The organism is Sphingobacterium lactis, from assembly GCF_011046555.1.
In the GTDB taxonomy this organism is placed as follows: Bacteria; Bacteroidota; Bacteroidia; order Sphingobacteriales; family Sphingobacteriaceae; genus Sphingobacterium; species Sphingobacterium lactis.
The window spans coordinates 2,535,680-2,651,022 of the sequence record NZ_CP049246.1; the positions used below are offsets into that span (position 1 = coordinate 2,535,680).

A 115,343-nucleotide genomic window follows, 5' to 3' on the forward strand; every position below is an offset into this window, starting at 1 on the left:
TGTGTAAGCCGATAATAATTCGTGGGTAAATGCTTTGTATTTATCGGTTATTCCGTATCCCAGTTCATTATTTAGGCTCTCGCGTATCACTTCCAAGTTCCTGTTCTCACAAAAGACAGTTGGAATAAATAACCAATAATTTGCTGTCCCTACCTGTCCATCCGATCGCACATATCCATTAAATGTTCGCCCGGCAAACTTTTGAATATCAGGTGATTCCCATTCGTAATTAAAGGGTTTAAAGGTGTATGGATCAACTGCATGTTTGGTGTTGTCCACATTCATGATAGCTCCTTGAGGAATGGAAAACTGAGCTTTCCCAACCAAAACACCATACATGAAAATCTCATCACCAAATTCCATAGCATGTGTGAAAAATTTATGCTTGGCAGGAATATCCTCGTGCAGATAAATGGTCTCGCCGTCCAATATAATACTTTGACCTTTTTTTAGATCCTGAAGGGCGACGATGACATTATCCTTCGGATGAATTTTTAATACGTTTCTTCCCATGATGCATTTAGTTTTTCGATGGTATGTAAGACACCATTAGCGTTTATCTCCTGGATAAAATTTTGTACAGCTTCAGCAAAACCCTTGTATTGGGTCAAATTCTTACCCCAAAGGTTATCATCGCTGAGTACATTTTTAACTACATTTTCTTCCTGAATCCAATAATCGTGAAGTAATGGTGCAAATTCGTCCTGCAGTGTAATGGTTTTGCCATTTATGGATTGTACAAAACCCTGTTCTTGTTGTTGGCTGTTCATAAACTTTAGATAAGCAGCAAAACCCAAGGCAATATGTTGGGGTAGAACATGATTTTTAGCATACCAATTATGGATCAGGTCAATGACACGCATGCTCATTTTTGATGTATAATTGAGTGCAATACTTTCCCATCGATGCTGTAGAAATGGATTGCTGAACCGGTCGATCACTCGTCTAGAAAATTGAGCAGTATCGTCTTTTTCGATATGCTGATTCACAATTGCCGGCCCAATTTCCAACCGCATTAAATTATCGACGAATTGATGGAAATGTTTGTTGTTCATTGCTTCCGTAACGGTTTCAAATCCACTCCATAAAGCGATTGCAGTGCTGAGTGTATGCGTTCCATTTAGTAAGCGCAACTTAATCTCTTTGAACTTATTAATTGAAGGGACCAGCTTGATGTTCTCATCTGCTTTGGCAAAGCTAAGTTTCTGCTTTACCCTTTCAGAATCCGTCTCGATTGCCCAAAGGCTAAATGGCTCTGCCATTATCATTAAATCATCTTGATATCCCAAAAGATTTTCTACCTCCATTTTATCTTGAGTGGTTAATTTGCCAGGCACAATTCGATCAACTAAAGTATTACAGAAATCATTGGCAGATGTTAACCAAGCTATGAATGCTGCAGATAATTGATTCTGTGTTGCAAGGGTTATTATGATTTTTTTCAGCTTTGTCGCGTTGTCAGAAATTAATTCTGTAGGGAGGATTACAAGTCCTTTTTGTTCATCCCCGTCAAAATGGTGGAACCTGTGATATAGAAAACTCAATAGTTTTCCTGGGAATGAACTAGGAGGGTTTTCCTCTATGCTATCATTACTTAGTGTTATGCCAACTTCCGTTGTGTTGGAAAAAACTATATCAAGGTCTGGATTTTCAGCAGCCTTCAGAATTTCTTGCCAATCCTTTGATGCAGATAATACGTTGGATATTGCATTAATTAAAGTGTATTTCACGACCTGTTCGCCATCTTCAATACCCTTTATACATAAAGTGTAAATATTATCTTGTTCTTTAAATTCATCGGTCCCGTTAGATGATGTCGATTTTACAACCAAAATACGACCATTAAATATTCCTTGTTTATTGGCCTTATCTACATAATAATCAGGTAAACCCCGGAGTAGCACACCAGTACCGAATTGAAGGATACGAACTGGAAGATCAAAGGTAGATGGGGCAGGAAGCTCCACAGCTTTGGATTTAATATTTTTTAAATTTTCTCTTGAAACCAACATGGTGTCCTTATTTTATTGTGCTTATTTTCTGTTTGTTTTTTGTCTTTCCATTTCTGAGGCTGCCATAAGAAAAGCCCCAACACCTTTCGGGTCGTTCGCTTTTACTGGCTCACTAATGTAATATTCGAAACTTCCATCACGATACTTTTTACCTCCTAATCCAGATACTGTAACCACCTTATTTAAATTGATGTGATCCTTCCCCGCTGGTTCCACAAATTCTTTGAGAAGACCTTTATATCCTAGGTCAACATTCTTCTGGAAGGTTTGATCGATATAGCCTAAGCGGATGGATTTGGCCATGGCATAGATAAACATGCTTGAAGCCGATGCCTCAACATAATTGCCTTTTCGATCCCCCTGATCAATTACATCAAACCAAACGTGTGTTTTTGGATCTTGTACCCTTGCAACAGCAGTAAGCGTTCTATTTAACATGGCTATAAGATCTTTTCGCTTAGGGTGATCGGCGGGGAAATGGTCCAAGACATCTACCAGCGCCATGGAAAACCAGCCAATACCGCGTGCCCAAAAATTTCTGGACAAACCAGTATTCGGATCTGACCAACGTTCCTTTCTGGATTCATCCCAACCATGATATAACAATCCTGTTTTGGCATCGCGAGCATGATTTTCCATATATTGGAATTGCTTGGCAACATCCTCATAAATGTGCGGGATATTATGTATTGAAGCATATTCGGTATAAAATGGCTGTGCCATATATAATCCATCGAGCCACATTTGATAAGGGTATATTTTCTTGTGCCAGAAACCACCTTCTTTTGTTCTTGGGTGTGTTTGAATCTGCGCATAAAGCTTATCTGCAGCTTTTAGATATTTCTTGTCTTGAGTCGCTTTATATAGAAATAAAAGCGATTTCCCGTTCTTTAGATGGTCAATGTTATATTCTGTTGCATGATAATTCCGTATTGTGCCATCTTCGGATACAAATTGATCCATCCAATTTTTGATGTAGTTAAAGTCTGTACTGTCTCCGGTGTTTTCGAATACTAAAGCCATTCCATCCAGTACTACCCCCATATCATAAGTCCATTGTGGTCCTTTCTCCTGATTTGTGAATCGAGCATCCTTGAATAATGCAGCGATGGCAGTATTCGCCATTTGTTCTGACAAAGGTTTCTGTGCGAAACCTTCTAGTTGTACAGAGACAAAGTAGACCAAAATAATAGCTTTAAGGAACAAACTTTTCATATTATTGGATAGTTAAGGCGCTTTCACTCGCGTTGTTTATAAATTCTTTCTGTTTATTGAGCTGTTTAATCTCATTTCCTTGAATCTTGATGTTAACACTTTCTTCACCGGATACTTGGATCAATTTTTCAACCGGATTCACGGAACTTAAGCCATTAATGTGAATATCCTTGCCATTATGTACATACAGTAAAGGATTGCTCTCTTCCGTTTTCAGGCGTATTTTGTTAAGGGTGATGCCAGAAGATTCAATAATATCTATTCCTTTTTTAGCTTGAATGTTAACATTCGTGATTGAAATATTCTGAATGTTCATCTCAGGCAAACCACGCAGGAATATTCCTTTATCTGCCCCATGAACATGAACATTTTCAATAGTGAAATTTTTAAAGCTTGGTGTCTCTTCAGTGACTGGAAGTTTGACCACTTTTACCGTTTCTTTTTTCTCCCCTGCTAATGGTACAGGATCTACGGCCATGTAATACATGTCAAATAATATAGCTTCACCTGGAATATCGAACATATTGATGTTTTTAATGAAAATGTTTTCCACTACACCACCGCGCCCTCGCGTTGTTTTGAATCGTAGACCTATATCAGTACCAATAAAAGAGCAATCTTCCACCCAGATGTTACGAGCCCCACCACTCATTTCACTACCGATTACAAAACCACCATGTGCATGGTACACGATATTATTGCGAATGATCACATTCTCCGTAGGCATTCCTCGATCACGCCCAGCTTTATCTCGACCAGATTTAATGCAGATACCATCATCTCCAACATCGAACGTACAATCTTCAATGAGGACATTTCTACATGATTCCACATCTACACCATCTCCATTTTGGGCATACCATGGATTCAAAACAAGAAGATCGCGCAGGGTGAGGTCTTCACACATCAAAGGGTGAAGATTCCAAGCAGGTGAATTTTGAATCGTTACACCTTCTAGTAATATTTTTTTACAGTTTGTCAATTGCAAAAGGTTAGGGCGTAGGAAGTCTTTAACCTCTTGAAAGTCACTGGCCTGTGTCCCGGGCTTCATTAATCCTGGTTTTTTCTGCTTCGATCCTTTCAGCGAACCGATCGAAGGATACCAGATTTCTTGTTTTTCGTCTAAAACGCCTCCCGATTCAATTAATTTTTTCCATTGTGATTCAGTTAGTTTGCTTTTCTTTACCATACGCCATGCAGCGCCATTTCCATCGATGATACCTTTTCCTGTAATCCCAATATTTTCTAAGTTCCTTCCGGATATAGGGCTTTGATTCCTCCATGATGGTTCACCCTCCCAATTTGATTCAACGAGTTTGTATTCGTTAAAATCAGAAGTAAAGAGCAGCACGGCATCTCTTCCCACATGTAAATTGACATTGCTTTTTAATTCTATTGGACCGGTAAGCCATAGACCCGCAGGAATGTGAACTACTCCACCACCTTTTTTGTTGCATTCAGCGATTGCAGAATTTATTGCTTCAGTATTTAAGAATTGGCCATCTCCCTTTGCTCCAAAAGATGCAATGTGCGTCGTATCCTTTGGAAAGCTTACCTGTTGGATAGTGGGTCTAACAGGTTCTTGTCCCAATGTTTTGGAATTTCCCAATACACAGAGAAGTGATATCCCTAAAAATGAAAGTAAATCCTTTTTAATCATGATGCTTTGCTTCAATAATCGTTTATAATCGGTAGTTATATAAACAAGTCTACAAGGAATCAATTTGAAAAGCACGGAAAATTTATGCAAACGATGCCGGAGCTTTTCAAAGGCCCCTCGTTTATACTTATGCAAAATTAAAATCGCAGCACAATAGAATATTGGCTGCGATTTTTTATTAAAAAAATTGTGGGTTGATATTTTTAATTGAACTCGATGATCGTCTTTATTCCTTTTAACAATGGTCGATCTGGATCGGTAAATAAACTTGCCGCGTCCGCAAAATTTACTCTTCGCGTAATGAAATAGCCCGATTGTAGTGATTTTTCTTCAAATCGATCCATGACATATTCGAAATCCTTGGCCAAAGCATTCCTGCTGCTCATTAATGTCCCCTCACGTTTATGGAATTCAGGATGGCTAAAATGGATTTCATCCTTTTGCAACCCAACCAATATATAACGTGCCCCATGAGCCATATATTGAAAAGCACTATTTATAGCTGTTGTGTTTCCTGTAGCATCAAATAGTAGAGTCGGCATATCACCATTCGTAATTTCTGATAATGTCGTTGTTACATCTTTCTCTTTAGGATTTATGGTATGGGAGGCACCGAGTTTGCGTGCCTGTGCTAATCTCGAATCGTCCATATCCATCGCGATGACCTTTGCCCCGGCAATATGGGCTAGGCTAATGATACCAAGCCCAATTGGGCCTGCGCCAATGACCAACGTATATTCGGAGGGTATTAAACCTGCCCGTTGAATCGCATGTGCTCCGATGGCAATAGGTTCAACCAAAACCAATTCATCATAACTTAAGCCTTTCGACGTGCAGACTGCATGCGAGGGGACTACAATATATTCAGCCATTGCACCATCGATATGAACACCTAAAACTTGCATGTCCGTAGCACAATTAGGGCGCCCAAGTCTAGAGGCAATGTCCAAGCCTTTTGTAAGGTAGGGTATAACTGTGACTTTGTCGCCAACCTGAATACCTTCAGCATCACCAGCAATATAATCTGCCGCTATTTCATGTCCCAATATCCTGGGATATGCGAAGAAAGGTTGATTTCCTGAAAAAGCATGTATATCCGTTCCACAGATGCCGACCTTGCGGATCTTCAATAATGATTCTCCCTTACCAGGTTTTGGAATTTCGGCTTCCCCGTAAACCATTTCTCCCGGGTTTTCACATCGTAACGTTTTCATTCTTTATCAATTTTTAAAAGATGAATTTCTACATTATTTCAATATTGCGGAAATTTTCCTACGCAATCGTTGCCGGAAACGATTGCGGGTATCGCCCTTGTGTAAATAGAGAGGAAATGTTAAACTTGAAATAAATGTAAGGTGAACAAATGTATAATTTAAAAGGATTCGTCGTAATATTGCTGATTTTCTCTTCGATTGCAGTGGTTGGACAAACTATTGACAATAAAGACCAGCTTACAGTTGCACAAGATGGGAGTGGTGATTTCTCTAGTATTCAAAAAGCGATAAACCATGTCCGTGACCACGCAGAAAGAAGGGTTACTATAGTTATTAAACCTGGAACTTACACGGAAAAAATCGTAATACCCGCTTACAAAAGAAATATCAGTTTGATAGGATTGGATGCGGAACGTACGATTATTCAATTCCAAGATTTCTCAGGTAAAGATCTTACCAATCCAGATCCTACGGGATTGTCCAAAATGAACACGTATAATTCTTATACAATATTGGTGTCAGCAAATGACTGCAAGTTGGAAAATTTGACTATCGTCAATTCGGCGGGTCGAGTTGGACAAGCCGTAGCATTACATATTGATGGAGATAGAATAGTTGTTCGGAATTGTAAATTGATCGGCAATCAGGACACCTTATACTTAGGGAGATCGGGAACACGATCTTATTTTGAAAATTGTACAATTACCGGTACAACAGATTTTATATTTGGCGCAGCAACAGCTTTTTTCGAAAAATGCACCATTATAAGTCTATCTAACTCCTACATAACTGCCGCAGCTACAGTTCAAGAAGAAAAATATGGGTTTGTATTTTCGAACTGTCGTTTACTTGCTGAAGCGGGTGTGCATAAAGTTTTCTTAGGAAGACCGTGGCGGCCCTATGCCAAGGTCGTTTTTCTAAATAGCTACTTCGATCAACATATCGTAGCGCAAGGGTGGGATCCCTGGGATGGTGACAAGAATTTTCCAGAAAAATATTTGACGGTTACCTTTGTGGAGTACAATACCGCCGGTCCGGGAAATCAATCTGCTCATAGAGTGGATTGGGCAAAAGAGTTAACGGCAAAGCAGGCAAAACACTATGCGAAAGAAAAAGTATTGAGGAGCTGGAAGCCAGAAAGTTAATCAAAATTAGTCCATATTCCAACTTGGAAGATATTGTAAGAAGGTCATAATTTTTTCTTTATAAACCTCTGTATTTAAGGTGTAATAAAAAGCGCCTTTTTTGGAGCCGGATTTATCCTTTTCCGAAGTTTTGTTCAATAAGCCAGAGGTCGATAATTTGCGGATAAAATTTCGCTTATCTAGTGCTGTGTCGTATACGCCTTCATACAGTGCAATAATCTGGGGGATAGTGAATTTTTCAGGCAAAAGTTCAAACAGAATAGGGTAGAGGGCAGCCTTCATGCGCAAGCTCCGCCTCGCTTTTGAGACCATTTTATTATGGTCAAAAATCAATTCCGGAAACTCGCTAATCGGAAACCATTGCGCCTCATATTTTTCTGATACTATTTCCTGCGTCTTTTTTGAGTCTATTAATGCAAAATAACAGATACTAACCACCCGCCCTGCATAATCTCTATTAGGCTCGCCAAAAGCACCGCATAGTTCCATATACACATCATTCAATCCCGTCAATTGTTGTAAAACGCGGTCTGCCGCTTGCTCCGGACGTTCGTTTTCTCGAACAAAACCACCCATCAAACTCCATTTGTTGATTTCAGGTTCAAAACCCCGTTTTACTAGTAGTACTTCCAGATGTTCACCGTTAAAACCAAAAATGATACAATCTACTGCTAATAAAAACTTGGGATAATCCTGATAGAGCGTCATGAGTAAATAAAATTAGATAATAAACGATTTTGAAATGCCAAGTGGAAAGATACAATTTATGTTCTTTCCCTGCGTACTCGATGCACGAATATACAATAAATGTAGAAATTACATTTATTATTTTTATTATTGAAAAATTAAATGTTAATTTGACATTAATAAATGCAGAGATTTACTTTAAATGGTATTCAACGCATTTATAGCACATTATAAACCAACTTTCAAAATTTTATTCATGGACAGATCTTTTGTAATAGGGATTGATTATGGGACGGATTCTGTACGTTCGGTCCTCGTTGATGTTTCCTCCGGAGTGGAGGTTTCATCCTCGGTTTTTTATTATCCGCGATGGAAGGCTGGGAAGTATTGCCAAGCGGTCAATAGTCAATACCGGCAACACCCTTTGGATTACCTGGAGGGTCTGGAATCTACGATAAAAGACTGTCTTGAAAAATCTTCCATTGCCGATATCGGTAATATGGTGACTGCCATTTCCGTGGATACAACAGGATCGACTCCGATTGCTGTAAATCAGGATGGTGTCCCACTAGCGATGCTAGATGAGTTCAAGGACAACCCGAATGCCATGTTTATTTTATGGAAAGATCATATGGCCATAAAAGAAGCAAATGAATTGAATGAACATGCCGAGAAATACCCTATTAACTACCTTAAATACGTAGGCGGTGTCTATTCTTCCGAGTGGTATTGGGCGAAACTCCTGCACATCCTGAGGAAGGATGAGGCCGTTCGGCAAGCCACTTTCTCATGGGTGGAGCATTGTGATTACATACCCTTCGTCTTAACAGGTGGTTCAGATGCAACGCAATTGAAACGCGGAGTATGCTCTGCAGGGCATAAAGCTTTATTTGCTAGTGAATTTGGCGGTGTTCCGCCAAAAGATTTTTTTACCGATTGGGACCCTTTATTAGCCCCTATTTTAGATCATATTTTTACGGAGACATATACAGCTGCGGAATCAGCTGGAACAATATCCCCAGAATGGGCCGATCGATTAGGGCTTAATGAGCAGGTGAAAATTGGTATTGGCGCATTTGATTGCCATATGGGAGCAGTAGGAGGACAGATTGAACCCTATCACCTCAGTAAGGTGATGGGAACATCAACTTGTGATATCGTTGTTGTGCCGAAGGATGAAGTTGGGGATACGTTGGTCCGGGGTATCTGTGGCCAAGTGGATGGTTCGGTCATTCCTGGCATGTTGGGCATGGAAGCTGGTCAATCTGCTTTTGGAGATGCTTATGCCTGGTTCAAGAAATTGCTTATGTGGCCTCTGGATTTTATGGTGTCCAAATCCGATTTATTATCCACTGAAACTATAGAAAGCCTAAAAGAAGAATATGAATCCAATTTGTTGATCCAGTTAAGTGCTAAGGCGGAAGAATTGGAGATCAATTTAGATAGTGAATTTGCTATTGATTGGTTTAACGGCCGCCGTACACCGGATGCAAATCAGGAATTGAAAGGTGCAATTGGAGGGTTAGGTTTAGGATCTGATGCGCCTCGGATTTTTAGATCTATTGTTGAGGCGACCTGTTTTGGCGCAAAGAGTATTGTCGATCGTTTTGAATCCGAAGGGATTCCAATCAAAGGTCTAATTGCTTTGGGCGGAGTAGCAAAAAAATCACCTTTTATTATGCAAATGATGGCTGATGTGATGAATGCTCCAATTAAGGTCCACAAAAGTGAACAAACTTGTGCCCTTGGGGCAGCTATGTTCGCGGCAACTGTTGCCGGTCATTACGCTTCGGTTGAAGATGCAATGCATGCAATGGGGCAGGGCTTTGAAAAAACCTATCAACCAAATCCGCAAAAAGTTTCCATTTATGCCAAAAGGTATAATAGGTACAAGGAATTAGGTGGGTTTTTAGAATCATTTACTAGTAAAAATTAAAAATATGTATAGCGCTATTAAAGAAGAGGCATATGCGTGCAATATGTTATTGCCAAAATTAAATCTCGTCCTGTTTACATTTGGGAATGTAAGTGTTGCTGACCGGGAAAAGGGTGTATTTGCGATCAAGCCTAGTGGTGTCCCGTATGAAGAATTAAAGGTGGATCAGATTGTTATTGTGGACTTCGATGGTAATATTGTCGAAGGCAAATTTAGGCCATCGTCAGATACAAAGACCCACGCTGTCCTGTACAAACATTGGGATATCGGGGGGATCACACATACCCATTCTTCCTATGGAACAGCCTGGGCGCAGAGTTTACGCGATATTCCAATCTTCGGAACAACTCATGCGGATCATCTCACCAAAGATATTCCCTGTGCTGCACCAATGAAGGATGATCGTATCATCGGAAATTATGAATACGAAACGGGATTTCAGATCATGGATCACTTCCAGGAAAATAATCTGGATTATAAAGAGGTAGAAATGGTCCTTGTTGGAAGCCATGCACCGTTTGCTTGGGGTAAAGATGGCCACAAGTCAGTATATAATGCCGCCGTATTGGAGGAAGTGGCAAAGATGGCGCTATTGACAGAACAGATTAATCCCCAAGCTCAGCGAATGAAAGAATCCTTAATCAATAAACATTGGGATAGAAAACACGGAGCCGAAGCTTATTATGGCCAACAATAATCAACATTAAACCTACATTTACATGAATATTACCTACAAAAACCTGGAAATTTGGTTCTTGACTGGAAGTCAGGATTTATACGGAGAAGAAACATTAAAACAAGTTGCACAAAACGCAAATGCAATTGTAGAGCATTTCAATACAGAAACAACTATCCCTGTAAAGGTCGTCTATAAACCAATTGTTAAGAATAGTGATGAGATCTATCAGACGATCGTTGAAGCTAACAGCACAGCTAATTGTATAGGTATCATTACTTGGATGCATACATTCTCTCCGGCTAAAATGTGGATTCGTGGACTGAAGGCTTTACAGCGTCCATTATTGCACCTACATACCCAATTTAATCGTGATATTCCATGGGAGGCCATTGATATGGATTTTATGAATTTGAATCAAAGTGCGCATGGAGATCGTGAGTTCGGACATATCGTAAGCCGTTTACAGATTGCAAGGAAAGTAGTTACTGGACATTGGAAGGATGAGGAAACGATCGCGCGAATAGCCGTTTGGTCACGGGCGGCAGCAGCATGGAAGGATTGGCAGGGAGCTAAATTTGTCCGCTTTGGCGATAATATGCGCAATGTAGCAGTTACAGACGGCGATAAAGTTGCTGCAGAAACCCAATTCGGTTTTTCTGTAAATACTTACCCGATTGGTGATTTAGTAGCCGTGATAAACCAAGTAACAGATGAGCAGATCCAAAATTTACTCGATGATTATGCCAATAATTATGAGTTGGCGGATGATGTCAATAAAAATGGGGCTGCTAGAAACAGCCTAATTGAAGCAGCTAAAATTGAAGTGGGTTTGCGTAGATTTTTGGAGGAAGGAAATTATAAAGGATTTACGGATACTTTTGAAGATTTGCATGGTATGGTCCAACTCCCTGGCCTGCCTGTTCAGCGGTTGATGGCTGAAGGATATGGTTTTGCAGGTGAAGGCGACTGGAAAACCCCAGCTCTAGTTCGTGCATGTAAAGTCATGGGAGAAGGGCTTCCGGGTGCCTCTGCATTCATGGAAGATTACACCTACCATTTTGACCCTGAGAATCCAATGGTATTGGGCTCTCATATGTTGGAGGTAGATCCCAGTTTGGCAGAAGGAAAGGTCCGGATTGAAGTCCATCCGCTCGGAATCGGAGGTAAAGCTGACCCAGCACGTTTGGTGTTCAATGGCATGAGCGGCGATGGCCTCAACGCTTCTTTAGTGGATATGGGAAACAGATTTCGTTTAATCGTAAATAAGGTTATAGGTGTTCCCGTAAAAGCAGAATTGCCAAAACTTCCTGTTGCACGGGTGCTATGGAAGCCACTCCCTGATATGAAAACTGGTTGCTCTGCATGGATTTATGCAGGTGGTGCACACCATACGGCCTACAGTTTAAGCTTGACACCGGAATACTTAGAGGATTTTGCACGAATTGCAGGATTGGAATATATCGCTATTGATGAACAGACAACCATCCCTCAACTTGAAAGTCAGTTGCGATGGAATGAATTGTACTATACGTTAAAAAGAGACTAAACCGATTATAGAAAACCATATAAACTAAAAAAATGGAAAAGTTCTCAACCATAGATTATGTTATTTTTTTCGTATATTTTATTGTCGTTGCTGGCTATGGCCTTTGGATCTACCGCAGGAAAAAAAGTGCAGAAGAAAGCAGTAATGACTACTTTTTAGCGGAAGGTTCACTGACGTGGTGGGCAATCGGCGCTTCATTGATTGCATCCAATATATCCGCTGAACAATTCATCGGCATGAGCGGTAACGGATTTGAGGTTGGTATAGCAGTTGCCGCCTATGAATGGATAGCAGCTATAGCATTAATTATTGTCGCCGTTTGGTTTATTCCAGTTTATCTGAAGAATAAAATATTTACGATGCCCCAATTCCTTAATCGGAGGTACAATGAAACAACCAGTTTAATTATGGCGGTTTTTTGGCTGTTTTTATATGTGTTTGTTAACCTGACGTCTATTCTTTACCTCGGGGCCTTGGCAATCAATAATCTAATGGGTGGGGAATATTTCCATATCATTATGTTGGTTTTGGCGGTTTTTGCAATCATTATCACGTTGGGCGGAATGCGCGTGATCGGATTCACGGATGTTATCCAGGTTGTTGTGCTCATCGTAGGTGGTATTGCGACAACCTACGTCGCATTGACACTGGTCAGCGAACACTTTGGACTAGGCAAAGATGTCCTCGCTGGCTTTAACAAACTTCTAGAAGATTCACCACAACATTTTCACCTGATTGTCGATAAACCGACAGCAGAATCTTCCCAAGCGGATATTAATAAATATTTAATGTTACCTGGAATCGGTATGTATTTAGCAGGTATCTGGATTGTAAATCTGAACTATTGGGGATGTAACCAATACATCACACAGCGCGCGCTGGGTGCTGATCTCAAAACGGCCAGAACAGGGCTTTTATTTGCTGGATTCTTGAAATTGTTGATGCCAGTAATCGTGATGTTGCCAGGTATTGCCGCCTATGTATTGTACAAGAATGGGGCGTTGCAAAATGAAATGGCACCAAATGGGAATTTCCAAGCTGATAATGCCTATTCAGCAATACTTGGTTTTTTGCCTGATGGTGTTAAAGGTATGGCCCTTGCCGCACTTACTGCAGCAATTGTAGCTTCTTTAGCCGGAAAAGCAAACAGTATTGCGACAATCTACACCTTGGATATTTATAAAAAATACATCAATAAAGGCGCGCAAGATAAAAAATTGGTCGGCATTGGGAAATTAACCATTATCGTATCTATTGTAATCGCTGTGCTATTTACATGGAATGATACCCTGGGAATTGGTGGTGCAGGAGGATTTACTTTTATCCAGAAATATACCGGGTTCATCAGTCCGGGGGTTTTCGCCATGTTCCTGTTAGGAATGTTCTGGAAGCGAACCACGGGGACTGCCGCAATTGTTGGACTCATCGCTGGGTTTGTACTATCGGTATTTTTCAATGAATTTGCTCCAACACTATTAGGAAATGAAACTTGGATATACACAGCCTATCCTAATGGTAAAGGGGGATATGAAATTCCATTCCAGATCTGTATGGGATTGGCATTTGCTTTCACCATGCTGCTCATGGTTGTGGTTAGTCTTGCTGGACCACAAATTAATCCTAAAGCGTTTGAATTAGATAAAAAGATGTTCCGGGTGGAGCCATCTGTAATGATATTAATTGTTGTTACTGTTCTTTTGGTTAGTGCACTGTATGTTCGATTCTGGTAATAAAAAAAAGGATGAAAAAGATATTTATAGCGGTATTATCACTCGTATTTGTTTCTTGTCAGAATCGTCAGGAAAAAAATGTAGCAAAGGATCAAATATCCATTGATTCCCTTGGAGAAACTGGATTTAATCTGGAAATTGATGCTAAAGCTGTCAAACTCGTGAAAATAGAAAATGGGAAGCTTTCTGCAACGATTACAAATTACGGGGCAAGATTGGTAACGTTGTTTGTTCCTGATGCGCAGGGTATAGCAAAGGACATTATTCTAGGCTATGATTCAATAAAAGAATTCAAATCCAATAGTGCCAATTTCTATGGTGCCATCGTGGGGCGATACGGGAACCGAATAGGAAGTGCGCGGTTCAATTTAGGCGACGAGACCTATGAATTGGAAAAGAATGACGGTGAAAATTCCTTACATGGTGGTCAAAATGGTTTTTATAATAAGATGTGGGACATCAAAAATCAAACCGATACCTCTGTAACCCTAACGTATACTTCCGCTGACTTGGAAGCTGGATATCCTGGCAATTTGGACGTAGAAGTAACCTACACCTTAACATCAACAAATGGCTTGGAAATTAAGTATAGCGGTCAAACTGATAAAGAAACAGTAGTAAATCTGACGAATCATGCCTACTTCAATTTAAATGGAGCAGGTGATTCAACGATATTGGATCATGAATTGCAGATTGCAGCCAATCAATTCACAGAAGTAAATTCTAATTTGATACCTACGGGAAATCAGATCGATGTAGCCGGAACAGCTTTTGATTTTCGGGATTTCAAGCCCATAGGCTTGGATATTGCACGTGACGAAGAACAATTGGAAATTGGAAAAGGATATGACCACAATTTTGTATTGGATAAGGAAACCGAATTTGCAAAAATCGCGAAGCTTTATGCACCAAAAACGGGAATTATTATGGAGGTATGGACTACTGAGCCAGGTCTGCAGTTTTATAGTGGGAATTTCATGAGTGATCAAGATGCTGCAGGCAAAGGTGGTAATCGATATGGTTACAGGTCTGCATTATGTTTAGAAACGCAACATTTTCCGGATTCCCCAAACCAACCAAATTTTCCTTCGACTGTTCTGAAGCCTGGTGATACCTATAACTCGAAGACAACCTATTATTTTAGTACAAAAAAATAAACGATTTTAATCTTGCTAGATTGATCAATGCCCCTGACCAAAATGCATCTGGAAAGCAGTTTGGAAAGGGGCTTTTTTTGATACGTTCAGTTTCTGAATTGACTATGCTTAATGATAAATTAAGTAATGGAGCAATTTTGGGAAGGCAGTATGGAAGGATATTTAGAAAAGCGATAATCAAGCTTTGTGTAAAATGATTGATATATTGTTATGAATTTTCATGTTTTGGATGTTTAAGTGCTAATATCGTACAGAAACAAGCTAATTAACACCACTGTAACCTAAGCTATTTTTTGTTTATTTGAATTACCAGTTATAAGCGAATTTCAATTAATTATTTCGTTTAGGATCTGTTTACGCACTTGCTGAATCGATCGTCAGGTATAAAATAACACAAAACCTTAAATACCTTATGAGGCATTTATTACTGATTTTGATGAGTACAGTCATGCTCTTTAATCCTGCTTTTGGAGAAGAGTGGCAACTTTTTTATTCCAAAGATGGCGTAGTAAATGACGCACGTTATTCGTATGCATTAGAAAAATTGAAAGCCGTAATCGGATTAACCAATAGCTCCGAATATACCAATGGAACCAAATTAGATGGATCCGCTATTTATTTTGGATTGGCAGCTAATCCAACTTCCAAATCGCTTGATGTTTCCTCTCTAGATTTAAATAAACTTAACAAACCAGAGTCATTTGCTATTTATAGAAAAGCTGCAGGAGGACCTTTATTTGTTTTGGCAAAAGATGAATCAGGGTTGCTTTATGCGGTGAATCAAATACGCCAAGGAAATTTATTGGATAAGAAAGGCGCTATTCTAATACAGGATGGCCCAGAGATGGTGTTGCGAGGTACGAGCATAGGGCTACAGAAGACTGAATATCTTCCCGGAAGGGATGTCTATGAATATCCATATACAGAGGAATCCTTCCCATGGTTCTATGATAAAGATCATTGGGTGGACTACTTGGATATGATGGAGGAAAATAGGTACAATACGTTATACCTTTGGAATGGCCATCCCTTTTCTTCGTTGGTTAAACTGGCAGACTATCCAGAGGCATTAGAAGTAGATGAGGCAACTTTTGCCAAGAACGAAAAAGTTTACCGATTCTTAACTGAAGAAGCAAATAAACGTGGTATTTGGGTCATCCAAATGTTTTATAATATTATCCTTCCGAAACCCTTTGCCGAAAAGCATGGACTGAAAACCCAAGAAAGGAACCGCGTCATTACGCCTTTAATTGAAGATTATACCCGAAAATCTATTGCCGCCTTTGTTGAAAAATATCCCAATGTTGGATTACTGATTACGCTAGGGGAAGCGATGGAAGGTGTTGGTGAGGATGATATCAATTGGTTTACCAATACCATAATTCCCGGTGTGAAGGACGGCCTAAGAGCGAATAACAGTCCCTATGAACCGCCAATTATCTTGCGGGCACATGATACTGATGCTCCAAAAGTGATGAAAGCCGCATTGCCTAATTACAAGAATCTTTATACCATGGCTAAATATAATGGTGAAGCATTGACAACTTATACACCACGTGGTAAATGGGCGGAACTTCACCGTAGCTTAAGTAATATCGGTACTGTCCATGTCCAGAATGTACATATTCTCGCCAACTTGGAACCGTTCCGATATGGATCACCCGATTTCATACAGAAATCAGTTAAAGCAATGCACGAAGTATATCTTTCTAATGGTTTACATATTTATCCACAGGCATCTTATTGGGATTGGCCGTATACGGCGGACAAAACTTCCAAAAGAATGCTGCAAGTAGATAGAGATTGGATGTGGTACAAAGCCTGGTCGAGATACAGCTGGAAAGTTGGTTATTCAAAGGCTGAGGAAGAGCAATTCTGGGCAAAATGTTTAGCAGAGCATTATGGAATTTCTCTAGAAAATGGCCAGGCTTTACTTTATGCCATAGAGGAAATAGGGGAGATTTCCCCAAAGATATTACGTCGATTTGGCATTACTGACGGGAACAGGCAGACCTCCTCCTTGGGCATGCTGATGACCCAACTAATCAATCCATACCGATATGGCCTTTTTACGTTACTATATGAATCGGAAGCACCAGAAGGTGAAATGATCATTGATTATGCGGAAAAGGAGCACAAAGGCGAAAGTCATGTCGGTGAAACGCCTTTGCAGGTTGCCAACGAAATAGTCGTGCATGCAAACAAAGCAATCCAAGCTATTGAAGATTTAGGGAAACCAACCAAAAATATTGAAGATTTCGAACGTTTGATTAATGATGTCTATATTCATCACGCTCTGGCCGAACATTACAGCTATAAAGTAAAAGCAGCAATTACTGTTTTGGGGTATAAGTATACCAAAAATCAAGCGGTATTAGCCAAGGCCTTGCCAGATTTTGAAGCGAGTGTGGAAGCATATAAAAAATTGACCGCGCTTACAAAAGACACCTACTTGTATGCCAATAGCATGCAGACGAAACAACGAAAAATCCCAATGCGTGGTGTAGATGGAACGTTTAAACACTGGGACGAAATGTTGCCAGTTTACGAACAGGAACTTGCTAATTTTAAACACAGTCTAGATTCACTACGTAAAAGTTCGGGAAAGATTGAAGTACCCCTTAAATCTTTTGAATCGGTACCAGTTAAATTTTCCCAAAAGGTTGAACTTGCAGAATTGAAGAAAGGAGCACAGTTGTATTCCGATCAGGAGCTGGTCATTACTCACCTTCCAAAGGAATTGGAAGGTCTACAGGCCATCCGTACGAATGCTGAGCAGCAGAAGGTAGCCGGTACTGTGCTGGTTTTTGAGAACAGTAAACCCGTTAAGTTTTTGGTGGGCTATTACAATAATGAAGATAAAGTGTTTGCGCCTAAGCCCGTTTTGGAGATCGATGCTTCAGCAAATAACTATGGACAAGCGGAAGCCAAAATTCGCAATGCGGTTCGCGTGCAATATATGCCCATGGTAGATATTCATACCTATAGTTTTCCTGCGGGTAAACATGAATTAAAGGTTCCAAAAGGCGAAGCCCTCCTTTTGGGAATAATTAGTGACGAAGAATTAGGCACTCCCTATAATGCAGATATCGATAATCAAGGTGATGATCTCGATGATCTGTTTGGTTTCTATAAGGGTACAAAATTGTGATTATGTTTAGGAAAGTATTTTTTATGTCCTCTTGTTTAATCCTACCATTGATCGGTTTGGGACAAGTGGATTTGCGTGAGAAATTGGATACTTATGTGCAGGAGTTCAACCAACAGGACAATGAGGCTGTTGTACATATGGTTAATAATGCACGTTCGGCTGAATGGATGAAATCCAATATTCCATTATTGGATGTACCCGATTCTGCCATTGAAAAGGTGTATTATTTTCGTTGGTGGTCCTACAGAAAGCACATCAAGCACACCCCAGAAGGGATCATTGTAACAGAGTTTATTGAACCGGTAAAACATGCTGCACGATACAATGCAATCAGTTGTGCCCTGGGGCATCATTTGTATGAAGGACGATGGTTAAGAAACAGTAACTTTTTAAAGGAATACGTGGACTTCTGGATGTACCATGCTGATAAAGGTGAGAACAGACCTCGATTCCATCAATTCAGCTCTTGGTTGCCAGACGCTTTGTTGGCATATTATAAAGTCGAAAATGACAAGAATTACCTATTGAACCGCATTGATGATCTCGATAAGGATCTTGACCAATGGGAAAAGGAACGTCAATTGAATAATGGTTTGTTCTGGCAACATGATGTCAAAGATGGTATGGAAGAATCTGTATCGGGCGGTAGAAGGGTTAATAATATGCGCCCTACCATCAACAGTTATATGTACGGAAATGCCGCTGCAATGATAGAGTTGGCGAAAATGGCAGGACGTGAGGATCTTGAGAAAAAGTACAGCCTAAAAGCTGAAACGTTCAAAAAACAGGTGGTGGATTCTTTATGGGATAAGAATGAACATTTCTTCAAAACAAAATTAGAGGATGGAAAATTGCACGATGCTCGGGAAGCAATTGGATTTATCCCATGGTATTTTCAAATTCCGCCAGATAATAATCATTTTGCTGAAGCTTGGAAACAGGTGTCAGATACCGCTGGTTTTAATGCACCATGGGGGGTAACAACAGCAGAACGTCGCGAGCCTACTTTCAGAACGCGAGGAACTGGGCACAGCTGTGAGTGGGACGGTGCTATTTGGCCTTTTGCTACTTCACAGACCCTACGGGGGATGGCCAATTTCTTAGCAAATTATAAGAACCATGCAGGGGTTGATCATGATGAATTTTATAGGGAAGTCGCAAAGTATGCAAAGTCGCATATTTTTGATGGAAAAGCCTACATCGGTGAATATCAAGATGAAAAATCGGGGTATTGGCTAAAAGGGGATGATCCACGAAGTAAATTCTATAACCATTCGACCTACGCGGATGTTATTATTCAGGATCTTATTGGATTTAAACCAGCCTTGGAAAATGAATTTGAATTGAAGCCCTTAATTCCTGAGGGGAAGTGGGATTATTTTGCTTTGCAGGATTTGCGCTATAAAGGACATGATGTTAGCATTTATTGGGATAAAATGGGAAACCGATATCAACGGGGTAGAGGATTAATGGTTTATGTGGATGGGAAATTGGTATCAAAGAGCAATAAATTAGAAAACCTTAAGATTAAACTTAAATAATATGAAAATGCATTGTATAAAGCTTTTTGTGGCCGCTCTGCTTTGTTATGGATCCTCCGCCTATGCGCAGCAATTTATAAATGTAATGGATCTGGGAGCCAAGAATGATAGTACCGGGATAAATACGGAAGTCATTCGTCAAGCCATCGATAAGGCGGCCGCAAAAGGAGGTGGTACCGTATATTTTCCTGCAGGAAAATACATCACCGGACCTATTCATATGAAAAGTAATATTACCATTCATATAGATGCTGGTGCAGAATTACATTTCAGCGATAATTTCGATCATTATTTACCCATGGTGGAGTCTCGTTGGGAGGGCACCGAGGTAACGAATTTTTCTCCTTTAATATATGGGAAAGACCTGAAAAATATTGCCATTGTAGGCAGGGGCCTTATCGACGGGCACGGCAAAAATTGGTGGCGGTACTCCGAAGTAGAGGTAAAGAAACTTACAGAGGATAGTAAATGGCAAAAAGAATTTAAGCGCTTGAATAAAGATGTTTTAGCACCAGACTTACCGGGGTGGGTTGAACGAGGGTTTTTACGCCCACCGTTCATCCAATTCCTTCGTAGCAGCAATATTCAAATTAAGGATATTACCATTCAAAACTCTCCGTTTTGGACGGTGAATCCCCAATATTGTGACAATGTAACAATCGATGGGGTGACAATTACGAATCCGCCATCGCCAAATACGGATGGCATAAATCCAGAATCCTGTCGTAACGTTCATATTGCCAACTCGCACATCTCTGTAGGGGACGATTGTATCACGATAAAATCAGGGAAAGATCGTTCAGGAAGAAAAATCAATATTCCTGCCGAAAACTATACGATTACCAACTGTACCATGTTGAGTGGGCATGGAGGTGTAGTTATTGGAAGTGAAATGTCTGGGGGAGTGAAAAATATAGTAATCTCAAATTGTATTTTCGATGGTACCGATCGTGGTATTCGTCTGAAAACGACACGTGGGCGTGGAGGAGTCGTGGAGAATGTTCGTGTTAGCAATATTGTCATGCGGAATATTCGTGATCAGGCAATTGTTCTGGATATGCGGTATGCAAAGTCTGAATTGGAGCCTGTGTCAGAACGAACACCACAATTCAAGAATATTTTTATCAGCGATATGGCAGGAACAACCAACCGTGTAGCACGAATTGCCGGACTGGAAGAAATGCCAATTGAAAATATCAGTTTTGCCAATATCAATATGGAAGCAAATTCAGGGATTCTAATAGAATATGCCAAAAAGGTAAGTCTCTCAAATATTCAAATTGACGTAAAAAATACAGCTACTGTTGAAGCGAGGAATGCTACCAACTTGGATATCCAAAAGATTCAAAACTTTGTGCAAAACCCTGATAAAGCCGTGATCCTGTTGGAAAACACGAGTCAAGTGAATATTCAGAATAACTTCCCAGCATTAGCGGAAAATTACCTCGAATTGGTAGGAAATGCCAACAAAGAAGTTGCCCTACATTCCAATAATTTCAGTAATGTAAAGACTTTAGTAAAAGGGAACAGTAATTCCCTTAAAATACAGTTCAATATTCAAGAATAAGGTTTATGTTTTTTAAAATTCTTTTTGGGTGCCTACTTTCAAATCTCTATTTGCTTGCTTTGCAGGCTCAAGAATTGCAATTACGGTATACAGAACCAGCCGAGAAATGGGAGGAAGCACTTCCCATTGGTAATGGACGTTTGGGCGCCATGATTTATGGAGGCATCCAGGAAGATGAAATCCAGTTCAATGAGGAAACTTTATGGACTGGCGAACCGAGAAACTATAATAAAGCGGATGCCCACTTGTTTTTGGACAGCATTCGAAACCTCTTACATGCTGGAGAACAGGGAAAAGCAGAAGCCTTGGCAATGCGTGAGTTCATGGGGGTAAAGAGTGAAGAAGACGATGCTACAACGTGGTTAAATTACTTGGCAGCAGGTAGGAAGGAAAAAATAAATCCTTCTAATTTTTCTTTCAATGACACGGATTGGAAGGAAATTTCTGTGCCCAGTTATGAAGGATGGGAACATATTGGTTTAGAGGGAGTCGACGGAGCGGTTTGGTTCAGATATGAATTCCAGCTATCCGAAGAGGATATTAAAAAGGAAACGTGGTCACTGGATCTCAATAAGGTTAGGGAAATGGATTTTACCTACATCAATGGGGTCTTTTTGGGCAGTAACTCAACATTTGATGACCGAAGGATTTATACTATTCCTGCAGGAACGCTAAAGAAAGGTAAAAATGTTCTGGCCGTTCAAGTCATAAATTTAAATGGTAAGGGCGGGATTGCCGGATATAAAGATACCTCACAGCACATTGGTCTGGTAAGTAAGGGTAAGAAAATATCGCTCAATGGCAAATGGAAATATGCAATCTTAGATGCTAATACACCACGTGTAGGAAAATATCAAGCTGCCTATCAGCCTTTTGGAACCGTACAGGTGTCCTTCCCACATGATAGGGTACAAAATTATCAAAGAATTCTCGATCTGAAAAATGCAGAGGTCTATATTTCCTATACACATCAAGGAACTCAATTTGAAAGGACGTACTTAGCAAGTCATCCAGATCAGGTGTTGGCAATGCACTATGGCGCAAGTCGACCTGGCCAAGTTTCATTTGAGGTGGAATTGGCAAGCAAACATGCTAAGCAAACTATCGAAACCTTGAATGAACAAACGCTTCATTTACAGGTGGATGTAAAGGATGGTGCTTTGCATGGTGATGCATTGTTGACCGTGAACTTGGATGCTGGACATGCATCTATTAAAAATGGTCGATTGATTATCCGAAATGCGAACGCTGCAACTTTATACCTAACAGCAGCTACCAATTTCGTGAATTATAGCAATGTTACTGGGAATTCTTTTGAGTTGGCAAAAGTTAGGTTAAAGAATGTAGATACTAAAAACTTCCAAGCTGTACAGCAGGATCATCAGAATGATTATGGCCGATTGTTTAATTCGTTCTCCATTGATTTAGGGGCGCAGGATTCTTCTGCTACCAATGTCAGATTGGAGAATTTCTCCAAAAATGTCGATCCTGCGTTTGCCGCACTTTATGTGCAGTATGGACGATACCTCTTAATATCAAGTTCACGCGAAAATACACAGCCTGCAAATCTGCAGGGCATCTGGAATCATTTATTGGAACCATCCTGGGATAGTAAGTACACGACTAACATCAACCTTGAAATGAATTATTGGCCAACCGATGTTCTAAATTTATCTTCATTACATCAGCCTTTATTTCAATTGATTAGGGATGTGAGTGAAAAAGGTCAGGAAACAGCAAGATCCTATTATAACGCACGCGGTTGGGTGTTGCACCATAATACAGACCTTTGGCGCGGTACTGCGCCAATTAATAATTCGGATCATGGTATTTGGCCAATGGGAGGAGCTTGGCTGGTAAATCACATTTGGGAAAGCTATCTTTTCAATCAAGACCCACAGATATTGACCGAAAACTACGATATCATTAAAGGCGCAACCTTATTTTTTAAAGATGTTTTGATTCCTCATCCTAAGACTGGGGAATTAGTCAGCAGCCCTTCTAACTCTCCTGAAAACGGTGGATTAGTTGCTGGACCAGCTATGGACCAACAAATCGTAAGGAATTTATTTCGGGTGTACATTCAGGCATCCAAGATTTTGGATAAAGATGTTAAACTGCGCGATTCAATTGCGGAGATGTTACCTAAAATAGCAAAAGACCGGATTGGAAAACATGGTCAATTACAAGAATGGATGGAAGATATCGATGACCCTGAAAATAAACACCGTCATGTATCACATTTATGGGCCTTGCATCCTGGAAGTGAAGTCAATTGGGATTCGACCCCCGATTTATGGAACGCGGCAAGAAAATCCTTAATCATGAGAGGTGATGAAGGCACGGGGTGGAGTTTAGCTTGGAAGATTAATTTTTGGGCAAGATTGCTTGATGCAGAACATAGTTTGGGATTGGTTAAAATGTTGCTCCGTCCGGCAGATCGCTCAGGAGGTTCGTATCCAAACTTATTTGACGCACATCCACCATTTCAAATTGATGGGAATTTTGGTGGAGCGGCAGGAATTGTGGAAATGATAGTGCAGAGTCATACCCAATACATCGATATTCTCCCAGCATTACCTAATGCATTCTCAAAGGGGGTCATTAAAGGAATTAAAGCTCGTGGTGGCTTTGTCTTAGATATGGAATGGAACAATCATCAGTTAACGAAAATTATCGTTAGATCTATCGCGGGAAATGAATTGCGCTTAAAATATCAAAAACAGATCAAGAAGGTAAATACAGTAAAAAATGGTATTTATCAATTCGACGGCATGTTGAATTTAATTAAATAGCCGATAATTTCAGCTTAACATGAATAGCAAACACATAAAATATTTTCTTTATTTCTATTTTTTTTGTTTTCACATTATCACTGTATTCGGACAAGGACCGCGCGAAGTTATTTCGCTAAATGACAAGTGGCAAACGGTTATGCATGAGCATGACACCAGTGCTTTTGGGGATTTTGAAAAAAGAAACTTTGAAGAGAAGAACGGTTGGAAAGCTGTTGATGTACCGCATAATTGGGATCAATACGATGGTTATAGACGCTTAATACATGGGAATGTTCATGGATACGCGTGGTATCGGAAAAAATTCAAGACGCCTAAATCGGGAAAAGGAAAGCGGTATTATCTTTTTTTTGAAGGTGTAGGTTCTTATGCAACTGTTTGGTTAAATGGTAAGCGTGTCGGTTATCATGCAGGTGGCAGAACAACTTTTACCTTGGATGTTACGGATGCCATACTTAAAGCTGGGGAAGAAAATATTCTTGCTGTACGTGCTGACCATCCAGCTGAAATAAGGGATTTGCCTTGGGTAGATGGTGGATGCTCCCCAGAAAGAGGATTTTCGGAAGGCTCCCAACCTTTAGGCATTTTCAGACCAGTTTCATTAATCGTTAAAAATGAAGTCAATATCATTCCATTTGGGATGCATTATTGGAATGATGAACAAATCTCATCGCAGAAGGCCGCGATCCAACAAACAGTTGAAATGATCAATACGACGGATCGATCCAGAAAAATTAGTGTGAGAAGCCGATTGCTGGATCAGAAAGGCAGAGAAATCCAACAGTTTCAGGACCATGTGGAAATAGGGCCAGGAAAAGAGCATCAATATCGCCTATCGACATTTAACGTTAGCAACCCCACATTATGGTCAACGGAAAATCCATATCTCTATCGGATTGAGACAACATTGATAGAGAATAAAAAAATCCTAGATCAAGTAGTCGCGCCTTACGGGATTCGCAAGATTTCGTGGCCTAAGGGCTTAAAGCCGAATGGAACAAATCAATTGTTCGTGAATGACAAGCCTATATTTATTCATGGTATTGCAGAATATGAGCATAAATTTGGTAATTCCCATGCATTCTCAGAAGAAGAGGTCCTTGCCCGAGTTAGTGAAATGAAATCATTGGGCTTCAATTCTTTCCGAGATGCACATCAGCCTCATAATCTCCGGTATCAGGCATATTGGGATCAACATGGCGTGCTGTTATGGACCCAGATGGCTGCACATATCTGGTTTGATAATCCAAGCTTCAGAGCAAACTTCAAAAAGTTGTTGAAGCAATGGGTCCGAGAACGAAGAAATAATCCATCGGTATTTTTATGGGGCTTACAGAATGAGAGTACTCTGCCTGAAGATTTTGCAGCTGAATGTACCGCGCTTATTCGCGAGTTAGACCCTACGGCCTCCATCCAACGGTTGGTGACGACATGTAATGGCGGGAGTGGAACGGATTGGGATGTTCCCCAAAATTGGACGGGAACCTATGGCGGTCATCACAACACGTATGCTGAAGACCTGAAAAGACAGGTGCTCGTAGGGGAATATGGAGCTTGGAGGAGCTTGGAGCTCCACGCTGAACCTCCTTATCTGCCAAATCATAATATCTATTCCGAAGAACGTTTTACGGAAATCCTGGAAACAAAATTACGATTGGCGGACTCGGTAAAGGATGAAACAATCGGTCATTACCAATGGTTATGGACCTCTCATGATAACCCAGGTCGAGTTCAAGGTGGAGAAGGATATCGTGACATCGATAAGATTGGCCCGGTCAATTATAAAGGTCTCCTGACACCTTGGTTAGAACCAACTGATGCATATTTTATGTATCGCGCCAATTATGCACCAAAGGAGGATCCTATGATCTATATTTCTTCGCATACCTGGCCGAATCGATGGCGCGAACCAGGAATTAAAAATAATATTCGAATCTATTCCAATTGCGATGAAGTCGAACTTTTCAATGATATGAATGACCTATCCCTTGGAATTCGGAAACGTGGTAAAATAGGAACCCATTTTGAATTCAATGATGTTCTGATTAAATACAATGTGCTGTATGCCGTGGGTAGAATCGATGGTAAAGTGGTGGCACGAGATACTATAGTTTTACAGCTATTACCTCAAAGTCCCAAATTCACCAGCTTATTAGATTCAAATTCCACTGTTCTTCAGGCGCAACCAAATCTACATTACCACTATAGGATTAATGCGGGAGGACCGGCATATACCGATGGTTTTGGACAGGTGTGGTCGGCCGATCGGCCTTATGATGGCAGTTCTTGGGGATCCGGGTCATGGACGGATGATTTCAAAGAAATTAATCCCATTTTTGCTAGCCAAAGGAGAGTATTTGATCCTATTCGAGAGTCGTCGGATTGGGACTTGTTCCAGACCTTTCGTTATGGATTGGATAAAATGGGTTATACATTTCATTTGCCAAACGGACAGTATGAAGTTGAGCTCTATTTTGCAGAACCTTGGATAGGTACAGGCGGGATTTTGGATGGATCGGGGAGAAGGGTTTTCGATATCGCATTAAATGGACAAACTGTAGAAGAAAGATTGGATATTTGGAAGGAAGTGGGACATGATCACGCGCTTAAAAAAAGCTATACGGTTCAAGTAACGGACGGAAAATTAACTATTGATTTCCCGAAGATTCATGTCGGGCAAGCAGTTATCCATGCTATAGCTATTGCAAGCAGGACTAAGCCTTCGCATTCATCCCTTCATGAGCACTATAACTTGACAGCAGACTCCACACCATTGTTGGGATTGAATAGCTGGTTGGATATAGGGACGGTATACAATGTAGCCAATCAAAAATCCATTTTTCAATTGGCGTCCATACTCTACGGAAGTGATTATTTTCAGGTGGATCCAGCAATGAAACAGGTCAACCTTCAATTCAAGCATCCAACGAATTTCTATGTTATCGCAGATACAAAACAGGAAGGGTATGAAGATACCGGCGAGCAAGTGGTGAATAGTGAGGGTGGTGTCTTTTCGGTTTACCGGAAAATTTTGAAACCCAATGAACCATTTACTTGGAAACGGCAATCGGGTGAAGAATTCTTTGCGTTTCAACGGTTGAGTGGAATTGAACCTGCCTATGACTTGAAAAAAACAGTAGGTTACAAAGCTAACCAAACTAAGATTTATTCGCACGTTAAACGTGTGAATTTCCAAGAACAAGAGCGATTGCAATTTGAAAAGTCAAGCGGTAGTATGGTGGGCTGGGAGATATCCGTCGGTGTGGCTGATGTGTATGCATTGACATTTAAGTATCACAATGCTGGAAATACACCGAAAAAAGGATGGTATGAGGTGCTTTCTTTGGATGGGACGATTTTAAAAAGCAAAACACCTGTAATATTTGAACCGACACGATCGGGAAAATGGAACTACCTTAACGAAAATACCAGTACCATGATCAATGCTGGCAGCTATATCGTTAAGATTTATTCAGAAGATGCGGAGGGCATTTACATCGATAATTTGGATGTGCAGTAAATTTATGGAAGGAGCAAAAGCTTAGAATTAAGCTTTTGCCCTATTCAAGTATTTCTTTTTATAATCCATTGGCGTCATCCCTGTAACGCGTTTGAAGTGCCGATAGAAATTGGAAACGTTATTGAATCCACAATCGAAGCATATTACCTCCGTGGGAAGGAGGTTTTCCACAAGCTGCCTACAGGCATGACTGATCCGTATTTCAATTAAAAAATCATAATAGGTTTTCTTTGTCATCATTTTAAAATAACGACAGAACGAGGTAACACTAAGGTGTGCAATATTGGCAACCTCCTCCAGAGAAATATCCTTTTTATAATTTGCATGAGTAAAGTTGAAAACATCGTTTAAACGTACGCTGTCTGATTCATTCGAATGATGGAAAGCACTTTGTGTGTTAACTATAGTTTCGTACTCATCACTTTCGGCAAGAATCTGTAATATAGAAAGTAAGGAGATTACCCGTCCCATTCCTTCTTCGTTTACACATTTCCGCATTAAATCAGCAACTTTCTCTTTCGTTGATCCCTTGAACAATAATCCTTTTTTTGCCCGTTCAAATAAACGAGGTAACATATACATTTCTGGAAGTCCCAACAATGGTTTTCCCAAGAAATCGGGGAGAAATTGAAGAACGATCGCTTCAATTTGATAGTTTGGATCATTTTTATAATACTCTTCATTACAACGCCAAGCATGGGAAAGCATACTTCCCACCAGAATGATCTCATCCGGTTCAAACGTACTAATGTTATCACCAATAAAACGGATTCCTTCACCACGAATGGTATAATGTAATTCCAACTCTTCATGGTAATGCCACACGTTTCCAAAATTTGGCATTACATCATGTCGTGCCAAAAAGGAATTCTCATACTGTACAGGAACCTTCCTAAATAATGGTTTCATAGGCAATGGTCTTTAAACTGATAATCAGAATTTAATAATGGAAATAGGTTTATATTTCTAACACTTAAAATTACGAAAAAAAACTGCTTTTCTGGGAATAATCATGTAACAGGATTATGGGAATTAATGGAAAACAAGGAGCTATGGGGCCACTGGTTTGGGGTGGAGATGGAAATGACATGTATTTCAGGTGAATCACAGGAAATTAGTAATCCTATTTCATAAAAGTTTCTATACCTTCCCATTTCCTCGTAACTTACATCATGACAACCAAAAAGACAATCGCTATCGATATGGACGGAGTGCTGGCCAATAATATGCAGCATTACCTAGACTACCATTTTAACGAAACCGGAGAGCGCATTTCCGCAGCGGATATTCAAGGCTTACCTGAAATCAGTTTTCTTCCGGACCCGAATGCCGTTCGCAGGCATCTCCAACAACCCGGTTTTTTCCGCACCCTGCCCATCAATCCCGATGCTCAAGAAGTAGTCAGGGATTTGAATGAAAGGTTTCATGTCTTCATCGTTTCTGCAGCCATGGAATTTCCATGGAGTCTGAACGAAAAATATGAATGGCTCGCCGAACACTTTCCCTTTCTCAACTGGCTGCAATTTGTTTTTTGTGGTGATAAAAGTATCATTAAGGCCGATTACCTGATTGATGACCACGTAAAGAACCTTCAGACTTTCGAAGGGGAACCGTTGATTTTCTCCTGTTTTCATAATATCAACGAGTCCGGATATGAGCGTATGGCCGATTGGAAGGCAGTAGCGCAGTACTTTTCAGGGAAATAGGACTTGATGAAGTAAATAAGGGCATAAGACTAATCGTCTGACCTGGATAAGGTCTGATCCAGTTAGGAATGAAGAGGCTATTTGGATTCGTATTTGTTCTCACGCAATCCATATCTGCTGATGAGAAACATTTCGACGATGGCTAATAGGCTGCCCCAAAAACCATAATGCGCATCCAAGGCATCCCTAGTATTCAGCCAGGGCAAAACATATTCATAGAGGTAATTGAAAAGGACAACCGCAATGCCCAAAAGAAGGACTTTCCAGAACCGCAATCCAACGATGAGCCAAAGAAATCCAATTCCCGATATGAGCAAATAAGCGATCGCAAAGTTCGAAATATGAAGATGAAAATCAGGGAAATAATCGCTGATTGCTTGAAACCGTAGGCTTTCATATTTCCGTGCAAAGAAAAGGATAAACACGCAGATAAAGAGTGCAAAATGGGCAATGGAGGCGAGCAGGGTAGGTCTATATTTCAAATGCATAGGTTGGAAGATAAGAAATTAAGGCTTAATCCAAAAAATTGGGCATAAAAAAGCCACTGGTCTATTGGATTACCAACGAAGGACCAGTGGCATATTTTGGGATTATGGGTTTACAGATTACGAGACGGCAACCTGATATTCAGGTTTTGCCATGGCCGGATCTTTCTGCAGGATGACAGTCAGGACACCTTCTTCGTAACTTGCATGGACATTTTCCACAAGGACCTGATCCTGTAATTGAAATGCCCGCTCAAAAGCCGATGCTGGTTGTTCCTGATAGATATATTTCATACCCGGTTCCAATTCCGAAGCAGTACAGGAAATGGTCAACACCTGGTTTTGGATGCGCACCTGAAATTGATCCTTCCTTTTCCCAGCAGCAAACAATTGCACCTGGTAAAATTCCTCATTCTCGGCAATATTTACGGGATGAATACTCCTTGCACTATTGCCGTCCTGAAACAACCGCTGTTGTAAGCGATCGAATTTTCGCTTAAAATGATTCCGACAAGCGTCGCTACCGAATTGTTGACCTACATTTTGATATTCTTTTCTAAACATGATTTCTTGAGTTTAATGGATTTAATAAATGGGGATAATGGTTGCCTTAGTCTGGTGTGTTGTTCCGATTATCGGAGAAATGGCCAGAGAAGGGGAGCCTTGTGCAAACTGTGCTCTTTGGGTATGAAGGTAGTGTTGTTCCAACATTCTTCTTTTTCGGATCCGCGACATCACGAACGCGCCGATGCCTACAACGACTGTCCCCAACAAGAGAATCTTAAATAATGCGCCAATAATGAGGCTGAATATCCCGACCAGGGCTGTGATGACCAATAATCGGGGAAGTATAAAGTGAATCTTATTTTTCATTTCTTTTTTAATTAAATTGTTTAAAGGCCTTTGCTGTAGTAGACGGGTACAGCTCAACTTTTACCTTAAACTTTTTTTATTTTTTTCCCCAATTGGTATTAGTCCCGAAAACCACAGGCACCGAAACGTTTCTTCCATTCAGTGCGTAGACGTTCGCGCTCTTCTTCACTGAGGTCGTCACGTTCTGCGATTCGCCTTTCCATCCGGCGGCGCGCATTTCCAAAACCGCCCGGTCTGCCGGGGCCTCTGCCAAATAATATTTTAGAGATCGCAAATAAGCCCAGGGCTTCCCAATAGGAAATCGCACGGAGACTGAATATATCCGTTATCAGGGTATTCCATAGGTACTGTAGCAACGCAATCAATAAACTGAAGAGTACAATGATCGCTAGGATGACAAATGCTTTTTTCCCTTTTCTTTTTCCTTGCATAAATCTGTTCATATCGGTATTTCTTTACTGTTTTAATTCATCATATAAACTCCTTAACCGCAAACGGAGATGCTTGACTGCATATCCCTTTCGGCTAATGATAGTCTTTAGGTTTTCGCCTTCCTGGTCCGCTATTTCCTGTAGCGTCATTTCCTCCAGTTCATTCAACATAAATACTTTTCGTTGTTTCTCTGGAAGTTCCTCCAATGCCTTCATCAGTTCGTCCCAAAATATATCCTTGAACATCTTCAATTCAGGGTTTTCGGTTTCATCAGCTGCCAGAAGATGCGCAATGGCGAAGGACTCATCGTCCGCATCGGGATACAGGTCGTCCAGGGATTCGGTTTTCTTTTTACGGTAACTGTCGGTAATCTTATTGCGCGTAACGGAGTAGAGCCAAGCACCCGCATTTCCGAGGTCATCAATGTTGGTTACCCTGGAGAATTGATACCATACCTCTTGCAGGATATCTTCCGCATCCGAGGTTTTAGAAACACGTGATTTTACAAAACGCAGCAATTGACCGCCATAGGTCTTGACGATTTCTGAAAATGATTTGGAGGAGGTTGATCCCATTGCTTCTTGCTCTGCGCTGTCCATGTAAAGATAGACGAATGAAAAGAAGTTTTACTTTATTGGTTTTGTGAAAATTTTAAAATTTTATTTGAGACAGTTTCCGAGTTGCAAATCGATTATAAATACTCTCCAAATTGACTTAAATATTCATATGTTTATTGCTTATATGGTTGGTTTTAAGTGGGATAGGTGTAAAAAAAAATAAGCCCGCCGATTTGCTCGGCGGGCTTAAAGAATATACTTGTTTCAACTTATCGTTTCACATCAAAGCGATCGGCATCCATAATTTTTGCCCAGACCTTCACAAAATCCTTCACGAATTTTTCCTGTGCATCGCTAGAGGCATATACCTCTGCAATTACGCGAAGTTCTGCATTCGAACCGAATACCAAATCTGCACGAGTACCTGCCCACTTCGGTTGTCCGGTTTTGCGGTCTGAACCGATATACAATTCCTTGTCTTCGGAAGCAGCCTTCCAAGACGTGTTCATGTCCAATAGGTTGACCAAGAAATCATTGGTCAGCTGACCAGGACGGGTTGTGAACACACCGTTCTTGGAACCGTCGTAGTTCGTGTCCAGAACGCGCATACCGGCAAGGAGAACTGTCAATTCCGGTGCAGAAAGATTCAACAATTGAGCTTTGTCGATCAAGAGTTCTTCGGTAGAAGAGGAGTACTGTCTCTTTTTATAGTTTCGGAAACCATCTGCAATCGGTTCCAGGAATGCTACGGACTCAACATCAGTCATTTCTTGAGAAGCATCCATACGACCTGCCGTAAAAGGTACTTTTACCGAAACGCCAGCATCCTGCGCCGCTTTTTCTACGGCTGCATTACCTGCCAGAACGATCAGGTCGGCAAGGGAAACCTTTTTGTTGCCCACTTGACTTCCATTGAAATCATTTTGGATCTGTTCCAATACGGATAGTACTTTTTGCAATTGCGCCGGTCTGTTGACTTCCCAATCCTTTTGAGGAGCCAAACGAACGCGTGCGCCATTGGCACCACCACGCTTGTCGGAACCACGGAACGTGGATGCGGATGCCCAAGCTGTCGAAACCAATTCAGCAACCGAAAGACCGGAGGACAAAATTTGATTCTTCAGGCTTTCAATATCTGATTCGTCAACGACATCATGGTCCAATTCAGGAATCGGATCCTGCCAGATTAAAACTTCTTCCGGAGCATCCGGACCTAGGTATAGCGTACGAGGCCCCATATCGCGGTGGGTTAGTTTAAACCACGCTCTAGCAAAGGCATCGGCAAAAGCATCGGGATTTTCGTAGAACTTACGGGAAATCGGTCCATAGATCGGATCAAAACGTAACGAGAGATCCGTAGTCAACATGGTTGGCTTCCGTTTTTTATTGGGATCAAATGGATCAGGGATCACATCATCGGCATCTTTGGCTACCCATTGATAGGCTCCAGCGGGGCTCTTTGTCAATTCCCATTCGTAGTTGAACAAGTTTTCAAAGAAGTTATTGCTCCATTTTGTCGGCGTTGTGGTCCAGATTACTTCCAATCCTGACGTGATGGCATCGGCACCAACACCTGACTTATATGTACTTTTCCAGCCCAAACCTTGCTCTTCCAAACCTGCTGCTTCTGGTTCCTTTCCAACACTGTCTGATGGCCCGGCACCATGCGTTTTACCAAAAGTATGGCCACCAGCAATCAGCGCTACGGTTTCCTCATCGTCCATGGCCATGCGGCCAAAGGTGTCGCGGATATCTTTAGCAGCCAATAACGGATCTGGATTGCCATCAGGTCCTTCCGGATTCACGTAGATCAAGCCCATCTGAACGGCAGCCAATGGATTTTCCAGGTTTCTGGAATGGTAATCGCCATCGGGTTTATCATCACCGGAAAGTACACCGTGATTTTTCTCTTCCACACCTTCAGAACCACCGTGGGCATAACGGATATCGCCACCCAACCAGGTCGTTTCCGAACCCCAATATACATCTTCCTCAGGTTCGAAGGCATCTTCACGTCCACCTGCAAAACCAAAGGTCTTGAAGCCCATGGATTCCAATGCAATATTTCCGGTCAGGATCAGTAGATCCGCCCAGGAAATCTTACGTCCGTATTTCTGTTTGATAGGCCACAATAAGCGACGTGCTTTATCCAAACTTACGTTGTCTGGCCAACTGTTCAATGGGGCAAAGCGCTGCTGCCCCGTTCCGGCACCACCGCGACCGTCACCGACACGGTATGTTCCTGCAGAGTGCCAAGCCATGCGGATGAATAGACCTCCATAATGGCCGAAATCTGCGGGCCACCAATCTTGAGAATCCGTCATTAAGGCATGTAAATCTGCCTTAACAGCTTCCAAATCCAAGGAGTTGAATGCTTCAGCATAATTGAAATCCGCATCCATCGGGTTGGATTTTGTAGCATGCTGGCGCAATAGACTTACTTTAAGCTTCTTTGGCCACCAATCGGTGTTCGTTGTTCCGCCGCCGGCAACCGTCATTTTCTGCTTGCCAGTTCCGTTGCCATTCCCGTTGTGGAATGGGCATTTACTGATGTCATTTGATCCGTTATCCATATCTCTTTGTTGTTAAGTGGCACTGTTTCTCCATGGTGCCGTTGGTTATATATGATTCACTAATTATTTACGTATCCAGTGGAAACTTCTTCGTTTCTCTCTTTAAATTTAGTTAAAATTAGATAAATAAAATCGAATAAGTTGATTGTTTTTGATAGATTCTATCTATGATTCATAGAGATTTTTTCAATCATTCATAAGAGATAATTGCGTACTCGCGCAAAGGGATACTAGGAGTTCAATAGCCATATATACCAGGGAATAACATTGGTAAACAAGACTTTATAAGCGAATGACAATCCGTTCGCCAAGCTCCGGTTTCAATTGCCAAGCTGTATTAATGTCTTTCAGGTCCATTTCCAGGGTTTCTATTTTGATCTTTCCAGCAACTGCCAAGGCATAGACCTCAGGTAGGAGTGTGGTAAAGAACAATTGCTGTTCCTGATGGTTCCAGCTTCCCAATCCCGACCCCATGATTTTCAGATCTGTACTGCGCAGAAGAGCGGATGGGAGGGTGATGTCGTCACCAGACATGGCACCGACATTGACAAAAACCTTGGGATATGTGTATGTTCCTTTTCCAGTCATGAACTTTAAGATGGATTCGGCAGAGTTCCCCCATAGGTAGTCAATTACGATGTCGATCTGGTGGGAAGTAAATACTTCAGCCAGGCGTTCTTCGAAATCGTTCTTATCTTCTGTCAATGGAATAATGATATCAGCACCTAGCTGTTCAACCGTTTTTAAAGAGGTCAAATTCCGACCGGTAGCAATGATGGTTCCCGCGCCATAATACTTGGCCATCTGTACGGCTATCTTTCCCGTAACCCCAGTAGCACCATTGATCAATACCGTATCGCCAGGTTTGATCTGCGCTCGGATTTTCAAGGCCATGACTGCACCCATGGCAGCGTTTGGAATTGCTGCAGCGCGAATGACATCAAGTCCCTTCGGAACAGGAACCAGCGCATCTTTCTTTAGGAACGCAAATTCGGCCATGGTTCCATTCAAACCAAAACCATAAACCAAATCCCCATTTTCCAATGTACCGACACCATCCGATCCGACAACCTTAGGCTTCCACTCACCGTGACCTGCCGAATAATGCTTGCCGCTGGCTTGCATCTTATCCAAATTTTTAATTGACACCGCTTGCATCTTGACCAATGTGCCGTTTGATAGGTCGTTTTCAGGTTTTTCCAAATTTTCTACATAGGTTGGTAATTCACCCTGCTGTATTACAACTGCTGCTTTCATGTGCTGTATAATTTATATGTTCATAAAGCAATATTAATTCATAATGTTTCATTAATGATTGATGTATGTTAATTATTGTTGAACTGAGTGAATTATTTTATTGTGGGTAAAGGCCTAGCCAGTAATTATTTTATATCTTGGAAAAAAAATGAAACGTATGCACCTTCAAAAAGTTACCCAATTGAAAGCCATTCTTGACGTTCTGCAACTGGCCGAAAAATTGAAATTTGAACTTCGACACAGTTGGCTTTCCAATGGAAGACAAGAAAGTGTAGCTGAGCATACCTGGCGCATGTCGCTTATGGCCGTGCTGTTGGAGCCACTTTTGGAACACCCTGTCGATATGGTTAAATTGTTGAAAATGATAATTATCCATGATCTGGTTGAAGCAGAAGCGGGTGACGTATCTGTCCTGGATCAAATCCGAAATCCAGAAATAAAGAAGATAAAGATTGAAAACGAAAAAAGGGCAATCTTGAAAATTCGTGATATGCTTTCTACTTCTATTGGGCAGGAAGTTTATGATCTATTCTACGAATTTGAAGAGAAGCAGACGTATGAGGCTAAAGTAGCCAATGCCATCGATAAGCTTGAAGTGCAATTGCAGCATAACCATGCTGAACTAATAACTTGGGAAGATATTGAATATGAACTCTCTTTTGTAATTGCCAAGCATGTTGAATTCGATGAAACCATTACGTTATTGAAAGATTTGATTGAAAAACAAGCCGCTGATAAAATGGAGCAAGCCGGTAGGAATGTCGACGAGATTCGGAAGCGGTCGGAAACATTGTTCAAATAGATTTTCTGAATCAATTATATACGAAAAAACAATTCAATAGGAATTCATCCTGAGGTACGATTCCATAACGCCGTTCTTAGAAAATGATCGGAATTATGGGATTTTTATTTTCTGCACTAACATCTGACTTTCCTGTCAGCTAAACATCTAATTCTTTTCAAATTCATATCCAACTTCGTTACATTGTAATCATTTTTATAATGATAAAATCTTGATTACCATATATTTTGCTTGGACCTTGTCTGAGGTGAGAGCGTGGTAAGAGCGTACTGAGAGCGTGGTGAGAGCGTGCCTATAACACGTCTCCACTACGGTTAAACTACGGCCGCACCTCGGACGCATGTCAGACAAGGTCTAGGGAGCATCAATACAGATATTATTAGTTGGAAAAATTATGATTGTAATAGGTAGATCGCTTATTTTTTGGAAAGTACACAATGCCAGAGCGTGTTGGCATTTCGCTTTCCATAGTAAATCAATAAAATTTTTGAAAATTCACCAATTATGGCCAAAGAGGCAGGGAGAAAATAGGTGATTGGGATTATGATTTCAATATAGTTATTTAATAGGGCAATCCAAAATAAATGAATCCCAGAAAAAAATATCCAAGCGCAATATTTAGAAGGTAATAACCCGCCATAGGTCTAACTACTACCTACTTATTACTAAATACAAAAGCTCGTCGAAGACGAGCTTTTCAAGTACCTAGGGCGGGAATCGAACCCGCACTCCTTTAACAGGAACAGGATTTTAAGTCCTGCGTGTCTACCAGTTCCACCACCTAGGCAACTGAGCGAAAGACGAGATTCGAACTCGCGACCCCAACCTTGGCAAGGTTGTGCTCTACCAACTGAGCTACTTTCGCTTGACGTGGTGCAAATATAGCCAGATTTGGGAGAGTTGAAAAATTTTATCCTTGGAATTCCTGCAATGTCCTTGTAATGTGCGTAATAATTTTATTGCTTTAACTGTATTGCATAGTAAAAACATCGTTTTTAGCTTTAAAATTGCCTATTTTCGTGGCAAATTTGATGGTATGCAACGTAAACTTATAGCCTTCCTCATCTGCTGCTGCTTCTTGACCATTGCCAAAGCGGAATCCTATCCCGAGGTTGTCTTCGACAATAGCCTGGTGAAGGGTTCGTATGCGCGCAGTACGGTCAACTATTCAGGAAAAAGCTGGGTAGAGAACGTGCAGAAAAGCCTTTTGGTATCGGATACTTTATTCTTTACACCTGGGAACGCGCTTTCCCTACGGTATATATCAGCAACTGACGGTGACTGGGAGGTATTGGTGAAATACAGTCGCCAAAAGTTCCACTATAGGGTATCGCTTGACGATGTGCTCAGCATGAAGATCTTTGTAGCCAGTGGACATACCAAAGCAGAGATGCTGCCCTCCATTGCCATTCAGCAGGGCGATAACCAATCGGTTTCCATCCGATTGGCCGATTTTGTGGAAGACTTCAACCACAGCAACTGGTTGAGCGTAAAGATCCCGGTAAAGGAATTTGCAGGAATCAATATCGATGATGTGATATCAGGGATTGTGCTCCGACAGCATCAGACCGGGAAAAGTACCCATCAGCTGTTTTTGGATCAGATTGAATTTCTGCCGAGTGCATACCCTACAACTTCGCTGACCTCACCGGCAGTACTGACGAAGGCGACTGCCTATGGTAAACATATCGATCTGCAATGGCAGGTGCCCCTAACACCGAGCATCCGCTATGTAAAAATATACCGATCTGAAGACAACAAGGAATTTAAAGCGGTAGCCATTCGACCGACCTATATGTTGAGTTGCTTGGATTATATTCCCGTTCTGGATAAGAAATACTATTATAAAATCGCTTGGGTGGATTACAACTACCGGGAGTCTCCATTTTCGGAGGTTCGGGAAGTAACACCTGTGGAGATCGGTGAGGACGGTCTGTTGGATCTCATCCAATTGTCCAACATCAATTACTTTGTCGAGAATTACGACATCAACTCCGGTATGTATATGCCTTTCCGGATGAAGGACAAAGCGCCTGTATCCATTCGGGAGACAGGGGGAGCTATCTTGAGCCTTTTGGTGGGGGTAGAGAAAGGTTTTGTGAGTAAGCCTTTGTTTATGAGTCGCCTGAAACGGATCGTAGGGTTTCTGGAAAAAGCGCAAAACAATAAAGGTTTCTTCCCGACCTATTTTGACGGGCGGAAAGGTTTGCCTATCTACCTTGATGGACAACCGCGTTATGATATTGTGGCCACCACATCATTGATAGAAGCGCTCTTGGTAACACGACAATATTTAAGCGGCGACGCCGCGGAGGAGAATAAGCTTCGTGGGGATATCACCAAGCTGTGGGAGCGTTTGGATTGGCAGGGGATAGCCTATCAATCCGATCCGTTGGTGTTAAGGTCGGCAATTGACATGGTGGATGAATATGTAAACCATGAACCATTGGTGGGGATCAATGTAGGGTTGAATGCCTATATGTTGGCCATTGCATCCACCAAATCCAGGCTGCCAGCGGAAGCTTTTGCCAATGCTTTGGAATATCGCTTTGAACGACCGCGGGGGATGAACCGTAATTCCTTGCGCCGCTTAGGCATGAATGCAGCTGGCAATGTTGCCGATAGTGTGCAGGCCATGCTGCAGGGTGGATATCCAGAACTGAAGGTGGAAGGTCGCGATTCGGTCTACAAGGTTTCAGCGGCAGCCGACACCATGATGTACGGATTGGAATTGCCATTCGGCGCCTTTTCGGGAAGCCTATTGGAGATGTACAGGCCATTCAATACTATCAATCCAGATCTGGCCAAACTGAAAAAATATGATCTTAAGGATATCCTGAACCGCTACACGCAAATGGTGAAGCGACGGGACAATGAGATCGGGGTAGGAACAACAAATGGTGATATCTGGGGGTTCTACCAGCACCGCGATACCGTTGGAAGTTTCCGGGTAAATCCCGCAATTTCAATTGCCAGCATCTTTTTGGAACCTACCAAGGCCGAGCGATCCCTGAAAGCCATATACAATCAATACGGTGAATCGATTTTTACGGAATACGGCTTCCGGGCTTGGATGGATCTAAGGACCGATGATGTATCGGATGAGTACCTGGCCTATAACCAATCGAATTTGGTGGTGCTGTTGGAGAATGCACGCAGTGGGTTAATCTGGCGCCTATATCAAGCCATTCCGGAGATCCAATCTGCGGAACAAAGAATCTTTAAGAAGTAAGGTATTTTTAGGGAGAATCATTATATTTACGGAATCATAACTCGATAAAAAAACATGAAGCGAATCAACTATTTAACTTTAATCCTTTTAGGTGGGATGACCCTGTTTTCCTGTAAGCAACAATCTTTAATTGTAAACCCAGGAGCTGTGGTGACCCAAGATGGTACTAGTGATGGACTCAAGAATGTAAAACGTGAATTTGAAGATGCAAAACAGACCAACGAAGGTATTATGGTTTCGATATCTTCGGATTTGCTATTCCCTACAAATTCATCCTATTTAACAGATAACGCAAAAACGGAATTGAGCAAATTGGTGAAGGTACTCAAAACTTCAAATGCCAATGCGAAGGTCCGTGTGGATGGACATACCGATGCAACCGGAACTGCCGAATACAATGTATGGCTATCGGAGAAACGCGCAGCTTCTGTAGAAAAGTTCTTGGTGGATTCCGGAATTTCAGATTCCAGGATCTCTACGAAAGGTCTTGGACAGTCAAAACCTATTGCGGACAACAAGACTCCAGAGGGTAGACGTAAGAATAGACGTGTAGAAGTCGTTATTCTAAAATAACGAATTGACCATATAGGAAAGCGCAGTTTTGCTCAGCAGAACTGCGCTTTTTTTATTCTCGATATTCAGGCAGGATGTTTCTTAGTTTTGCTTGTTACCAAGGAAGAAAAATCTAATTTACTCGTTTATATTCGGTTAAATCGATCGTGGAAATCCTAACCTAGAAATGAATTTTTGTTTGGATAATATTAAGTAGATTTGTTAGTTATTAGAGTAAGTTGTTGTTGCTATGTTTATAATTTTTGATACAGAGACTACGGGTTTGCCGAAGCGATGGGATGCACCGATTACCGATACGGATAATTGGCCGCGTTGTATACAGATCGCTTGGCAATTGCATGATGAAATGGGAAGATTGGTTGAGCATCAGGATTATTTGATAAAACCCGACGGCTTTAATATTCCCTATGATTCCGAGAAGATCCATGGTATTTCGACCGAACTTGCAGAGGCCGAGGGTATTCCCTTGACCGAGGTGCTGGTGAAGTTTAACGAGGCCTTGGGTAAAGCCAAATTTGTGGTTGGCCAGAATATCGGTTTCGACCTTAATATTATGGGGGCGGAGTTTTACCGCTATCAGGTCGATAGCCCCATGGCTTCCATGCCGGTACTCGATACGTGTACCGAAATTACGGCAGAATTACTGAAACTGCCGGGAGGACGCGGAGGACGCTATAAACTGCCCAACCTGACAGAGCTCCACAGTTATTTATTCGGTGTTCCATTCGCTGAGGCGCATAATGCCACCGCCGATGTGGAAGCTACCACGCGATGTTTCTTTGAGCTTGTCCGTAGGGAGGTGTTCACGCCATCCGAGCTACAGGTTGATACCGGTTACTTCGTTGAATTTAAAGAAGAGAATCCTGCGGTTGTCGAATCGGTAGGCTTGAAGCATATCAACCTAAAAGCTGCCTCCGATGCACTGCGCGTTCAGGAACCAGCCGGCACACAGAAAGTAAGCATTGATGCAGATACCCTTGCCGCATTTAAAGCAGCGAATTTTGCACACCTGCACAACCATACCCAATTCTCGGTTCTACAGTCCACCATTTCCATCGATAGCCTGATTCAGGCTGCCGCTAAGCATAAAATGCAGGCTGTGGCCATGACCGATCATGGAAATATGATGGGTGCTTTCCATTTTGTGAGCAAGACCTTGGGCCATAACAAGGACGTAGAGGCCAAACAGCAGGAAGCTCTTGAGAAAGGTGAGGAATTTGATGGCACTTTGATCAAACCTATTGTTGGGTGCGAGTTTTATGTGTGTGAAGACCGGAAGGATAAAACCCGTAAGGATAATGGCTACCAGGTCGTATTCCTGGCAAAGAACAAAAAGGGGTACCATAACCTGGCGAAGATGGCTTCAGTAGCCTATACCGAGGGATTCTACTATGTGCCACGGATCGATAAATCCACCGTGGAGCAGTATAAGGAAGACCTTATCGTCCTTTCCGGAAACTTGAACGGTGAGGTGCCTAGTAAAGTATTGAACATCGGTGAAACCCAGGCCGAGGAAGCATTGATCTGGTGGAAGGAACAATTTGGAGATGATTTCTATATCGAAATCATGCGCCATGGCCAGGAGGATGAAAACCGGGTAAACGACACCCTCATCCAATTGGCAAAGAAACATGATGTTAAATTGATAGGTACCAACAATACCTATTATGTAAATAAAGCCGACGCGCATGCACACGATATCCTATTGTGTGTGAAGGACGGTGAAAAGTTGGCCACACCTAAGGGGCGTGGTCGCGGCTTCCGTTTCGGGATGCCGAATCAGGAGTATTATTTCAAATCTACCGAAGAGATGAAAGCTGTCTTCTCGGATCTTCCGGAAGCCATCATCAATATCCAAGAGGTATTGGACAAGGTAGAGATCTACTCCCTCAATCGGGATGTTCTCTTGCCGAAATTTGAGATTCCAGAAGAGTTTCAGCATGCCGAAGACCTGGAAGATGGTGGGAAAAGAGGGGAGAATGCCTTCCTTCGCGACCTGACCTATAAAGGGGCGGCACGCCGTTATCCAGAGATTACCGATGCCATTCGCGAGCGATTGGACTTTGAGTTGGCAACAATTGAAAAAACAGGATATCCGGGGTATTTCCTTATTGTTCAGGATTTTATTGCTGAAGCCCGTAAGATGGGGGTATCCGTAGGTCCGGGACGTGGATCGGCAGCAGGTTCTGCAGTCGCATACTGTCTGGGGATCACCAATATCGACCCTATCCTATATGACCTTCTATTCGAGCGTTTCCTGAATCCTGACCGTGTATCCATGCCCGATATCGATATCGACTTCGATGATGAGGGCCGTGGTCGTGTCATGCAGTATGTAATCGATAAATACGGTGCCTCGCAGGTTGCACAGATCATAACCTATGGTACGATGGCGGCAAAATCATCCATCAAGGATACCGCTCGCGTATTGGATCTCCCATTGGCGGATGCCAATGAGATCGCCAAGCTCATTCCGAACCTGAAGCTCAGCAAGATCTTCAACATGGAGGACAAGGCGTTGAAGGAAGTTTTGCGCAGCGAGGAGTTGGAAGCCGTGAATCGACTGAAGTCATTGGCTGATGGTGCGGGGATCGAAGCGGAGACCATCAAACAGGCGCGTGTGTTGGAAGGATCGATGCGGAATACCGGTATTCACGCCTGTGGTGTGATTATTACGCCGGATGACATTACCAACTTCGTCCCGGTTTCCTTGGCAAAAGATTCCGATTTATACGTCACACAGTTCGATAACTCGGTCGTGGAAAGTGCTGGTCTCCTGAAAATGGACTTTTTGGGATTGAAGACACTGACCCTGATCAAGGATACGGTTACGAATGTGAAGTTAAGCCATGGTATCGACCTGGATCCCGATCATTTTCCGATCGATGACGTGAAGACGTATGAGCTCTTCCAACGGGGTGAGACCGTAGGTATCTTCCAGTACGAATCTCCGGGAATGCAGAAGTACATGAAGGAGCTCAAGCCGACTGTTTTTGCGGATTTAATTGCCATGAATGCGCTATACCGTCCGGGACCGATGGAATATATCCCAAGTTTCGTCAAACGGAAACACGGTATAGAACCGATCAAATACGATTTGGATGCCTGTGAGGAATATCTTGCAGAGACCTACGGAATTACGGTATATCAGGAGCAGGTGATGTTGCTATCGCAGAAATTGGCGGGATTCTCCAAAGGTGATGCCGACGTGCTGCGTAAGGCCATGGGTAAGAAGCAGAAGGCCGTTCTGGATAAGATGAAACCGAAGTTTGTTTCCCAAGCGGAAGCAAATGGGCACAATGCGAAGGTACTTGAGAAAATATGGACCGACTGGGAGGCATTTGCGAGTTATGCATTTAACAAATCCCACTCGACCTGCTATGCCTGGATTGCTTACCAAACAGCTTACCTGAAGGCGCACTATCCAGCGGAATACATGGCTGCGGTACTATCGAACAACATGAACGATATCAAGCAGGTTACCTTTTTTATGGAAGAATGTCGCCGGATGGGATTGACAGTCTTGGGGCCTGATGTGAACGAATCGCATTATAAGTTTACGGTAAATGACGAAGGGGCGATCCGCTTTGGTATGGGTGCCGTAAAAGGCGTGGGTGCAGGTGCAGTGGAAACGGTCGTGAACAGCCGCGCGAATGGACCTTATAAATCCATCTTTGACTTTGCAAAACGTGTTGATCTGCGTATGATCAACAAGAAAGCCTTTGAAAGTCTGGCCTACGGCGGTGGATTTGATTCTTTTACGGACACCCATCGTGCACAATATTTCTATTCCGATACCGATAACAGTTCCGGGATCGAGAAGGCAATAAAATTTGCGCATAAATTCAAGGATAATGAAAATTCGGCACAGGTCAGTCTTTTCGGTGCTGGGGGTGCTGTTGAACTACCAGAGCCTGTACTTGCGAGTTGTCCGCCTTGGGGACTGATCGAAAAGCTGAAATACGAAAAGGATGTAATCGGTATCTATCTGACCAGCCATCCCTTGGACAATTATAAGTTTGAATTAAAACATTTCTGTCCGAATAACGTTACGGATTTACAGCTTATCAATAAGGTTAAAGCAGCGGAGGTCGATCAGGAAGTGCTGTTGGACTTTAACAGGATCAAGAACAAGGAGGTTGTGCTGGGAGGCATTGTGCAGATGGCCAACCATCGCGTTGCGAAATCAGGTAAGCCTTTCGGTTCTTTTGTTATTGAAGATTACTCGGAGTCCTTTGAAATCATGGTATTTGGCGAAGATTACGTGAAGTTCAAGGGCTACCTGCAGGAAGGTTATTTTGTGCAGATTCGCGGCCTGGTACAGGAGCGTTTCAAACAAGTGGGGAACTGGGGATTTGAATTGAAGAATATTCAACTCCTTTCGGATTTGCGTGAAAAGATGGCCAAGAGTTTTACCATACAATTTCCATTGCATGCGCTGAATCATGAATTCTTGGATAATTTAGAGCGTACATTGAGCCATTGCCACATGGAAGGGCAGGAAGCAAGCTGCTCGTTGAAATTCATGATCATGGATGTGCAGGATGAACTCTCTATTGAGATGCCGGTTAAACGTCGTAAGATTTTCATAACGAATGAGTTTCTTGACAGTTTAGAGGCAATGGAAGGGGTTCGGTATAGATTAAATTGATAGGCTATCAGAAAATTGTTTGGCAAAAACGAATAGCAATCGTTTGCGATTGCTTATATTTGTGTATAATTATTAAATTGTAAAATCAAAAAATAAACATAATCAATATGGCATTAGAAATTACAGATGGCAACTTTGATGAAGTTGTATTAAAATCAGATAAACCCGTATTAATCGACTTTTGGGCAGAATGGTGTGGTCCATGCCGCATGGTTGGTCCATTGGTGGATGAATTGGCAACAGAATACGAAGGCAAAGCCGTAATCGGTAAGGTAAATGTGGATAATAACCCGGATATTTCCGTGCGTTACGGTATCCGTAATATCCCTGCGTTGTTATACTTCAAGAACGGTGAGATCGTTGATAAACAAATTGGCGCCGTGCCGAAGTCTGTTTTAGCTGAGAAATTAGAAAAACAATTATAATTTTCGACAGAAATTGAAAAGCCGCTCAAAGAGCGGCTTTTTTTATGTCTTTTATTTTAGCTGCAGTTGGTACTTGATCCCCAAGCTGCTCCATCGCGTAGGCATCGGAACTGCACCGACTTCGATGTATTCGGCATCGAATATATTCTGCACATCCAGGTAGATGTTAAGGTTCTTCCGGTTATAGCCGATCCGTGCATCCGATATGAAATAGGAATTCGAGGATACACGCTCCAGTAAACGGTTGGCAGAACTCACCACCCAGGGCCCAAGTTGCACGATCGCATTGGCCTGGAATTGATGTTTCAAGCTTTGAATGCCATATTTGATCGTTGTATAGTCCATGCTCTTGACGATGGAAGGATCCAGGTACGTATAGGCTAGGTTGACCTGAACCGATTTCTGTTCTGCAAAAGGATAGTGCAGGCCAAGCGAGGTGAATACGCCATTGGTTTTGTTCTCGCCCAAGTTCTGCGCCTGGAAAGGTACATCGGTGCTGCTTCTCACCCAGTCGATAAAATTGCTGATATCCCGATAGAAATATCCCGCTTTGGCCGTAAAGTATCCTTTGTGGTAACTCAGGGACATTTCATGTTGCCAGGCCTGCTCGCTTTTCAGGTTGGGATTGCCGATGTTGCCGGGACGTTGGTTCAGGTAGAGGTCTGTAAAGGAAGGGATGCGTTGGCTTGCTCCCGAACTAGCCGATACTTTCCAGTTATCATCAATTAAATAACTGACATCCAACCCCGGAAAAACCTGCCAGTCATAATCGGAATTGTAATTCACATACGCCCCCAAGCTGATGATAAATTGCTTGAAATAATCCGTTCGGAATTCCGTAAAGAAGCCCAGGTTATTTCTGTCGTGATCGCCGATATTGGAGCTGTTGATCTTCTCCATGCGGTTTTCAACCCCCAAACCCATACCGAAGTATTTAAATTGCTTGTGGGCATGCAATTCCGTTGAAAGGGTATGTGTGTAGTGTTGGCTTCTACCTTTGCTTAAATCGTCCTTGAAATAGCGGTAATCATCCTCGTTGTACCGGTAATTGATCCGTGGGTTCAGGTACCAGGTATCGGAAAGTTGATGCTGACTGGAGATACTTCCCAGAAAGGTTTCTACGATTTCCTCGGAATTGATATCGCCGGGAGCTGCATAGAAACCATTTGCACCGAATTGATTATGGATATAGCCGGCCAACATTTGGATTTTATTGCTGCCATTCAATTGGATGCTATTCTGATAATGGATCTTTTCATTGTCCGAAGCGCTGTTGAACCGCTGCCCATTACTGTGTTCCTTAGTGAAATAAACTTGGTGTTGATGGCTCTTCTTTGCAAACGTACCGCCGACCTGCACCCCGGTGCCGTAGTAAATGCCGTCACCATCGGATTCCTCGACGGGTTTAAAGTTGGAACCGGTGTAGAGATGTGCGAATAGACTGTTTCCCTCCACTTGTTTTGTCACGATATTTATCGCACCGGTCAACCCATTGATGCCATAGATCCGGGAAGTTGGCCCCCGTAATATTTCAATGCGCTCGATGGCTTCCGTCGGTATCGGAATATTGAGCATGTGGTGTCCTGTTTGTGGATCGGATAGCTTGATGCCATTGATCAGGACAAGCGACTGCTCAAAACTACCTCCATCAATACCTATATCGGCCTGTGTGCCGAATGGGCCACGCTGACGGATGTCCAATCCCGGTACATAACGCAGAACTTCGGCAATGCTGACGCTGGGCAAATGCTGCAGATCCTTTTGCGTGAGGACATGGATGTTTCTGCTATGTTGATTGAAGGGAATCTGGAATCTATTTTCTTGGATCAATACTTCATTGATCGTTGTTGTTGTGTCGGTAAGAGAGTTTTGCGCTAAAAGCACTGAAGGAAGTAGGGAAGCGGCAAGTAATAATTTTTTAGTTAACATATGTATTGATTTTGGCAAAAGTAACCAAATGTTCGGATTGCACCATACATTAATGCCATTCTTCTCGTTTCAGACGGGTATTTAAATGTTTAACCGATACCGTGTCCATGGTTTGGGGGATTTTAGGGCTGAGGTGGATATTGGGTTGACCAGCATCGACCCATGCTGAAAACCACATGGACCCTAAAGCATGGACGGATTTTCGCATCTGGCGTTCAACCAGACCGTTCATCCTTTGATGGTAGGCATGGACGTAAAAATTGGAATAACTGTAATTGATGGTGTTTCCCCGTTGATGATAAGCTTTTTGTTGGTAGCTGGGGATTTGTTCGGAAAGTCTCTTTTCCAGCAGCAATACCGAATCCAATGCGGCGTGGCTATCCAATATTGTCTGCCAGGAATAGCTTTTGATATCATCGATGTAGCTGGCACTGCCGACCAAAAAATTATAATCCTTGCTGAACAATTCCGGGATTCGTGTTTCCCAAAGGGCATGTATGCCCGGCTGACCCGTCAGGTGTCCGTTATAATTGCTCGTGGTGTGTAGTGGGACATGGGCGTCGGCGATGTAATGCCCGAGGTCTGATGCATGCCGTAGGATTGCCCGCGTGTTGTATTGTTTATAGGCACTCACCAGCTTTTGATAAGTCAAGTCAATCTGCCACGGAAGAATTCCCTTCTGCAGGATCTGCTGCTGGTCTGTCCGCTTTTTTATTTTATACCACGGAACCATTAATGAATCCGTAGGTAGGGAATGGAGATCCAGATTGATGTAATGCCGTACGGCTTCATCTGGATCTACGTAGACTCTTTTGTCGGCATTTATGGCCATCTCCCGGATTTGGTTGCTGTATCGCTTAAAGAAAATATTGAGCGGTTGGGGGAGGGTGTAGATGGCGTTAAGGTTGATCAGCCGATGGACATGGAACCCCCATGCGGCCAGAAAAAATGGGCATAGCAGGATAATGCCGATCAGGTATACCTTTTTCATCAGGATTTGTAGGTATTTATCGTAATTTACTATTTTTTTATGGAAGGTTAATATGAATTAATGGCACATATTGGATGAAATTTGTTACTTTGTTGAGTCAATCGAAAGATCAATGAAAATATTATATGCTGTTCAGGGTACGGGAAATGGACATTTATGTAGAGCCATCGACATAATTCCCTGTCTTAGAGCGTTTGCGGAGGTCGATGTATTGGTGAGTGGTATTCAAGCGGATATCCAACTCCCATTTGAGGTGAAATACCGATACCACGGTTTGAGTTTTATTTTCGGGAAAACGGGAGGTGTGGATCTCTGGAAGACTTTCATGAGTTCTACCGTCCGGAAATTCGTCAAGGAAGTGAATGCCGTTCCAGTGGAACAATACGATTTGGTGATCAATGATTTTGAACCGATTTCGGCATGGGGAAGTTACTTTAAGGAAAAGCCCTGCATTGGCTTGAGCCACCAGATCGGCGCCTTTGATCCGGCAAGTCCGAAACCGGAGGAAACGGATATGTTGGGTAAGTTTATCATGAAGAACTACGCCCCATCCACCCATTCCTATGGTTTCCACTTCAAATCCTATGCTCCACATATCTTTACACCGGTAATCAGGCAATCTGTTCGGCAATTGGAACCGCGGGATTTAGGGCATTATACGGTTTACCTGCCATCCTATGATGATGCACACTTGCTTAAACAATTATCGAAGTTCCCCGACGTTAAGTGGGAAGTGTTCTCCAAACATAATAAGAAGCCGTTCAAATTAAAGAATGTCTCCATTAACCCGATCAATAGCGATGCGTTTGTCCAGAGCATGGCGGATTCATCTGGTGTGCTGTGCGGTGCAGGATTTGAAACGCCGGCGGAGGCCCTACACCTCGGGAAGAAGTTGTTGGTAATTCCCATGAAGAACCAATACGAACAGCACCTCAATGCGGCTTCGCTTGAGGAAATAGGGGTGCCTGTTATTAAGAGTTTAAAGAAGAAGTATGATCTGGAGATTGAATCCTGGTTGAACGCAAGATCGCGTGTGAACGTGGATTATCAAGATTGTACGGCCGATATTGTTGAGAAAATAATTAAAAATCACAGCTAACATGAAATACATTTTTGGCATGCTGATCGGGGTTTGCTGCTTTACGCAGACCCACGGACAGAAATTGAAGACAGCGAACGACTCTCTGTCGTACGCTTTGGGACAAGATATCGGTGCATCACTGAAAAAGATGGAGATACCCTTGGAAAAGGATAAATTTCTGTTGGCCATATCCCATATCCTGGAAGGCAAGAAACAATTGATCCCGGAAGAGAAGCGGGGAGAGGTGCTGAATTCTGGTCTGGAACGGGTAGAGAAAGAACGTATAGCTGCCAAGAAAAAAGCATCTGAGGAGTTTTTTGCCAAGAACAAAAAGAACCCGAAGATTGTTGAAACTAAAGAAGGCTTACAATATGAAGTATTGACTGAAGGATCGGGTATCCGTCCGAAATTGGATGACCGTATTCTCGTGCATTATACCGGTAAGGTCTACAATGGCGAAACTTTTGACGATTCCTACAAACGCGGCGAACCCCTGGAGCTGAATCTCCAAGGCGTCATCGAAGGATGGAAAATCGGAATCCCATTGATGCGCGAAGGGGCAAAATATCGTTTCTACATCCCGTATAATCTCGGCTATGGCGAGCGCGGCAGCGGACCGATTCCTGCATTCAGTACCTTGATATTTGATGTTGAGCTTATCGATATAAAATCAACAAAAGAAGATGCAGTATAATCAACTTGGAAAATCAACTTTAGAAATTTCAACCATTGGCCTAGGGGGAATGTCCCTGGTGCCAGGAAAAGAAAAGGTAAACGGTAATATACTTGCCCAAATAAAAGACTTTGGGATCAACTATCTCGATACCTCCGACTTGTATGATCGAGGGGAGAATGAGAAGGGAATTGGTAAACTGATTTCAGGCGAGCGACAAGATTGGATATTAGCGACCAAGGTCGGTAATAAATGGAAAGAGGACGGTAGTGGATGGGATTGGGCACCCAGTAAAGCCTATATCCTGAAAGCTGTTGAAGACTCTCTAAAGCGTTTGAAAACGAATTACATCGATCTTTATCAATTGCATGGCGGTACGCTGGAGGATCCATATGATGAGATCGTGGAAGCCTTTGAGCAATTGGTTAAAGAAGGGAAGATTCGGTATTATGGCATATCGTCCATTCGTCCGAATGTATTCTTGAAGTATGCTGAAGATAGTCAGATTGTTTCCAACATGATGCAGTACAGCTTGTTAGATCGCCGACCTGAAGAATACCTTCAACAATTGAAATCGAAAGGTGTATCGGTTCTGGCGCGCGGATCGGTGGCTCAGGGGCTATTGGTGGACAAGCCCGCCATGGAATATCAGGAGTACTCAGCAGGCCAGGTCGATACCGTACAGCAGCACCTCGCAGACATCGCAGAAAAACATGGTGTATCCAAGTTGGCGTTGGCCATCAAATACCCGTTATTGCACGATGCCGTTGCGGCAAGTGTGGTCGGAATCCGGACGGAAGACCAGGCAGCCGATTTGGGAAAGGCCATCCAGGATCTGGACAAGGTATCCCTGGACCTGTATGACCCGATCTTAAAGAGTTTATCAGCGAAGAAATATACAAGTCATCGATAATCTAGAAGATTAGCTTATTGATACTTTAAATAACAAAATGCCCGGAACTTCCGGGCATTTTGTTATTTAAAGTATTTTTTGAGGATCAGGTCCAGATCTTCCGGTGTATCGATGGGATCATTGGTATGTGCCGAAATGGCTGTCGCAATTTTATAGCCATTTTCAATCCAGCGCAACTGTTCCAAAGATTCTGCAGATTCCAGTTTCGATATGGGCAGTTTGGTCAGCTCCTTCAAAACTTCAGCCTTAAAACCGTAGATGCCGATATGGTTGTAATAGGCTGTTTCCTGCAGCCATTCGTTGATTTCCTTTCCACGGTAATAGGGAATGGGCTGTCTGGAGAAATAAATAGCTTCCTGAAGTACATTGAGCACGACTTTTGGTTTGTTCACATTCTGGAGGTCATCCACAGTGGTGATCTGGCGAATCAGGGTCGCAATCTGTACCTCCGGGCGGGTAAAACAGGAAACCAAAAGATCGATCTGCAAGGGGTCGATAAAAGGTTCATCGCCCTGGATATTGATCGCAATGTCAAAACCCTGGATATTCTCGATTACCTCGGCACATCGGTCCGTTCCGGATTGATGATCCTTTCGGGTCATCACCACGTTCCCGGCAAAGCTTTTGACGTGATCATAAATACGCTGGTCATCCGTTGCGACCACCACTTCACTCAGTGAGGTGGCATGCTTAACCTGATTGTACACCCGTTGAATCATGGTCATGCCTCCGATATCCACCAAGGGTTTGCCCGGAAAACGGGATGATTCATAACGTGCAGGTATTATTCCAATTGCTTTCATAAGCTTAAAAGTAAAAAAAGCCGATGGAAATCGGCTTTTTATAGATTAAAATAATCCAAATAGTTCAGTCTCGATCTTCTGAATAATCTCGCCCAGGTCTTCTTTGTTGTTCGCAAAGTCCAGGTTGTCCTTATCCAGGATCAATAGTTTTCCTTCTTTATAATTGCTGATCCATTTTTCGTACTTATCGTTCAATTTGGAAAGGTAGTCCAAACGGATGCCTGACTCATAATCACGACCTCTTTTCTGAATGTTGTTCACGAGGGTCGGTACAGATGCCCGGAGGTAGATCAATAGATCCGGTGGTTTGATGTAGTGGATGATGCTCTGAAAAATATCGCTGTAGTTTTCGAAATCACGGGCACTCATCAGCCCCATATCGTACAGGTTCTCCGCGAAGATATACGCATCCTCATAGATGGTCCTGTCCTGAATCATATTAATTCCTTGATTCTGCAACTCCACAATATGTCTGAAACGGCTATTCAAAAAGAATATCTGCAAATTGAACGCCCATCTCTTCATGTCGCTGTAGAAATCCTCGAGGTAGGGATTGTTTTCTACCGCTTCATATTGCGCCTCGAAGTTGAGGTGTTTCGCTAAAAGTTCGGTGAGGGTCGTTTTACCCGCTCCAATATTTCCAACAATGGCTAAATGCATAATCTTCTAGTACAATTTTTTTAAACCGATAATTTCACGAACTTCCTTCAGGGTCTTCTGCGCACTCGCGTGAGCTTTTTCAGCACCCATTTTCAAGACCTTGGCGATATACGCATCGTCGTTATTGATTTCTTCGATCCGCGTGCGGACATCGTGCGTAGCAATGATCATATCTTCCGCCAATTGTTTCTTGAAATCACCATAACGGATCTCTGCTTTGTTGTAAAGCTGATCGAAATGCTCCACCGTATCCGGTGTGGATACCACTTGCATCAGGTCGAATAGGTTCTGCACTGCTTCCGGTTTCTGCATATTCGGTTCGGTAGGCCCATTGTCCGTTACGGCACGCATGATCTTCTTGCGTACAGCTTCAGCGGTATCCGATAGGTAGATACAGTCTGCATCACCATTGGATTTGCCCATTTTACCCTGACCGCTTAATCCGGGGATCTTGATCAGCTTATCCGAATAGGTGAACGCAAAGGACTCCTTGAAATAATCCACTTCATACAGACGGTTGAAGCGGTTTCCAAAGGTTCTGGTCATTTCCAGGTGTTGCTCCTGATCCTTGCCCACAGGAACTTTCGTTGCGTGGTGGATCAAGATATCGCAGGCCATTAAAACAGGATAGGTCAATAACCCTGCATTGACGTTGTTCGGATTCGCTCTGACCTTATCCTTGAATGCAGTCGAGCGTTCCAGCTCACCGAGGTAAGCGTTCATGTTCATGTACAGGTACAATTCCGAAACCTCAGGGACATCGGACTGCACATAGATCGTTGATTTCTCCGGATCCAGTCCGGCAGCTAAATATTCGACCACCACCTGGCGAACTGTACTGGTCAGATCGTGTGGGGTAGGGTGTGTCGTTAAAGAATGTAAATCGGCAATAAAAAAGAAGCAATTGTATTCGTCTTGCATTTTAACGAAGTTTTTCAACGCTCCATAGTAATTTCCTAGGTGTAATTTTCCGGTACTTCTAATACCACTGACAACTGTTTCCATATTACCTGCGAAGTTAAGCAAAAAACAGGAAAATACAGCTAGGGGTACCTGATGAAAAAAGCGGGAAGCGCCAATAGGCCAAGAGGTACCCGTCGGTAATTAATAGATCATTGGATTTTCCAGAAGATCGGTGACATATCCCAGGACTTCGACTTCCTGGGCGCCGTCTTCCAGCATGGAGAAGGTCAGGTAGGTTGCATAGATTTCTGAGCTGAACACAACGTGTTTATCCGCAATGAAATTGTCGATCAAATCCTCGCGCATCTCAAATCCCAAATGTTCTAATTCATTGTGAAGATTGACCGATATGGTATCGTGTTCCTCTCCAGAAGCAAAGCCTACGATAATATGCAGCACCAACTTGTCGAACATCTCGGGGGTCATCCCCGCAAACATGTTGAAGTATTTGTCTGCATCAAAACGACTTTTCGCACTTGAGACAATCTTGTCCCAAATCAGGTACTCAGTTTTAGTTTGCATAATGAAAGTTTATAAATTGTTAAAGTAAATCTAACTAATATTATCATAAAATACAACGCCCTTTCCGACATTATGTTATCTCGAGGGCGCAAACAATATGGGCTTTTAGGAGTTCTTATAGTACACAATCAATAGGAGATACAGGTATGAACAAAGACGGAAAAAAGAATAGAGAGCCACTTGACGATGAGGAACAAGGGCCACAGGATCCACAGGATTTAGCGTATAACGAAGAAGATGATTCGTATGAATTGGATGTGAACGATGAAGATCCCGATTGGGACCATCCTTCGGATTATGATACCATCAGTGAAGGCGCACAGGATGACGATTCCACGTACGATGATTCCAATCCATATGTAGGCGATGAATACGCGCCGTTGGAGGAACTTCGGGAGGAGAATCTCGATGACAATGGCATGCATATCGAAGGTGACAGCATCGTAAAGGTCTCCAAAATGGACGAGGAGCTTGCCAAGGACGAGGAGGATTTACGCGATGACCTCGATGAAGAAGGATATCCAAAAAATGATGAGTAGGGGGATGTTTTCCCACATTTTTGCTAATTTAGGTTCTTCAAACCTTAAGCTATGCAAATTGATTTAAAAGGTAAAACGGCCCTCGTCGGCGGTGCCTCCGGGGGTATCGGTCGTGCGATTGCCATGGAGCTTGCGGCATGCGGTGCATCTGTTGTGCTGATGGCGCGTAACGCTGATAAATTGGAAGCCGCCCGCCAGGACCTCCCTGCTGGAGATGGACAAAAACATGAAATCTTGGTTTCGGATTTTGCGGATCATGAAAAGCATTTGGAGACCATGGCTGAATTTTTCAGGAACCACACCATTGATATCCTGATCAATAACAGCAACGGGCCCACTGCCGGTGATGTGCTTTCCAAAACCCTGAAAGATTATCAATCGGCTTTCGATCTGCTGTTCCAGAACAATGTACGAACCACAGAACTTGCCTTAAAGGGCATGCGTGAGAAGGGGTATGGAAGGATTATCAATGTATCTTCGCTGACGGTGAAGGAGCCTCAAGATGCTCTGGTGCTCTCCAATACCATGCGTGTTGCTTTGGTGAGCTGGAGCACGAGCTTGGCCAAGGCCGTGGCTGCGGAAGGTATTACGGTGAATTCTATCCTGACGGGTTATTTTGCCACCGATCGGCTATATAGCCTGATGGAGAACCAAGCAAAGTCCAGCGGTGTCAGTCTTGAAGAGATCGAACGGAAGCGAATTGCCAGCATCCCTGTGAAAAGACTGGGAAATCCTGAAGAATATGGTTATCTGGCCGCATTTCTCGCTTCCCCTTATGCCGGATTTCTTACAGGAACCTCCATTCCCCTGGATGGCGGACTCTCGTCAACCTTGTTCTAAACAAAAAGATCAGTTAAAATAACAATCAAAATATCCATCATAACAACAATTGGAAGCTATTCGGCTTCCAATTGTTGTTTATATTTCTTTTTATGTTCTTCGATTTCTTCGGGCATCTCGGGATATTGGATGTCCTTGTATTCGGATAGGATCTCGAAAATTACCTGAGCCACCAGATAACGTGCAACTTTCTTGTTGTCTGCGGGGATGACATACCAAGGCGCATCCTTTTTGGTGGTATGGGCGATGGCATCTTCATAGCATTCCATGTATTTGTCCCACAGCGTCCGTTCCTTGAGGTCGCCCGGCGAGAATTTCCAATTCTTATCCTCCTTATCTAGTCGGCGCAGCAGTCTGTTTTTCTGCTCGTCCTTGCTCAGGTTCAAAAAGAACTTCATGATCAGCATACCATTCTGCGTCAATCTTTTTTCGAAATTGTTGATTTGATCGAAGCGCATCTTCCAAAAATCTGTGGGAAGATCCTTGGGGTCATTGATATGGGGTATCCGCTCGTTCAATAGGTATTCGGGGTGTACACGGGTCACTAGGACATTCTCATAATGCGTGCGGTTGAATACCGTGAATTTCCCTTTTTCTGGCAACTTTACCTCGTGCCTCCACAGGTAGTCATGCTGCAGTTCGATTTCTGTGGGTGTCTTGAAGCTCTCCACCACAACCCCTCGCACATTCATCTCCTTAAAGACTTCGCGGATCAACGAATCCTTTCCCGCAGTATCCATGCCCTGCAAGCAGATCAGCACGCTGTATTTATCATGTGCATACATCTTATCCTGAATCTCTGCAATTTTCTTCCGTAGCTGCTTTAATTCGGCTTTTGCTTCGTCTTCACTGATCTCGTCCTGGATATCTGTAGGGTGTTCCTTTATTTTGAAATCGCTTTTTGCCGCTAACTTTTTTGAATAGGATGCCATATTGTTTATATTAGTTTTTACAATTTACTAAATTATTTAATGTAATCAAGCCACACATACAAGCAGATATTTAAACATTTTGTTTGAAATACATTGGTAAGTGCACTTAATTTAATTTTATAATTATTTAATTCATTATGACTCATTTTGGTCATAAATGCCAATTATGATTGATATTAGTCATAATTGCCAATTATCACTTATTTTGGTCATAATTTAAAAATATGACTGAAATTAGTCATAATTCGGAATTATGACTATATTTGGTCATAATTCAATGTTAAATTGATTTACTAAATTAGCATACTACCTGAAGCAAAATAGAAATGGGATCGAAAGCGAACAATATGATCGTATTAACCGGAGATATCATTCACTCCAGTGACTTTGAAGCCGAACAGTGGCTACCCTTATTGGAGGGTGGAATCCACCCGTATTCGACCAATTATGATATATTCAGGGGGGATAGTTTTCAGGCCCTGGTATCTGCAGATAACTGTTTCCATGCCGTTTTCAATCTGAAGGCGAGTCTGCGGCAGATAGAAGGGTTGGATATTCGGATTGGCATCGGAGTGGGGTTGGTTGACCGCTTGGATGAGGACATCAAGAAATCGAGCGGACAAGCTTTTGTATTTTCCGGTCGGGCATTGGACGACTTGGAAAAGGAATCCCTCGAATTCCGTTCCCCCTGGGAAGACCTGAATGAGGAGATCAACCTGATGATGTCCCTGTGCACGCGCATTACCGATCAATGGACGCCCAACCTGGCAGAAACCGTAAAGGCAGCCCTTGAAAATCCGGAAGCCAGCCAAATGGAACTCTCGAATATCATCGGGCGCAAGCACCAAAGCCAGGTCAGCAAAGAGCTCAGCAGAGCGCATTATGCGAAAATCATGGATGTCATTTCCTATTGCACCAAAAAATTAAAAAAATATGTTGACGAGCCTGCTTAAGATGATCCTATGTCACTTATTGGGTGATTTTGTGCTGCAGCCAAAGTATTGGGTAAGCAAAAGGGAAACCAATATCAGGTACCTCCTGTACCATGTCGCTGTGCACGCAGGACTCCTGATCCTTTTTTTTATCACCGACCTGGCCAACAATTGGCTCAATATCCTCTTCTTGGTGACAGCACACCTGGCCATTGATAGTTTGAAAATAGGACTACAGCAGAAATGGCCAAATTACAGAACCCGACTCTTCCTGGGCGATCAACTACTGCATTTCATAACCATATTTGCGATTTATTTCTTCAACAACCAGCAGCAATTCCTCGATTTCCTGACGAGCATCAACATCAATAAGCTCTTCATGTATATCATCGGTGCCTGCATGGTCATCTTTGTATCGCCGATTGTCATCCGCATATTCTTTATGCGCTGGCACACAGACGAGGAATTCCTGAAGAAAAGGAAGGAATCGCTGATGCACGCCGGAAATATCATCGGTATCCTTGAGCGGACTCTGATCGTTGCCTTTATCCTGATGGACTTTGAAGCTGGGATAGGATTTCTGCTCGCAACGAAATCTGTGTTCCGCTTTGGCGACCTGACTCGCGCAAAGGATACCAAATTTACAGAGTATGTCCTCATCGGAACACTGCTGAGCTTCGGCTTCGGAATGGCGATCGGCTATGGGCTGAAGTTCGTCCTGACTTTACTGTAATCTACCTAAAAACAACAATATGATAACTAAAAAACTATTGGCCGTCATGATGAGCGTTGTGCTCTGCAGTCCGCTCTTTGGCCAAAGCCCAACTTTCGAGAAAAACCTAAAGGACATCACCGATAAGTACGACGCCGTGGGCTTGGCGGTGGTCGTAGTCAAGGGTGGTAAGCCTATTTTCTCAAAATCAGTAGGGTATAAGGACCTGGAAACGAAGGCTCCATTGACCAACGACAACCTGTTTCGGATTGCTTCCATCAGCAAGAGCTTCAGTGCCACGGCCATTATGCAATTGGTCGAGCAGGGTAAGGTTTCCCTATCGGATGACTTCAGCGATCTGGTCGGTTTCAAGGTGCGCAATCCCAAATTCCCAGATACAAAAATCACATTGGAAATGGTACTCTCACATCGTTCCAGCCTTAACGATAGCAATGGTTATTTCACCTTTGACGTCCTTGATTCGGCAAAGAATAAAGATTGGGAGAAATCCTACAACGATTATAAACCAGGAACAGACTATGAATACTGCAACCTGAACTTCAATATGGTCGGCGCCGTGCTGGAACGGTTGACCAACGTCAGGTTCGATAACTATATCAAGCAACAGATCCTTACACCACTGGGATTGGCAGCCGGCTATTGTGTCGATTCCCTGGATAACAGCAGATTCGCTAAACTATATGCCAAGGAAGATGGTTCCTACAAGGAACAACCCGCAGCCTATAGCCCTCGCTCGGAAGAAATTAAAAACTATACCATGGGCGTTAGCACACCGGTATTTTCTCCCACAGGTGGGATGAAGATCTCTGCAAATGACCTGGCGACTTACATGATGATGCACATGAACTATGGGAAATTGGGAAATGTAAAGATCCTTTCCAAAAAGAGTGCGAAGAAAATGCAACAGGGGCTCCATCCGAAGGAAAATTATGGCTTGGCCCTGTTGGAAACGGACAGATTGATTGATGGGGAACACATGATTGGCCATACCGGTTCGGCTTATGGCTTGTACAGCAATATGTTCTTTGAACCCAACAAGAAATTTGGGTTTGTGGTGATCACCAATGGATGCGACCCTATCGTGGATCGCAATGAGGATATCATGATGTCCAAGGATGTCATCAATCTCTTATACCGTGAATTCATAAAAAAATAAGTAAATTCAAAGGGGATAACCGATTGACAATGAATGGGGAAAGCAGGGGAGTGGAGGCAATCCATTCCTGCTCGATTTCACCTGCGGTCAATTCCTTTGAAAAAATAACTACTTTTGTAAACATTATTCAACTTTGACATTATAGCAAGATGATTATTCAACCAAGAACAAGAGGTTTTATCTGCTTAACTGCCCATCCCGATGGCGCTGCAGAAAATATCAAGAAACAGATCGAATACGTAAAATCCAAGGGTGCCATCAACGATGGTCCTAAGAAAGTTTTAGTAATAGGAGCGTCTACAGGCTTTGGTATTGCCTCACGTATTGTTTCTGCATTTGGATCGGATGCGGCAACAATCGGTGTATTCTTTGAGAAACCAGCAACTGAAGGTAAATTAGGTACCGCAGGCTGGTATAATACTGCTGCATTCGAGAAGGAAGCACAAGCGGCCGGATTGTATGCGAAAAGTATCAACGGTGATGCATTCTCCGATGAAATCAAAAAGCAAACGATCGATTTGATCAAGGAAGATCTTGGTCAGGTGGATTTGGTCGTGTACTCCTTGGCTTCCCCACGTCGTACACATCCTAAAACAGGCGTAGCGCATGCTTCTGTCCTAAAACCGATCGATAAACCATTTACCGATAAAACTGTGGATTTCCATACAGGTGTGGTTTCGGACATTACGATCAACCCCGTAGAGAACCAAGATGATATCGACAATACGGTTGCTGTCATGGGTGGTGAAGATTGGAAATTCTGGATCGAAGAGTTGAAAGCTGCAGGCGTCTTGGCGGAAGGTGTAAAAACAGTTGCCTATTCCTATATCGGCCCTGAACTTACGTACCCAATCTACCGCAACGGTACGATTGGTCGTGCAAAAGATGATCTTGAAGCAACCGTGCCAACCATCAATGCAATCTTGAAAGATTTGAATGGTGTTTCCTACGTTTCCGTTAATAAAGCATTGGTGACACAATCAAGTTCAGCTATTCCAGTGGTGCCTTTGTACATTTCTCTATTGTACAAGGTGATGAAAGAAAAAGGAATCCACGAAGGAACAATCGAACAGATGCAACGCTTATTTGCGGAGCGCCTTTACAATGGATCTGATTTGCAATTGGACGACAAGGGGCGTATCCGTGTGGATGACCTGGAAATGCGTGAAGATGTACAGGCTGAAGTTGCGAAACTTTGGGAGCAGGCAACTACGGAAAACTTGGAGTCTATTTCTGATATCGTGGGATACAGAAATGATTTCTTCCAGTTATTCGGTTTCAATTTTGATGCCATCGACTACGAAAAAGATACCAACGAAGTCGTACCGGTACCGAGTATTCAACAATAAGAATAATATCACCACTATAGGAAGCTGTCCAATTAAGAATTGGACAGCTTTTTTTTCTCCGACCCAATGCTACCCAAGCCTAATTTTTCAGGGAGCAACCTGAAATACGATATTATTTTATTGAATGAAAATAAATTGGAAATGAATTTCCGGTTTTCTATCTTTATGCCATAAATGGGGAAAGCCCATATTGAGGGCCGTTTTTGCTTAAAGATCATCTACTAACTAATTATTTTCATGATTACCCGTGTAATTCAAGAACCTGATGGCTTGTATTTAAGTGAAGGAATACAAGAATATGGCTATCTATTGATTTCTGATCTGGATTTTAATCTGGTTTCAGCCAGTGAGAATTGCCAAGATTGGATGGGCAGCGCTGTCGCACCTGCATTACAAAATAACCTGTGGGATCTGGTGTCGACCTATTTCCCCGATTTTTACGCGGATATGCACCGGGGTGTGCATCAGGTATTGCTTGATGACAAGCAGCGCTTGCTGCTGGAAGTGCTCATCCATCAGGTGGAGCCCTATTTCCTCAATATCTATATTTTTCAAAATTACCTCTATCTTGAGTTCGAGCGTAAAATGGATGATAGCACGGTATTTTTTCCCAAGTTTGAAATCGTTGATAAGCTCCTGAAAGAGAACAAAGGCAAGATTTGGGAAATGGCGACGTCCTATATCTCAAAAATCAGTGGGTTTGATCGCATTCGTGTCTTTCAATATTGTAAAGATGGATCCGGACATATCCTTGCGGAATGCATCGAGCACCCGGAACTGGAGGGGATTCTGGATTGCTATTACCCCGATATCGATATCTACCGATTGGCAAAGAACACCCATGTGGTAAATGCCTACCGGTATACGGCCAAGGTGAACGGCAAAACCATTAAAATGATAAGCAATGGGAAGGATAATCCAAACCTTTCCCATACGGGCGTACGGATGATCGCACCGCTTCATGCAGATTATCTATTGAAGGACGGAGTGAACTCCAATTTGAGTGTTTCCTTGTTTACGGAAGACGGTGATCTCTGGGGCTATCTGTTTTGCCAGAGCCGTAACGAGAAGAAGGTAAATCTGGTTAAACGCGAAGCGTTGGTATATTTTGTACAGATGGCGATGAACCGTTTCCTGGAGGAAACGCGTGTGCAGAGCCGCTTATATAAAGAAACCATTCGGGATTTTGAACTCAAATTGAAGTCTATTTTGATGGTCCGGAACAACCTTGCCGAGTCGCTTTTTGAGATGTCCAAGGAGCTGTGCTATTTTGCAAAGGCAGATTCCATGATTATTCTCTTCAATGGCCTGTTGTATTCGTACAATATCAATATAGGTTTGGGCAAAATTCTGGGTATCAAGGATAAGATTGCCACTCTGACGGAGGACTTTATTTTTGGCGATCATGAATTTATCTTGAATTATGGGGAAGAGCTAGAGCTTGATTTCGATCGCTTTGCGGGTGTTGGAGGGCTCTATGTTGAAGTGCCTCATAAATGTACCATCCTTTGGTTCCGACAGGGAACGGTGAAGAATAAAAAGTGGATCGAAAAGCCTGAGAAAATCATGCAGCGGGGCCGAAAGAACGAGGATTTTGTGCAGGAGGAAAACCCCATTATGGATATCTGGCATCAAACAACCTTTGGAACCTCTGATGAATGGGAAGATGACGAATTATACTTTTTCCGGAGACTTCGCGAGCTGATCATTAACAGTGAAGGGACCATGGCTGCCGAGATCACCAACCTGAATCAGGAGGTGAGCAACCTGAATAAGGCATTGGATGACTACGCCAATATGGTTAGCCATGACCTTAAAAATCCACTTTCCGCAATTAACCTATCTACCCAGATGTTGCTTCAACGACCGGAAATGGCAATTGAAATGCGCAATAAAATGCTCAAGAATACCAAAGATGCCGTGGTCATCATCACCGATATGTTGGGCCGCATCCATGAGTTCTCCAAGGTCAAAGAATATGACTATAAATTTGAGCCCGTTTATGTCGATGAATTTCTGCCGCAATTGGTGGAATTCTGTAAGCTCCGGTATGAATCCGACAAGACTGAGGTTGTTTTAAGTAGCCTTCTTCCTGTCTATGGAGAAAAAACGATAATCTACCAGCTTTTCCAGAATATTGTTGGCAATGCAATTAAGTACAGCGCCAAAGTGGACAATCCATGTGTCCGAATAGAGGCGGTCATGCGGCATGAGTTCGTCTGTTACAGCATCAGCGATAACGGCATCGGGATTGCCAAGGAAGAGATCAAGACTGTGTTCGACAATTTCAAACGGATGTCCAATGCCTCGGACTTTGAGGGTTCCGGACTCGGATTGACCATCGTTAAACGGATCGTCGACCGTTTGGGGATCCAGATTGAAGTGGAGAGCGAACTGAACGTCGGCACAACCATCTACCTTTGGTTTCCCAATGAAGTGTAACAGCTGACCTTCCGAAATCATCCATTTTTCCCATGGTGAATATGTTTTTTTCAAAACGTAAATAGATGACTTATTTAGCTAAAAACCTCACTTAAATAAAGTATATTTGCGAATTAATTTGAAGGCATAATAACCTATATGAAGCATATACGCAATTTTTGTATCATCGCACATATTGACCACGGTAAAAGTACCTTGGCCGATAGATTGTTAGAATATACCAATACCATTAGCCAACGTGAGGCTCAGGCCCAATTGTTGGATAATATGGATCTGGAACGGGAGAGAGGGATTACGATTAAGAGCCATGCCATTCAGATGGAATACACCTTGGACGGACAGACCTATGTTCTCAATCTGATCGATACACCAGGACACGTAGATTTTTCATATGAAGTTTCGCGCTCGATCGCGGCCTGTGAAGGTGCGCTTTTGATCGTCGATGCTTCCCAGGGAATTCAGGCGCAGACCATTTCCAACTTGTACCTTGCCCTGGAACATGACCTCGAAATTATTCCGATCCTCAATAAAATGGACCTTCCGGGCGCTATGCCTGAGGAAGTGAAAGACCAGATAGTGGATCTGATCGGCGGAAAACGCGAAGATATCATTCCTGCTTCCGGTAAGACCGGAATGGGGATCCCGGAAATCTTGAGCGCGATTATCGATCGTATTCCAGCTCCTGTCGGTGACCCGACGGCACCGCTACAGGCTTTGATCTTTGACTCGGTGTTCAACTCCTTCCGAGGCATCATGGCGTATTTCAAAGTCGAGAATGGAGAGATCCGAAAAGGGGACCGCGTAAAATTCGTGGCAACAGGCAAAGAATATTTTGCGGATGAAGTAGGTACCTTGAAACTGAACCAGGTTGCAAAGGATGTGATCAAAACAGGTGACGTAGGCTATATCATTTCCGGTATCAAAGAAGCAAGAGAAGTAAAAGTTGGTGATACCATTACCCATAAGGACCGCCCATGTGCCAGTGCCATTCAGGGTTTCGAAGAGGTGAAACCGATGGTATTTGCGGGGATCTATCCGGTGGATACCGAAGATTACGAAGAGTTGCGGGAATCCATGCACCGCTTGCAGTTGAACGATGCATCGTTGGTCTTCGAACCAGAATCCTCCGCAGCGTTAGGTTTCGGTTTCCGTTGTGGATTCTTGGGTATGTTACACATGGAGATTATCCAGGAACGTCTCGAACGCGAATTCGATATGACCGTGATCACCACGGTACCCAACGTATCATACAAGGCATATCTTACCAAGGATAATGAAGAAGTGGTTGTACACAACCCGTCCGATCTTCCCGATCCAAGTAAATTAGATAGCATTGAAGAACCATATATCAAAGCAAATATTATCACCAAGGCTGAGTTCGTCGGTCCGGTTATGTCCTTGTGTATCCAAAAACGAGGCACGATCGTAAACCAATCGTACTTGACTTCCGACCGTGTGGAGTTGGTATTCGAAATGCCAATGGGGGAGATCGTATTTGATTTCTACGATAAATTGAAGACCATTTCCAAAGGATATGCTTCCTTTGATTACCATCAGGTCGGCTACAGAACATCTGATTTGGTGAAATTGGATATCCGCTTGAACGATGAACCAGTAGATGCGTTATCATCCCTGATCCACAGAACGAATGCCTATGACTTCGGTAAGAAGATTTGTGAGAAGTTAAAGGAGCTGTTGCCGCGTCAACAGTTTGAGATCCGTATCCAAGCATCGATCGGTGCAAAGATCATTGCACGGGAAACGATTTCAGCATTGCGGAAGGATGTAACGGCGAAATGTTACGGTGGTGATATTTCCCGTAAGCGTAAATTATTGGAAAAACAGAAAAAAGGTAAGAAGCGTATGCGCCAGGTCGGAAACGTAGAGATTCCACAATCGGCATTCATGGCTGTTCTGAAATTAGATTAATACATCAACCTAAGAATAATAATATATCATGAAGTTACTTGACGGAAAAGAAGTATCCTCCAAAGTTAAAGAAGACATCACCCGGGAAGCGGCAGAACTGACCAAACAATTGGGTCGCAAGCCTCATTTGGTCGCTATTCTTGTGGGCAATGACGGTGGTAGTGAAACCTATGTAGCCAGCAAGATGCGTAATTGCGAGCAGGTGGGTTTCGAGTCAACGAATATTCGCTATGATGCCGATGTAACCGAAGAGGAACTGTTGAAGAAAATTGCAGAAATCAATGGCGATCCGAACATTGATGGACTTATCGTCCAACTGCCATTGCCGAAGCATATCGATCCAGAAAAAGTAACTGAAGCTATCGACTATAAAAAAGATGTGGATGGTTTCCATCCCATTAATCTAGGCCGCATGCAGCGCAATCTGCCTTGTTTCATTCCAGCGACACCGTATGGCATCATGTTGATGTTGGAACATTATGGAATCGATACAGCGGGTAAAAAAGCGGTAATCGTTGGCCGTAGCAATATCGTCGGATCGCCAATGAGTATCCTTTTGGCGAGAAATTCGAACCCAGGAAACTGTACCGTAACGTTGACCCATAGCCGCACCAAAAATCTGAAAGAGGAAGTGCTACAGGGGGATATCGTGGTGGCGGCCATTGGTAAGAAAAATTTCGTTACTGCCGATATGGTGAAGGATGGCGCGATTGTGATCGATGTGGGTATCAACAGGGAGAATTCCTCAGAAACAAAGAGTGGATTTAAACTATATGGTGACGTGGATTTCGAAAACGTCGCACAAAAGGCTTCCTGGATTACACCCGTACCGGGCGGCGTAGGGTTAATGACCATCGTTGGACTTTTGAAAAATACATTGGAAGCAGCCAAAGGAACTGTCTATCCAAAATAAGAAAAGCTGAAGATCTTTTCAGGAATAGCTTTCGGATCCCCGGAAGCTATTCCTGTTTTTGGGGAAAACGTTTTTAATGATGGATTGTTTCACCCTTATACAACAGGGAACGATCATGAAAGCAACCATTGGCAATCGCGAAATTAGGGAGTTGATCAATCAAGGTGATGAAAATATCAAAAAGCTCCATGACATCGTGCAAAAGAGTTTTGAGGAAGAACAGTTGATCGTTGACCATCTCGTGCATCCAGCAAAGGAAATTCTCACTCCGGCAGATAGGCTGTCGGATAGGGTTGCCCGATTTGGAGGGAGCTGGAAGTTTATCATTTTATTTTCAGCCATACTCATCATATGGGTGCTTTTCAATACAATGGCTCTCCAAGCCGATCGATTCGATCCATATCCGTTTATCCTTATGAACTTGGTCCTATCCTGCGTTGCGGCCCTTCAGGCCCCATTTATCATGATGAGTCAAAACCGGCAAGAAGAAAAGGATCGAAAGCAATCCGAGAACGACTATTTGGTTAACCTAAAGGCAGAATTGGAAATCCGTAGTCTACACAAAAAAATCGATATGCTGCTGGAACAGCAAATCCAACAGCTTTTTGATGCGCAGGTTGCACACCTTAAAATTTTAAAGCAACTGGAGGAGCGTTTGATCCACGTAGAAGAAAGTGTATGCGAAACAAAGAAAAATAGAGAAGACAGTTGAAAAATTGAAAAATAAATTCTTAATTGGTATAAATATTGTATTTAAGGTTCAAGTAAATATTAATTTATAAACTAATAAAAATAGAAATGAAAAAAATCGCTGTATTAGCTGCTGTTGCATGTGCATTGACGTTCTCAGCATGTAATAACACAAACTCAACGGACAAGAACCATGATGGTGATACAACTGCCGGAGAGCACTTAGACCATGCTATCGAATCTGCAGATCAAACAACTGATGAATTGAAAGCAGATGTTAATGCTGAACTTTCAGCTGCTGAATTGAAAGCAAAACAAGCTCAGGCTGATTTAGATGCTGCAATCAAGAGTGGTGATAAGAAAGCACAGGAAGCTGCACAAAAAGCACTTGATGATGCAAACGCTGCTTGGGAAAAAACGAAAGATGCAGCTAAAGCAGCTGGTCATTCCATCGAAACTGGTGTAAATAACGCTGTTGATGCAACGAAAGAAGCTGGACAAAAAACTGGCGAAGCTATCGATAACACGGTAGATAAAGTAGATGCAAAAACTAAGGAATTATCCGAAGATGCAAAGCGTAAAGCGCAAAACGTGAAAGAAGCTTTAGAAAACTAATCCATCTTTCCGTTCGGAAAAGATAAGGCGGCTCCCAAAAGGGGCCGCTTTTTTTGTGGTTATGCTGAAAATTACGCGTACATCGTTATTTTTGCAGGATGACTACATGGGACAAAGCGGAATTAGTGACACTGTGCAAGCAGAAAATTGAAAATAAAAGAAATGAGGTGAAGGCTGCCATGTCCATTGCGCAGGATAGCATACTGAACGATACAAAAAGCAGCATGGGGGATAAATACGAAACATCCCGCGAGATGGCCCAGCAGGAGCTCAATCGCCTGCAACAGCAATTGATGCTTGCCGATCAGGATATAGCCGTCCTGGAATCCCTGAACCAGGAGACAACCACTAAAGTCATTCCCGGCGCCATCGTCCTTACAGATCAATTCGATTATTTCATTGCCGTTTCTCTAGGCCCATTGAAAATAGCCGATCGGACCATTATGGTTGTTTCCAAGGAATCCCCAATCGGAAAGGCCTTGATGGGCAAAGAAATCAATACTGAAATAACCTTTAACGGGAAACAGATCAATATAGTAGCTATTGCATAACAACAACCTGCAACTTTTTCAGGATTTGAATAGTGGAAATTCGGCCAGATTTTATTTTCTACATAGAAAATAAATATATTCGTAGTGTATAACCAGCTATTTAATAACCAATTATATAAATCTATATGCTTACTGTGTTTTTTATCGTCGTCCAATTTTTCTGCGGTACCTGCTAAAATCTACAGCGCATTTTCAAACGAAAAATCTTTTGCGAGTTTTTAGTACATATCATTTTATTCGTGTTGGGGCGATATATTAAATGTATCGCCTCTTTTATTGTATCATAATAAATGCAATAAAGGGTGATTTTATTCGATATCGATAACCGGTAACCTTATCGAATGCTATCTACAGCTATATTAAAAAATTGTTAGCGGAAACTATTTCCACTTTTTTTTGTTTAGATTTAAGTATTATTTACCACATAAACATACGTTTTATGAATTTAAAAAGAATCCTAAGTATTGCACTAGTATCCGGTGTCTTGATGACTGGAACTATTGCCTGTAAGTCGAAGATCTCTGATGCTGACTTAAAAGCGAAAGTTGAAACAGCGATCACGGCAAACCCAAATGTAACCGTCGATGTGAAAGATGGGGTAGTGACCTTGAATGGTACTGTGGCATCAGACGATGAAAAACTGCAGATCGAAAATGCAGTTAAAGCAGCCGATAGCAAAGGTGTTAAATCGGTCGTGAACAACATTGTCGTGAATACGGCGCCTCCGGTAGAGATCAATACCAACGATGCTGATCTTACGGCAAAAGTATCCGAATTCACAAAAGATTTCCCATCCGTTAAGACAGCTGTTGTTGATGGCGTGATCACGGTAACAGGCGAGTTGGAGCAAGCACGTGTACAAGCATTGAAAATGGGATTGGACGCTTTGAATCCGAAAAAAGTGGACATGAGTGGTTTAATCATTAAATAATTAGCAAATGAGTTTACAAGGAAAATATCAAGTTCTAATCGATACGGCAAAAGCTTCTGGCATGTCCGATTTAGCGATTGCTGAGCAAGAAGGAGTGTTGCATATCCAAGGCACAGCACCAAATGCAGATGTGAAGAATAAATTATGGGATATCTACAACCAGATTGATCCGAACTTCCTTTCCGGAGATGTGGTCATGAATGTGGATGTTTCCACTTCGGTAACAGGTCAGCAAGTTAAGGTGATTACCGAAAGCAGCAACCTGAATATCAGAAAAGGTCCTGGAACCGATCAGCCTATTGTAGGTAAAGCGGCGAAAGATGAGATCATTACTTTAATCAGTCGCGCCAATGACCAGTGGTGGTTGGTGAGAACGAAAGACGGTGAAGAGGGCTATTGCTACGCGCAATACCTTGAGCCGGTTGGTTAATCAGCATATCTATTGCTAGTAAAGGCTGTCTGCATCATGCAGGCAGCCTTTCTCTTTATTCCATTTAGCGAACCAAACGGACAATATTACCATTGGATCCCGCAAAATAGATCTGTTTGCCATCCTTTGATTTGGCAATGACGTTAAAACTTTCCGTCGAGAAATTCCGCCAATTCTTACCGCCATCTTCCGAGATATCGGAACCGGATGTCCCGGTAGCGAGCAAACGTTCCGGTGTTATGTATTTAACGCTAGAGCGATACCCAAAAACCGGTGTCGTTGGTTTATTCCATGATAGTCCTGCATTGTCCGTCAACAGGATGTTGTTGGAATTGTCCTTGTCCGACATGTAGTTTCCACCGACGACCACGCCGACGCGTGCATTCAGGAAATCAATCGAAAAGATTCCCGTTCCTTCCGACCCCGACCAGATAGGTACATCCACTACATCCAATCGACTTTCTTTTTCATTTCTTTTCAACAGGCTCGAATACGCACCTCCAGATCCTATATACAGCCAATCGTTGATGACCTGCAGGGAAGAACCGCTAGCGGCAAAGGCTGCTTCTCCAGATTCGGCGAACAGATGGATCACGTCGGATACGTCTGTCCAAGACTGCCCGCGATCGGTTGATTTCAACAAGCGGAAGGCGCCGGCAATGGGGTCACCCAAAACATAACCAATTTTCCCTTGAAAATCCATGCCGTCCAGGAAAATTGCCGGATCCTCATTTCTATAGACTTCTTTCCATGTGTTTCCACCATCCTTGGTATGCAAGATCACTGCAGGCGTGCCCGCGCTCACAATTACCGCTTCCTTAGCGCTGAAAACCTCGATATCCCGGAAATCAAGCTTTTCATAGCCTTTGGGCGATACCCAGGTCCAGGTTTTTCCAGCATCCAGGGATTTGCCGACAGTGCCACTGCTGCCACTAACCCAAACCACCTTGTTCTTATAGGTCTCTAAACCCCGAAAACTTGCTTTTTGACCTTCGACTAACGTTTCAAAGGTCTGGCCATGTAACGAAAGTGCGCACAGGCTCAGCAGGAGGGGAGCGAATATTTTTTTCATACGATTCTGCATTTACTAGGTTAGATCCTGCATCAACTTGTCAAATTCCGTCCGGAGTTGGAGCAATTGCTCCTCTAATACCTGTACCCGGTCTTCCAATTCCTTTACCCGGGAGCTTCGCTCCGTGGATTGGCCTTCGGAACCCGTAGTGGACTCTTGGTAAGCTTCTTCATCAAATTCTCCGAAAAGATGGATGTAGCGGCTTTCTTTCTGACCCACCTGCTTAGGGAGCTGTTTAATATAAACAGGTTCTTCCGAACTCAATTTATTCATCAATGTTTGCACTTCATCCAGATCCTCAAACTCATAGAGCCTCCCGGAGTTGCTGTTGATCTCACCAGCCGTCAACGGACCGCGCAGAAATAACAAGCAGAGAATGGCTGTTTCCTGTGGTAGCAAAGGGAACTGAATCGCCAGATTATGCTTATACTTCATCACCCGACTGCCTCCGCCAACCACGGTGGATACAAACCCTTTCTTCTTCAAGCTATCAATGACATGCACGATGGTTTCTTCATCATACTGCACAACAGGCTTCCGCGAGCTCTTTTGATTGCAGGCCGTTTGCAGGGCATTCAATGTTAAAGGATAATTTTCAGGTGTCGTCTTTGATTTCTCAATGAGCGAACCTAATACGCGAATTTCTTCTGGACTTAATTGGGGTATTGTTGCATTCTCTTCCATTCCTTAAAGATAAGGGATAGAAATCAATTCTGTGTATGGGAATGGAGTAGATTTATTTGCAAATCCATTCCCGGTTCTGTCTGCTGTAGGATTAAAGAATGGTATCCACCAGCTAATATTTCAGTCGAAACGAAAATTCGCCCTTCAAGTCTAATCCACAAAAGCTTTTTTACAGCTGTCGTAAACCAGTGCTACCGCGGTGAGCTTCCTATAATCCTCGATTTCAATTTTCTCCTTTTCACAGGTATAGCCAAATTTAGGAGGTTCATGTAAGCAATTTTCACAACCTGAAATTGGCGTCGGGTAATAGATGGTTTTTCCTTCATAGTTGGATTTTGACAAATTATAGCCCGTTTCACCGTCAATGGTACATTGTAAGTCATCCTTAAAAAGTTCTTTCATTGCTAAATCACAGGGCGATACATTCTTGGTGTCATCTTTATCACAGCCAATTAATGCCAGACAGGCAATAAAGAGGGGTAGGGTTCGTTTTATCATAATTAATGGTTTTATTGGATAACGTTTTAAGCTATCTTTTTGCTACACGCAAACATTGATTTAAATTAGAATTTTTTCTTTAGAAATAGGATTCCGAGGGATGAAATAGATGGATGCTGTGAATAACACGCTTAACACTTAGAATTTGCAGAGTGAATGTTAAATCTGTGCTAATTTTTTTAAGTACGGAAATTCTTTCTTACTTTCAAATATCAATCTACCAAGATGGGGTCCGAAAATCCTGGAATCAACATATTTTACGAAATCGTGAATATTTCTCCTGTTTAATTCAATTAGTTTTATTGCCAACACGCTGACGCCTGATGATATATTTATAATTCAGGCCACTTCCTTAGTATATCCGCAATTAAAGATGGTAACATACTGCGTTGGATGGGGCTAGACCTTGTCTGAGGTGCGTCCGTGGTGCGTGCGGAGTTCTACCGTGGTGAGAGCGTGCCTATAGACACGGTCTCACCACGCTCTCAGTACGCTCTCACCACGCTCTCACCTCAGACAAGGTCCTGTCTTGTCCTTATATAGCTATACAAATTATTGGATTAATTCTGAATTGATTATACAGGCAAATTTGGTAATACTATATGTACTATACAAACTCTTTCTGCACTATTGGATATTTTTTCGGTCTCCATCTCTTTCTCAGCGCACCTGACCTCATATGTGCCTGTTCAGGTGTGAGGTAATCACAGCTCGCGTGGGGCCTTAGGTTGTTGTATACCCTGATGTTCTCCCTGATCTTTCTTGTGGTCTCCCTCAGGCCACTCTGTGATGCGTAGAGGTCAAACTCCGCCTTCAGTATGCCGTTCACCCGTTCGGCTATCGCATTCTCATAGGGATCCCCGTTCTCGGTCATGCTGACCCCGATCCCGTTGGTGCGTAGGATATCCACATAGCCTTTGCTACAGTACTGCGAACCCCGATCGGAGTGGTGTATGAGTCCCTTTCCCGGATACTGCCTCTGCTGCAGTGCCATCTGCAGGGCATCGATACATCCCTGTGCCGAGAGGTCGCCCCTGAACGCCCAGCCCACTATCTTTCTGGAATAGGCATCGGTGACCAGGCTCAGATATCCCCAGCGCCGGTTGAGCTGTACATAGGTGATGTCGCTTACCCAGACCTGCTCGGGGCGCTCGACCGCAAGTTCCTTTATCAGGTTTCTGTACTTCTTCATCCAGTGCCGCGAATCGGTGGTGACCGCCTTCCTCTTCCTGACCCTGATCTGTAGGGAATGCTCCCTCATCAGGGCGAAGAGATAGTCGCGGCCGATCCTGATCCCATGTTCCTGCAGGGGGCCGGCGAGCATATGGAGCAGCTTCCGGGTACCGATCCTCTTCTGTTCGCTGCGTATCCGCAGCACGTGCTGCAGGATGATCTCGTCCTTCAGTCCGACATCCTGCACCCGCCACTGGCGGTCATAGTACGCATGCCTTGTTTTGCCAAACAGTCCGCAGATCAAACGGATCCCCATTGCTGGGGATTCCTGTTTGATCTTTACGACCGCTTGGCACCAGACTTTTTTCTGATGTCGATCTTGAGCTGTTCCTCGGCAATATCGATCATGGTATCCAATGCCCTGATCTTCAGGTTTGCATATTCCAGGGCCTTCTTCAGGGCCAGGATCTCTGCCTCTTTGGGGTCTACGGGTTTCTTGTTGGCCATATCATCGGGTTCTGGGGAACTAAGTTCGGTATTTTTCCCCTTATATTCCCTGACCCATCTGGAGACCGTACCGCAGGAGATATCAAAGGTGTTCCCCGCCCGGTAGGCGCTCATCCCGTCCTGGACCGCCCTGATCACTGAACGCTTCAGCTCGGTGGTATACCGCTTTGCCCCAATGGGCTGTCGCCCGAACTTCTTCATCCAGCGGATCAGGCTCACTTCGGAGACACCGTACTGTTCCATCAGGTCCCGGCGGGGGACCCCAAGTTCGATCTGATCCAGCATGTGGAGGATCAAACGCTTGTCGAATGGCTGCTTCTTACTGGTCCGCTCAGCGAACTCAAACTCTCTTTCTATTGTTTCCATACACTTTGTTTTTGTGTATAGCTTTTTTAGGATTGGACATCCCTAGTGAAAAGTTGGCAAGTATTGTTGGTTTTTACTGAAAACTCATTTTAAAACACTGAAATTCAGTTTTTTACAAGTTGTTTTGGGTGGTTTTGGTAATTCACTAAAAAATAGAGATTTGGCTAGGTTTGCTCCATAAAATGAGGGATTTCAGCATATTTTGGATTTTATAGAGTTTTTGGGGTGTTTAGGGATATTTAAAAATATTAATCAGTATATAATTCAAATTTATTTCGTAGGTTTAATTAAGGTTTTGAAGCTTCGATAATACTAAGGCATTGACTTGTAGGTGTATTGATTAGGGGGATGAAACGGTGTATGCATTATCATGCTTAGCAAACCATCTATCTAAAACGATTCATTTATATTTTTAATTTAATTGGTATGAAATTGAAGTTTGAAATTTTAATCTTGCTAATGATTTTTATCGCTTGTGGTAATGGGAAAGATAAAAAAAACAGTCAGCGTTCGTCTCAAGATGATCTTTTAAAAAATGAGCAGAAAGATACTGTGGATAGTATATATGTAAAGTTTGAGCCTGGTGCCGATTTTCGATTAGATATTCTATCTGTTCAATTAAATCAGGAGTCTGTTAAGCCACAAGAAAATTTCAAAGCCTATTTTTTTGATAAATTTTCCAATTTAAAATATTTTCCTATTCCTACTGATGTTCTCTATCCAATAAGTCCCGGGGATAGTCTGATTATTTCATCTAAGAACAACCTCCCATATATAAAAGTCTTAAATAATAAAAAGTATACCGAACGTGAGTTGAATTTGGCTACAGAATTGTCAGATAAGAGCCTTAGCATTTTTGAATACTTATTTAAAAGAAAAGGTACGCCTGAAGACCAGTATAATTCGACGGTGAATTATGTGGATAGTTTGGTGGGTAAAGGCGAGTTGAGCCAAGAGTATGCGGAATGGATAAAAAAGGAAGCTGAATACAGTTATCTAAAATTGTCGTTAACTAAAAATATAAAAACTGATCCAATTGATATAAAGGATAAAATAAATATTGATGAAAATTTAGAGATTTATAATTACAGAGGATTATTATGGAAGCAAATGGACAATTCGTTGAAAGAGGATAAGTCGATTGATAATATAATAAAGGTTGCCGATGCCAATTTTACGGGTGCTAGTAAAGACTATGTGCTTTATAAATTTGCAAATCAAACGCTTCCCACTTTAGATGCCGAAAAAGCTAAATCGGATGTTGCCAAGTTGCATGATCATTTTGCAGATAAGACCTACCATACTTTACTAACCTCAAGATATCAAGATACCTACCAGACAACAACAACGGCTGCAGATCAGTTTTTGCAGCCAAATGGCGAAACCATTTCACTTGCGGATTTACTTGCAAAATACAAAGGAAAGATGGTTTACATCGATTTCTGGGCAAGTTGGTGCATGCCCTGCCGAGCTGAGTTCCCATCTAGTCACGCCTTGAAAAAAAGAATGGATAATGATAAAGTAGCTTTTGTATATATTTCCATCGATAAGGTTCAGAACGATTGGTTAAAAGCAAATAACGAAGAGAAATTAAGCGTAACAGATAGTTATTTAGTATTAAACCAAAAAGAATCTAGTTTATTGAACAAGTATAAACTCGGAACCATTCCCAGGTATTTCATTATGGATAAGGAGGGCAAAATAATCCATAGTGATGCCCCTCGGCCAAGTTCTCCTGAAATTGAAAAGCTGTTGCGATAATAGGGGATAAGGGATGGCTTAGTTGTTGAAGATTCTATGGATGATCATTTGGAGAGTCCATCCATGCTAACCCTTAAAGATGTACTATTTGAATATGGTCTAAAGTCAGCAGCAGTCCGTAAAAGAAACTATAAATCATTATGAAGCTTATTATTTTATTTTTATTTGTTTTTTGCCTACAGCTCACCCACGGTCAACCGGTTAAACCTTATCATATTCAAGGTCATATAGAAAACCTTGATAATAAAATGGTCTATTTGGTAGATTTAGGAGCTTTTTATTTTCTGAAAGACAAGGATTTGGTTTTGGACTCATGTATGTCCAATAATGGTTATTTTGAATTCAAGGGAAATATTTCAGAAAACATGCAATGTGCAATTAAAGTTCCTCAGGAAACGAATCAATACTTAGTTTTCATCCTTGAAAAAGGGACTATTTCGATTACAGGTGAATTATCCAGTTTATACAGAGGAAAAGTGGATGGTGGAATAGAAAATAGCCTCTATAAGCGGAGTGGTGAGATTAGGCGTCCTTATGCAGCCCTTATAAATAACCTGGCTGATAGTCTGTCGAAATATAAAGATGAAGGAAGTAAATATAACGACTTCAGATTAAGATACGATTCACTTAACTCAACGATGAATTATGAAAAAGAGATGTTTATAAAAAATAATCCAAATGCCTATGCTTCATTATTATTAATCAATGAAATGTTTCACAGCAATATGAGTTTGGACTATATAAGTGATCAATTTAATGTTTTGTCCATTTCATTAAAAGCGAGTCAAAGTGGAATGATTGTACAAAAAAGATTATTACAAAATAATATAAGCCAAAATGTTTTGGAAGAATTTTCCGGTAGAGATATTAATGGTCACATAATTAATGCTGATAAATATAAAGGTAAAGTTACAATTATAGACTTCTGGGCTAGTTGGTGTATACCCTGCATCGAAAAGTTACCAGTTTTACATCAATTAAATGAACGATACAGAGATCGCATCAATATTCTCTCAATTTCTTTAGATCGAAATATAAACTCATGGAAAAAAGCAGTAGAACAGCATAACATCACATGGGATAATTTCTGCGATGGTTTAGCAGGAAGAAATCCTTTGGTAGTAGAATTAAATATCATTGAAATTCCACGTATAGTTGTTTTAGATAAAGATGGTCTCCTTATATATGACAGTAAAAATGATGATTTTGAAGTAGATGAATTTATGGAAACAATCTTAGAGATATAAAAAGGTAGTGAATATAGTTGGGAATTTTTACTCATATCTCAGTATTAGAAGTTAAAAACCCGCCATAGGTCTAACTACTAACTACTACCTACTAAATACAAAAGCTCGTCGAAGACGAGCTTTTCAAGTACCTAGGGCGGGAATCGAACCCGCACTCCTTTAACAGGAACAGGATTTTAAGTCCTGCGTGTCTACCAGTTCCACCACCTAGGCAACTGAGCGAAAGACGAGATTCGAACTCGCGACCCCAACCTTGGCAAGGTTGTGCTCTACCAACTGAGCTACTTTCGCTTGACGTGGTGCAAATATAGAGAGAAAATTGAATTCACGAAGTATTTTTTTTAAAATAATTGCCCTACGATTCCAAACTATTGTCTTTCAGGATTTCCAAGATTAAATTGCTTTCAAAACCCCGGGATAGTGCATATTGATAGAGCTTATTCCTCCGTTTAAATGGATCCGTTTCCTTTAACAAGGTTGATTTTTTGGTCAGGATACCGACCAAACGTTCGAAATAATCATTTGGGTCGATCTCTTTCAGGGCGATCTTGATCAGGGGAGGGGAAACCTGCTTTATTTTTAAGCCCTGTGTGATCTTGATGCGGCCCCAGCCCTTGATCCGGAATTTGCCGAGCACATAGGCCTTGGCAAAACGTTCTTCATTGAGGAAATTCTCCTCCAGCAGGTAGGAAATGATCTGTTCGACATCGGAAGGATAGAGCCCCCAGCTGAACAGCTTATCCCGCACTTCCTGTTGGGACCGCTCTTGGTAAGCACAATAGGCTTCCGCTTTGCGCTTCCCTTCCTGGGGAGTGTATTTCTTTTGTCTTTTTTCGAACTCTTCCATACTGCAAATGTTCAAAAAATGATGAACTTTTAAAAAAAATGATGAAATTCGTTCCATATTTACATCACTATGTATACTATTGAAATTATTAGCACCATCCTCGAACAGAAGCTGCTGAAGAATAACAATAATGCAAACGAAATCAATGAATTAGTATACGACAGCCGCAAAATTGCCAACCCTGCCGAATCACTTTTTTTTGCACTGCAGGCTGCCCGGGATGGGCACCAGTTTATTCCGGATGCCTACCAAAAGGGGGTGCGAAATTTTATCGTTTCCGAAGCTGTTCCATTTTTTACTGATAAAGACGATGTAAATGTCATTCAGGTTGACGATCCGTTGGCAGCGATGCAGACCATCGTGGCTTTCCATCGCGCACAATTCTCCTTTCCCATTATCGGTATAACGGGGAGCAATGGCAAGTCCATTGTAAAGGCCTGGTTGTTCCAACTCCTGTCGCCTGATAGAAAAGTTTACCAAAGCCCCAAGAGCTACAACTCCCAATTGGGCGTGGCACTATCCCTATGGAATCTCAATGCACATTATGACCTGGCCATTATCGAGGCTGGAATTAGTGAACCCGGAGAGATGGACCGATTGGAAAAGATGATCAAACCCACTATTGGTGTACTGACGAATATTGGTCTGGCGCATGCCCAACATTTTGACTCCAAGACGCAGAAATTGACGGAGAAACTGAAATTATTTACAGGCGTGGAGGCATTGATTGCAAATCCAGCCTATATTGATGATAGCTTGGTTCCCGCTGATGCCGATTGGATGCGCTGGGGAAGGGATGCAACGGACGATATCCAATTGGTTGAAACGGTTATCCATATAAACAGTACCACATTACATCTCCGCATCGGGGAGGAAGATAAGACCTGTTCCGTACCGTTTACGGATAAAGCATCCTTGGAAAATATATTGACATGTATTTCCGTGCTCTGGTATTTGGGTTACGGAAGTGATGTGATCGTTGAACGGATTACCGGTTTAAAACCTTTGGAGATGCGCCTGCAGTTGAAGAAGGGCATCAATAACACCTCGATCATTGATGATTCCTACTCCAATGACCTGGCCTCCTTGCGGATTTCCCTGGAATTTCTGCAACAACAGAATCAACACGAGAATAAAACGTTGATCCTCTCGGAAATGGAAGGACTCACGGAAAATGATAAATTTCAGCACAAGCTGGTGGATCTTCTGAACACCAACGGGATCAACAGACTGATCTGGGTAGGCAAGCAATATGCCTGGTTGGATCGGTTGGCGATAGCAAATAAGTTGGTGTTTACCGATACGGAGGAACTTTTGAAAGCACTTTCGGACCTCCGCTTTGCTGAGGAGAGTATCCTGATCAAGGGCGCGCGGGTATTCCAATTTGAACGTATCGTACAACGCTTGACCTTGCGTTCGCACGGAACAGTCATGGAAATCAACCTGAATGCGATCTCGAATAATCTCATGGCCTACCGGTCGTTACTGCCCAATCAGGTTAAATTAATGGCCATGGTAAAGGCCTTTTCTTATGGTAGTGGTAGTTTTGAAGTGGCCAATCTGTTGCAATTTTCAAAGGTGGACTACCTTACCGTTGCCTTTGCTGATGAAGGCGTTGAACTTCGTGCTGCGGGTATTTCCCTGCCGATCATGGTCTTGAGTCCCGATCGCGAGACCTTCCGGTCTTTATTGAAATACAATTTGGAGCCGGAAGTATACAGCATGGCGTTCCTGAATGAATTCATCACCTTTCTAAAGGAGGAGAATCGACGTGATTTTCCCATCCATCTGAAACTTGATACTGGTATGCACCGGTTGGGATTCTTTCCTTCGGAAATCAGTGCGGCCATTGACGTCATCAATGCCAATCCGGAAGTCCGGGTACAGTCTTTCTTTACGCACCTGGTTGCTTCGGGGGATCCGAGTCAGGATGATTTTACGCGGATGCAAATCCAACAGTATGAGGAAGCAGCAACCCAATTGGCGGAAGGCATCGGGTACACTTTTATCCGTCATGTCGCCAATACTTCTGCGATTGTCCGCTGGCCACAGGCCCACCTGGATATGGTCAGGTTGGGGATTGGCCTGTATGGGGTGGATATGGACCATACGATGGGAAATCTGGAGGAGGTCAGCCGATTGAAGACGACCGTGACGCAGATTAAGGAGCTCCCTGCGGGAGAGACCGTTGGTTACGACCGTAAGGGTGTATTGAAAAGGGACAGCAAAATAGCAACCGTCAAGATAGGTTATGCAGATGGATATCTACGCCGTTTTGGAAATGGTATCGGAAAAATGCAGATCGGTTCGCAATTTGTCGCAACAATTGGCAATATTTGCATGGATATGTGCATGCTGGATGTCACCGACGTGAATGTACAGGTCGGCGATGAGGTTTTGGTATTCCCCGATCTGATGCAAGCGGCAAAAGATATCGGCACGATACCGTATGAGCTTTTGGTGAATATATCCAGTCGAGTGAAAAGAGTTTATTATTACGAATAAAAATGCTAACTAAGTTTTTCCAAAAATTCTTCTATTACCTGATCAAGGGGACATTGGTCGTTGCGCCTGTGGCGGGTGCGATTTTCGTTATCGTTTGGTTGGTGGCTACACTGGATGGGGCGCTCAATATCACCGAGCATTTCTTGGAAGATGAACAGGGGCATCCGCTGTACATCCCGGGATTGGGGATCCTTTCGGTCATTCTCCTGTTGACCTTGATCGGATTGATCTTCACGACATTTGTTACCGCGCCGATCCGCAGTTGGCTGAATAGAACCATTGCTAAAATTCCGCTTTTTAACACACTTTATTCTTCGATCAAGGATTTTACGGAGGCTTTTGTTGGCGATGCCAAGAAGTTCAATGAACCTGTTCTCGTGACGGTAAATGATTTTGGACTGAAGAAGATCGGCTTCCTGACACAAAAGGATCTTTCCGCAATCGGGCTGGAAGGGGAGGTCGTGGTCTATTTTCCGTATTCTTATTCGGTAGCAGGTCAGGTTGTTGTCGTGGAGTCATCGAAAGTAAAGAAGTTGAACCTTTCCGCGACCGATGCAATGAAATTGGTGGTGTCCGGAGGTGTAAGTGGTCTGGAGAATAAAACGAAAATAGGACAGCATGCCTTGGTGGAAAAGAAAACCGAAAATTAGTGAGGAAGAGCGTTTAGCGGCACTATTTGAACGAGCCAATTCCTCCTTTGAAAAATCACAACAACTGATTCCCTTAGTTGCTCAGGACGTCCTGAATTTGGAGCAGTCGGATCGATTGGCGTCCTTGAACCTCAACCAGGAATGGAGTATCGCTGATGAGATCGACATTTTAAAGATCTACCTTGAAGGTTATAAATCGAGCTTCGGCAACATGACGTATACCTTCGTGGCTGATGCTGCTGATCCTGTACCTATAAAAGCGCTGGTGCTATTGCCCATCGTGCAGAATGCCTGTATCAATGGTTATAATGGGATGGAAAATTATCCGGTGAAGGTCAAGGTTAAAGTTCTGGGAAGAACAATCAGTTTGGAGGTGAGTAATCGCGTCAACCATCATCTGGCAGATCAATCGGACACTGATTTAATGGATCAGGCGAGGGCAAGATTGGATTTTAGTTATTTTGGGAGATATAACCTATTCCTGAACAGCAACAGCAATTTATTTAAAGCTACTTTACTGTTGCAGGTATAGATTTAAAATAAAGAAATATACGAAAAAGGGTTGCTCCATTTGGAACAACCCTTTTTAAGTTAAATTAATCGACTGTATATATCAACTGATTCTTATCTATCTGCGTCAGCAGTCCAAGTTTGATTGTCTTTAGCATAAGCCATAGTCAATTTACCCTCAGTAATACGGACATATCCAATAACACCGTCTTCAAAGAAAAGCGTGTTATTGTCGCCTTTTGTCATCGTTACATTATTTAAGTCAGGAATACCTCTGTCAAATTTGAAGGAGTAATTGCTTCCACCGATTTTGACTACAGTAACTTTACCATCACCTAAGTCCACATCCGATCCAGAACCGGTGTAACTGGTTGTACCTTCATAGGTTCCAACAAAAAGATCATTATCCACAGGATCATCATCTTTAGAACAAGAAGATACCGTAAACATAACCACGAATAATAGGCTCAATAATTTCAATGTGTTTTTCATAGCTTAATTATTTTAGTGTTTTTAATAGTTTATTGTTGATATCCTTCCAAAGGTGGTGCCAAGAGGATAGTATGTTATCCGTTTAAATTAATTTTAACATTTGTTAACATTAATTTTACATAAATAAATTAAGCTGATTTGATTTATTTTTATTGAAATGCGATAAATTAAATTGAAAGTGTTCAACGTTTAGCTTATTGAGTTTGCAGTGTAGTCGGAAAGAATCTCTGATCATTTCCGCAAGCTGTCCGGATCCCCGCATTCTATTCCCAAATTCGCTATCATTCACCTTACCCTGATGGCAACTCTGTATACTATGCCATATTTTATTGGCACGATCGGGATAAGCTTTGTGCAACCATTCCTCGAAAATCTTGCCTATTTCCCCATTCAGGCGCACTACGGTGTAGCCAGCCCATCGTGCTCCTGCTGTTGCAGCAGCCTTCAGTACATTCGGGATTTCATGGTCTGTCAAACCTGGGATAATGGGTGCACACATAATCCCTACGGGAATGCCATTATTGGATAGCGTTTCGATAACTTTTAAGCGCTGAGCCGCCGTAGCTGTCCGGGGTTCCAGCTTGGCTCGCGTTTCCTTGGTCAACGAGTTGATGGATATATATACGGTGACGAGATTTTTCTGGGCCAGCTGCTTCAGAATTTCCAGATCACGTAAAACGAGGCTGTTTTTGGTGATAATACCGATTGGCTGACCATATTCCAGTGCAATCTTGAGCATGGCTTGGGTGAGCTTAAATTTACGCTCCAAGGGCTGGTAGCAATCGGTGTTGCCGGAAAAGTTGATCGGTGTGCCCGTCCAATTCTTCTTGGTAATGAATTCCTTGAATAATTTGGCGCTATTGGACTTGACCAGAATCTTGGTCTCGAAGTCCAGGCCCGCACTAAAACCCCAATACTGGTGGCTGTTGCGGGCATAGCAATAGATGCATCCATGCTCGCAGCCTTGATAGGGGTTAGCGGAATACTCCATCCCCACATCTGGACTGCTCACTTTATTGACGATCGTTTTTGGATGAACGATCGTAAATTTCGTGTTGGGAGACTCAACTTCCCAATCATCAACTCCTTCGATATGCTCCTGACTGTAGGTAATCTTGGAAAATACATTGTCCACATTCCCCTGAGCCCCTCTTCCTGAAATAAATTCCTTTTCCATCACGCTGATATTTCAGTAAAAATACTAAAAATATTAGCAAAATAAAAATTACTCAGTTTGCAGGATGATTTCCTCGGCTTTCGCTTTCAGGTAATTGTGGATTTCAATCTGTGAACGGAATTCAGGACCTTCAGTCTGTACGTATTCGTTGTTCTGTTTATTGTTGAGGTACCGTGCTTTTACATTATCCAGTAATTGGATTTCCAACATTTCTTTCAGCTCTTGCTTTAGTTTCTTGTTGTTGATCTTTACGGCCGCTTCAATTCGATGATCCAAGTTTCGTGTCATGAGGTCGGCGGAGGAGATGTACGTCATTTCCTTGCCGGCATTGTAAAAATAAAATACACGTGCATGCTCCAGATATTCATCCACGATACTGATGGCGTGGAAAGGTTTATCGAATTTCTTCTGGTTAACGGCACAGAAAATACCACGCACAATTAAATCCACTTGAACACCCGCATGGCAGGCTTCGTAGATTTTCTTGATCGATTCCTTGTCACTGAGCGAATTGATCTTGATGATCACCCGCGCTTTCCTTCCGGCTTTTGCTTCAGCAATCTCGACGTCTATCAACCGACAGATCTCAGAACGCATATCCAGCGGACAGATCAGCAGATTTTTATTGTTCTTGATGCTGTCGACCAAAGGGACTTTTGGGCGTTGAAGCGCATTGAATATTTTATTGATGTCCGCCATAACACCTTTGTTGGACGTCATTAGGCAATAGTCACCATATAATTTCGCTGTTTTCTCATTGATATTCCCCGTACTGACGAAACCGTATTGGATCGTTTTATTATTTACGCGTTTCTTAATGATACACAGTTTCGCATGGACTTTCTTGTTGGGGATACCGACCAGGACCTTTACACCTTCCATTTCAAATCGCTCCTTCCAGTCCAAATTGTGTTCCTCATCAAACCGCGCACGCAATTCCAACATCACCGTTACTTCCTTGCCGTTTCTGGCGGCATTCACGAGCGCATTGGCGATCTTACTGTTGGTCGCCATCCGATATATCGTCGTCTTGATGGATTTTACATCCGGATCCATCGCCGCCTCACGGAGCAAGTCGATCATCGGGCGGAATTCGTGGTATGGAAAGGAGAGGAGGACATCCTTTTTCAGGATGACATCCGTAACCCTGTCACCAAAGCTGAAATCGGGATGCTCAAAGCTGACCCGTTCGGCTGGTTTAGTGTAGGACCGGAATACATCCGGGAAATCCATGAAGTGTTTGAAGTTGTGGATGCGCTGACCGGGAATGATGCTATCTTTCTTACTCAGATTGAGTTTCTTGATCAGCAGTTCCAATAATTTCGGGTCCATTTCCTGATCGAATACAAAGCGTGTCGGCTTTCCTTTCCGACGGTTCTTGATACCCTTGCTGATCTTTTCGACCAAGGTCGTGTTCACATCGTTGTCGATATCAAATTCGGCATCCTTGGTAATCTTAAAGGTATTAGCAACAAACTCGTCGAAACCAAAATAGGAAAAGATATACGGTAGATTTACCTTAACGATATCCTCGATAAGGATGATGTGTTTCTGGTTCTTTGGCGATGGCAGAATAACGAAACGGCCCAATTGTTTTGAAGGTAATTCGATAATCGCAAATTTCGTGTCGTACTGCCAGTCTTCCTTATACATCGCAATTCCGAGGTACAGACTCTTATCCCGCAGGTAAGGCATGGGGTTGGCTTCGTCCAGGATAAGTGGAATGATATTGGTCTCCACCTCTTCGTCGAAGTAATCCCGTACAAAACGCAGTTGGGTTTCATTCAACTCTTCCGCTGTTTTGATGAATACCTTTTGTTTGGCCATTTCCTTTTGCACATTTCCCCAGATCTGATCGAACTTACGTTGCTGCTTGATCACAATTTCCGTAATCTTCTCCAAGATCAAGGTGGGCAGGGTATAGAAATAGCTGTTGGCTTCTTTGGTATTGATTTCTGCAGCGCGCTTTAGCGCCGCTACCCGGACACGGAAGAACTCGTCCAGGTTATTGGAAAATATACCCAGAAATTTAATCCGTAAATGAAGGGGGACTGTGGGATCGGCAGCTTCCTGTAGCACGCGACCATTAAAACTTAACCAACTAATATCTCTTGGGATAAACTTGCTTGCCATTTCCTTATCTAACATCATAGCTCAAAGATGTTCGAGCTTTATTTGGTAAAAGTTAACAAATTAATATGATATTATTAAATATCATTTTGTGTCTTTAAACCCAAATTTCATCCATTTTATTCATCGGAACTGCAATTAAGGTGACGCCGTTCTGTGATGGACTTTAGCTCGATGATTTATTTGTTAATAATTGAATTCTTACTGATTATTCCTTGCAAGGATCTATCTTAAGCCAAGTAATTCTGCGGACAATCAAAAGAAGAAGAGTTTCGTTGAACAATAATCTTGACGATTTCCATTAAGCCCTTAAAATTTACCTTTTCTTGGCTTACAATATCCTTTAATTATTTTAAAATGATCCTATGGAATGAGTTTTAGTTTTGTTTTTCTTTGTTATGGATAGTGTTTTTTGTGTCGCTGATGAATACTTGTTGGATCGTTGGTGTTTGGTAAGCCTTTTTCTCCCTTTTTGGAACGTTTACCGGCTTTGGGGTAATATGCATACTTTGATAATTTCAGTTAATATAGCTTCAAAATTAAACTAATTGTTTAAAATTCATTGTAAATGGTATATTAATTTTATGTTAAGTAATAAAGATTGAGGTTGGATGCAAAAAGAAAGGCAACCCATTGGGTTGCCTTTCGCTGTGTAATGTCCTTATTTTGAGGTTCCTGTGCGTCTGAGGATATTGATGGCTTCGTATTTTGCCGTGTCATAATGCGGATCTTCCAATTGTAAAGCAGTCGGGAAAGGTTTGTTCTTATCAAAGAAATAAATCTTTGTTGTGCTTCCGTAGTCATTTACAGGGAATAAATCTGCAGCTTGATCATAGGCCGCATTCATTTGATAGCCTACGGTCACGGCATAAATCCTGATTATTCCGCCCTTATTGTTTTCGTTACGTACGAAGGCCACTTCCTTAAAATCGCCAGGAAGGTCTTCAATACTCGGTTGGGAGTAAGAATCGTAGATCAAATAGCCCAAGAATAAGATCAGTGGAATTGCAAACCACCATATTTTCTTATTCTTCATTAGAGCGTGATTTTTATGCCCAATAATTTATAGAATTCCTTCAGGATTTCCTGGTGTCCTGGCCAAGCTGGTGAGGTTACGAGGTTTCCATCAACGACTGCTTGATCGGCAGGGATGTTTTTCCAAGTGCCACCCGCAAGTTCAATATCTGGACCTACTGCAACATAAGCCGTCAATGTACGACCTTCCAATACCTTGGCAGCCGTTAAGACTTGGATGCCGTGGCAGATTGCTGCAACAGGTTTGTCCTTATCGAAAAATTCCTTGGTAATTTCCAATACACGCTTATTCAATCGGATATATTCCGCAGAGCGACCACCAGCAATATACAGTCCATCGTAATCGTCGGTATTGACCGAATCAAAATCCTTGTTGATTGCAAAGTTGTGTCCACGCAATTCCTTATACGTTTGGTCGCCGGTGAAGTCATGAACCGCCGTTGGCACAACATCACCTTTTTTCCGATCAGGTGCAATGGCATCTACTTCTATACCGATGGCACCCATTGCTTGAAAGGGAACCATTGCTTCGTAGTCTTCTACGTAATCACCAACTAATAATAATACTTTCTTTGCCATAATATGAATATTAAATTTATTGTTGTTTTTCTTCTAAAATCTTGGCCATACTGCGTTTGGTCTTGCGGACTTTCGCTTCCAATTCGCTTCTATATAAGGGTGTGATGACACCTTTGCCATCTTCAAAATTTTTGCTGAATTCAGGTAGGGAGAAGGTGTCGAGCAGGTTTGCGCCATCGCGTGGTAACCGATCTTCAGCTGCTGCCAACACAGATTTTCCGCCTCTAGCACCTTCACTGGTCGCCATGATGAATACGGGTTTGTCTGGGAAGATCTTGCGGCCCCGGATACGGGAAACCCAATCGATGAGGTTCTTGTAGCCCACATTATAACTGCCGTTGTTTTCAGCAAAGGAAATCAAAATGAGATCGGCCCAATCGAGCCGCTTCGCAAATTCATGCGCGAGGTCAGGAATACCATCCTTTTTTTCCTTGTCCTTGGAAAATAGTGGCATTTCGAAATCATTTAAATCCAGGATCTGGATCTCATCCTCTTTTTCCTTGTAATATTTGCTCACCGAAGTGACCAACCGTTTGTTGATGGAATCGGAGCTGTTGCTCCCTGCGAATGCCAATATTTTCATATCCCTAAATTTAAGGATATTTGTCGGTCAGCACAAATTAAAACAGGGCTTAGGCGGAAATTTAACGGGTTCCTAACAATTGCAATCTTTTACTGGACGATCTTGATCTTGAACTTCTGCAATAACCCGGGAAGACCATCCATGGAGAACTTCGCACCTTTAATAATATTCTGATCCGGATCCAATTCGTAATTGGTTGCACCAACAAAATTGGCTTTCTCCAAATTTGTCTGGAGGAAATGGGCACCCAAAAGATCCGATTCGGTAAAATTAACTTCTTTCAGTTGGGCGTTTTCAAATTCTACATGCTGCAGCCTGCAGGTTGAGAAGTTCGCCTTCACCAACTTTACACCAAAGAAAGAACTGTGCTCCAGATTGCAGGCATTGAATTCCATGTGCAAATTGAAGGGATTGGCCTCATCAAAACGAATCCCGATCATTTTGCATTGTTCAAATTGGCAATCTTGAAAGGAAGTGCCAACAACAGGGGCGAGGCTCAGGTTACAATCTGTAAATCGGCAGTCGATAAACTTGAATGAGCTGAGGTCAACCTGTTCGAAATTACATTGATCAAATACGCAGGATTCATATTCCGCCAAGGGAAAGGTTGCTTCCTGGAAATTGATGTTTTTAAAAGGTTTATTCGTTATTTCTTCCATGTTTATGCCTGTAGTATTTCCTTTCTGATTCTGCTCAAGGAGCTATCCGTCACACCGAGATAAGAAGCGATGTACTTGAGTGGTGCCTGCTGGATGATTTGCGGTTTTTCTTCCATCAGGTGCAGGTATCTGTTCTTGGCAGGTTCGGTAATCATTTCGGTTGCTCTCTTTTTGCTGAGGTAGAGTTCGAAGGCCATCCATGCACGGCCCCATTCCCGGAAGGCGGGGATCTTATGGAACAATTCCTGAAAGATATCGTAGTCGATTTTCCATAGCGTACAATCCGTAAGACATTGGATGTATTCCTGGGTCGGAATGCGCTGGAATATGGAGGCTACTTCAATGACGACTTCATTGTTGCCTGTGAATCCCGTTGTGATCTCATTGCCTTCATAGTCGTAAAGAAAGGTCCTGGTCAGGCCATCGGCAAGAATGTAATATTCGTTGGAAACAGCGCCTTTTTCCAAGATAAATTCACCTTTGGCCAGGTTTACCTGTTCGTGTGCATCGAAAATCTGCTGTAAATCCTCATTGGTGAACAATGGATGTTGATAGGCGTATTTTAAGACTTCCATGGAATAGATTTTATATAAAAGTAGCGATTTCCCGCCATATAAAAACTAAAATGGATCGGCAACTTCAAATTCCATCGCCTCTTTTGTTGTCGGGTGGATAAATTTGATGTAGCCCGCGTGCAGGTGCAAACGGTCAAGTTTTTCACCATATAGATCATCACCCACAATAGGCGCATTCAAACCCTGCGCATGTGCGGAATGCACACGTAATTGATGCGTGCGCCCTGTCTGGGGGAAATAATGGATACGTGTTCTGTTCCCTTCAACGGCCACAACCTTAAATAGGGTCAAGGCTGGTTTTCCATAAGTATAGCAGACGACTTGGCGGGGTCTATCATCGAGGTCCACGCGTAAGGGAAGGTCAATCTGTCCCTCTTTAGCCGTAATGATACCGTCCAAAAGAGCGGTATATCTTTTTTGTACTTGGTGCTTGATGAATTGATCCTGGATAAACTGATGGGCATATTTGTTTTTGGCCAACACCAGAATGCCAGAGGTAGACATATCCAAGCGGTGGATGATGATCGGACCGGTATAATCTGGCAACCGTGCCTCGATTCGTTTCTGCACGCTATCCTGAATATGGATGCCCGGTACGGATAGGAATTCTGCAGGTTTGTTGACAATGATCAGGTCATTATCCTCATACAGGATCTCCAATTCTTTATCTGCTGCAGGATTCTCAAGCATCGGATTCGGATCGATCGCTAATCCCTGTAACATATGGCCGAGAATGGGCTCACATTTACCTCGGCAAGCAGGGTAGTAGCTCAGGTGTTTTCGGACTTCTGAGCTTGGTGAATCGCCCCACCAGAATTCGGCCATACAGATGGGCTTTAGTGCATGTTGATAGGCATATTGCAATAGTTTTGGTGCGGCACATTCGCCTGCACCCGCAGGTGGCAGCAATTGTTTGGCTTCCTGAAAGATATCCAATACGGCGCGTTTTTCCAGATGGGCATTGAGAAATTGATATTGGTCAAAAAGTCTGTTCTGCAGTGCGGCAGAACGGGTTTTCCTTTCCAGCTTCAACTGTGCTATGGTTTCCAGAAAGGTATGGAGATTGCGCTCCGCTTCCGCAATTACTTGGGCGGACAGTTCTTTTTGGACGGCAAAGATATGTTGATCGCGGTAGCTCTGTTTAACGAGATCTTCCTTCAGTGCAGCATATTCGGAAGGCGAGAGCAGGGGTTCCTGTACTTCCCGCTGGATCTTCCGATCCAATTTATTTTGCTTATGCGCTTTCCGTAGGGAAGCCAAAAGTTCATCCTGCTCATCCCGCGTTTGTTTTGCTTGTTTCTTAAGGTCCTTTAGGCTATCAGCAGCTTCCATTTCCTTGATCTGGTGATTCAGCGCATTGATGACTTCTTCTTCTTGTAGAAAAAAGCCATCCGGGGAAAGCATATCAAAAATAGGCGGTACGAAATAGGAATGGGTATTGCTACCCGCCATCTTGCCGGATACTGCAGCAAGGAAACCCAGATTGCCATCGGTATCCTGGACGACGAGCACACCGAACATCTTTCCGATTACCAAACCCGGCTGATTTTCCTGAAGCCCGAAGTTGTGCTCGAAGTCACGCTGATGCTCCAAGTACTGTTGTACCTGCTCCGCCGCTAATCTGCTCAGCGGATGTGGAACGTAGGCAAACGGAAAGGTAAAACGCTCCGGTAAAGGCAGTTCCGAAACGTCTTCCGTAAATCGATGGATAAATGTTGTGCTTCCCAAAATTTCTTGAATATGCCTGCAAAAGTAAGCATAATTTGGGAAGCTTATAAACTGTCTTATTTATGACAAAAAATTGCCAACAATTGGCTGTTTAAGGCGTTTTTATACGTAAATTGACAATACTTAACAACGGAAAACATGAGTAATAAAATAGCTTTTGGGAATACTGACATACAGCTTGTTCCACTAATTTTTGGAGGTAATGTTTTTGGATGGACTCTAGATGAAGAGGCTTCATTTACCATATTGGATCAATTCCTTGATCTGGGTTTCAATGCCATAGATACTGCAAATAACTATAGCCATTGGGTGCCAGGCAATCAAGGTGGGGAGTCTGAAAATATAATTGGGAATTGGCTAGATGCCCGCAAAAACCGAGATCAGGTTGTGTTAATGACCAAAGTAGGGGGACGGTTTGGCTATGATACCAAACCGAATACCAAAGCAGCATATATTAAGGAACAGGTGGAGTTGTCATTAAAACGGTTGAAGACAGATTATATTGATGTCTATCAAACACATTATGATGATGAAACAACCGGTATCGAAGAAACCCTTCGGGCGTATGAAGATCTGATTCAGGCAGGAAAGGTTCGTTACATCGGTGCTTCGAATATCAGCCCGGACCGTTTGGAGGAAAGTTTGGATATTGCCCAGCAAAAGGAACTTCCTGCCTATATTTCTTTGCAACCGGAATATAACTTATATGATCGGGAAAAATTTGAAAAGGAGTATCAAGCCTTGGCGGCTGAACGTGATTTGGCAGTGATCCCTTACTATTCCTTAGCGAGTGGCTTCCTCTCTGGAAAATACCTGACTGATGATGATTTCAAGAAATCAGCACGTGGTGAGGGGATCGAAAAGCGGTATTGGAACGATAGAGGTCGTAAAATAGTTGAAGCTTTGAATGAGGTGGCAGCGGCATACCGTACCTCTGCTTCTGCGGTGGCATTGGCATGGCTTCTGGAACAGCCCACTATCGCTGCTCCGATAGCAAGTGCAACCAAAAAAGAACATTTAGAAAGCTTTGTTTCAGCTATCCAATTGCGACTTGGAGATGAAGCTTTGGAAAAATTGAATAACGCAAGTGCTTATTAATAAACAACATATATCATGAAAACAAATATAGGAATTAAAGAAACAAACAGAAAAGCTGTAGCAGAGATCTTAAACAAACTTTTAGCCGATGAAACTGTGCTCTATACCAAAGTGAGGAATGCACACTGGAATATTGAAGGGCAAGATTTCCACGCACAACACCTATTCTTTGAGGAACTGTACAATGATTTAGCAGAGCTGATCGATGAGATTGCAGAGCGAGTACGCGCTATAGGTCACTATGCGGTTGGTACCTTAAAGGAATACCTTGCGCTTACGCAGTTAACGGAAATGAAGTACAAGAAAAATGACAGCCAAGGCTATATTGCTGAACTGTTGAATGATTACGAAAGTTTGATAATTTCTTTAAGAGAAGATATTCAAAAGGTTGAAGAACTGGAGGATGCGGGAACTGAGGATTTCTTGGTCGGCATTTTGGAGAAACATGAAAAAACTGCTTGGATGTTGCGAGCGCATATAGCTTAATAGCGATTTTTTCTTTGTATAAACATACGTAAAGAATAAGGTAGGCATTTCGAAAGAGGTGCCTATTTTTATATGACCTGGTATGGAGCAATTTTCTTCTGAAAGCAGCTTAAATTTGGTGTAGAGGAGTTAAAATCTAGAATTTTTATTTCAAAAAATTAAATTATGGAAGGAATTGGTTGCTGAATATAAAAAGAATACAGTATTTTCAAGCCAAAATAGATAATTCTAAAGATGTTAGAAGAACTTGTTGCGTATTTGGGTACATTGGATCCCGTTGTGGCGGCCCTATTAGCGGGTTTATTTACTTGGGGTGTGACGGCATTGGGAGCGTCCGGTGTTTTTCTCTTTAAGGGGGTCAATAAAAAACTGATGAACGGGATGCTTGGCTTTACGGGGGGTGTAATGATTGCGGCCAGTTTTTGGTCGTTGCTTTCTCCGGCCATCGAGATGAGTTCAGGCGAAAAGTTTGAAAAGGTCATGCCTGCAGCGATTGGTTTTATCTTGGGTGCACTTTTCATTTTTGGTCTGGATAAACTTATGCCTCACCTGCACCTGAATTTCCTGAAATCGGAGGGACCTAAATCTTCGCTGCATCGGACAACACTACTGACCATTGCCATTGCTTTGCACAACATTCCCGAGGGTTTGGCAGTCGGTGTTCTTTTTGGTGCCGCGGCGAGCGGAGCACCAGAGGCAAGCATCAGTGGAGCGGTCCTCTTGGCAATGGGGATCGGGCTTCAGAACTTTCCGGAAGGAATTGCTGTATCGATGCCCTTGCGACGTATGGGCCTCTCAAAATGGAAAAGTTTCCAATATGGCCAGCTCTCGGCAATCGTAGAACCTATATTTGCTGTGCTTGGCGCTTTTGCGGTTGGCTTTTTTATGCCTGTTCTTCCTTATGCCTTGGCTTTTGCGGCAGGAGCGATGCTGTTCGTCGTGATCGAAGAAGTTATTCCGGAGACACAGCAAGAGGAGCACTCGGATATTCCTATCCTAGGTTTTGTGCTCGGCTTTGTTATTATGATGGTGCTGGATGTGGCTTTGGGTTAAGATCTTGATGATATTGAAATCGAGAAAATATTCATAAGAAATTGATATACTAAAAAAGCCGAATTCCAAGGAATTCGGCTTTTTCTATACTGCTTTTGAACCTTAGTTCAACGCGTTGATTTTTGCTTGTAATTCTGCTGATTTTGCTTCATCGTTGATGAAATCGTAATAGCTTTTTAAGCTTTTCAAAGCATCAACATTCTTTGGATCGATATCGACAGCTTTCTGTAGGTATGGAACCGCAACAGCGATCTTTGTTTTGATCTCACCTAGTTTTTTGTCGTAATCTGCTTGTTTCAACGTTTTATCTTCATTCAGCTTCATTAAATCTTCACGACCACCGTTCATGATCACAACAGCTGCGTTCATGTTGGCTTCCATGTAGTTTGGATCCAATTCGATTGCTTTTTGGTATGCAGCCAATGCTTTTTCATCATTACCAGCCGCACTGTGTGCCAAACCTAAGTAGTAATGTAAGTTCTTGTTGGATGCATCCTTAGCCAATTGTGCTTCAATATCGGAAACGATCTTTGCTTCATTTCCAGTGATCAGGTTCAATTCGATGTTCTGAACGACTGCATCGTTATCGTTAGGATAAGCTGTTACAGCTTCTTGCGCCGCAGCGATAGCTGATGTTGTATCACCTTTGGAAAGGTAAAGTTTCGGAAGGTCTACCATCACCGTTTTGTGGCTCGAATATTCCTTAACAGGGATCAACGCTTTGTATTTTTCGATAGCGTTATCATAGTCCTTGTTCTGTACGGCAGCTAATCCGGAATAGAACGTTAGGGTCGTGTCACCAGGAAGGTAGGTTAGGGCATCCGAGAAATCGGTATATGCTGTTTTGTAGTCTTGTTTATCCCACGAAGCAACACCTTGGTTGAACTTGAACTGACCTAAAGTTTGGGAAGCCACTTTGATGTTTTCCGCAAATTTTTTGTCAGTATCCAACTCCGTTGCTTTCGCGATACCATCTTTTGCTTTAGCTGCAGCTTCGGCATTATTGTCCAATGAAGCAATGTTTGCATAGATAATGCTGTAGAATGTCCATGCTTCAGGATTATCCTTTGTCTTGTCATGAACAACAGCCTCATCAATTGCAGTCTGTGCTTCGGTTAAACTTGTTTTCCCTAGGGCAGCAGTTCCCGCTCCTTTAAGTTCCTCGAACTTACCTATGGCAGTCTTTGCTTTTCTGATATTGCCTGTCTGAGCGAATACCGCTGTGGTACTCGTCGCGAATAGCAATCCTACAAATAATATTGATCTTTTTAAATTCATATCTATTGTATTGTTTGTTTAATTTGTCAGTTGATTCAACAAGAGGTTCACGCGATCCAATTGTGTATCATCTTCAGCCTTTTGATAATATAAAGCTAACGATTTCAGGGCATTTATCTCATAAGGTTTAATTTCATTTGCCTTCAAAAGAAAATTCTGAGCATCGTATTGAGCTTCCTGATTATCGCCGTCCTTTAAATATTTGTTCAGGTTTATCAATCCAAGTGCGAGGTTGGATTCGTAATTGTTGGGGTCAAGCTCCAAAACCTTCTGGTAATAGGTGCTGGCCAATTCAATGTTATTCGCATTCTCATTGGCATAACCCGCCATGTAATTCAGTTCAATGTTTTCCGGCTCAAATTTCAACGCTTGATCGACGATCGGAACGATGGCATCATAGGCTCCGTTCTTTGCGTATTTGTCAATGAGTAGAAAGAGAACATCCTTATTTTCTGGGAATTTTGTCTTAGCTTCTTCGAGAGTCGAAAGGGCAAGCTGCTGTTCGGTCTGCTTATCGTAAAGATTTGCCAGTTCGATAAACTGTTCAGCCGTCATTTTACCTCCTTCATGGATGGCCTTGTAGTATTTGATGGCATCCGCAGATTTACCAGCTTTCGTTGCCAAGAGTGCAAGATTATAAGTTACATCGCCGCTTTTTGCATTGAGTGCATCTACCTTGCTGAAATCTTCAAAGGCTGCGTCATATTTTTGATCCACCAATGATTTGTTCGCACGGTAGATTAGTGCAGCAGCAAGATTCTGTTTTACGTAATCCAATTCGCCAGGGTAACCATCCTGATCGCGTTCTTCGATCTTGCCCAATGTTTGGTAGGTCAAGTCGATAGGATCCGCGTTCAATTTGATGGTTCTTGTCGAATCCGCATAGGCAATCGAACTCATCACCATGGCACGTAAAACATTCACTTTGGTCTTGGATGAATCACGTCTGGTCTTGTAAATATTCTCGATCTGTTTTCTGGCGTTATCCAGATTCTTGATATCGCCAGTTTGGGAATACATCGCAAATGCATTGCTTGCTTCCTTGTAAGCAGATTGAGCGGATGCCTGTTGGGCACCCACCAATAGAAATAAGCCTAAAGTACTTGAAATGATTTTATTCTTGTTCTTCATTCTCCGCGTTAGCTGATTCATTTTCTGCTGAAGTATCGATTCCTTCTCCATCAATTTCCTCTTCCTCGTCTTGTCTGTCCACTTTCGTTACAGAAGCGATCTCATCAGAATCTTTCAGCGTAATTAGTTTAACACCCTGTGTCGCACGACCCATGACCCTCAGGTTCTCAACACCGATACGAATCACGATACCGGATTTGTTGATGATCATTAAGTCATTTTCGTCCGTAACACCTTTAATTGCAACTAATTCACCAGTCTTATCGGTTACATTGATGGTTTTGACACCTTTACCACCGCGGTTGGTGATTCGGTAATCATCAATATCCGTACGTTTTCCGTAACCTTTTTCCGATACAACCAGTACTGTTGTTTCTTCATCATTCACACTAATCATGCCAACAACCTCATCTTTTGCATGCGCCAAGGTAATTCCGCGTACACCCGTTGCCGTTCTACCCATCGGTCTAACCGTGGATTCGTTGAAACGGATGGCACGACCGGAACGAAGGGCCATAACGATCTCGCTACTGCCGTTGGTCAATGTCGCTTCCAATAATTGGTCGCCATCATTGATGTTGATCGCATTGATACCGTTTGCACGTGGTCTCGAGTAAGCTTCAAGAGATGTCTTCTTAATAGTACCCTTTTTGGTACACATGATAATGAAGTTATTCTCCAGGTATTCCTGATCCTTCAGGTTCGTCACCTTGATGTACGCCTTGATTTTCTCATCCTTCGGAATGTTGATGATATTTTGTAGCGCACGTCCTTTTGACGTTCTGCTGCCCTCAGGGATCTCGAATGCACGAAGCCAGAAACAACGTCCCGCTTCAGTAAACAATAACAGGTAATTGTGTGCTGACGCAGTGATGATGTGCTCAGTAAAGTCCTCATCACGCGTAGAAGAGCCAATTGCGCCCTTCCCACCACGTCCCTGAACACGGTATTCCGTTAACGGCGTACGTTTAACGTAAGAATTATGCGAGATGGTAATGACAACTTCCTCATCATCGATGAAGTCTTCCATACGCATATCTTCTGCAGAGTGGACAATATGCGAACGGCGCTCGTCACCATATTTCTCCAATACTTCATTCAGCTCATCTTTGATGATCTTAAAGCGGAGGCCTTCATCAGCAAGAACTTCTTTTAAGTATTCGATGGTTTTCATCAATTCCGCATATTCTTCCTTAATCTTATCGCGTTCCAGTCCTGTTAACCTTCTCAGGGTCATATCCAGGATTGCGCGTGCTTGGATATCGGATAGTCCGAAACGTTCCATCAAGCCTACACGTGCATCTTCCGGCGTATCCGAGTTACGGATCAACTTGATCACCTCATCCAGATGGTCTAGAGCGATCAGGTATCCTTCAAGGATGTGTGCGCGTTTTTCCGCTTCCGCCAATTCAAATTTTGTTCTACGGATCACCACGTCATGACGGTGCTCAACGAACTCATGAATCATATCCTTCAGGTTCATCAACATCGGTCTGCCTTTTACAAGGGCAATGTTGTTCACGGAGAAGGAAGTCTGAAGTGCAGTATGCTTATATAGGTTGTTCAATACCACATTGGCATTGGCATCACGTTTGATTTCGTAGATGATACGGATATCTTTGGCAGATTCATCGCGGATTTCTGAAATTCCCTCGATTTTCTTTTCCTGTACCAGATCTGCGGTACGTTTGATCATATCCGATTTGTTCACCTGGTACGGGATTTCCGTAACCACGATGATTTCCTTACCAGCTTTGGTCGTTTCGATTTCCGCCTTTGCGCGCATTACGATCCGTCCACGGCCGGTTTCAAAAGCTTCCTTAACCCCATTAAAGCCATAGATCAAACCGCCGGTAGGGAAGTCTGGACCTTTGATGTGGGTCATCAGCTCACTGATTTCAATATCTCTATTGTCGATGTAGGCAATGGTACCATTGATTACTTCGGTAAGGTTGTGGGGAGCCATATTGGTTGCCATACCCACCGCGATACCTGCAGCACCGTTGACTAGAAGATTCGGGATGCGGGTAGGGAGGACGGTCGGCTCTTCCAAAGAGTCGTCAAAGTTCAACTGGAAATCGACCGTATCCTTGTTGATATCGGCCAGCATTTCTTCGGCAATCTTACGGAGGCGTGCCTCTGTATAACGCATCGCTGCTGGTGGGTCTCCATCGATGGAACCGTAGTTACCTTGGCCATCCACCAATGGATAGCGCATCGACCAATCTTGGGCCATACGAACCATGGTGTCGTATACGGATGAGTCACCATGAGGGTGGTACTTTCCGAGTACATCCCCAACAATACGTGCGGATTTTTTGTAAGGTTTTCCACTCGTAACCCCTAAGTCCAACATCCCGTAAAGCACACGGCGGTGCACCGGTTTTAGACCATCGCGTGCATCCGGAAGGGCACGAGAAACGATAACCGACATCGAATAATCGATGTAGGCAGATTTCATTTGGTCTTCGATATTGATAGGGATAATCCTGTTTTCAGCAGGAACTAAATTGTTTTCATTTTCTGTTTCTTCAGCCATTATATTTTGGTTTCAGTCAATAGAATATTTTTAGTGACTTTAAATAGTCACATAACAGGCGAAGATACATAATTTTTCGGGGTTTTGGGATTAAAAAGGCTCCTAAAATTATTAACAGTCAGGCCGAAATGTTAATTAATTTTTAATGGCCAAATACCACGTTAAAATTCAGATCATTATGGAAATATGACATGAAATGTCTTTTTAATTTAAGATATTTTAAACAAAGCCTGAATTTGTTTTAAAAAATTTCAAAAATATTTTACCTTTGGACATTCTTTTAGAGGTCAAACGTTGGTTTTGCGTCTAACCAGTTTATTTATAACAAATTATACAATTCAGATGAAACACAATTTCGGTGCAGGCCCATGTATTTTGCCAAAAGAGGTTTTCGAACAAGCTTCACAGGCGGTAATTGATTTTAATGGTACAGGCTTATCTATCTTGGAAATTTCGCACCGTTCCAAAGAGTTTGAAGAGGTGGTTGTTGAAACAGAGCAATTGGTTCGCGAATTATTGAATGTCCCTTCGGGATATTCCATTTTGTTCCTGCAAGGGGGAGCTTCGCAGCAATTTGCCATGGTTCCCATGAACCTTTTGCCAGCAGATGGTAAAGCAGCTTATTTGGACACGGGTGTTTGGGCTACAAAGGCCGCAAAAGAAGCGAAAAGGGTAGGTCAAGTAGAAATTGTGGCATCGTCGAGTGATCAGAATTATAACTATATCCCGAAGCTGTACACTATTCCAACGGATGCGGCCTATTTTCACTATACCTCCAATAATACCATCTACGGTACGGAAGTTTTCGATAGACCAGCAACACAGGTTCCTGTAGTTGTGGATATGTCATCCGATATCTTGAGCAGAAACATCAATATCGCAGATTACGATTTGATCTATGCCGGTGCACAGAAGAATATGGGACCAGCGGGAGTAACCTTGGTCATCATCAAAGATGAGCTTTTTGGTAAATCGGGTCGCACGAATCCTATGATTTTTGATTATGAAGCACATGCAAAAGCTGGCTCCATGTACAACACGCCTCCGGTTTTCTCTATTTATGTCTCCATGTTGAACCTGCGTTGGTTGAAGGCAAAGGGAGGTATCGATGTCATTGAGCAGGAAAACATCATCAAGGCGCGCACATTGTACGATGAGATCGACCGTAATCCTTTCTTCAGGGGAACAGCAGCCGTGGAAGACCGTTCGCGCATGAACGTGACCTTTGTAATGGAAAATGCCGAATTGGAAGCCGAGTTCTTGGCCTTGGCCAAAGAACGCAACCTGATTGGAATTAAGGGACACCGTTCTGTCGGTGGTTTCCGAGCTTCCATCTACAATGCATTGACCATTTCATCCATCAATGCCCTAGTTGATACCATGAGAGAATTTGAAGAGCGTAAAAAATAGTTAATTGAATAATGAAGATTTTAGCAAACGATGGGATCGATCCTATCGGTAAAAAAATATTAGAGGATGCTGGCTTTATCGTTGACACAGTCCACATCCCACAAGAAGAGTTAGCAGGTCGGTTGAACGAATATGATGCAGTAACTGTTCGCAGTGCGACCAAATTGCGTCAACCTTTGATCGATCTATGCCCGAACATCAAGGTGATTGGCCGTGGTGGAGTAGGTATGGATAACATTGATGTTGATTATGCCCGCTCCAAAGGCATTACCGTGGTGAATACACCAGCGGCATCATCCCACTCCGTAGCGGAATTGGTCTTTGCCCACCTGCTGAATGGCGTCCGTTTCTTATACGATTCGAATCGCAAGATGCCCGTTGAGGGCGGCAGTAATTTCGGTGGTCTTAAAAAGGCGTATGGCGCGGGTACCGAATTGCAAGGAAAGGTACTTGGTGTGGTAGGTTTTGGTCGTATTGGCCGCGAAACCGCAAAAATTGCACTCGGCTTGGGAATGACAGTGATCTACTCCGATCTTTTCGAAGGGCCGCAATCGCTAACATTGAACCTTGCCGGTGGTGTTGAGGTCAATGTTCCAGTTGAACAGGTTGAATTGGTCGAAATATTCAAGCAGGCAGATTTTATTTCGCTTCATGTGCCATTCACGGATAAACCGGTGATCGGTAAGGAAGAAATTGCGTTATTGAAAGATGGCGTAGGCTTGGTCAATGCTTCCCGTGGTGGGGTAATTGATGAATTGGCTTTGGTTGAGGCGCTTAACAGCGGCAAAGTGGCATTCGCAGGTATCGATGTCTTCGATAATGAACCGACTCCACGTGCTGAAGTGTTGACGCATCCAAAGATTTCGTTGACCCCGCATATCGGTGCGGCGACAAATGAAGCCCAGGAACGTATCGGCGAGGAACTCGCGCAATTGCTAATAGAAAGCCTGAAGAAGTAGGTTTTCCGCATAAAAATTTATGCGGCACAAGAGCTTTTACAGCATTTGTGCCGTTTTTTTTGTTAAAAGACTTATATTCACACCCGCAAAAAAAATAACAAGTTTAAAATAGATATGAAAATTCTAAAATTCGGTGGAACATCCGTTGGGAGTGCTGAACGTATCCAAAGCTTATTGGATATCGTTAATCCCGCAGAGCGTCAGATTGTGGTGCTTTCAGCTGTAGCTGGAACGACAAATGCATTGGTTGAAATTGCTAAAGCCTATACTTCGGGTAAGAAGGATGAGGCTAAGGATCTCATCAAGCAACACAAGGATAAGTACGAAGCTTTAATAAAGGACCTCTTCAGCACAGAGAACGGATATAAGCAGGGTAAGGAATTGATCGATTATCATTTTAACTACATAGCATCTCTTTCCAACGACTTATTTACACCGACTGAGGAAAAGATCATTCTTGCACAGGGAGAGTTGATGTCCACAACGTTATGGCATTTCTACCTTGCTGAAAAGGGAATTCCATCGGTGCTGTTGCCCGCATTGGACTTTATGAAGATCGATGAGGACAATGAGCCTGTTGTGCCTTTCATCAAAGAGAAATTGGAAGCTATCCTGGCAGAGCATCCTGAAAATATGCTGTTCATTACACAAGGCTTTATCTGTCGGAATTCTTTCGGCGAAATCGATAACCTGCGTCGTGGAGGATCGGACTATACGGCATCCTTAATCGGTGCGGCAATCCAGGCGGATGAAATTCAGATTTGGACGGACATTGATGGCATGCACAACAATGACCCGCGTGTGGTGAAAGGAACAACGCCGATTGCAGAGCTGAGTTTCGATGAAGCTGCCGAATTAGCGTATTTCGGCGCGAAGATTCTGCACCCGCAGAGCGTTTTCCCAGCACAACGGTACAATGTGCCCGTGCGCCTATTGAATACCATGGACCCAAAGGCGGCCGGAACTTTAATTTCACAAAATGGCGGTAAGAAAGGCGCGATCCGTGCCATCGCTGCAAAGGACGATATTACCGCGATCCACATCCATTCATCGCGCATGTTGTTGGCGTATGGTTTCCTACGTCGTGTATTCGAGATCTTTGAACGGTATAAAACACCGATAGATATGATTACAACATCTGAGGTGGCGGTATCCCTGACCATCGATGACACCAAGAACTTGGATGATATTATCCGTGAGGTGGAAGACTTTGGAAAAGTGAGTGTAGACCGCGAACAGACGATTATATGTGTCGTAGGTGATTTCGGTGCCAACACGCATGGTTATGCAGCTCGTGTTCTGGATGCTGTTAAACACTTGCCTTTGCGAATGGTTTCCTATGGCGGATCGGATTATAACGTGTCCATCCTGTTGGATTCCGAGCATAAAGTGGAGGGACTTAGATCATTACACCATCGAATTTTTTAATTGAAATGAATATACATCAAATCGACCTGAACCACCTGAAAGGATTAGAAACACCTTTCTATTACTACGATATGGATTTGTTGGCTACCACTTTGAACCAAGCCAAGCAGGCTGCGGATAAAAGAGGTTTCCATGTTCATTACGCCTTAAAAGCAAACTGCAATCCCCGGGTGTTGGAGATGATCCAAGCCAAAGGTTTCGGTGCGGATTGCGTCAGCGGAAATGAAGTCCAACAAGCAATAGATTGCGGTTTTCCCGCCGATCAGATTACCTTCGCAGGTGTAGGGAAAGCAGATAAAGAAATAAATTTGGCGTTACAGCATCAGATCTTTGCCTTTAACGTTGAATCCATCCAGGAATTGTTGGTCATCAATGAGCTTGCGGCAAAAGCAGGGGTGAAGGCACAGGTTTCCTTGCGGATCAATCCCAATGTAGATGCCCATACGCACCATTACATCACCACCGGTTTGGATGAGAATAAATTTGGCGTTCCGAATTCGGAATTAGAGAAAGCAGCTGCCGTACTCCGGGAATGTGCAAACCTTGAATTACTAGGGCTGCATTTTCACGTCGGATCACAGATTACGGATATCAACGTTTTCAAGAGCCTTTGTGTGAAGGTCAATGAATGGAAGAATTGGTTTGAGGAGCGTGGGACGGCCATCAAAGTGTTGAATGTCGGCGGTGGATTGGGTGTGGATTACCATCAGCCAGATGCGCATCCATACGCAGATTTTGAGGCCTACTTTGACGTATTCGATAAATTTCTCGAGCGTACGGCACAGCAGGAAGTACATTTCGAATTGGGCCGCGCCTTGGTTGCTCAAGCAGGATCCTTGGTCAGCCGTGTGCTGTACACAAAAAGCGGTGTCAAGAAACATTTCCTGATCTTGGATGCAGGCATGACTGAACTGATGCGCCCAGCCTTGTACCAAGCCTTCCATAAGATTGAAAAATTAGGCGGCCAAGCAGATGCGGAGTTGATGAACTATGATGTCGTAGGGCCGATCTGTGAAAGTTCGGATTGCTTCGGTAAGGAAGTGCCACTACCGCCTTCTGAAAGGGGAGACCTGATCGCTATCCGCACCGCCGGTGCATACGGCGAGGTGATGGCATCCCGGTATAATTTACGCGATGAAATGCGGTTTGTCTACTCGGACAACATGTAATAAAATAATAAAAGCCCGAGCATGCTCGGGCTTTTATCTTTCCTAGAACTGTTGGGCAGCTCCAGTACAACATATTAAAATCTAAAATTACTGTTCTTTATTCTTGTTCAGGAAGACGAATTTTCCGTCAAAGACATCCAATTCGATGATGGCATCCCTTGATACCGCACCTGAAAGGATTTCCTTGGAAAGCTCGTTCAGGATCCGCTTCTGGATTACACGTTTCAGAGGGCGTGCACCGTAAACAGGATCATAACCCAATTGCGCCAACCAATCCAATGCTTCATCAGAAGCGGAAAGGAAGATGTTCTGTTCCGCAAGCTGATGCTGTACCCTTCCGAATTGCATCCGTACGATATCACCGATTTCAGTTCTGCTCAATGGAGTGAACATAATGACCTCATCGATACGGTTCAAGAATTCCGGACGGATGGATTTCTGCAGCAGATCCAGGACTTCGTCCTTGGTCTTTGCGACAACCTCATCGCGGTTACCGTCATCCAACTTGGAGAAATTCTCCTGAATGATATGGGACCCCGTATTGGAAGTCATGATGATGATGGTGTTCTTGAAATTCACCACACGTCCTTTGTTATCGGTTAAGTGTCCATCATCCAATACCTGCAAGAGGATGTTGAATACATCAGGGTGTGCTTTTTCGATTTCGTCCAAAAGCACAACGGAATATGGTCTGCGTCGGACAGCTTCCGTAAGTTGGCCACCTTCATCGTATCCTACGTATCCCGGAGGCGCTCCGATCAATCTGGACACGGCATGGCGCTCCTGGTATTCCGACATATCGATACGGACCAATGCCTGTTCGTCGTCGAATAGGTATTCCGCCAAGGCTTTCGCAAGCTCGGTCTTACCAACCCCGGTTGTACCCAGGAAGATAAATGATCCGATAGGGCGTTTGGCATCGCTCAATCCCGCACGGGAACGGCGGATGGCATCTGCAATTGCCTCTATGGCTTCATCCTGTCCGGCTACACGCTTGTGCAGTTCTTCTTCCAGGTTCAGGAGTTTCTCCCGCTCAGATTGCACCATTTTGCTAACGGGGATTCCTGTCCATTTGGAGACCACATCAGCGATATCTTCGGAGGTAACTTCTTCCTTCAGCATGCGGTTGCTATCCTGCTTCTCGGAAAGTTCCTGTTTCAATTTATCAACTTTATCCTGCGCCTCCTTGATCTTACCGTAACGCAGCTCCGCTACCTTACCGTAATCACCGGCACGCTCTGCCTGATCGGCTTCCAGTTTGTAATCTTCAATATTTTGCGCTTCTTGGTTGACCTGATCTACCAAGGTCTTTTCTGATTGCCAAGATGCCCGTAGGGAGTCGCGTTCGCTGGAAAGGTTCGCAATGGTTTCCGAAAGCTCAGCAACTTTCTTCTCATCATTCTCGCGTTTGATGGCTTCCCGCTCAATCTCCAACTGCATGATACGACGCTCCAGTTCATCCACGACCTCCGGTACAGAGTCCATCTCCAAGCGCAATTTAGAAGCTGCCTCATCCACCAAGTCGATCGCTTTATCCGGTAAGAAACGATCGGTGATATAGCGCTGTGATAATTCAACAGCGGCAATGATCGCCTCATCCAGGATACGAACTTTATGGTGAGTCTCATAACGCTCTTTCAGACCACGCAAGATCGATATCGCGTCCTGTGTATCCGGTTCTTCTACCATGACTTTCTGGAAACGACGTTCCAGTGCTTTGTCCTTTTCGAAATATTTTTGGTATTCGTTCAGCGTTGTCGCACCGATCGTCCGCAATTCACCTCGGGCAAGCGCCGGTTTCAGAATGTTCGCAGCATCCATCGCACCTTCGCCACCACCAGCACCAACTAAGGTGTGGATCTCATCGATGAACAGGATGATCTCACCATCACTCTCGGAGACTTCCTTTACAACGGCCTTCAAACGTTCTTCAAATTCTCCCTTGTATTTTGCGCCGGCCACCAAGGCACCCATGTCTAGGGAGAATACAGTTTTACTTTTCAGATTCTCTGGCGCATCGCCTTTTATGATCCGGTGGGCAATCCCTTCTGCAATAGCCGTCTTACCGACACCGGGTTCACCGACAAGGATCGGGTTGTTCTTTGTCCGACGGGATAAGATCTGCATCACACGGCGGATTTCCTCATCACGACCGATAACAGGATCCAATTTTCCCGATTCGGCAAACTCGTTCAGGTTCCGTGCATATTTGTTCAGGGCATTAAAGGTCGCTTCAGCATTCTGATCCGTAACCCGGCTATTGCCGCGCAATTCCTTAATGGCCAGTTTAAGATCCTTTTCATTGACACCTTGATCTTTCAATAAGGTGGCTACTTTGTCATTTGCAGCCAATAGACCCAATAAAATGTGTTCAATGGATACAAATTCATCATTGAACTCTTTAAGATAGCTCTGCGCTTTCTGCAATACCGCAGTTGCTGAATTGCTGAGGTACACATTGCTACCGCTTACTTTAGGGTAGGATTCGATCAATTTATCAACTTCCTGAGTAAGGTAGTTGATGTTGACGTTCAATTTCTTTAATAGGTGACCGATGACATTTTCGTCAACAGTCAAGAGGGCCTTCATGATATGTGCAGGTTCAATCGCTTGTTGCTGATTGCCCATGGCAATTTCCGAGGCTTTTTGTATGGCTTCTTGAGCCTTTATTGTATAGTTGTTAAAATTCATATGTTCTTTTGATTTTCGTACCAATAGAATAACAAAAGAAGTGCCCGCAGGGTTTCAGAAAAATTAAGATGAATTTTTGTCATGGAAAAATAATTTTAGATGACAAATTTTCCGATTATCGATAAAAATAGGAAATTATTTCATTGAGATTCAAAAGGTTGTTTTATGGGTGTTGAAAATATGCACAATCCATTTGCAAAAATTCCCGCAAGTTGCCATATTTGCATCGTTTTGAAAGAAACGCCTCCTTAGCTCAGCTGGTAGAGCAACTGACTTGTAATCAGTAGGTCATTGGTTCGATTCCGATAGGAGGCTCAGTAAAAGCGCCCATTTGGGCGCTTTTTTAGTATCTAGAAAGTGATTTAATCTGCTAGACTTAAGGGATTAAGAAGAGATCATAAATTCACTATTTCAACATCATGGCTTCTTTGTGGTTCAGCAACTGTTTGTAAGTTGGATTCCCATTTTGGAATAGGCTTTCATGGAAAGGAGCGGGGATCAGGATCTTTACCTCAAATTTTTCCAACGGCACAAAGAAAAGTACACCCTGAACAACAGCTTTATCGTCCGTTACATGTGTGTACTTCTCGGCTTTATTATTGATTCGATTTAACGATTCCAGTTTTTTGATGACCTGTAGCATCGGCTATTTTTCTTCGTGAAATACTAAGATTGGAACTTTTGAGTGAAATGCCAAATTATTACTGATGCTGCTGTTGAATAATCGATCAAAAAATGATCTGTTCCGTTTTACCACGCCCATGATATCAATGTTGTTCTCGAGGATGTAATTGGCAATGGTATTTTCAACACTTTCCACCTCGTCCAAAAGAATGTATTCGATATTTTCATCTTTGAATTCCTGTTGCCAAGCTTCAGTCTGTAAGAGAACATCCGCAACATTTCGGTTGTGCAAAACATGGACACAATCGATCTTGGCATCGATGGCATTGGACATGATCAGCATTTCGCGCAATGCAGATTTGTCCTTCTCACGGAATAGCGTCGTGAAGACAGCACGGTTGATGCCTTGGTATTTCGCATGTGGAGGAACAGCCAGAACGGGGTTCTGGATGGACTTGATGACATTAACGGTGTTCGTGCCGATTAATTTCGACAAGAAGCCCGATTCACCGTGAGTACCCATTACGACCACATGGATTTTCTCCCGATCAACGATCTTCTTGACGACAGCCGCTACAGGACCTTCCTCAAATAGGAAAACCAGTTCCACATCGGCCATTCCGCCTTCGGCAGCGATAGCACGGAGTGCTTGTGTTTTCTTTTTGTAGATCTCAAACTGATTCAACTCGATGGTTTGATACACTTCTCCCAATAGCTCGGGCTGACCGCCATGTGTCGCAGACAGAACCGGTTCCAGATAGGTGTACAACACATAGATCTTGGCGTCAATGGACTTGGCAATATGAAGCGCGTATAGGAAGGCATTATTGGCAATGTCAGAAAAATCGGTAGGAAATAATATGGCTCTCATGATCGTAAAATTTTAGTGTTTGTTAAATTTACCAAATAAACTTCAAGGAAGTAATGATCGTAATCATTATTTTATACCAACTGTAGCAAAGAATTGTTTTCGCTCGTCATACTGTTAGGATTAAATTAATAACAAAGCATGCAGAGCGTCTAAATTCATCTATAGTTTTTAAGGACATCAAGAAATTAATGAAAACTTAGGTGGGGATCTTCAATACATATTTAGGTAAATCTGAACCATTGTCTCTACGGACGGCGTTGGAGAAGTGTGTCCTTTCCAATTCGGAAAAGAGCAAGGCCTTTATATACAAGAAGTTCTATGGATATGTGATGGCTATTGTCATCCGTTACATGAAGCATGAAATGGAAGCGGAAGAGTTGGCGAACGAATGCTTTGTGAAGGCTTTCAATAAGATTCCCAGTTTTTCCCTACATGAGGATGAAGCTGTTTTGGAGAAGACATTTAAATCCTGGCTGGCGCGGATCGCCGTCAATACGTCGATCGACGCCCTACGCGTCCGCAAGCAAATGTACATGCTGGATGACTTGCCCAGCAGCGATACACTGCATTATTCGGTAGAAAATGCAAGCAGTTTGGAGTATGAAGATATGCTCTCCCTGATCCGGCAATTGCCGGATATTCAGCGTTCCATCTTCAATTTATATGAGATTGAGGGGTATTCACACGAAGAAATCGGAAAACAGCTTCAGATTCCGGAAAGTACATCCCGCACATACCTGACGCGAGCAAAGCAGAAACTGCGGAAATTATATGCAAGTCAAATTGGTTTACAGAATTTACAATCCTGATTCGTTTAGAAAATGGAACAAAAGAATAGAAAAGATATTGTAGAACATATCATCGAGCGGATGAAAGCTACGGATGAGCTTCCCTATCGTGCGGGTGCTTGGGAGAATTTCCAGCAACGCCATGGCGGAACGCCAATCCGTAGGACCAAGCCATATTATTGGGCAGCAAGTGCAGCGGCGATTTTATTGTTCGGGGCGCTTGCCGTGACGTTCTGGCCGCAACAGCAGGCTGAAACATCAGGAGAACAGCTCGTAAAACAAGATATACCGCAAACCCAAGCATCTCCGAACAGTTCGCAGGAACTTTCTGGAGAGCAGCAGGGGCAGATCACCGAGCAACCATCTGGACAGGCTGAAGATATGTTACAAAGCGGGTTGGCTGATCGCCAAATTGCACATGCCCCAACGACACCAATTTATGGAGGTGCGGAGGAACATGCTTGGATGTCGATTCAGCAGACTGCACCTTGGCAATTACAAGCCGGTAATGCGGTACATGTTTCTGCCGGTGCTGGTATACACTCTTCATCTGTACAGCGCAGGGATCTCCAGATCGCAGCATTGCAGCTTCCTGAAGAAGATGGTGAAGCAGGATTCCGGGAGATTATGCCCGTGAATGGGCAAATGGCACATGAAACCAATGGGAATGTGCTAGCTTCTGGGCCAAATGGACAACAATTACGGGATAGAAAGTTTAGTTTCCGGGAGAAGTTCGACCTGGGATTGTTTGTTTCCCCGGGTTCTACCAATGAAAACTTTAATGTTGGTGGAGGATTGGTACTGGCCTACAACATCAACAAGAACTTAAGTGTGCGGACAGGATTGGGCTATAATCGCTATGAGGTATCTACGCTGAAGGATCCATTATCCAACCAAGGTACGGAGGTCTATGCATCTAAGGAAACCCTGCAGAAGGTTTCGAGTCATGGTTTGCAAGCCAATGCCATGAGCAATTCCCTGATCTTACCGAATATCAATGCGGTAAGTGGAAATGTGCAGGCGCTGGAAGTGCCATTGGATGTGAAATATAAATTCGCCAAGGGATTCTATGCTTCCTCAGGGGTAACTTATGCGGCAGTGATCAACCAGAACCGTTATACGCATTATATTGAGAATGCCAATAGTGAACTACTTTCGCAGGGCCTTCCAGGAAATACTTCGGAAATGCGGAATCAGGTGAAACAGGTTTCCAAAGCAATAAAGACGGATGATGAAAATGTCAAACAAGGCGCATTAGGTGGCTTTGTGAACTTCTCATTAGGTAAAGAGGTGAAGATGAAAAAGGGCATTTCCCTTTCCGTAGAACCGTTCGTAAAACTTCCTGTTGGAAGCTTTAAAAGTGCGGACATGAATTATACCAACGGTGGAATCCGCGTGATTACAAACTTCTAGCGTTAAATCTGGTCGATACGCACGTAGGCCATGCCTGCAGCAATTGCTCCCTGTACGCCGGGGTCTCCATCCTCGAAGACCAAGCAGTCCTGCGGATCCACTTCCAGCTGTTGTGCGGCCAATAAGAAAGGCTGTGGTGAAGGTTTGCCCTCAGGGGTATCTCCGGCACAGACCAATGTTTCGTATTTCCCGTGTAATTTAATGGTCTCTAAGGTGACATTCAAGGTCGATCGGGTGCCCCCTGAGACCAGTGCAATACGATGGGTGTCCACACTGTCCAAAAGAACCTGAACAACATAGTCGACGGGTAAGGTCTGTTGGACAAACTGCTCCAGAAAGATCCTAGATTTCCGTTTTGCGAACACATATTTATCCAGCGGCGTCTCATATCGCTTGGAGATTTCTTCCGCAACAGCAATGGTAGGCCAACCTGCCGTCTCATCAATCAATATAGGATCCAGATCGATACCGTATTCCTTGGACGTAGCGACATAAGCAGCTTTGTGGGCATGCATATTATCGGCTAAGGTTCCATCAACATCAAATAAAAGGGCTTTATATTGTTGCGCTAGGGCTTTTAGCTTGCGGTATTTCTGTTGTGCAATTTCCGTCATGCGGCAAAAATAAGAAAGTCTCCAAGATTTGGAGACTTTCAGTAGATGAATCTTTTATTTTCTAGCAGACTTACGTCTTTTCAGTTCTTTCATGATCAAGCTTAGCTCACGTCCGGTCTGTCCACCCACGGAGGTATTCTCCTGTGCACGACGGAATAGGTAAGGCATTACTGCTTTAACCGGCCCATAAGGCATGTATTTCGCTACATTGTAACCCGCCGCTGCAAGGTTGAAGGAAAGATTGTCCGACATACCCAACAATTGTGCGAAGAACACATTCGGTGTATTGTGTGGGATATTTCTGCGCTCAAGCTCTTCTGCAAGGATACGGCAACTTTGTTCGTTGTGCGTTCCGGCCATCAACCCAATGCGGTCAATGTTATCCAGACAGAAGTGGATTGCTTGGTTGTAATCGGTATCCGACGCTGGCTTATCCGGTTGAATCGGGGATGGGTACCCTTTTTCCTTCGCGCGTTCGCGTTCGATTTCCATATACGCTCCACGTACGATTTTTGCACCCAAATGGAAGTCCTGTGTTTTCGCATAGGCAAAGTCAGCCTTCAAAGATGCCAATTTATCGTGTCTGTACAATTGATAGGTGTTGTATACGATCGGTTTTTCCTGATTGTATTTTTCCATCATTTCCCTAGCGATATCATCAATGGTGTCTTGGATCCAGGAGTGCTCTGCATCTACCAAAACTGGGATTCCTGCATCGTGACAGGCTTTACAGATTCGGTCACAACGATCCATTAAACGTTTGTATTCTTCCTGCTCGGTTGCTGTAAGTGTTTCTTTGGCATCGATTTTCGCCAATAGGTCGAAACGGCCAAGACCGGTCGGTTTGAATACACAGAAAGAAATCAATGGGTTTGCTTTGGCAGCATCCACTGTTCTTAAAATTTCCGCACAGGTCGCATCGAAACTTGCTTCCGATTCTTCCCCTTCAACGGAATAATCGAGAATAGTCGTAACGTGTCCTTTTCCAAGGTCTTGGATCGCGCGGCTACAGTCAGCGATGCTCTCACCTCCACAGAATTGTTTGTAGATCGTGTTCTTGATGATCCCTGTGATCGGCAATCCAATGTTTAGGGAAAATGTAGTGATAGGTGTACCTATCTTGATCAAGGCGTTGCTGGCTACCATTTTGAATAACCAGTATGCTTTATTAAGATCTTTATCAGATTTGCCTGAGAAGGCGATTTCAGTATTATTAAAATCCAGCTTTAAAGGTGAAGCTATGTCCATGTTACTTTATTTTTGTGCTGGCAAAATTAAAGGTTTTTTCTGTGAAAAATCAAATCTTAACTTTTAAATTATGGGAATAGAATTACTTTTGTTTATGCAAACGTTTACATTGAAAGGAGAATTCATCCAATTGATCCAATTATTGAAGGTGATGAACTGGGTGGAGCATGGCGCGATGGCGCAGTGGGCTGTAGAAGAGGGCTTGGTCAAGTACAATGGCGAGGTCGATTACCGGAAGCGACTGAAGGTGAAAGTGGGGGATATGGTCGAATTTGATGGTAACAAAGTCAAGATAATTTAAGGGATTCCTATTTTTTGTGGTAACCATCGTCCGGATACCGCAATGTTTTCGGAAAATAATCTATCTTTAGATGGAATTTTTAATATGAAGAAGATAACAAGTTTAGGGTACGACGTTGTTTTTGACGACTCGTTAAGTGAGTTGCAGCTTTTCCTGGTAGACCATGATTATTCGCAGCTCTTGATTTTGGTAGATCGCAATACGAATGACCATTGCCTGCCTGTAATCCAGGCGGCCATTCCGGATATCGTGGATTATGATATTATTGAGGTGGACCCGGGAGAGGAGAACAAGAATATCGATTTCTGTATCGGTGTGTGGAAGACCATGTTGGACTTCGGTGCAGATCGAAAAGCACTGATGTTGAACCTCGGAGGAGGAGTTGTTACGGATATGGGCGGTTTTGCCGCTTCAACCTATAAACGTGGGATAGATTTTATCCATATTCCGACAACGTTGTTATCGCAAGTGGATGCTTCTGTTGGTGGAAAGACTGGTATTGACCTGGATAATGTCAAGAACATTATCGGAACATTCAGCCAGCCGCAAGCCGTATTCATTTCGAATAAATTCCTTGAAACGCTGGACGACCGCCAGATGCGCTCCGGTTTTGCCGAAGTGATCAAACATGGGCTCATTCAGGATAAATCGCTTTTTGAGCGATGCAAAACTGTCGTACTACCTAATCTTCCCGAAGATATGGTCTACGAATCCGTTCAGATTAAAAATAAGGTGATCACGGAAGACCCTACGGAAAAGGGCTTGCGCAAGATCTTGAACTTCGGACATACGATTGGCCATGCCATTGAAGGCTATTCCCTGGTGTCGGACAATAACCCGCTGCTGCATGGAGAAGCCATCGCGATCGGTATGGTCTGTGAGGCGTATATCTCCAATAAGGTAAATGGCCTTCCAGATCAGGAACTGAAAGAGATTTCAGATTTCTTGATGGCACTATACCCGGCTTATGATTACAATACTGCGGTTTATCCGGAGTTTATTGAATTGATGCGCAATGACAAGAAGAACGAAAGCAATAAGTTGGGATTCGCGCTGTTGAATACCATTGGGGATTGTGCCTATAATAACTATGTAGAAGAGGATCTGATCATCGAAAGCTTAGACTATTATAAATCCCTAATAAACTAAACAATGAGAAAACTAATCACCCTAACCCTCCTCATCCTAATTGGTGTCAGCGCTTCATTCGCTACCTACGCGAAGAACCCTAAAAAGGTTCTGCTGTTTACAAAGACTGCTGCCTTTCGGCACGATAACATCGAAGAAGGTGTCCAGGTTATCAAAAAACTGTACAAGGAAAATGGTATCGATGTCTTTCATACGGAAGATGCCGGTATTTTCCTCGCCGATTCCCTAAAGAATTTTGATGCCGTATTATTTTTCAGTACCACGGGCAATATTCTCGATGAGGCCCAAAAGAATGCATTCCAGAAATTCCTGAAATCGGGCAAGGGATTTATGGGCATTCATGCCGCGACAGATACCGAACACGAATGGCCATGGTATGGTCAATTGGTTGGCGGCTATTTCGCAAGTCATCCTGCCGTGCAGGAAGCGAAGATCAATGTATTGAACAGAAAGCACCCGGCAACCAAACATCTGCCTAAAGAGTGGTTCCATAAAGATGAATGGTACGATTTCAGTGATGTCAAACCGGGATTGAATATTTTAATGACCTTAGATGAGTCTTCCTACAAGAATGGGAAGATGGGGGATTTCCATCCCATTGCTTGGTACCAGGTATTCGAGGGCATCAAGATGTTCTATACAGGACTTGGTCATACCAAGGAATCCTTTCAAGATGCAAATTTCCAAAAACAGATCCTCGGGGGGATCAAGTATGTTTTAGGTAAATAAAATTTTATTATTTCTCAATAAAAAGGAGGCTAAGTGCCTCCTTTTTTTATGTACACAATTTTGTGACAATAAGGCTTTGATTATTAAAAATAATTCCTAAATTAGATTTAATTGTAAACCGAAATCCTTAAAAGATCCTGTCCTGAAGCTAAAGGGATGATATGTATTATCGCTATAGCTAGAATTCAGGTCAAAATACAGAGTGTATAATGCACACTTTCAATACTCTTTCCAATGGTTGTGGTTTTATAATTTCTTGTTACCTAAATGCGCTTATAAACTAAATAAAACTATAAACTAACAGCTTATGAACCACCATTACACCATTACGAAAAAGAAACCTACTTAACCTAATTGCATCATCGGTTATTTCATGTTGTACTTGCTTCATTTTGGGGCGAGGTGGAATTGTTTTGAAGAAAAACTGATGATTTCCTATGCCCGAAAGGGATTTTGGGGCATACTTAATTAATCTTTAAACTCAGTCATTAACAAACTAACTAACATTTTATTATTATGGGAAAATCAATGAAATTCCAAGGCAATCCTTTCTCAAAAAGGGTGCTTAAGAATAGTCTGCTGATTTCCATGGGCGTTCTCAGTTTGCAAACTGCGATCGCAGCGGAATCCACTATTTGGAATAGGATCGCTACGCATCCCTTGTATGCGATACAGACACCTGTAAAAGGTCGTATCGTAGACAAAGCAACCCAACAACCGATTATTGGTGCAACGATTAAAGTCGTTGGAAAAACCTCCAGTACATCATCCGATGCATCGGGTAATTTCGAAATCGATGCGCAAGCAAATGATGTGCTCGAAGTGACTTATGTAGGTTTTGTTACTGCACGTTATACCGTTACTTCCGTTACGCAGAATGCCGTTATTTCACTAGATGAGGACAGTAGTAATTTGGAAGAAGTGGTTGTTACGGGGTATGGAGCACAACGTAAGAAAGATTTGACCGGTGCTGTGGCCGTTGTCAACGTCAGTGAATTGAAATCACAACCGGCAGGTTCCGCTGTGGAAGCTTTGCAGGGACGGGCGACAGGTGTTCAGATCGTGAATGACGGTGCGCCAGGTTCCACACCACAAATCCGGATCCGTGGTTATTCCACTGTTCGAAACAATGAACCTTTGTATGTTATCGATGGTGTACCTTTCGAAGGGAAATTAAGCTGGTTGAATCAGAACGATATCGAAAGCATGCAGGTTTTGAAAGATGCTTCAGCTGCTTCTATCTATGGTGCCCGGGCGAATAACGGGGTTGTGATCATCACCACCAAATCGGGTAAGGAAGGACGTACCACCATTGCTTTTGACGCCTATGCGGGCGTAGGTGTACCAAATAAAAGTACTTTCCCAAAAATGCTGACTCCACAGCAGGTGTTGGATTTTGATAACCGACTGAACGGTACCAACTTAACCTTGCCTGAGTATTTGGTCGCTGGAGGTAATAGTGATCATAAAATCACACCAGAGGATTTGGACATGTCAAAGTATAACTATTTTGCGAAAGACCGCTCCGGTTTCTATCAGATTACGAAAGCAAATCACGCAGGTACCAATTGGTTCAATGAATTATCCCAAAATGCGCCGATCCAATCTTATCAATTGAGCGCAAGTGGCGGGTCTGAAACAGCGCAATATGCTTTCTCTGGAGGTTTCCTCGACCAAAAAGGTAGTTTGATCCATTCTGGATTCAGACGCTACAATGTCAGAAATAACGCCCAGTTCAATGCCTTCAATAAAAAATTAAGATTCGGTGAGAATGTATCCTATGCGTATACCGAAGGTTTTGGTATGGGGGTTAATCCGAACACAGCTGGTGGCTACCAAGGGGAAGGTTCCGTATTGGGCTTTGCTTACCGTATCCAGAATATCATTCCCGTATACGATGAAGGAGGAAATTTCGCCGGTTCGTGGGGTGAAGGACATGGTAATGGTCAGAACCCGGTGGCGATGGCCTATAGAGCAAAGGATAACATGAACCGCTCCAATTTCTTCTTTGGAAATGCGTTCGCGGAATACGATATCATCGATGGATTGACGTTCCGAAGCAATTTTGGTCTACGCTATGAAAATTACAATGGCGTAAGTTATACCTATCCGAACCCTGAATTCTCTGAAGGTGGTTTCAACAACGGTATGAGTGAATACCACGGTTTCACCACGGAGTGGACATGGACGAATACGGTAAACTATAAACCAAAATTAGGCGAAGATCACGTATTGAACATCATGCTCGGTACGGAGGCCATTAAGAACCGGAACCGTGGTATCGATGGTAGCCGTAATGGATACTTTATCATGAACAGTCTGGATTACCTGTATCTGAATGCTGGTAGTACAAACTTCAACAACAACGGTTCAGGATCTATTAGTTCCATGTTCTCGTTGATGGGTAAGGTAGATTATTCCTACAAAGATCGTTATCTATTGAGTTTGATCGGTCGTCGTGATGGTTCATCCAACTTTGGGGTAAACAATCTATATGGTGTATTCCCAGGGATTTCAGGTGCTTGGCGTATTTCCCAGGAGGAATTCGCACAGGGCGCTGAATGGTTGACGGATTTGAAGTTACGTGCAGGTTACGGAGTAACCGGTAACCAAAGTATTCCAGCTTTCCAATACCTGAACCGGTATGTTTCCTCATTGACGCAGTCATCCTATCCAATGAACTCCACAGCCATTAATGGTATTTGGCAAAGTGATTACGCCAATCCGGATATCAAGTGGGAACAGGTGAAATCAGTGAACGTAGGTTTGGATTTCACGGTATTGAATGGTGACCTTGATGGTTCCATCGATTGGTTCAACAAGACTACAACCGACATGCTATTCTTGGTGCCTCTTCCTGCAGCGGCAGTAGGGCGCGCGGCATCGCCATACCAAAATATCGGTGACATGTCCAACAAAGGAATTGAGTTCTCATTAGGATACCATTA

Annotated in this window: 96 protein-coding genes and 5 tRNA genes (2 of these 101 running past the window's edge); 53 read left to right on the forward strand and 48 right to left on the reverse strand. The window is 42.9% G+C overall.

All coding sequences use genetic code 11. The annotated features are described in order from the left end of the window. The 5 genes from G6N79_RS11025 to G6N79_RS11045 all read right to left on the reverse strand — a co-directional run. Window positions 1-513 carry the 5' end (the start) of a UxaA family hydrolase gene (locus G6N79_RS11025; RefSeq protein ID WP_103907580.1) on the reverse strand. It extends 1,134 nt beyond the left edge of the window, so only the first 513 of its 1,647 coding nucleotides appear in the window; the start codon lies at window positions 511-513; the stop codon falls past the left edge of the window. Next, window positions 495-2,012 (reverse strand): tagaturonate reductase, encoded by a 1,518-nt coding sequence (locus G6N79_RS11030; protein ID WP_103907579.1) that lies wholly within the window; start codon window positions 2,010-2,012, stop codon window positions 495-497. Before G6N79_RS11030 ends, G6N79_RS11025 begins: the two co-directional genes overlap by 19 nt. 21 nt (window positions 2,013-2,033) lie before the next feature. After that, a complete protein-coding gene (locus G6N79_RS11035; protein ID WP_103907578.1) occupies window positions 2,034-3,227 on the reverse strand; it encodes a glycoside hydrolase family 88/105 protein in 1,194 nt (397 codons plus the stop codon). Between the two features lies 1 nt (window position 3,228). Beyond that, window positions 3,229-4,887: a glycoside hydrolase family 28 protein gene (locus G6N79_RS11040; RefSeq protein ID WP_103907577.1), complete on the reverse strand. Its 1,659-nt coding sequence runs from the start codon at window positions 4,885-4,887 to the stop codon at window positions 3,229-3,231. Between the two features lie 203 nt (window positions 4,888-5,090). Further along, complete coding sequence (locus G6N79_RS11045) at window positions 5,091-6,101, reverse strand: zinc-binding alcohol dehydrogenase family protein (RefSeq protein WP_103907576.1); 1,011 nt, start codon at window positions 6,099-6,101, stop codon at window positions 5,091-5,093. Window positions 6,102-6,250: 149 nt separating this feature from the next. On the opposite strand from G6N79_RS11045, the gene G6N79_RS11050 reads away from it, so the two are divergent. Next, window positions 6,251-7,246 (forward strand): pectinesterase family protein, encoded by a 996-nt coding sequence (locus G6N79_RS11050; protein WP_103907575.1) that lies wholly within the window; start codon window positions 6,251-6,253, stop codon window positions 7,244-7,246. Between the two features lie 6 nt (window positions 7,247-7,252). Here G6N79_RS11050 and G6N79_RS11055 read toward each other — a convergent pair whose 3' ends face one another. Beyond that, on the reverse strand, window positions 7,253-7,954 hold the full coding sequence (locus tag G6N79_RS11055) for an NUDIX hydrolase (protein ID WP_103907574.1): 702 nt from the start codon (window positions 7,952-7,954) through the stop codon (window positions 7,253-7,255). 235 nt (window positions 7,955-8,189) lie between these two features. Between G6N79_RS11055 and G6N79_RS11060 the strand changes: the two genes are divergently transcribed. The 10 genes from G6N79_RS11060 (at window position 8,190) to G6N79_RS11105 (ending at window position 27,555) form a co-directional block, all read left to right on the forward strand. Then, a complete protein-coding gene (locus tag G6N79_RS11060) occupies window positions 8,190-9,869 on the forward strand; it encodes a ribulokinase (protein ID WP_103907618.1) in 1,680 nt (559 codons plus the stop codon). 4 nt (window positions 9,870-9,873) lie between these two features. After that, the gene (locus G6N79_RS11065) at window positions 9,874-10,566 is read left to right on the forward strand and encodes an L-ribulose-5-phosphate 4-epimerase (protein ID WP_103907573.1); all 693 of its coding nucleotides are present in this window, start codon (window positions 9,874-9,876) and stop codon (window positions 10,564-10,566) included. Window positions 10,567-10,588: 22 nt separating this feature from the next. Then, the gene (araA, locus tag G6N79_RS11070; RefSeq protein WP_103907572.1) at window positions 10,589-12,094 is read left to right on the forward strand and encodes an L-arabinose isomerase; all 1,506 of its coding nucleotides are present in this window, start codon (window positions 10,589-10,591) and stop codon (window positions 12,092-12,094) included. A 32-nt stretch (window positions 12,095-12,126) separates the two neighbouring features. Further along, the gene (locus G6N79_RS11075) at window positions 12,127-13,824 is read left to right on the forward strand and encodes a sodium:solute symporter family transporter (protein ID WP_103907571.1); all 1,698 of its coding nucleotides are present in this window, start codon (window positions 12,127-12,129) and stop codon (window positions 13,822-13,824) included. An 11-nt stretch (window positions 13,825-13,835) separates the two neighbouring features. Beyond that, a complete protein-coding gene (locus G6N79_RS11080; protein WP_103907570.1) occupies window positions 13,836-14,981 on the forward strand; it encodes an aldose epimerase family protein in 1,146 nt (381 codons plus the stop codon). Between the two features lie 436 nt (window positions 14,982-15,417). Next, window positions 15,418-18,132 carry an alpha-d-galacturonidase gene (locus G6N79_RS11085; protein WP_160003802.1) on the forward strand — a complete coding sequence of 905 codons (2,715 nt, stop codon included), beginning with the start codon at window positions 15,418-15,420 and terminating at the stop codon, window positions 18,130-18,132. A gap of 2 nt (window positions 18,133-18,134) precedes the next feature. Then, window positions 18,135-19,673 carry an MGH1-like glycoside hydrolase domain-containing protein gene (locus tag G6N79_RS11090; RefSeq protein ID WP_234993262.1) on the forward strand — a complete coding sequence of 513 codons (1,539 nt, stop codon included), beginning with the start codon at window positions 18,135-18,137 and terminating at the stop codon, window positions 19,671-19,673. A 7-nt stretch (window positions 19,674-19,680) separates the two neighbouring features. Next, window positions 19,681-21,240, forward strand: a complete 1,560-nt coding sequence (locus tag G6N79_RS11095) for a glycoside hydrolase family 28 protein (RefSeq protein WP_164527211.1) — start codon at window positions 19,681-19,683, stop codon at window positions 21,238-21,240. 5 nt (window positions 21,241-21,245) lie between these two features. After that, a complete protein-coding gene (locus G6N79_RS11100) occupies window positions 21,246-24,035 on the forward strand; it encodes a glycoside hydrolase family 95 protein (RefSeq protein ID WP_103907567.1) in 2,790 nt (929 codons plus the stop codon). A 139-nt stretch (window positions 24,036-24,174) separates the two neighbouring features. After that, window positions 24,175-27,555, forward strand: a complete 3,381-nt coding sequence (locus G6N79_RS11105) for a malectin domain-containing carbohydrate-binding protein (protein ID WP_234993261.1) — start codon at window positions 24,175-24,177, stop codon at window positions 27,553-27,555. A 27-nt stretch (window positions 27,556-27,582) separates the two neighbouring features. On the opposite strand, the gene G6N79_RS11110 is transcribed toward G6N79_RS11105, so the two are convergent. Next, window positions 27,583-28,464, reverse strand: coding sequence for an AraC family transcriptional regulator (locus G6N79_RS11110; RefSeq protein ID WP_103907565.1), 882 nt, complete (start codon window positions 28,462-28,464; stop codon window positions 27,583-27,585). A 263-nt stretch (window positions 28,465-28,727) separates the two neighbouring features. Between G6N79_RS11110 and G6N79_RS11115 the strand changes: the two genes are divergently transcribed. Further along, window positions 28,728-29,261, forward strand: a complete 534-nt coding sequence (locus G6N79_RS11115) for a 5' nucleotidase, NT5C type (RefSeq protein WP_103907564.1) — start codon at window positions 28,728-28,730, stop codon at window positions 29,259-29,261. A gap of 77 nt (window positions 29,262-29,338) precedes the next feature. Here the strand turns inward: G6N79_RS11115 and G6N79_RS11120 are convergent, their stop codons facing one another. The 7 genes from G6N79_RS11120 to G6N79_RS11150 form a co-directional block, all read right to left on the reverse strand. Beyond that, the gene (locus G6N79_RS11120) at window positions 29,339-29,749 is read right to left on the reverse strand and encodes a hypothetical protein (protein ID WP_103907563.1); all 411 of its coding nucleotides are present in this window, start codon (window positions 29,747-29,749) and stop codon (window positions 29,339-29,341) included. Between the two features lie 117 nt (window positions 29,750-29,866). Continuing rightward, on the reverse strand, window positions 29,867-30,310 hold the full coding sequence (locus G6N79_RS11125; protein WP_103907562.1) for an Hsp20/alpha crystallin family protein: 444 nt from the start codon (window positions 30,308-30,310) through the stop codon (window positions 29,867-29,869). Window positions 30,311-30,331: 21 nt separating this feature from the next. Further along, the gene (locus G6N79_RS11130; RefSeq protein ID WP_103907561.1) at window positions 30,332-30,619 is read right to left on the reverse strand and encodes a hypothetical protein; all 288 of its coding nucleotides are present in this window, start codon (window positions 30,617-30,619) and stop codon (window positions 30,332-30,334) included. Window positions 30,620-30,717: 98 nt separating this feature from the next. Next, the gene (locus tag G6N79_RS11135; RefSeq protein ID WP_103907560.1) at window positions 30,718-31,062 is read right to left on the reverse strand and encodes a hypothetical protein; all 345 of its coding nucleotides are present in this window, start codon (window positions 31,060-31,062) and stop codon (window positions 30,718-30,720) included. Window positions 31,063-31,074: 12 nt separating this feature from the next. Next, window positions 31,075-31,650, reverse strand: coding sequence for an RNA polymerase sigma factor (locus G6N79_RS11140; protein WP_200818837.1), 576 nt, complete (start codon window positions 31,648-31,650; stop codon window positions 31,075-31,077). 227 nt (window positions 31,651-31,877) lie between these two features. Next, the gene (gene katG / locus G6N79_RS11145) at window positions 31,878-34,181 is read right to left on the reverse strand and encodes a catalase/peroxidase HPI (protein WP_103907559.1); all 2,304 of its coding nucleotides are present in this window, start codon (window positions 34,179-34,181) and stop codon (window positions 31,878-31,880) included. 282 nt (window positions 34,182-34,463) lie between these two features. Then, entirely contained in the window at window positions 34,464-35,438 is a 975-nt protein-coding gene (locus G6N79_RS11150; protein WP_103907558.1) for a quinone oxidoreductase family protein, read from the reverse strand. 157 nt (window positions 35,439-35,595) lie between these two features. Between G6N79_RS11150 and G6N79_RS11155 the strand changes: the two genes are divergently transcribed. Beyond that, complete coding sequence (locus G6N79_RS11155; RefSeq protein WP_200818836.1) at window positions 35,596-36,240, forward strand: HD domain-containing protein; 645 nt, start codon at window positions 35,596-35,598, stop codon at window positions 36,238-36,240. A gap of 702 nt (window positions 36,241-36,942) precedes the next feature. On the opposite strand, the gene G6N79_RS11160 is transcribed toward G6N79_RS11155, so the two are convergent. Continuing rightward, window positions 36,943-37,027 (reverse strand) — tRNA-Leu (locus G6N79_RS11160). A 5-nt stretch (window positions 37,028-37,032) separates the two neighbouring features. Next, a tRNA-Gly gene (locus tag G6N79_RS11165) sits at window positions 37,033-37,105 on the reverse strand. Between the two features lie 171 nt (window positions 37,106-37,276). Between G6N79_RS11165 and G6N79_RS11170 the strand changes: the two genes are divergently transcribed. The 4 genes from G6N79_RS11170 (at window position 37,277) to trxA (ending at window position 45,121) form a co-directional block, all read left to right on the forward strand. Next, window positions 37,277-39,472 (forward strand): glucoamylase family protein, encoded by a 2,196-nt coding sequence (locus G6N79_RS11170; RefSeq protein ID WP_146060667.1) that lies wholly within the window; start codon window positions 37,277-37,279, stop codon window positions 39,470-39,472. 54 nt (window positions 39,473-39,526) lie between these two features. After that, window positions 39,527-40,045, forward strand: coding sequence for an OmpA family protein (locus G6N79_RS11175; RefSeq protein ID WP_103907555.1), 519 nt, complete (start codon window positions 39,527-39,529; stop codon window positions 40,043-40,045). 229 nt (window positions 40,046-40,274) lie between these two features. Continuing rightward, window positions 40,275-44,696: a DNA polymerase III subunit alpha gene (gene dnaE, locus G6N79_RS11180; protein WP_103907554.1), complete on the forward strand. Its 4,422-nt coding sequence runs from the start codon at window positions 40,275-40,277 to the stop codon at window positions 44,694-44,696. A 107-nt stretch (window positions 44,697-44,803) separates the two neighbouring features. Continuing rightward, a complete protein-coding gene (gene trxA / locus G6N79_RS11185) occupies window positions 44,804-45,121 on the forward strand; it encodes a thioredoxin (RefSeq protein ID WP_103907553.1) in 318 nt (105 codons plus the stop codon). Between the two features lie 51 nt (window positions 45,122-45,172). Here the strand turns inward: trxA and G6N79_RS11190 are convergent, their stop codons facing one another. Together G6N79_RS11190 and G6N79_RS11195 are read right to left on the reverse strand one after the other, a co-directional pair. Next, window positions 45,173-47,050, reverse strand: a complete 1,878-nt coding sequence (locus tag G6N79_RS11190; RefSeq protein WP_103907552.1) for a TonB-dependent receptor plug domain-containing protein — start codon at window positions 47,048-47,050, stop codon at window positions 45,173-45,175. Window positions 47,051-47,099: 49 nt separating this feature from the next. Further along, entirely contained in the window at window positions 47,100-48,041 is a 942-nt protein-coding gene (locus G6N79_RS11195; RefSeq protein ID WP_103907551.1) for a zinc dependent phospholipase C family protein, read from the reverse strand. Between the two features lie 112 nt (window positions 48,042-48,153). Between G6N79_RS11195 and G6N79_RS11200 the strand changes: the two genes are divergently transcribed. From G6N79_RS11200 to G6N79_RS11210, 3 genes are read left to right on the forward strand one after another with little or no spacing between them, the layout of a single operon-like run. Further along, window positions 48,154-49,140 carry a glycosyltransferase family protein gene (locus tag G6N79_RS11200; RefSeq protein ID WP_103907550.1) on the forward strand — a complete coding sequence of 329 codons (987 nt, stop codon included), beginning with the start codon at window positions 48,154-48,156 and terminating at the stop codon, window positions 49,138-49,140. 1 nt (window position 49,141) lies between these two features. Next, window positions 49,142-49,816 carry a BamJ family beta-barrel-assembly machinery protein gene (locus G6N79_RS11205; protein WP_103907549.1) on the forward strand — a complete coding sequence of 225 codons (675 nt, stop codon included), beginning with the start codon at window positions 49,142-49,144 and terminating at the stop codon, window positions 49,814-49,816. After that, on the forward strand, window positions 49,806-50,708 hold the full coding sequence (locus tag G6N79_RS11210) for an aldo/keto reductase (RefSeq protein WP_103907548.1): 903 nt from the start codon (window positions 49,806-49,808) through the stop codon (window positions 50,706-50,708). The genes G6N79_RS11205 and G6N79_RS11210 overlap by 11 nt, the downstream gene beginning before the upstream one ends. Window positions 50,709-50,770: 62 nt before the next feature. Here G6N79_RS11210 and kdsB read toward each other — a convergent pair whose 3' ends face one another. The 4 genes from kdsB to G6N79_RS11230 form a co-directional block, all read right to left on the reverse strand. Next, window positions 50,771-51,511, reverse strand: coding sequence for a 3-deoxy-manno-octulosonate cytidylyltransferase (gene kdsB, locus G6N79_RS11215; protein WP_103907547.1), 741 nt, complete (start codon window positions 51,509-51,511; stop codon window positions 50,771-50,773). A gap of 45 nt (window positions 51,512-51,556) precedes the next feature. Further along, window positions 51,557-52,171 (reverse strand): deoxynucleoside kinase, encoded by a 615-nt coding sequence (locus G6N79_RS11220; protein ID WP_103907546.1) that lies wholly within the window; start codon window positions 52,169-52,171, stop codon window positions 51,557-51,559. A 6-nt stretch (window positions 52,172-52,177) separates the two neighbouring features. Continuing rightward, window positions 52,178-53,176, reverse strand: a complete 999-nt coding sequence (trpS, locus tag G6N79_RS11225; protein ID WP_103907545.1) for a tryptophan--tRNA ligase — start codon at window positions 53,174-53,176, stop codon at window positions 52,178-52,180. Between the two features lie 99 nt (window positions 53,177-53,275). Then, window positions 53,276-53,656, reverse strand: coding sequence for a hypothetical protein (locus tag G6N79_RS11230; protein WP_103907544.1), 381 nt, complete (start codon window positions 53,654-53,656; stop codon window positions 53,276-53,278). Between the two features lie 146 nt (window positions 53,657-53,802). Here G6N79_RS11230 and G6N79_RS11235 point away from each other — a divergent pair, with 146 nt between their 5' ends. Both G6N79_RS11235 and G6N79_RS11240 read left to right on the forward strand, forming a co-directional pair. After that, entirely contained in the window at window positions 53,803-54,195 is a 393-nt protein-coding gene (locus G6N79_RS11235) for a hypothetical protein (protein ID WP_103907543.1), read from the forward strand. A 51-nt stretch (window positions 54,196-54,246) separates the two neighbouring features. Further along, on the forward strand, window positions 54,247-55,035 hold the full coding sequence (locus G6N79_RS11240; RefSeq protein WP_103907542.1) for an SDR family oxidoreductase: 789 nt from the start codon (window positions 54,247-54,249) through the stop codon (window positions 55,033-55,035). A gap of 56 nt (window positions 55,036-55,091) precedes the next feature. Here the strand turns inward: G6N79_RS11240 and G6N79_RS11245 are convergent, their stop codons facing one another. Then, window positions 55,092-55,967 (reverse strand): PPK2 family polyphosphate kinase, encoded by an 876-nt coding sequence (locus G6N79_RS11245; protein ID WP_103907541.1) that lies wholly within the window; start codon window positions 55,965-55,967, stop codon window positions 55,092-55,094. A 347-nt stretch (window positions 55,968-56,314) separates the two neighbouring features. On the opposite strand from G6N79_RS11245, the gene G6N79_RS11250 reads away from it, so the two are divergent. The 12 genes from G6N79_RS11250 to G6N79_RS11305 all read left to right on the forward strand — a co-directional run bounded on the left by G6N79_RS11250 (window position 56,315) and on the right by G6N79_RS11305 (window position 68,638). Then, window positions 56,315-56,920 (forward strand): hypothetical protein, encoded by a 606-nt coding sequence (locus G6N79_RS11250; protein ID WP_146060666.1) that lies wholly within the window; start codon window positions 56,315-56,317, stop codon window positions 56,918-56,920. Further along, window positions 56,901-57,632, forward strand: coding sequence for a DUF3307 domain-containing protein (locus tag G6N79_RS11255; RefSeq protein WP_103907539.1), 732 nt, complete (start codon window positions 56,901-56,903; stop codon window positions 57,630-57,632). Before G6N79_RS11250 ends, G6N79_RS11255 begins: the two co-directional genes overlap by 20 nt. A 19-nt stretch (window positions 57,633-57,651) precedes the next feature. Further along, window positions 57,652-58,788 (forward strand): serine hydrolase domain-containing protein, encoded by a 1,137-nt coding sequence (locus tag G6N79_RS11260; protein WP_234993260.1) that lies wholly within the window; start codon window positions 57,652-57,654, stop codon window positions 58,786-58,788. 149 nt (window positions 58,789-58,937) lie between these two features. Next, entirely contained in the window at window positions 58,938-60,137 is a 1,200-nt protein-coding gene (gene fabV, locus G6N79_RS11265) for an enoyl-ACP reductase FabV (RefSeq protein ID WP_103907538.1), read from the forward strand. Window positions 60,138-60,374: 237 nt separating this feature from the next. Next, entirely contained in the window at window positions 60,375-62,579 is a 2,205-nt protein-coding gene (locus G6N79_RS11270) for an ATP-binding protein (RefSeq protein WP_103907537.1), read from the forward strand. A 138-nt stretch (window positions 62,580-62,717) separates the two neighbouring features. Further along, complete coding sequence (gene lepA / locus G6N79_RS11275) at window positions 62,718-64,508, forward strand: translation elongation factor 4 (protein ID WP_103907536.1); 1,791 nt, start codon at window positions 62,718-62,720, stop codon at window positions 64,506-64,508. A gap of 28 nt (window positions 64,509-64,536) precedes the next feature. After that, window positions 64,537-65,421, forward strand: coding sequence for a bifunctional 5,10-methylenetetrahydrofolate dehydrogenase/5,10-methenyltetrahydrofolate cyclohydrolase (locus G6N79_RS11280; protein ID WP_103907535.1), 885 nt, complete (start codon window positions 64,537-64,539; stop codon window positions 65,419-65,421). A gap of 76 nt (window positions 65,422-65,497) precedes the next feature. Beyond that, the gene (locus G6N79_RS11285; protein WP_234993259.1) at window positions 65,498-66,133 is read left to right on the forward strand and encodes a DUF1003 domain-containing protein; all 636 of its coding nucleotides are present in this window, start codon (window positions 65,498-65,500) and stop codon (window positions 66,131-66,133) included. 86 nt (window positions 66,134-66,219) lie between these two features. Then, window positions 66,220-66,726 carry a hypothetical protein gene (locus G6N79_RS11290; RefSeq protein ID WP_103907534.1) on the forward strand — a complete coding sequence of 169 codons (507 nt, stop codon included), beginning with the start codon at window positions 66,220-66,222 and terminating at the stop codon, window positions 66,724-66,726. A gap of 98 nt (window positions 66,727-66,824) precedes the next feature. Continuing rightward, window positions 66,825-67,277 carry a hypothetical protein gene (locus tag G6N79_RS11295; RefSeq protein WP_103907533.1) on the forward strand — a complete coding sequence of 151 codons (453 nt, stop codon included), beginning with the start codon at window positions 66,825-66,827 and terminating at the stop codon, window positions 67,275-67,277. A gap of 439 nt (window positions 67,278-67,716) precedes the next feature. Continuing rightward, window positions 67,717-68,208, forward strand: a complete 492-nt coding sequence (locus G6N79_RS11300; RefSeq protein ID WP_103907532.1) for a BON domain-containing protein — start codon at window positions 67,717-67,719, stop codon at window positions 68,206-68,208. A 7-nt stretch (window positions 68,209-68,215) separates the two neighbouring features. Next, entirely contained in the window at window positions 68,216-68,638 is a 423-nt protein-coding gene (locus tag G6N79_RS11305) for an SH3 domain-containing protein (RefSeq protein ID WP_103907531.1), read from the forward strand. A gap of 64 nt (window positions 68,639-68,702) precedes the next feature. On the opposite strand, the gene G6N79_RS11310 is transcribed toward G6N79_RS11305, so the two are convergent. The 5 genes from G6N79_RS11310 to G6N79_RS17560 form a co-directional block, all read right to left on the reverse strand. Beyond that, window positions 68,703-69,710, reverse strand: a complete 1,008-nt coding sequence (locus tag G6N79_RS11310) for a YCF48-related protein (RefSeq protein WP_103907613.1) — start codon at window positions 69,708-69,710, stop codon at window positions 68,703-68,705. A gap of 15 nt (window positions 69,711-69,725) precedes the next feature. Further along, on the reverse strand, window positions 69,726-70,394 hold the full coding sequence (locus G6N79_RS11315; RefSeq protein ID WP_103907530.1) for a YceH family protein: 669 nt from the start codon (window positions 70,392-70,394) through the stop codon (window positions 69,726-69,728). A 150-nt stretch (window positions 70,395-70,544) separates the two neighbouring features. After that, a complete protein-coding gene (locus G6N79_RS11320) occupies window positions 70,545-70,892 on the reverse strand; it encodes a hypothetical protein (protein WP_146060665.1) in 348 nt (115 codons plus the stop codon). A 607-nt stretch (window positions 70,893-71,499) separates the two neighbouring features. Beyond that, a complete protein-coding gene (locus G6N79_RS11325; protein WP_103908025.1) occupies window positions 71,500-72,381 on the reverse strand; it encodes an IS3 family transposase in 882 nt (293 codons plus the stop codon). 23 nt (window positions 72,382-72,404) lie between these two features. Further along, window positions 72,405-72,938, reverse strand: a complete 534-nt coding sequence (locus tag G6N79_RS17560) for a transposase (protein ID WP_146060690.1) — start codon at window positions 72,936-72,938, stop codon at window positions 72,405-72,407. A gap of 426 nt (window positions 72,939-73,364) precedes the next feature. On the opposite strand from G6N79_RS17560, the gene G6N79_RS11335 reads away from it, so the two are divergent. Then, a complete protein-coding gene (locus G6N79_RS11335) occupies window positions 73,365-74,699 on the forward strand; it encodes a TlpA family protein disulfide reductase (RefSeq protein WP_103906440.1) in 1,335 nt (444 codons plus the stop codon). A gap of 140 nt (window positions 74,700-74,839) precedes the next feature. Continuing rightward, a complete protein-coding gene (locus G6N79_RS11340; protein ID WP_103906439.1) occupies window positions 74,840-75,946 on the forward strand; it encodes a TlpA disulfide reductase family protein in 1,107 nt (368 codons plus the stop codon). Window positions 75,947-76,074: 128 nt separating this feature from the next. Here G6N79_RS11340 and G6N79_RS11345 read toward each other — a convergent pair. The 3 genes from G6N79_RS11345 to G6N79_RS11355 all read right to left on the reverse strand — a co-directional run bounded on the left by G6N79_RS11345 (window position 76,075) and on the right by G6N79_RS11355 (window position 76,793). Further along, window positions 76,075-76,159: transfer RNA gene (locus G6N79_RS11345), tRNA-Leu, on the reverse strand. 5 nt (window positions 76,160-76,164) lie between these two features. Continuing rightward, window positions 76,165-76,237, reverse strand: a tRNA-Gly gene (locus G6N79_RS11350). A gap of 64 nt (window positions 76,238-76,301) precedes the next feature. Continuing rightward, complete coding sequence (locus tag G6N79_RS11355; RefSeq protein WP_103906438.1) at window positions 76,302-76,793, reverse strand: regulatory protein RecX; 492 nt, start codon at window positions 76,791-76,793, stop codon at window positions 76,302-76,304. A gap of 69 nt (window positions 76,794-76,862) precedes the next feature. On the opposite strand from G6N79_RS11355, the gene G6N79_RS11360 reads away from it, so the two are divergent. From G6N79_RS11360 to G6N79_RS11370, 3 genes are read left to right on the forward strand one after another with little or no spacing between them, the layout of a single operon-like run. Further along, entirely contained in the window at window positions 76,863-79,298 is a 2,436-nt protein-coding gene (locus G6N79_RS11360; protein WP_103906437.1) for a bifunctional UDP-N-acetylmuramoyl-tripeptide:D-alanyl-D-alanine ligase/alanine racemase, read from the forward strand. Between the two features lie 2 nt (window positions 79,299-79,300). Further along, window positions 79,301-79,948, forward strand: a complete 648-nt coding sequence (locus tag G6N79_RS11365; protein WP_103906436.1) for a DUF502 domain-containing protein — start codon at window positions 79,301-79,303, stop codon at window positions 79,946-79,948. Further along, a complete protein-coding gene (locus G6N79_RS11370; RefSeq protein ID WP_103906435.1) occupies window positions 79,917-80,480 on the forward strand; it encodes a sensor histidine kinase in 564 nt (187 codons plus the stop codon). The genes G6N79_RS11365 and G6N79_RS11370 overlap by 32 nt, the downstream gene beginning before the upstream one ends. Window positions 80,481-80,572: 92 nt before the next feature. Here the strand turns inward: G6N79_RS11370 and G6N79_RS11375 are convergent, their stop codons facing one another. The 9 genes from G6N79_RS11375 to G6N79_RS11415 form a co-directional block, all read right to left on the reverse strand. Further along, the gene (locus G6N79_RS11375; protein ID WP_103906434.1) at window positions 80,573-80,950 is read right to left on the reverse strand and encodes a hypothetical protein; all 378 of its coding nucleotides are present in this window, start codon (window positions 80,948-80,950) and stop codon (window positions 80,573-80,575) included. Window positions 80,951-81,065: 115 nt separating this feature from the next. Next, window positions 81,066-82,127, reverse strand: coding sequence for a PA0069 family radical SAM protein (locus G6N79_RS11380; protein ID WP_103906433.1), 1,062 nt, complete (start codon window positions 82,125-82,127; stop codon window positions 81,066-81,068). Between the two features lie 48 nt (window positions 82,128-82,175). Next, window positions 82,176-84,278, reverse strand: coding sequence for a polyphosphate kinase 1 (gene ppk1 / locus G6N79_RS11385; protein ID WP_200818793.1), 2,103 nt, complete (start codon window positions 84,276-84,278; stop codon window positions 82,176-82,178). Between the two features lie 640 nt (window positions 84,279-84,918). Further along, window positions 84,919-85,293 carry a hypothetical protein gene (locus G6N79_RS11390; protein WP_103906432.1) on the reverse strand — a complete coding sequence of 125 codons (375 nt, stop codon included), beginning with the start codon at window positions 85,291-85,293 and terminating at the stop codon, window positions 84,919-84,921. Continuing rightward, complete coding sequence (locus tag G6N79_RS11395) at window positions 85,293-85,871, reverse strand: DJ-1/PfpI family protein (RefSeq protein WP_103906431.1); 579 nt, start codon at window positions 85,869-85,871, stop codon at window positions 85,293-85,295. Before G6N79_RS11395 ends, G6N79_RS11390 begins: the two co-directional genes overlap by 1 nt. Before the next feature lie 16 nt (window positions 85,872-85,887). Further along, window positions 85,888-86,454: an NADPH-dependent FMN reductase gene (locus G6N79_RS11400; RefSeq protein WP_103906430.1), complete on the reverse strand. Its 567-nt coding sequence runs from the start codon at window positions 86,452-86,454 to the stop codon at window positions 85,888-85,890. A gap of 89 nt (window positions 86,455-86,543) precedes the next feature. After that, entirely contained in the window at window positions 86,544-87,113 is a 570-nt protein-coding gene (locus G6N79_RS11405; RefSeq protein WP_103906429.1) for a pentapeptide repeat-containing protein, read from the reverse strand. A 2-nt stretch (window positions 87,114-87,115) separates the two neighbouring features. Continuing rightward, a complete protein-coding gene (locus G6N79_RS11410; protein WP_103906428.1) occupies window positions 87,116-87,688 on the reverse strand; it encodes a Crp/Fnr family transcriptional regulator in 573 nt (190 codons plus the stop codon). Between the two features lie 45 nt (window positions 87,689-87,733). After that, window positions 87,734-89,416, reverse strand: coding sequence for an RluA family pseudouridine synthase (locus tag G6N79_RS11415; RefSeq protein WP_103906427.1), 1,683 nt, complete (start codon window positions 89,414-89,416; stop codon window positions 87,734-87,736). Between the two features lie 138 nt (window positions 89,417-89,554). Here G6N79_RS11415 and G6N79_RS11420 point away from each other — a divergent pair, with 138 nt between their 5' ends. From G6N79_RS11420 to G6N79_RS11430, 3 genes are all read left to right on the forward strand, one after another. Next, window positions 89,555-90,514: an aldo/keto reductase gene (locus G6N79_RS11420; RefSeq protein ID WP_103906426.1), complete on the forward strand. Its 960-nt coding sequence runs from the start codon at window positions 89,555-89,557 to the stop codon at window positions 90,512-90,514. A gap of 15 nt (window positions 90,515-90,529) precedes the next feature. Further along, the gene (locus tag G6N79_RS11425; RefSeq protein ID WP_103906425.1) at window positions 90,530-91,000 is read left to right on the forward strand and encodes a Dps family protein; all 471 of its coding nucleotides are present in this window, start codon (window positions 90,530-90,532) and stop codon (window positions 90,998-91,000) included. A 234-nt stretch (window positions 91,001-91,234) separates the two neighbouring features. Beyond that, window positions 91,235-92,053 carry a ZIP family metal transporter gene (locus G6N79_RS11430; protein ID WP_103906424.1) on the forward strand — a complete coding sequence of 273 codons (819 nt, stop codon included), beginning with the start codon at window positions 91,235-91,237 and terminating at the stop codon, window positions 92,051-92,053. A 102-nt stretch (window positions 92,054-92,155) separates the two neighbouring features. Here the strand turns inward: G6N79_RS11430 and G6N79_RS11435 are convergent, their stop codons facing one another. The 3 genes from G6N79_RS11435 to gyrA are packed head-to-tail and all read right to left on the reverse strand — an operon-like array spanning window position 92,156 to window position 97,001. Next, the gene (locus G6N79_RS11435) at window positions 92,156-93,331 is read right to left on the reverse strand and encodes a tetratricopeptide repeat protein (RefSeq protein WP_103906423.1); all 1,176 of its coding nucleotides are present in this window, start codon (window positions 93,329-93,331) and stop codon (window positions 92,156-92,158) included. An 18-nt stretch (window positions 93,332-93,349) separates the two neighbouring features. After that, window positions 93,350-94,462, reverse strand: coding sequence for a tetratricopeptide repeat protein (locus tag G6N79_RS11440; protein ID WP_234993200.1), 1,113 nt, complete (start codon window positions 94,460-94,462; stop codon window positions 93,350-93,352). Then, window positions 94,446-97,001 (reverse strand): DNA gyrase subunit A, encoded by a 2,556-nt coding sequence (gene gyrA / locus G6N79_RS11445; protein ID WP_103906422.1) that lies wholly within the window; start codon window positions 96,999-97,001, stop codon window positions 94,446-94,448. Before gyrA ends, G6N79_RS11440 begins: the two co-directional genes overlap by 17 nt. A gap of 342 nt (window positions 97,002-97,343) precedes the next feature. Here gyrA and serC point away from each other — a divergent pair, with 342 nt between their 5' ends. From serC to lysA, 4 genes are all read left to right on the forward strand, one after another. Further along, window positions 97,344-98,411: a 3-phosphoserine/phosphohydroxythreonine transaminase gene (gene serC / locus G6N79_RS11450; protein ID WP_103906421.1), complete on the forward strand. Its 1,068-nt coding sequence runs from the start codon at window positions 97,344-97,346 to the stop codon at window positions 98,409-98,411. An 11-nt stretch (window positions 98,412-98,422) separates the two neighbouring features. Further along, window positions 98,423-99,370, forward strand: coding sequence for a D-2-hydroxyacid dehydrogenase (locus G6N79_RS11455; RefSeq protein ID WP_103906420.1), 948 nt, complete (start codon window positions 98,423-98,425; stop codon window positions 99,368-99,370). A 114-nt stretch (window positions 99,371-99,484) separates the two neighbouring features. After that, window positions 99,485-100,798, forward strand: a complete 1,314-nt coding sequence (locus G6N79_RS11460) for an aspartate kinase (RefSeq protein WP_103906419.1) — start codon at window positions 99,485-99,487, stop codon at window positions 100,796-100,798. A gap of 5 nt (window positions 100,799-100,803) precedes the next feature. Continuing rightward, on the forward strand, window positions 100,804-101,967 hold the full coding sequence (gene lysA / locus G6N79_RS11465) for a diaminopimelate decarboxylase (protein ID WP_103906418.1): 1,164 nt from the start codon (window positions 100,804-100,806) through the stop codon (window positions 101,965-101,967). Between the two features lie 87 nt (window positions 101,968-102,054). Here the strand turns inward: lysA and clpB are convergent, their stop codons facing one another. Further along, window positions 102,055-104,658, reverse strand: a complete 2,604-nt coding sequence (gene clpB / locus G6N79_RS11470; RefSeq protein ID WP_103906417.1) for an ATP-dependent chaperone ClpB — start codon at window positions 104,656-104,658, stop codon at window positions 102,055-102,057. Window positions 104,659-104,900: 242 nt separating this feature from the next. Between clpB and G6N79_RS11475 the strand changes: the two genes are divergently transcribed. Beyond that, window positions 104,901-104,973 (forward strand) — tRNA-Thr (locus G6N79_RS11475). 91 nt (window positions 104,974-105,064) lie between these two features. Here G6N79_RS11475 and G6N79_RS11480 read toward each other — a convergent pair. Next, window positions 105,065-105,301: a hypothetical protein gene (locus G6N79_RS11480; protein WP_103906416.1), complete on the reverse strand. Its 237-nt coding sequence runs from the start codon at window positions 105,299-105,301 to the stop codon at window positions 105,065-105,067. 3 nt (window positions 105,302-105,304) lie between these two features. After that, the gene (locus G6N79_RS11485) at window positions 105,305-106,153 is read right to left on the reverse strand and encodes a universal stress protein (protein WP_103906415.1); all 849 of its coding nucleotides are present in this window, start codon (window positions 106,151-106,153) and stop codon (window positions 105,305-105,307) included. Between the two features lie 200 nt (window positions 106,154-106,353). Between G6N79_RS11485 and G6N79_RS11490 the strand changes: the two genes are divergently transcribed. Together G6N79_RS11490 and G6N79_RS11495 are read left to right on the forward strand one after the other, a co-directional pair. Continuing rightward, window positions 106,354-106,962, forward strand: coding sequence for an RNA polymerase sigma factor (locus G6N79_RS11490; RefSeq protein WP_103906414.1), 609 nt, complete (start codon window positions 106,354-106,356; stop codon window positions 106,960-106,962). Between the two features lie 12 nt (window positions 106,963-106,974). Further along, window positions 106,975-108,354, forward strand: coding sequence for a hypothetical protein (locus G6N79_RS11495; protein ID WP_103906413.1), 1,380 nt, complete (start codon window positions 106,975-106,977; stop codon window positions 108,352-108,354). A 2-nt stretch (window positions 108,355-108,356) separates the two neighbouring features. Here the strand turns inward: G6N79_RS11495 and G6N79_RS11500 are convergent, their stop codons facing one another. Both G6N79_RS11500 and G6N79_RS11505 read right to left on the reverse strand, forming a co-directional pair. Then, window positions 108,357-108,968, reverse strand: a complete 612-nt coding sequence (locus G6N79_RS11500; RefSeq protein ID WP_103906412.1) for an HAD family hydrolase — start codon at window positions 108,966-108,968, stop codon at window positions 108,357-108,359. Window positions 108,969-109,022: 54 nt separating this feature from the next. After that, entirely contained in the window at window positions 109,023-110,216 is a 1,194-nt protein-coding gene (locus G6N79_RS11505; protein WP_103906411.1) for a proline dehydrogenase family protein, read from the reverse strand. Between the two features lie 94 nt (window positions 110,217-110,310). Here G6N79_RS11505 and G6N79_RS11510 point away from each other — a divergent pair, with 94 nt between their 5' ends. The 4 genes from G6N79_RS11510 to G6N79_RS11525 form a co-directional block, all read left to right on the forward strand. Beyond that, entirely contained in the window at window positions 110,311-110,517 is a 207-nt protein-coding gene (locus G6N79_RS11510) for an RNA-binding S4 domain-containing protein (RefSeq protein WP_103906410.1), read from the forward strand. Between the two features lie 84 nt (window positions 110,518-110,601). Next, entirely contained in the window at window positions 110,602-111,666 is a 1,065-nt protein-coding gene (gene aroB, locus G6N79_RS11515) for a 3-dehydroquinate synthase (protein ID WP_103906452.1), read from the forward strand. Window positions 111,667-111,669: 3 nt separating this feature from the next. After that, window positions 111,670-112,395, forward strand: coding sequence for a ThuA domain-containing protein (locus G6N79_RS11520; RefSeq protein ID WP_103906409.1), 726 nt, complete (start codon window positions 111,670-111,672; stop codon window positions 112,393-112,395). Window positions 112,396-112,911: 516 nt separating this feature from the next. Beyond that, window positions 112,912-115,343, forward strand: the 5' portion of a protein-coding gene (locus G6N79_RS11525) for a SusC/RagA family TonB-linked outer membrane protein (RefSeq protein WP_103906408.1). 838 nt of this gene lie beyond the right edge of the window; 2,432 of the gene's 3,270 nt are visible here — the first part of the coding sequence; the start codon lies at window positions 112,912-112,914; its stop codon lies off the right edge, out of view.

What these genes read in the sequence shown, in the direction of transcription:
- G6N79_RS11420 (WP_103906426.1), top strand. Translation starts at nt 89,555, where the DNA reads ATGAGTAATAAAATAGCTTTTGGGAATACTGACATACAGCTTGTTCCA.
- dnaE (WP_103907554.1), top strand. Translation starts at nt 40,275, where the DNA reads ATGTTTATAATTTTTGATACAGAGACTACGGGTTTGCCGAAGCGATGG.
- G6N79_RS11210 (WP_103907548.1), top strand. Translation starts at nt 49,806, where the DNA reads ATGCAGTATAATCAACTTGGAAAATCAACTTTAGAAATTTCAACCATT.
- G6N79_RS11235 (WP_103907543.1), top strand. Translation starts at nt 53,803, where the DNA reads ATGAACAAAGACGGAAAAAAGAATAGAGAGCCACTTGACGATGAGGAA.
- G6N79_RS11390 (WP_103906432.1), bottom strand. Translation starts at nt 85,293, where the DNA reads ATGAAGAATAAGAAAATATGGTGGTTTGCAATTCCACTGATCTTATTC.
- G6N79_RS11395 (WP_103906431.1), bottom strand. Translation starts at nt 85,871, where the DNA reads ATGGCAAAGAAAGTATTATTATTAGTTGGTGATTACGTAGAAGACTAC.
- G6N79_RS11520 (WP_103906409.1), top strand. Translation starts at nt 111,670, where the DNA reads ATGAGAAAACTAATCACCCTAACCCTCCTCATCCTAATTGGTGTCAGC.
- kdsB (WP_103907547.1), bottom strand. Translation starts at nt 51,511, where the DNA reads ATGAAAGCAATTGGAATAATACCTGCACGTTATGAATCATCCCGTTTT.
- G6N79_RS11295 (WP_103907533.1), top strand. Translation starts at nt 66,825, where the DNA reads ATGACTACATGGGACAAAGCGGAATTAGTGACACTGTGCAAGCAGAAA.
- G6N79_RS11370 (WP_103906435.1), top strand. Translation starts at nt 79,917, where the DNA reads ATGCCTTGGTGGAAAAGAAAACCGAAAATTAGTGAGGAAGAGCGTTTA.
- G6N79_RS11335 (WP_103906440.1), top strand. Translation starts at nt 73,365, where the DNA reads ATGAAATTGAAGTTTGAAATTTTAATCTTGCTAATGATTTTTATCGCT.
- G6N79_RS11260 (WP_234993260.1), top strand. Translation starts at nt 57,652, where the DNA reads ATGATAACTAAAAAACTATTGGCCGTCATGATGAGCGTTGTGCTCTGC.
- G6N79_RS11030 (WP_103907579.1), bottom strand. Translation starts at nt 2,012, where the DNA reads ATGTTGGTTTCAAGAGAAAATTTAAAAAATATTAAATCCAAAGCTGTG.
- G6N79_RS11320 (WP_146060665.1), bottom strand. Translation starts at nt 70,892, where the DNA reads ATGATAAAACGAACCCTACCCCTCTTTATTGCCTGTCTGGCATTAATT.
- G6N79_RS11365 (WP_103906436.1), top strand. Translation starts at nt 79,301, where the DNA reads ATGCTAACTAAGTTTTTCCAAAAATTCTTCTATTACCTGATCAAGGGG.
- G6N79_RS11150 (WP_103907558.1), bottom strand. Translation starts at nt 35,438, where the DNA reads ATGAAAGCAGCAGTTGTAATACAGCAGGGTGAATTACCAACCTATGTA.
- G6N79_RS11075 (WP_103907571.1), top strand. Translation starts at nt 12,127, where the DNA reads ATGGAAAAGTTCTCAACCATAGATTATGTTATTTTTTTCGTATATTTT.
- G6N79_RS11080 (WP_103907570.1), top strand. Translation starts at nt 13,836, where the DNA reads ATGAAAAAGATATTTATAGCGGTATTATCACTCGTATTTGTTTCTTGT.
- G6N79_RS11120 (WP_103907563.1), bottom strand. Translation starts at nt 29,749, where the DNA reads ATGCATTTGAAATATAGACCTACCCTGCTCGCCTCCATTGCCCATTTT.
- G6N79_RS11135 (WP_103907560.1), bottom strand. Translation starts at nt 31,062, where the DNA reads ATGAACAGATTTATGCAAGGAAAAAGAAAAGGGAAAAAAGCATTTGTC.
- G6N79_RS11250 (WP_146060666.1), top strand. Translation starts at nt 56,315, where the DNA reads ATGATCGTATTAACCGGAGATATCATTCACTCCAGTGACTTTGAAGCC.
- clpB (WP_103906417.1), bottom strand. Translation starts at nt 104,658, where the DNA reads ATGAATTTTAACAACTATACAATAAAGGCTCAAGAAGCCATACAAAAA.
- serC (WP_103906421.1), top strand. Translation starts at nt 97,344, where the DNA reads ATGAAACACAATTTCGGTGCAGGCCCATGTATTTTGCCAAAAGAGGTT.
- G6N79_RS11480 (WP_103906416.1), bottom strand. Translation starts at nt 105,301, where the DNA reads ATGCTACAGGTCATCAAAAAACTGGAATCGTTAAATCGAATCAATAAT.
- G6N79_RS11380 (WP_103906433.1), bottom strand. Translation starts at nt 82,127, where the DNA reads ATGGAAAAGGAATTTATTTCAGGAAGAGGGGCTCAGGGGAATGTGGAC.
- G6N79_RS11495 (WP_103906413.1), top strand. Translation starts at nt 106,975, where the DNA reads ATGGAACAAAAGAATAGAAAAGATATTGTAGAACATATCATCGAGCGG.
- ppk1 (WP_200818793.1), bottom strand. Translation starts at nt 84,278, where the DNA reads ATGATGTTAGATAAGGAAATGGCAAGCAAGTTTATCCCAAGAGATATT.
- G6N79_RS11100 (WP_103907567.1), top strand. Translation starts at nt 21,246, where the DNA reads ATGTTTTTTAAAATTCTTTTTGGGTGCCTACTTTCAAATCTCTATTTG.
- G6N79_RS11425 (WP_103906425.1), top strand. Translation starts at nt 90,530, where the DNA reads ATGAAAACAAATATAGGAATTAAAGAAACAAACAGAAAAGCTGTAGCA.
- G6N79_RS11455 (WP_103906420.1), top strand. Translation starts at nt 98,423, where the DNA reads ATGAAGATTTTAGCAAACGATGGGATCGATCCTATCGGTAAAAAAATA.
- G6N79_RS11040 (WP_103907577.1), bottom strand. Translation starts at nt 4,887, where the DNA reads ATGATTAAAAAGGATTTACTTTCATTTTTAGGGATATCACTTCTCTGT.
- G6N79_RS11110 (WP_103907565.1), bottom strand. Translation starts at nt 28,464, where the DNA reads ATGAAACCATTATTTAGGAAGGTTCCTGTACAGTATGAGAATTCCTTT.
- G6N79_RS11485 (WP_103906415.1), bottom strand. Translation starts at nt 106,153, where the DNA reads ATGAGAGCCATATTATTTCCTACCGATTTTTCTGACATTGCCAATAAT.
- G6N79_RS11300 (WP_103907532.1), top strand. Translation starts at nt 67,717, where the DNA reads ATGAATTTAAAAAGAATCCTAAGTATTGCACTAGTATCCGGTGTCTTG.
- trpS (WP_103907545.1), bottom strand. Translation starts at nt 53,176, where the DNA reads ATGGAAACAGTTGTCAGTGGTATTAGAAGTACCGGAAAATTACACCTA.
- katG (WP_103907559.1), bottom strand. Translation starts at nt 34,181, where the DNA reads ATGGATAACGGATCAAATGACATCAGTAAATGCCCATTCCACAACGGG.
- G6N79_RS11410 (WP_103906428.1), bottom strand. Translation starts at nt 87,688, where the DNA reads ATGGAAGTCTTAAAATACGCCTATCAACATCCATTGTTCACCAATGAG.
- araA (WP_103907572.1), top strand. Translation starts at nt 10,589, where the DNA reads ATGAATATTACCTACAAAAACCTGGAAATTTGGTTCTTGACTGGAAGT.
- G6N79_RS11405 (WP_103906429.1), bottom strand. Translation starts at nt 87,113, where the DNA reads ATGGAAGAAATAACGAATAAACCTTTTAAAAACATCAATTTCCAGGAA.
- G6N79_RS11245 (WP_103907541.1), bottom strand. Translation starts at nt 55,967, where the DNA reads ATGGCATCCTATTCAAAAAAGTTAGCGGCAAAAAGCGATTTCAAAATA.
- G6N79_RS11095 (WP_164527211.1), top strand. Translation starts at nt 19,681, where the DNA reads ATGCATTGTATAAAGCTTTTTGTGGCCGCTCTGCTTTGTTATGGATCC.
- G6N79_RS11220 (WP_103907546.1), bottom strand. Translation starts at nt 52,171, where the DNA reads ATGCATTTAGCCATTGTTGGAAATATTGGAGCGGGTAAAACGACCCTC.
- G6N79_RS11190 (WP_103907552.1), bottom strand. Translation starts at nt 47,050, where the DNA reads ATGTTAACTAAAAAATTATTACTTGCCGCTTCCCTACTTCCTTCAGTG.
- G6N79_RS11065 (WP_103907573.1), top strand. Translation starts at nt 9,874, where the DNA reads ATGTATAGCGCTATTAAAGAAGAGGCATATGCGTGCAATATGTTATTG.
- lepA (WP_103907536.1), top strand. Translation starts at nt 62,718, where the DNA reads ATGAAGCATATACGCAATTTTTGTATCATCGCACATATTGACCACGGT.
- aroB (WP_103906452.1), top strand. Translation starts at nt 110,602, where the DNA reads ATGAAGAAGATAACAAGTTTAGGGTACGACGTTGTTTTTGACGACTCG.
- G6N79_RS11050 (WP_103907575.1), top strand. Translation starts at nt 6,251, where the DNA reads ATGTATAATTTAAAAGGATTCGTCGTAATATTGCTGATTTTCTCTTCG.
- G6N79_RS11430 (WP_103906424.1), top strand. Translation starts at nt 91,235, where the DNA reads ATGTTAGAAGAACTTGTTGCGTATTTGGGTACATTGGATCCCGTTGTG.
- G6N79_RS11105 (WP_234993261.1), top strand. Translation starts at nt 24,175, where the DNA reads ATGCATGAGCATGACACCAGTGCTTTTGGGGATTTTGAAAAAAGAAAC.
- G6N79_RS11325 (WP_103908025.1), bottom strand. Translation starts at nt 72,381, where the DNA reads ATGGGGATCCGTTTGATCTGCGGACTGTTTGGCAAAACAAGGCATGCG.
- G6N79_RS11060 (WP_103907618.1), top strand. Translation starts at nt 8,190, where the DNA reads ATGGACAGATCTTTTGTAATAGGGATTGATTATGGGACGGATTCTGTA.
- G6N79_RS11130 (WP_103907561.1), bottom strand. Translation starts at nt 30,619, where the DNA reads ATGAAAAATAAGATTCACTTTATACTTCCCCGATTATTGGTCATCACA.
- G6N79_RS11375 (WP_103906434.1), bottom strand. Translation starts at nt 80,950, where the DNA reads ATGAAAAACACATTGAAATTATTGAGCCTATTATTCGTGGTTATGTTT.
- fabV (WP_103907538.1), top strand. Translation starts at nt 58,938, where the DNA reads ATGATTATTCAACCAAGAACAAGAGGTTTTATCTGCTTAACTGCCCAT.
- G6N79_RS11085 (WP_160003802.1), top strand. Translation starts at nt 15,418, where the DNA reads ATGAGTACAGTCATGCTCTTTAATCCTGCTTTTGGAGAAGAGTGGCAA.
- G6N79_RS11170 (WP_146060667.1), top strand. Translation starts at nt 37,277, where the DNA reads ATGCAACGTAAACTTATAGCCTTCCTCATCTGCTGCTGCTTCTTGACC.
- G6N79_RS11315 (WP_103907530.1), bottom strand. Translation starts at nt 70,394, where the DNA reads ATGGAAGAGAATGCAACAATACCCCAATTAAGTCCAGAAGAAATTCGC.
- G6N79_RS11400 (WP_103906430.1), bottom strand. Translation starts at nt 86,454, where the DNA reads ATGAAAATATTGGCATTCGCAGGGAGCAACAGCTCCGATTCCATCAAC.
- lysA (WP_103906418.1), top strand. Translation starts at nt 100,804, where the DNA reads ATGAATATACATCAAATCGACCTGAACCACCTGAAAGGATTAGAAACA.
- G6N79_RS11200 (WP_103907550.1), top strand. Translation starts at nt 48,154, where the DNA reads ATGAAAATATTATATGCTGTTCAGGGTACGGGAAATGGACATTTATGT.
- G6N79_RS11270 (WP_103907537.1), top strand. Translation starts at nt 60,375, where the DNA reads ATGATTACCCGTGTAATTCAAGAACCTGATGGCTTGTATTTAAGTGAA.
- G6N79_RS11045 (WP_103907576.1), bottom strand. Translation starts at nt 6,101, where the DNA reads ATGAAAACGTTACGATGTGAAAACCCGGGAGAAATGGTTTACGGGGAA.
- G6N79_RS11240 (WP_103907542.1), top strand. Translation starts at nt 54,247, where the DNA reads ATGCAAATTGATTTAAAAGGTAAAACGGCCCTCGTCGGCGGTGCCTCC.
- G6N79_RS11115 (WP_103907564.1), top strand. Translation starts at nt 28,728, where the DNA reads ATGACAACCAAAAAGACAATCGCTATCGATATGGACGGAGTGCTGGCC.
- G6N79_RS11340 (WP_103906439.1), top strand. Translation starts at nt 74,840, where the DNA reads ATGAAGCTTATTATTTTATTTTTATTTGTTTTTTGCCTACAGCTCACC.
- G6N79_RS11440 (WP_234993200.1), bottom strand. Translation starts at nt 94,462, where the DNA reads ATGAAGAACAAGAATAAAATCATTTCAAGTACTTTAGGCTTATTTCTA.
- G6N79_RS11035 (WP_103907578.1), bottom strand. Translation starts at nt 3,227, where the DNA reads ATGAAAAGTTTGTTCCTTAAAGCTATTATTTTGGTCTACTTTGTCTCT.
- G6N79_RS11090 (WP_234993262.1), top strand. Translation starts at nt 18,135, where the DNA reads ATGTTTAGGAAAGTATTTTTTATGTCCTCTTGTTTAATCCTACCATTG.
- G6N79_RS11355 (WP_103906438.1), bottom strand. Translation starts at nt 76,793, where the DNA reads ATGGAAGAGTTCGAAAAAAGACAAAAGAAATACACTCCCCAGGAAGGG.
- G6N79_RS11055 (WP_103907574.1), bottom strand. Translation starts at nt 7,954, where the DNA reads ATGACGCTCTATCAGGATTATCCCAAGTTTTTATTAGCAGTAGATTGT.
- G6N79_RS11305 (WP_103907531.1), top strand. Translation starts at nt 68,216, where the DNA reads ATGAGTTTACAAGGAAAATATCAAGTTCTAATCGATACGGCAAAAGCT.
- G6N79_RS11460 (WP_103906419.1), top strand. Translation starts at nt 99,485, where the DNA reads ATGAAAATTCTAAAATTCGGTGGAACATCCGTTGGGAGTGCTGAACGT.
- G6N79_RS11195 (WP_103907551.1), bottom strand. Translation starts at nt 48,041, where the DNA reads ATGAAAAAGGTATACCTGATCGGCATTATCCTGCTATGCCCATTTTTT.
- G6N79_RS11290 (WP_103907534.1), top strand. Translation starts at nt 66,220, where the DNA reads ATGAAAAAAATCGCTGTATTAGCTGCTGTTGCATGTGCATTGACGTTC.
- trxA (WP_103907553.1), top strand. Translation starts at nt 44,804, where the DNA reads ATGGCATTAGAAATTACAGATGGCAACTTTGATGAAGTTGTATTAAAA.
- G6N79_RS11205 (WP_103907549.1), top strand. Translation starts at nt 49,142, where the DNA reads ATGAAATACATTTTTGGCATGCTGATCGGGGTTTGCTGCTTTACGCAG.
- G6N79_RS11280 (WP_103907535.1), top strand. Translation starts at nt 64,537, where the DNA reads ATGAAGTTACTTGACGGAAAAGAAGTATCCTCCAAAGTTAAAGAAGAC.
- G6N79_RS11310 (WP_103907613.1), bottom strand. Translation starts at nt 69,710, where the DNA reads ATGAAAAAAATATTCGCTCCCCTCCTGCTGAGCCTGTGCGCACTTTCG.
- G6N79_RS11505 (WP_103906411.1), bottom strand. Translation starts at nt 110,216, where the DNA reads ATGGACATAGCTTCACCTTTAAAGCTGGATTTTAATAATACTGAAATC.
- G6N79_RS11285 (WP_234993259.1), top strand. Translation starts at nt 65,498, where the DNA reads ATGATGGATTGTTTCACCCTTATACAACAGGGAACGATCATGAAAGCA.
- G6N79_RS11230 (WP_103907544.1), bottom strand. Translation starts at nt 53,656, where the DNA reads ATGCAAACTAAAACTGAGTACCTGATTTGGGACAAGATTGTCTCAAGT.
- G6N79_RS11510 (WP_103906410.1), top strand. Translation starts at nt 110,311, where the DNA reads ATGCAAACGTTTACATTGAAAGGAGAATTCATCCAATTGATCCAATTA.
- G6N79_RS11140 (WP_200818837.1), bottom strand. Translation starts at nt 31,650, where the DNA reads ATGGACAGCGCAGAGCAAGAAGCAATGGGATCAACCTCCTCCAAATCA.
- G6N79_RS11125 (WP_103907562.1), bottom strand. Translation starts at nt 30,310, where the DNA reads ATGTTTAGAAAAGAATATCAAAATGTAGGTCAACAATTCGGTAGCGAC.
- G6N79_RS11500 (WP_103906412.1), bottom strand. Translation starts at nt 108,968, where the DNA reads ATGACGGAAATTGCACAACAGAAATACCGCAAGCTAAAAGCCCTAGCG.
- G6N79_RS11155 (WP_200818836.1), top strand. Translation starts at nt 35,596, where the DNA reads ATGCACCTTCAAAAAGTTACCCAATTGAAAGCCATTCTTGACGTTCTG.
- G6N79_RS11435 (WP_103906423.1), bottom strand. Translation starts at nt 93,331, where the DNA reads ATGAATTTAAAAAGATCAATATTATTTGTAGGATTGCTATTCGCGACG.
- G6N79_RS17560 (WP_146060690.1), bottom strand. Translation starts at nt 72,938, where the DNA reads ATGGAAACAATAGAAAGAGAGTTTGAGTTCGCTGAGCGGACCAGTAAG.
- gyrA (WP_103906422.1), bottom strand. Translation starts at nt 97,001, where the DNA reads ATGGCTGAAGAAACAGAAAATGAAAACAATTTAGTTCCTGCTGAAAAC.
- G6N79_RS11175 (WP_103907555.1), top strand. Translation starts at nt 39,527, where the DNA reads ATGAAGCGAATCAACTATTTAACTTTAATCCTTTTAGGTGGGATGACC.
- G6N79_RS11255 (WP_103907539.1), top strand. Translation starts at nt 56,901, where the DNA reads ATGTTGACGAGCCTGCTTAAGATGATCCTATGTCACTTATTGGGTGAT.
- G6N79_RS11360 (WP_103906437.1), top strand. Translation starts at nt 76,863, where the DNA reads ATGTATACTATTGAAATTATTAGCACCATCCTCGAACAGAAGCTGCTG.